97 protein-coding genes, 1 tRNA gene, 1 other RNA gene and 1 riboswitch (1 of these 100 running past the window's edge) are annotated in these 115,343 nt (G+C 49.9%); of the genes, 61 read left to right on the top strand and 38 right to left on the bottom strand.

Features of this window, described 5'->3' with window-relative positions; all coding sequences use genetic code 11:
- From mraY to lpxC, 10 genes are all read left to right on the top strand, one after another.
- Nucleotides 1-321, top strand: the end of a protein-coding gene (gene mraY, locus OSH01_RS09930; RefSeq protein WP_266123933.1) for a phospho-N-acetylmuramoyl-pentapeptide-transferase. Its footprint begins 852 nt before the window's first position; the window shows 321 of its 1,173 coding nt (coding positions 853-1,173); the start codon falls outside the window, past its left edge; the stop codon is at nt 319-321.
- Nucleotides 318-1,847, top strand: coding sequence for a UDP-N-acetylmuramoyl-L-alanine--D-glutamate ligase (gene murD / locus OSH01_RS09925; protein WP_266123932.1), 1,530 nt, complete (start codon nt 318-320; stop codon nt 1,845-1,847). Before mraY ends, murD begins: the two co-directional genes overlap by 4 nt.
- On the top strand, nt 1,844-3,037 hold the full coding sequence (gene ftsW / locus OSH01_RS09920) for a putative lipid II flippase FtsW (RefSeq protein WP_266123931.1): 1,194 nt from the start codon (nt 1,844-1,846) through the stop codon (nt 3,035-3,037). The genes murD and ftsW overlap by 4 nt, the downstream gene beginning before the upstream one ends.
- Nucleotides 3,034-4,107: an undecaprenyldiphospho-muramoylpentapeptide beta-N-acetylglucosaminyltransferase gene (gene murG / locus OSH01_RS09915; RefSeq protein ID WP_266123930.1), complete on the top strand. Its 1,074-nt coding sequence runs from the start codon at nt 3,034-3,036 to the stop codon at nt 4,105-4,107. Before ftsW ends, murG begins: the two co-directional genes overlap by 4 nt.
- Entirely contained in the window at nt 4,104-5,510 is a 1,407-nt protein-coding gene (gene murC, locus OSH01_RS09910; RefSeq protein ID WP_266123929.1) for a UDP-N-acetylmuramate--L-alanine ligase, read from the top strand. Before murG ends, murC begins: the two co-directional genes overlap by 4 nt.
- Complete coding sequence (locus tag OSH01_RS09905; protein WP_266123928.1) at nt 5,507-6,457, top strand: D-alanine--D-alanine ligase; 951 nt, start codon at nt 5,507-5,509, stop codon at nt 6,455-6,457. Before murC ends, OSH01_RS09905 begins: the two co-directional genes overlap by 4 nt.
- A 14-nt stretch (nt 6,458-6,471) precedes the next feature.
- The gene (locus OSH01_RS09900) at nt 6,472-7,263 is read left to right on the top strand and encodes a cell division protein FtsQ/DivIB (protein ID WP_266123927.1); all 792 of its coding nucleotides are present in this window, start codon (nt 6,472-6,474) and stop codon (nt 7,261-7,263) included.
- A 4-nt stretch (nt 7,264-7,267) separates the two neighbouring features.
- Complete coding sequence (gene ftsA / locus OSH01_RS09895) at nt 7,268-8,494, top strand: cell division protein FtsA (protein ID WP_266123926.1); 1,227 nt, start codon at nt 7,268-7,270, stop codon at nt 8,492-8,494.
- Between the two features lie 161 nt (nt 8,495-8,655).
- Nucleotides 8,656-9,822: a cell division protein FtsZ gene (gene ftsZ, locus OSH01_RS09890; protein WP_266123925.1), complete on the top strand. Its 1,167-nt coding sequence runs from the start codon at nt 8,656-8,658 to the stop codon at nt 9,820-9,822.
- A 211-nt stretch (nt 9,823-10,033) separates the two neighbouring features.
- Nucleotides 10,034-10,957, top strand: coding sequence for a UDP-3-O-acyl-N-acetylglucosamine deacetylase (lpxC, locus tag OSH01_RS09885; protein WP_266123924.1), 924 nt, complete (start codon nt 10,034-10,036; stop codon nt 10,955-10,957).
- Nucleotides 10,958-10,966: 9 nt separating this feature from the next.
- Here lpxC and OSH01_RS09880 read toward each other — a convergent pair whose 3' ends face one another.
- Entirely contained in the window at nt 10,967-11,386 is a 420-nt protein-coding gene (locus OSH01_RS09880) for a DciA family protein (protein ID WP_266123923.1), read from the bottom strand.
- 77 nt (nt 11,387-11,463) lie between these two features.
- Between OSH01_RS09880 and OSH01_RS09875 the strand changes: the two genes are divergently transcribed.
- From OSH01_RS09875 to hdeA, 3 genes are all read left to right on the top strand, one after another.
- Nucleotides 11,464-12,420, top strand: a complete 957-nt coding sequence (locus tag OSH01_RS09875; RefSeq protein WP_266123922.1) for a M23 family metallopeptidase — start codon at nt 11,464-11,466, stop codon at nt 12,418-12,420.
- Nucleotides 12,421-12,543: 123 nt separating this feature from the next.
- Nucleotides 12,544-15,270: a preprotein translocase subunit SecA gene (gene secA / locus OSH01_RS09870; RefSeq protein WP_266123921.1), complete on the top strand. Its 2,727-nt coding sequence runs from the start codon at nt 12,544-12,546 to the stop codon at nt 15,268-15,270.
- 432 nt (nt 15,271-15,702) lie between these two features.
- Nucleotides 15,703-16,014, top strand: a complete 312-nt coding sequence (gene hdeA, locus OSH01_RS09865) for an acid-activated periplasmic chaperone HdeA (protein WP_266123920.1) — start codon at nt 15,703-15,705, stop codon at nt 16,012-16,014.
- A 147-nt stretch (nt 16,015-16,161) separates the two neighbouring features.
- Here hdeA and OSH01_RS09860 read toward each other — a convergent pair whose 3' ends face one another.
- From OSH01_RS09860 to OSH01_RS09845, 4 genes are all read right to left on the bottom strand, one after another.
- Nucleotides 16,162-17,562 carry an amino acid permease gene (locus OSH01_RS09860; RefSeq protein ID WP_266123919.1) on the bottom strand — a complete coding sequence of 467 codons (1,401 nt, stop codon included), beginning with the start codon at nt 17,560-17,562 and terminating at the stop codon, nt 16,162-16,164.
- A 485-nt stretch (nt 17,563-18,047) separates the two neighbouring features.
- Nucleotides 18,048-18,137, bottom strand: a riboswitch (glycine riboswitch).
- Nucleotides 18,138-18,381: 244 nt separating this feature from the next.
- On the bottom strand, nt 18,382-19,863 hold the full coding sequence (gene mgtE, locus OSH01_RS09855) for a magnesium transporter (protein WP_266123918.1): 1,482 nt from the start codon (nt 19,861-19,863) through the stop codon (nt 18,382-18,384).
- A gap of 22 nt (nt 19,864-19,885) precedes the next feature.
- Complete coding sequence (locus tag OSH01_RS09850; protein ID WP_266123962.1) at nt 19,886-20,233, bottom strand: acyl-CoA thioesterase; 348 nt, start codon at nt 20,231-20,233, stop codon at nt 19,886-19,888.
- A gap of 145 nt (nt 20,234-20,378) precedes the next feature.
- Nucleotides 20,379-21,584, bottom strand: coding sequence for a M20 aminoacylase family protein (locus tag OSH01_RS09845; protein ID WP_266123917.1), 1,206 nt, complete (start codon nt 21,582-21,584; stop codon nt 20,379-20,381).
- Nucleotides 21,585-21,686: 102 nt separating this feature from the next.
- On the opposite strand from OSH01_RS09845, the gene OSH01_RS09840 reads away from it, so the two are divergent.
- Nucleotides 21,687-23,375: an AMP-binding protein gene (locus OSH01_RS09840; protein WP_266123961.1), complete on the top strand. Its 1,689-nt coding sequence runs from the start codon at nt 21,687-21,689 to the stop codon at nt 23,373-23,375.
- Here OSH01_RS09840 and OSH01_RS09835 read toward each other — a convergent pair.
- Nucleotides 23,365-24,231 carry an inositol monophosphatase family protein gene (locus tag OSH01_RS09835; RefSeq protein ID WP_266123916.1) on the bottom strand — a complete coding sequence of 289 codons (867 nt, stop codon included), beginning with the start codon at nt 24,229-24,231 and terminating at the stop codon, nt 23,365-23,367. The genes OSH01_RS09840 and OSH01_RS09835 overlap by 11 nt on opposite strands.
- Before the next feature lie 84 nt (nt 24,232-24,315).
- Between OSH01_RS09835 and mnmD the strand changes: the two genes are divergently transcribed.
- The 7 genes from mnmD to OSH01_RS09800 all read left to right on the top strand — a co-directional run bounded on the left by mnmD (nt 24,316) and on the right by OSH01_RS09800 (nt 33,280).
- Nucleotides 24,316-26,175: a tRNA (5-methylaminomethyl-2-thiouridine)(34)-methyltransferase MnmD gene (mnmD, locus tag OSH01_RS09830; RefSeq protein ID WP_266123915.1), complete on the top strand. Its 1,860-nt coding sequence runs from the start codon at nt 24,316-24,318 to the stop codon at nt 26,173-26,175.
- A 116-nt stretch (nt 26,176-26,291) separates the two neighbouring features.
- Nucleotides 26,292-28,484, top strand: a complete 2,193-nt coding sequence (locus OSH01_RS09825) for a TIM-barrel domain-containing protein (protein ID WP_266123914.1) — start codon at nt 26,292-26,294, stop codon at nt 28,482-28,484.
- A gap of 189 nt (nt 28,485-28,673) precedes the next feature.
- A tRNA-Lys gene (locus OSH01_RS09820) sits at nt 28,674-28,749 on the top strand.
- A 309-nt stretch (nt 28,750-29,058) separates the two neighbouring features.
- Nucleotides 29,059-30,537 (top strand): MFS transporter, encoded by a 1,479-nt coding sequence (locus OSH01_RS09815; protein WP_266123913.1) that lies wholly within the window; start codon nt 29,059-29,061, stop codon nt 30,535-30,537.
- Nucleotides 30,538-30,764: 227 nt separating this feature from the next.
- Nucleotides 30,765-31,775 (top strand): methionine ABC transporter ATP-binding protein, encoded by a 1,011-nt coding sequence (locus tag OSH01_RS09810; RefSeq protein ID WP_266123912.1) that lies wholly within the window; start codon nt 30,765-30,767, stop codon nt 31,773-31,775.
- A 32-nt stretch (nt 31,776-31,807) separates the two neighbouring features.
- The gene (locus OSH01_RS09805) at nt 31,808-32,452 is read left to right on the top strand and encodes a methionine ABC transporter permease (protein WP_266123911.1); all 645 of its coding nucleotides are present in this window, start codon (nt 31,808-31,810) and stop codon (nt 32,450-32,452) included.
- Nucleotides 32,453-32,491: 39 nt separating this feature from the next.
- Entirely contained in the window at nt 32,492-33,280 is a 789-nt protein-coding gene (locus OSH01_RS09800) for a MetQ/NlpA family ABC transporter substrate-binding protein (protein ID WP_266123910.1), read from the top strand.
- A 101-nt stretch (nt 33,281-33,381) separates the two neighbouring features.
- Here the strand turns inward: OSH01_RS09800 and OSH01_RS09795 are convergent, their stop codons facing one another.
- From OSH01_RS09795 to OSH01_RS09785, 3 genes are all read right to left on the bottom strand, one after another.
- Nucleotides 33,382-34,083: a DUF6776 family protein gene (locus OSH01_RS09795; protein WP_266123909.1), complete on the bottom strand. Its 702-nt coding sequence runs from the start codon at nt 34,081-34,083 to the stop codon at nt 33,382-33,384.
- Between the two features lie 144 nt (nt 34,084-34,227).
- Entirely contained in the window at nt 34,228-34,941 is a 714-nt protein-coding gene (gene murU / locus OSH01_RS09790) for an N-acetylmuramate alpha-1-phosphate uridylyltransferase MurU (protein ID WP_266123908.1), read from the bottom strand.
- Nucleotides 34,941-35,987, bottom strand: a complete 1,047-nt coding sequence (locus OSH01_RS09785) for an aminoglycoside phosphotransferase family protein (protein ID WP_266123907.1) — start codon at nt 35,985-35,987, stop codon at nt 34,941-34,943. The genes murU and OSH01_RS09785 overlap by 1 nt, the downstream gene beginning before the upstream one ends.
- Before the next feature lie 142 nt (nt 35,988-36,129).
- Here OSH01_RS09785 and OSH01_RS09780 point away from each other — a divergent pair, with 142 nt between their 5' ends.
- Genes OSH01_RS09780 through rsmA form a run of 3 tightly spaced genes read left to right on the top strand, consistent with a single transcriptional unit; the run spans nt 36,130 to nt 40,711 of the window.
- Nucleotides 36,130-38,478 (top strand): LPS-assembly protein LptD, encoded by a 2,349-nt coding sequence (locus tag OSH01_RS09780; RefSeq protein WP_266123906.1) that lies wholly within the window; start codon nt 36,130-36,132, stop codon nt 38,476-38,478.
- Nucleotides 38,471-39,907 (top strand): peptidylprolyl isomerase, encoded by a 1,437-nt coding sequence (locus OSH01_RS09775; protein ID WP_266123905.1) that lies wholly within the window; start codon nt 38,471-38,473, stop codon nt 39,905-39,907. The genes OSH01_RS09780 and OSH01_RS09775 overlap by 8 nt, the downstream gene beginning before the upstream one ends.
- A 15-nt stretch (nt 39,908-39,922) precedes the next feature.
- Entirely contained in the window at nt 39,923-40,711 is a 789-nt protein-coding gene (gene rsmA / locus OSH01_RS09770; protein WP_266123904.1) for a 16S rRNA (adenine(1518)-N(6)/adenine(1519)-N(6))-dimethyltransferase RsmA, read from the top strand.
- Nucleotides 40,712-40,756: 45 nt separating this feature from the next.
- On the opposite strand, the gene OSH01_RS09765 is transcribed toward rsmA, so the two are convergent.
- From OSH01_RS09765 to glyQ, 7 genes are all read right to left on the bottom strand, one after another.
- On the bottom strand, nt 40,757-41,986 hold the full coding sequence (locus OSH01_RS09765; protein WP_266123903.1) for a nucleoside recognition domain-containing protein: 1,230 nt from the start codon (nt 41,984-41,986) through the stop codon (nt 40,757-40,759).
- Nucleotides 41,987-42,100: 114 nt separating this feature from the next.
- Complete coding sequence (gloA, locus tag OSH01_RS09760) at nt 42,101-42,496, bottom strand: lactoylglutathione lyase (protein ID WP_266123902.1); 396 nt, start codon at nt 42,494-42,496, stop codon at nt 42,101-42,103.
- A gap of 27 nt (nt 42,497-42,523) precedes the next feature.
- Nucleotides 42,524-43,405 (bottom strand): M48 family metallopeptidase, encoded by an 882-nt coding sequence (locus OSH01_RS09755; protein WP_266123901.1) that lies wholly within the window; start codon nt 43,403-43,405, stop codon nt 42,524-42,526.
- A complete protein-coding gene (locus OSH01_RS09750) occupies nt 43,371-44,120 on the bottom strand; it encodes a lysophospholipid acyltransferase family protein (RefSeq protein WP_266123900.1) in 750 nt (249 codons plus the stop codon). Before OSH01_RS09750 ends, OSH01_RS09755 begins: the two co-directional genes overlap by 35 nt.
- A 4-nt stretch (nt 44,121-44,124) precedes the next feature.
- Nucleotides 44,125-44,664: a D-glycero-beta-D-manno-heptose 1,7-bisphosphate 7-phosphatase gene (gene gmhB, locus OSH01_RS09745; protein WP_266123899.1), complete on the bottom strand. Its 540-nt coding sequence runs from the start codon at nt 44,662-44,664 to the stop codon at nt 44,125-44,127.
- Nucleotides 44,665-44,667: 3 nt separating this feature from the next.
- A complete protein-coding gene (glyS, locus tag OSH01_RS09740) occupies nt 44,668-46,809 on the bottom strand; it encodes a glycine--tRNA ligase subunit beta (protein WP_266123898.1) in 2,142 nt (713 codons plus the stop codon).
- On the bottom strand, nt 46,806-47,714 hold the full coding sequence (gene glyQ / locus OSH01_RS09735; RefSeq protein ID WP_266123897.1) for a glycine--tRNA ligase subunit alpha: 909 nt from the start codon (nt 47,712-47,714) through the stop codon (nt 46,806-46,808). Before glyQ ends, glyS begins: the two co-directional genes overlap by 4 nt.
- A 249-nt stretch (nt 47,715-47,963) precedes the next feature.
- On the opposite strand from glyQ, the gene OSH01_RS09730 reads away from it, so the two are divergent.
- From OSH01_RS09730 to OSH01_RS09720, 3 genes are all read left to right on the top strand, one after another.
- Nucleotides 47,964-48,731 carry a crotonase/enoyl-CoA hydratase family protein gene (locus tag OSH01_RS09730; protein ID WP_266123896.1) on the top strand — a complete coding sequence of 256 codons (768 nt, stop codon included), beginning with the start codon at nt 47,964-47,966 and terminating at the stop codon, nt 48,729-48,731.
- A gap of 28 nt (nt 48,732-48,759) precedes the next feature.
- A complete protein-coding gene (locus OSH01_RS09725) occupies nt 48,760-50,283 on the top strand; it encodes a fumarate hydratase (RefSeq protein ID WP_266123895.1) in 1,524 nt (507 codons plus the stop codon).
- 198 nt (nt 50,284-50,481) lie between these two features.
- Nucleotides 50,482-51,960, top strand: a complete 1,479-nt coding sequence (locus OSH01_RS09720) for a M81 family metallopeptidase (protein ID WP_266123894.1) — start codon at nt 50,482-50,484, stop codon at nt 51,958-51,960.
- Between the two features lie 29 nt (nt 51,961-51,989).
- Here OSH01_RS09720 and OSH01_RS09715 read toward each other — a convergent pair whose 3' ends face one another.
- Together OSH01_RS09715 and OSH01_RS09710 are read right to left on the bottom strand one after the other, a co-directional pair.
- A complete protein-coding gene (locus OSH01_RS09715) occupies nt 51,990-53,435 on the bottom strand; it encodes an aminotransferase-like domain-containing protein (protein WP_266123893.1) in 1,446 nt (481 codons plus the stop codon).
- Nucleotides 53,436-53,587: 152 nt separating this feature from the next.
- Nucleotides 53,588-54,496 (bottom strand): LysR family transcriptional regulator, encoded by a 909-nt coding sequence (locus OSH01_RS09710; protein WP_266123892.1) that lies wholly within the window; start codon nt 54,494-54,496, stop codon nt 53,588-53,590.
- 110 nt (nt 54,497-54,606) lie between these two features.
- Here OSH01_RS09710 and OSH01_RS09705 point away from each other — a divergent pair, with 110 nt between their 5' ends.
- Nucleotides 54,607-55,953, top strand: a complete 1,347-nt coding sequence (locus OSH01_RS09705; RefSeq protein ID WP_266123891.1) for an aspartate aminotransferase family protein — start codon at nt 54,607-54,609, stop codon at nt 55,951-55,953.
- A 100-nt stretch (nt 55,954-56,053) separates the two neighbouring features.
- Here OSH01_RS09705 and folK read toward each other — a convergent pair whose 3' ends face one another.
- The 4 genes from folK to hda are packed head-to-tail and all read right to left on the bottom strand — an operon-like array spanning nt 56,054 to nt 59,316.
- Nucleotides 56,054-56,557, bottom strand: coding sequence for a 2-amino-4-hydroxy-6-hydroxymethyldihydropteridine diphosphokinase (folK, locus tag OSH01_RS09700; RefSeq protein WP_266123890.1), 504 nt, complete (start codon nt 56,555-56,557; stop codon nt 56,054-56,056).
- Entirely contained in the window at nt 56,554-57,900 is a 1,347-nt protein-coding gene (pcnB, locus tag OSH01_RS09695; protein ID WP_266123889.1) for a polynucleotide adenylyltransferase PcnB, read from the bottom strand. The genes folK and pcnB overlap by 4 nt, the downstream gene beginning before the upstream one ends.
- A gap of 8 nt (nt 57,901-57,908) precedes the next feature.
- Complete coding sequence (locus OSH01_RS09690) at nt 57,909-58,610, bottom strand: HAD family hydrolase (RefSeq protein ID WP_266123888.1); 702 nt, start codon at nt 58,608-58,610, stop codon at nt 57,909-57,911.
- Nucleotides 58,611-58,620: 10 nt separating this feature from the next.
- Nucleotides 58,621-59,316, bottom strand: coding sequence for a DnaA regulatory inactivator Hda (gene hda, locus OSH01_RS09685; protein ID WP_266123887.1), 696 nt, complete (start codon nt 59,314-59,316; stop codon nt 58,621-58,623).
- Nucleotides 59,317-59,372: 56 nt separating this feature from the next.
- On the opposite strand from hda, the gene purM reads away from it, so the two are divergent.
- Nucleotides 59,373-60,422, top strand: coding sequence for a phosphoribosylformylglycinamidine cyclo-ligase (gene purM, locus OSH01_RS09680; protein ID WP_266123886.1), 1,050 nt, complete (start codon nt 59,373-59,375; stop codon nt 60,420-60,422).
- Between the two features lie 102 nt (nt 60,423-60,524).
- On the opposite strand, the gene miaA is transcribed toward purM, so the two are convergent.
- Nucleotides 60,525-61,460, bottom strand: a complete 936-nt coding sequence (gene miaA / locus OSH01_RS09675; RefSeq protein ID WP_266123885.1) for a tRNA (adenosine(37)-N6)-dimethylallyltransferase MiaA — start codon at nt 61,458-61,460, stop codon at nt 60,525-60,527.
- Nucleotides 61,457-63,319, bottom strand: a complete 1,863-nt coding sequence (gene mutL / locus OSH01_RS09670; protein ID WP_266123884.1) for a DNA mismatch repair endonuclease MutL — start codon at nt 63,317-63,319, stop codon at nt 61,457-61,459. The genes miaA and mutL overlap by 4 nt, the downstream gene beginning before the upstream one ends.
- 137 nt (nt 63,320-63,456) lie before the next feature.
- Between mutL and OSH01_RS09665 the strand changes: the two genes are divergently transcribed.
- Nucleotides 63,457-64,098 (top strand): VTT domain-containing protein, encoded by a 642-nt coding sequence (locus tag OSH01_RS09665; protein ID WP_266123883.1) that lies wholly within the window; start codon nt 63,457-63,459, stop codon nt 64,096-64,098.
- Between the two features lie 64 nt (nt 64,099-64,162).
- On the opposite strand, the gene OSH01_RS09660 is transcribed toward OSH01_RS09665, so the two are convergent.
- Genes OSH01_RS09660 through OSH01_RS09650 form a run of 3 tightly spaced genes read right to left on the bottom strand, consistent with a single transcriptional unit; the run spans nt 64,163 to nt 66,900 of the window.
- A complete protein-coding gene (locus OSH01_RS09660) occupies nt 64,163-65,515 on the bottom strand; it encodes an N-acetylmuramoyl-L-alanine amidase (protein WP_266123882.1) in 1,353 nt (450 codons plus the stop codon).
- Entirely contained in the window at nt 65,479-65,979 is a 501-nt protein-coding gene (gene tsaE, locus OSH01_RS09655; RefSeq protein WP_266123881.1) for a tRNA (adenosine(37)-N6)-threonylcarbamoyltransferase complex ATPase subunit type 1 TsaE, read from the bottom strand. Before tsaE ends, OSH01_RS09660 begins: the two co-directional genes overlap by 37 nt.
- A 9-nt stretch (nt 65,980-65,988) precedes the next feature.
- Nucleotides 65,989-66,900 (bottom strand): AEC family transporter, encoded by a 912-nt coding sequence (locus OSH01_RS09650; RefSeq protein ID WP_266123880.1) that lies wholly within the window; start codon nt 66,898-66,900, stop codon nt 65,989-65,991.
- Nucleotides 66,901-67,062: 162 nt separating this feature from the next.
- Between OSH01_RS09650 and OSH01_RS09645 the strand changes: the two genes are divergently transcribed.
- Complete coding sequence (locus tag OSH01_RS09645) at nt 67,063-68,049, top strand: tripartite tricarboxylate transporter substrate binding protein BugE (RefSeq protein ID WP_376918076.1); 987 nt, start codon at nt 67,063-67,065, stop codon at nt 68,047-68,049.
- 57 nt (nt 68,050-68,106) lie between these two features.
- On the opposite strand, the gene OSH01_RS09640 is transcribed toward OSH01_RS09645, so the two are convergent.
- Nucleotides 68,107-69,102 carry a LysR family transcriptional regulator gene (locus OSH01_RS09640; protein WP_266123878.1) on the bottom strand — a complete coding sequence of 332 codons (996 nt, stop codon included), beginning with the start codon at nt 69,100-69,102 and terminating at the stop codon, nt 68,107-68,109.
- Nucleotides 69,103-69,296: 194 nt separating this feature from the next.
- On the opposite strand from OSH01_RS09640, the gene OSH01_RS09635 reads away from it, so the two are divergent.
- The 10 genes from OSH01_RS09635 to OSH01_RS09590 all read left to right on the top strand — a co-directional run bounded on the left by OSH01_RS09635 (nt 69,297) and on the right by OSH01_RS09590 (nt 80,797).
- Complete coding sequence (locus OSH01_RS09635; protein WP_266123877.1) at nt 69,297-71,588, top strand: NADP-dependent malic enzyme; 2,292 nt, start codon at nt 69,297-69,299, stop codon at nt 71,586-71,588.
- Between the two features lie 273 nt (nt 71,589-71,861).
- Nucleotides 71,862-72,758, top strand: coding sequence for a site-specific tyrosine recombinase XerD (xerD, locus tag OSH01_RS09630; protein WP_266123876.1), 897 nt, complete (start codon nt 71,862-71,864; stop codon nt 72,756-72,758).
- A 63-nt stretch (nt 72,759-72,821) separates the two neighbouring features.
- Nucleotides 72,822-73,313: an aminoacyl-tRNA deacylase gene (locus OSH01_RS09625; RefSeq protein ID WP_266123875.1), complete on the top strand. Its 492-nt coding sequence runs from the start codon at nt 72,822-72,824 to the stop codon at nt 73,311-73,313.
- Nucleotides 73,314-73,369: 56 nt separating this feature from the next.
- Nucleotides 73,370-74,602 (top strand): MFS transporter, encoded by a 1,233-nt coding sequence (locus OSH01_RS09620; RefSeq protein ID WP_266123874.1) that lies wholly within the window; start codon nt 73,370-73,372, stop codon nt 74,600-74,602.
- 191 nt (nt 74,603-74,793) lie between these two features.
- A complete protein-coding gene (dctP, locus tag OSH01_RS09615) occupies nt 74,794-75,852 on the top strand; it encodes a TRAP transporter substrate-binding protein DctP (RefSeq protein ID WP_266123873.1) in 1,059 nt (352 codons plus the stop codon).
- Nucleotides 75,853-75,879: 27 nt separating this feature from the next.
- On the top strand, nt 75,880-76,401 hold the full coding sequence (locus OSH01_RS09610) for a TRAP transporter small permease subunit (RefSeq protein WP_266123872.1): 522 nt from the start codon (nt 75,880-75,882) through the stop codon (nt 76,399-76,401).
- Complete coding sequence (locus OSH01_RS09605) at nt 76,398-77,717, top strand: TRAP transporter large permease (protein ID WP_266123871.1); 1,320 nt, start codon at nt 76,398-76,400, stop codon at nt 77,715-77,717. Before OSH01_RS09610 ends, OSH01_RS09605 begins: the two co-directional genes overlap by 4 nt.
- A 24-nt stretch (nt 77,718-77,741) precedes the next feature.
- Entirely contained in the window at nt 77,742-78,389 is a 648-nt protein-coding gene (locus OSH01_RS09600) for a GntR family transcriptional regulator (protein WP_266123870.1), read from the top strand.
- Between the two features lie 35 nt (nt 78,390-78,424).
- Nucleotides 78,425-79,312 (top strand): dihydrodipicolinate synthase family protein, encoded by an 888-nt coding sequence (locus OSH01_RS09595; RefSeq protein WP_266123869.1) that lies wholly within the window; start codon nt 78,425-78,427, stop codon nt 79,310-79,312.
- Nucleotides 79,313-80,797: an aldehyde dehydrogenase gene (locus tag OSH01_RS09590; protein ID WP_266123868.1), complete on the top strand. Its 1,485-nt coding sequence runs from the start codon at nt 79,313-79,315 to the stop codon at nt 80,795-80,797.
- Between the two features lie 73 nt (nt 80,798-80,870).
- Here the strand turns inward: OSH01_RS09590 and OSH01_RS09585 are convergent, their stop codons facing one another.
- From OSH01_RS09585 to OSH01_RS09575, 3 genes are all read right to left on the bottom strand, one after another.
- Nucleotides 80,871-81,845 (bottom strand): Bug family tripartite tricarboxylate transporter substrate binding protein, encoded by a 975-nt coding sequence (locus tag OSH01_RS09585; RefSeq protein ID WP_266123867.1) that lies wholly within the window; start codon nt 81,843-81,845, stop codon nt 80,871-80,873.
- Nucleotides 81,846-81,909: 64 nt separating this feature from the next.
- Nucleotides 81,910-82,380, bottom strand: a complete 471-nt coding sequence (locus tag OSH01_RS09580) for a MaoC family dehydratase (protein WP_266123866.1) — start codon at nt 82,378-82,380, stop codon at nt 81,910-81,912.
- A gap of 23 nt (nt 82,381-82,403) precedes the next feature.
- Nucleotides 82,404-83,606, bottom strand: a complete 1,203-nt coding sequence (locus OSH01_RS09575; RefSeq protein WP_266123865.1) for a CaiB/BaiF CoA transferase family protein — start codon at nt 83,604-83,606, stop codon at nt 82,404-82,406.
- A gap of 103 nt (nt 83,607-83,709) precedes the next feature.
- On the opposite strand from OSH01_RS09575, the gene OSH01_RS09570 reads away from it, so the two are divergent.
- Nucleotides 83,710-84,591 carry a LysR family transcriptional regulator gene (locus tag OSH01_RS09570; RefSeq protein WP_266123864.1) on the top strand — a complete coding sequence of 294 codons (882 nt, stop codon included), beginning with the start codon at nt 83,710-83,712 and terminating at the stop codon, nt 84,589-84,591.
- Here OSH01_RS09570 and OSH01_RS09565 read toward each other — a convergent pair.
- From OSH01_RS09565 to OSH01_RS09555, 3 genes are all read right to left on the bottom strand, one after another.
- Nucleotides 84,581-85,618 carry an acyl-CoA dehydrogenase family protein gene (locus OSH01_RS09565; RefSeq protein WP_266123863.1) on the bottom strand — a complete coding sequence of 346 codons (1,038 nt, stop codon included), beginning with the start codon at nt 85,616-85,618 and terminating at the stop codon, nt 84,581-84,583. The genes OSH01_RS09570 and OSH01_RS09565 overlap by 11 nt on opposite strands.
- Before the next feature lie 29 nt (nt 85,619-85,647).
- A complete protein-coding gene (locus OSH01_RS09560; protein WP_266123862.1) occupies nt 85,648-86,799 on the bottom strand; it encodes an acyl-CoA dehydrogenase family protein in 1,152 nt (383 codons plus the stop codon).
- A 705-nt stretch (nt 86,800-87,504) separates the two neighbouring features.
- Entirely contained in the window at nt 87,505-88,263 is a 759-nt protein-coding gene (locus tag OSH01_RS09555; protein ID WP_266123861.1) for a sulfite exporter TauE/SafE family protein, read from the bottom strand.
- Between the two features lie 213 nt (nt 88,264-88,476).
- On the opposite strand from OSH01_RS09555, the gene modA reads away from it, so the two are divergent.
- Genes modA through OSH01_RS09540 form a run of 3 tightly spaced genes read left to right on the top strand, consistent with a single transcriptional unit; the run spans nt 88,477 to nt 90,635 of the window.
- On the top strand, nt 88,477-89,226 hold the full coding sequence (gene modA / locus OSH01_RS09550) for a molybdate ABC transporter substrate-binding protein (RefSeq protein WP_266123860.1): 750 nt from the start codon (nt 88,477-88,479) through the stop codon (nt 89,224-89,226).
- Between the two features lie 21 nt (nt 89,227-89,247).
- Nucleotides 89,248-89,919: a molybdate ABC transporter permease subunit gene (gene modB / locus OSH01_RS09545; RefSeq protein WP_266123859.1), complete on the top strand. Its 672-nt coding sequence runs from the start codon at nt 89,248-89,250 to the stop codon at nt 89,917-89,919.
- Complete coding sequence (locus tag OSH01_RS09540; protein ID WP_266123858.1) at nt 89,916-90,635, top strand: ATP-binding cassette domain-containing protein; 720 nt, start codon at nt 89,916-89,918, stop codon at nt 90,633-90,635. The genes modB and OSH01_RS09540 overlap by 4 nt, the downstream gene beginning before the upstream one ends.
- Here the strand turns inward: OSH01_RS09540 and OSH01_RS09535 are convergent.
- The gene (locus OSH01_RS09535) at nt 90,622-91,434 is read right to left on the bottom strand and encodes a TOBE domain-containing protein (protein WP_266123857.1); all 813 of its coding nucleotides are present in this window, start codon (nt 91,432-91,434) and stop codon (nt 90,622-90,624) included. The genes OSH01_RS09540 and OSH01_RS09535 overlap by 14 nt on opposite strands.
- Before the next feature lie 106 nt (nt 91,435-91,540).
- Here OSH01_RS09535 and OSH01_RS09530 point away from each other — a divergent pair, with 106 nt between their 5' ends.
- The 9 genes from OSH01_RS09530 to OSH01_RS09490 all read left to right on the top strand — a co-directional run bounded on the left by OSH01_RS09530 (nt 91,541) and on the right by OSH01_RS09490 (nt 103,550).
- Nucleotides 91,541-94,195, top strand: coding sequence for a PD-(D/E)XK nuclease family protein (locus OSH01_RS09530; RefSeq protein WP_266123856.1), 2,655 nt, complete (start codon nt 91,541-91,543; stop codon nt 94,193-94,195).
- The gene (locus OSH01_RS09525; protein WP_266123855.1) at nt 94,179-97,502 is read left to right on the top strand and encodes a UvrD-helicase domain-containing protein; all 3,324 of its coding nucleotides are present in this window, start codon (nt 94,179-94,181) and stop codon (nt 97,500-97,502) included. The genes OSH01_RS09530 and OSH01_RS09525 overlap by 17 nt, the downstream gene beginning before the upstream one ends.
- 16 nt (nt 97,503-97,518) lie before the next feature.
- Nucleotides 97,519-97,616, top strand: an RNA gene (ffs, locus tag OSH01_RS09520) — signal recognition particle sRNA small type.
- Nucleotides 97,617-97,743: 127 nt separating this feature from the next.
- A complete protein-coding gene (locus OSH01_RS09515) occupies nt 97,744-99,801 on the top strand; it encodes a DNA polymerase III subunit gamma/tau (protein ID WP_266123854.1) in 2,058 nt (685 codons plus the stop codon).
- A gap of 30 nt (nt 99,802-99,831) precedes the next feature.
- The gene (locus OSH01_RS09510) at nt 99,832-100,158 is read left to right on the top strand and encodes a YbaB/EbfC family nucleoid-associated protein (protein WP_266123853.1); all 327 of its coding nucleotides are present in this window, start codon (nt 99,832-99,834) and stop codon (nt 100,156-100,158) included.
- Between the two features lie 12 nt (nt 100,159-100,170).
- The gene (gene recR, locus OSH01_RS09505; protein ID WP_266123852.1) at nt 100,171-100,776 is read left to right on the top strand and encodes a recombination mediator RecR; all 606 of its coding nucleotides are present in this window, start codon (nt 100,171-100,173) and stop codon (nt 100,774-100,776) included.
- 140 nt (nt 100,777-100,916) lie between these two features.
- Nucleotides 100,917-101,957, top strand: coding sequence for an ABC transporter substrate-binding protein (locus tag OSH01_RS09500; protein WP_266123851.1), 1,041 nt, complete (start codon nt 100,917-100,919; stop codon nt 101,955-101,957).
- Nucleotides 101,950-102,756, top strand: coding sequence for an ABC transporter ATP-binding protein (locus tag OSH01_RS09495; protein ID WP_266123850.1), 807 nt, complete (start codon nt 101,950-101,952; stop codon nt 102,754-102,756). Before OSH01_RS09500 ends, OSH01_RS09495 begins: the two co-directional genes overlap by 8 nt.
- Nucleotides 102,757-102,758: 2 nt before the next feature.
- On the top strand, nt 102,759-103,550 hold the full coding sequence (locus OSH01_RS09490) for an ABC transporter permease (protein ID WP_266123849.1): 792 nt from the start codon (nt 102,759-102,761) through the stop codon (nt 103,548-103,550).
- A gap of 66 nt (nt 103,551-103,616) precedes the next feature.
- Here OSH01_RS09490 and tal read toward each other — a convergent pair whose 3' ends face one another.
- Entirely contained in the window at nt 103,617-104,579 is a 963-nt protein-coding gene (tal, locus tag OSH01_RS09485) for a transaldolase (protein ID WP_266123848.1), read from the bottom strand.
- A gap of 170 nt (nt 104,580-104,749) precedes the next feature.
- On the opposite strand from tal, the gene carA reads away from it, so the two are divergent.
- The 4 genes from carA to OSH01_RS09465 all read left to right on the top strand — a co-directional run bounded on the left by carA (nt 104,750) and on the right by OSH01_RS09465 (nt 110,924).
- Nucleotides 104,750-105,919: a glutamine-hydrolyzing carbamoyl-phosphate synthase small subunit gene (gene carA / locus OSH01_RS09480; RefSeq protein ID WP_354270639.1), complete on the top strand. Its 1,170-nt coding sequence runs from the start codon at nt 104,750-104,752 to the stop codon at nt 105,917-105,919.
- 13 nt (nt 105,920-105,932) lie between these two features.
- Nucleotides 105,933-109,169, top strand: coding sequence for a carbamoyl-phosphate synthase large subunit (carB, locus tag OSH01_RS09475; RefSeq protein ID WP_266123847.1), 3,237 nt, complete (start codon nt 105,933-105,935; stop codon nt 109,167-109,169).
- 66 nt (nt 109,170-109,235) lie between these two features.
- Nucleotides 109,236-110,132 (top strand): lipid A hydroxylase LpxO, encoded by an 897-nt coding sequence (gene lpxO, locus OSH01_RS09470; protein ID WP_266123846.1) that lies wholly within the window; start codon nt 109,236-109,238, stop codon nt 110,130-110,132.
- A 27-nt stretch (nt 110,133-110,159) separates the two neighbouring features.
- The gene (locus OSH01_RS09465) at nt 110,160-110,924 is read left to right on the top strand and encodes an SDR family oxidoreductase (RefSeq protein WP_266123845.1); all 765 of its coding nucleotides are present in this window, start codon (nt 110,160-110,162) and stop codon (nt 110,922-110,924) included.
- 25 nt (nt 110,925-110,949) lie between these two features.
- On the opposite strand, the gene OSH01_RS09460 is transcribed toward OSH01_RS09465, so the two are convergent.
- Entirely contained in the window at nt 110,950-111,585 is a 636-nt protein-coding gene (locus OSH01_RS09460; RefSeq protein ID WP_266123844.1) for a histidine phosphatase family protein, read from the bottom strand.
- Nucleotides 111,586-111,827: 242 nt separating this feature from the next.
- Here OSH01_RS09460 and OSH01_RS09455 point away from each other — a divergent pair, with 242 nt between their 5' ends.
- On the top strand, nt 111,828-113,156 hold the full coding sequence (locus tag OSH01_RS09455) for a solute carrier family 23 protein (protein WP_266123843.1): 1,329 nt from the start codon (nt 111,828-111,830) through the stop codon (nt 113,154-113,156).
- Between the two features lie 258 nt (nt 113,157-113,414).
- A complete protein-coding gene (gene greA / locus OSH01_RS09450) occupies nt 113,415-113,894 on the top strand; it encodes a transcription elongation factor GreA (protein ID WP_266123842.1) in 480 nt (159 codons plus the stop codon).
- 176 nt (nt 113,895-114,070) lie between these two features.
- Here greA and OSH01_RS09445 read toward each other — a convergent pair whose 3' ends face one another.
- Entirely contained in the window at nt 114,071-114,673 is a 603-nt protein-coding gene (locus OSH01_RS09445; protein ID WP_266123841.1) for a YhbY family RNA-binding protein, read from the bottom strand.
- 17 nt (nt 114,674-114,690) lie between these two features.
- Between OSH01_RS09445 and OSH01_RS09440 the strand changes: the two genes are divergently transcribed.
- Entirely contained in the window at nt 114,691-115,326 is a 636-nt protein-coding gene (locus tag OSH01_RS09440; protein WP_266123840.1) for an RlmE family RNA methyltransferase, read from the top strand.
- Nucleotides 115,327-115,343 lie beyond the last annotated feature (17 nt).

The following is a 115,343-nucleotide window of genomic DNA, read 5'->3' as shown; positions in this document are numbered from 1 at the left end:
GCGCAAGTATTTATGGGCGATGTAGGGGCGCTAGCTTTGGGTGGTGCTTTAGGCACGATTGCCGTTATTGTGCGCCAAGAAATTGTGTTTTTTATTATGGGCGGGGTGTTTGTGGTAGAGACCTTGTCCGTTATGTTGCAGGTAGGTTGGTTTAAATATACCAAGCACCGCTATGGTGAAGGACGGCGCATTTTCCGTATGGCTCCTTTGCACCATCACTTTGAGGTATCGGGTTGGAAAGAGACGCAAGTAGTGGTGCGTTTCTGGATTATCACCATGATGTTAGTCATGCTAGGCCTATCTACATTGAAATTACGATGACTACCGAACATAGCTCCCCTCTTCATACAACTGGCCGCATCGCCATACTCGGCTTGGGGGAGACGGGTCTGTCTGCAGCACAATGGTGTTTAGATCAAGGCGCTGCTTTGCGCCTGCTCGATACGCGTGCTCATATTGATATATTGGGTCAGCTTCAAGGTGATACAGATCAGGTAGAGCAGTTACTGGGAGAGCAGGCCTTATGCTTTGAGGCGTTGCACGGGGTTAGTGCGGTGGTGATCAGCCCTGGTTTGTCACCCATAGATCCCGCTATCGCGCAGTTCTTGGCTTGGGCCCGTGACCTACAGATCGAGGTCATTAGCGAGATTGAACTGTTTGCGCGCGCGTTACAGCAGCTACGATCACAGGGTTATACCCCTCATGTGTTAGCCGTGACGGGAACCAATGGAAAAACGACAGTCGTGAGCTTATTGGCCCATGTATTGCGAGCGGCTGGTCTGCACGTATGCATAGCTGGCAATATAAGTCCCGCAGCGTTGACGGCTTTGCGTCAGCAGATACAGACAGACAATCTGCCTCAGGTGTGGATTCTGGAGTTGTCCAGTTTCCAGTTAGAGACCACCTATAGTTTGCATTGCGATGCTGGCGCCGTACTTAACCTCACTGATGATCACTTGGATTGGCACGGCAGTTCCCAGGCATACGCACAAGCCAAAGCCAAGCTTTTTGCCCTCAGTAAAGTACAGGTCTTTAACCGTGATGATGAGCAGGTGGTGGCGATGCTGCCCGACGTTAATGCGGCCTGCACTCGCGGGTTCTCTGCCCATGCTCCAAGCTATGTAGGTGATTTAGGCTTGGGTCTGGAAGGGGGGATGGAGTGGCTGTTAGCTGCTGAAGCCACAGACTTTTCTGAGCAGGAAAGCACTGTTCGTAAACGCCAAGCTGGCACTGCTGAGCCAACAATTCGCCCGCTTGGGCGGGTTAACAAGCTCATGCCTGTAGAAGCACTACAACTCAAAGGGCGGCATAACGCCCTAAATGCTTTGGCCGTATTGGCATTGGCACGAGTCTTGGGTTTACGCTGGTCTGACGTGCTGCATGCCTTGCGCACTTATCAAGGGGAGCCCCATCGTCTGGAGCTGGTCCGGCTCCTGCAGGGAGTGAGCTATTTTGATGATAGCAAGGGCACCAACGTAGGGGCCACTGTGGCAGCCTTGAATGGATTAGATCAGCCTTTGATTTTAATTGCTGGTGGTTTAGGTAAAGGGCAAAACTTCGCGCCGTTAGCGGCCGCAGTACAGGGCAAAGTGAAAGCGGTTTTTTTAATCGGTCAAGATGCCCCCTTAATTGAGGCGGCCTTAGCTGATACAGGCATACCCATCGTGCATCAAGCCAGTTTGGAGCAGGCGGTACGTAGTGCGGCCGATATAGCGCAAGCAGGGGATGCCGTGATTCTTTCACCCGCCTGCGCCAGTATGGATATGTTCCGTAATTATCAGCATCGAGGGCAGGTATTTGTTGAGGCACTGACAGAGTTGGCTTTAGATCAAGGGGAGGCCGCATGAGTTTATTTGCTGAGCTGACCTCTGGTGTCAATGCAGTGCGTCCCACTCGTACTGCCTTACCTACTTTTGACCGATCGCTATTATCGGTAGCCTTGTTGCTAAGCTTATTTGGCCTGTTGATGGTTTATTCGGCCTCAATTGCGCTTGCAGATGGTCCTCGCTATGAAAGTTACGGACGTTATTACTTTGTATTGCGACACGCTTTGTTCATTTTGGTGGGGTTGGTTGCTGCCAGCATGGCTTTCAGCGTACCGATGAGAGTATGGCAAAAAGTGGCCTTGCCTTTGTTTTTCCTGAGCATGCTTTTACTTGTGGTGGTGTTGGTGCCGGGAATTGGACGCGAAGTGAATGGTGCACGGCGCTGGCTACCGTTGGGCTTGATTAATTTTCAGCCCTCAGAGCTGATGAAAATCGCCATGGTGTTATATGCGGCGGACTATACCGTGCGTAAGCAGGAGCATTTGCAAAAGTTTTGGCGCGGGTTTATGCCTATGGCAGTGGCTTTGGGCATGGTGGGAATTTTACTGCTCTTAGAGCCAGACCTAGGCGCATTCATGGTGATCGTGGTCATTGCGGTGGGCGTGTTGTTCGTCGGTGGCATTAACGGCAAGCTTTTTTCTGCGTTGCTAGGTATCTTGGTGAGTAGCTTTTTACTGCTGATTTGGCTTTCTCCTTGGCGACGTGAGCGATTGTTTGTTTATTTAGATCCATGGAATCCTGATAACGCTTACGGTAGTGCCTATCAGCTTTCCCATTCTTTAATTGCTCTAGGGCGTGGTGAGTGGTTCGGGGTAGGACTCGGCTCTAGTGTTGAGAAACTGCATTATTTGCCAGAGGCTCACACAGACTTTATCGTTGCCGTGATTGGCGAGGAGTTGGGTTTTGTAGGGGTTTTCGCTTTAGTCCTAGCCTTCGGATTTATTGTTTGGCGCAGTTTCACTATCGCTCGTCAGGCCATAGCGATGGATCGATTTTTTAGTGGTTTAGTTGCTCAAGGCGTGGCTATTTGGTTTGGGGTTCAAACGTTCATCAATGTGGGTGTGTGCTTGGGGCTATTGCCTACGAAAGGTCTAACCTTGCCATTGGTCAGCTACGGGGGTTCAGGAATTGTGATGAACCTTGTGGCTTTGGCGATACTGATGCGTGTCGATGTGGAAAACCGGCTCATGATGAGAGGTAAGCGAACATGACAGCGCCTACGATCGTTATTATGGCTGGCGGCACGGGGGGGCATATTATGCCCGGGCTAGCAGTTGCCAAGCATTTGCAAGAATCTGGCTGGACAGTCTATTGGATGGGACATCCAGAACGAATGGAAGGCCGTTTAGTGGCTCAGCATGGCTTTCCTTTGTTACCTCTGCATTTTGCCGGTGTACGTGGTAAGGGATTACTAACTTTATTAAAGCTCCCATTCACTCTACTCTCTGCCTGTCTGCAGGCGCGAGCTCGCTTGACTCAAGTGCGTCCCAATGTAGTGCTAGGTATGGGCGGGTATGTGGCTTTCCCAGGTGGTTTAGCAGCGAAGTGGCTAGGTATCCCCTTAGTGATACATGAGCAAAATGCGGTGGCTGGAACGGCCAATCGATATCTGGCTAAAATAGCGCGCCGTACGTTAGTGGGGTTTCCGGGAGCTTTGCCCGGTGCTGTTATGGTCGGAAATCCTGTACGTGACGATTTCTTACAGTCAGAAACACCGTCGCAGCGTTATGCTCGCCGCCTTGGGCCGTTACGAATATTGGTCGTAGGGGGCAGTTTGGGGGCAGCAATTTTAAATAAAGTGGTGCCCGCAGCCTTAGCGCTATTACCAAGTGAGCAGCGTCCCGTGGTGACGCATCAGGCAGGTGAACAACATTTGTCCCAGCTAAAGCAGACATATCAGCAACTGAATGTGGAGGCTGAATGTGTGTCGTTTATCGCTGACATGGCAGCGGCGATGCAAGCGGCTGATGTGTTGATTTGTCGAGCGGGGGCGATGACGGTCGCGGAAGTGGCAGCAACAGGCGTGGCGGCATTATTTATACCTTTACCGCACGCGATTGATGATCACCAAACGGCCAACGCCAAGTACCTGAGCGATTGCGATGGGGCTTGGTTGCAGGTGCAAAAAGAATTTACAGAGCAGTGGCTGGCTCAATGGCTGCAAGGCCAAAGCCGAGAAGAACTCATGCGTGTGGCCAGCCATGCACAGGAACACGCACAGTTGAACGCGACCCAGCTCATTGCTGAGGCATGTCAGCAAGTAGCAGGGAGAGCAGCATGAAACATCGGATTAAAGGTTTACATTTTGTTGGTATAGGCGGATCGGGCATGAGTGGCATTGCCGAGGTAATGCTTAATCTTGGCTATACGGTCAGTGGTTCAGATATTCAGGAGAGTGCAGTCACTAAACGGCTTGCCTCCCTAGGCGCGCGTATTATTATTGGCCATAAACCCGAGAATATTGAGGGGATGGGGGCAATTGTGACCTCCACAGCTATAGGTGGAGATAATCCCGAGGTATTGGCGGCGCGTGCAGCACGTATACCAGTGGTACCTCGCGCGTTAATGTTGGCGGAGTTGATGCGCCTTAAGCGCGGCATTGCTATTGCCGGGACGCATGGAAAAACTACCACTACAAGTTTGGTGGCCAGTTTGTTGGCGGCTGCTGACCTAGATCCAACTTTTGTGATTGGTGGGCGTTTGAACTCTGCTGGGGCCAATGCTAGGTTAGGGCAAGGGGAATACATTGTGGTGGAGGCAGATGAGTCGGATGCCTCTTTCCTGAATTTATTGCCTGTCATGGCCATCATCACCAATATTGATTTAGACCACATGGATACCTACGGTCATGATGTGGCCAAACTTAAAAGTGCTTTTGTAGACTTCACTAATCGCTTGCCTTTTTACGGTAGTGCGATTGTCTGTAGTGATGACGCTCATGTGCGAGAAATTATTCCTTTTATCTCTCGCCCTGTCACCAGCTACGGCATTGACACTGAGGCTCAAGTAAGAGCCGTGAATGTGCGCAGTGAAGGTACACACATGCGTTTTGATGTGTTGCGTCAAGGGCCACAAGGTACCTTGCCTAAATTAGCCATCAGTTTGAATCTACCCGGCCGCCATAATGTACTTAATGCCTTAGCTGCGATTGCCGTGGCAACCGAACTAGGTGTATCGGACGATTGTATTGCGACGGCATTGGATGAGTTTAAAGGTGTAGGAAGACGCTTTTCCTTAGTCGGCGATTTTGCTGTGCCAGCTAGCCGTGGGAGCGGCACCTTTACGGTAATCGATGATTACGGCCACCACCCCGTTGAGATGGCAGCCACCTTAGAGGCGGCCCGAGGCGCATGGCCCGATCGTCGTGTAGTGCTGGCTTTTCAGCCCCATCGCTACACTCGTACGCGAGATTGCTTTGAGGATTTTGTTCAAGTATTGAGCCGCGCGGATGCAGTTCTGTTAAGCGAGGTGTATGCAGCCGGTGAGCAACCATTGATAGCGGCCGACGGCAGAGCCCTGGCGCGCGCGATACGTGTGCTTGGCAAGGTAGAACCTATATTCATAGCTGATATTGCAGACATGCCGCAGACAATTTTTGATTTTGCAGAAGATGGTGATGTGATCTTGCTGATGGGGGCAGGGTCCATCAGTCGCGTGCCAGCCCAATTAGGAGAATTAGCATGAGTGTCGATTTTGGTCGTGTAGGGGTTTTATATGGTGGTAAATCGGCCGAGCGAGAAGTTTCACTGATGTCTGGGCAGGGCGTGCATGAGGCTTTGCGTAGCAAAGGTATTGATGCCCATTTGTTTGATATGGGGGCTGAAACGCTGAGCAGCCTGGCGGAACAAAAGTTTGATCGCGTATTTATTAATTTACATGGTCGTTTTGGTGAGGATGGCACGCTGCAAGGGGCGTTGGAGTGGTTAGGTATCCCTTACACCGGAAGTGGCGTGATGGCATCGAGTTTGGCCATGGATAAGGTCATGAGCAAGCGTATTTGGCAGCAACATGGACTACCTACCCCCGATTTTGTCGAGTTACGTGATGCTGCCTTGATTGCAGCCAGTGTTGAACAATTAGGTTTGCCGTTAATCATGAAGCCGCCGCATGAAGGCTCCACGGTTGGTGTTACGCGGGTGGACCTAGCTGAACAGGCTGAGGCGGCTTTTACTACTGCTATGCACTATGACACCTCGGTGTTGGCCGAACAGTTTATTCGTGGGCGCGAGTTAACCGTACCAGTGTTGGGTGCCGGGGAACAAGCACGCGCTTTACCTGTGATCGAGATTGTTGCTCCGGGGGGCAATTACGATTTTGAGCATAAGTATTTGTCGGATGCGACGCAGTATTTTTGTCCTGCCGCTTTGGGTGATGAGCTGAGCGAACAGATTCGTCGCCTCGCCGTTCAAGCCTATGTGGCCTTAGGCTGCGAGGGGTGGGGGCGGGCTGATTTTATGCTCGATGAGCAAGGGCAGCCGTGGTTGTTAGAAATGAATACTTCACCAGGCATGACGAGTCATTCTTTGGTGCCGATGGGGGCGAAGGCAGATGGTTTGTCTTATGCGGACTTATGTGTGGAAATTTTGGCCAGTGCACGCTGCAAAGTGCAAGCCATCGCCCGTACTGTATAAGCTGAGCAGTTGCTATGTTTACTGACGCCCGCCTAACCAATATGATTGCCAACGCGATAGCTTTACTGGCTGTTAGCGCTTTGGTAGTGGGTGTGCTGGTGTGGGTAGTGCGTCGACCTTACTTTACCATTCAGCGCATACAGATAGAAGCAGTGCAAGAGGGGCCCTTAGTGTTTGTCACCCCAGAAGGGGTGGCTGCGACGGTAGCAGGGCGTTTAGCAGGCAATTTTTTTACCTTGGATTTAAATAGCGCCAGAAAGCTGATCGAGTCCGCACCGTGGGTGCGCCGAGCTCAAATTCAACGAGTTTGGCCCAATGCGCTAACAGTACGTATCGAAGAGCAACAACCTCTGGCTTATTGGAATGAGAATGAAATGATTAACACTTGGGGCGAGGCTTTTAGTGCTAATCGTGCAGTCGTGCCTGACGAAGTCAGCTTGCCCCAGCTAAGTGGCCCCCCCTCGTCAGAGCGGTTGGTAGTGCAGCGCTATGCGGAATTGGCTCGTTGGTTTGCGCCGCTGGGCTTGCAGGTACAGGAAGTCAGTTTAAGCCCCCGCTACGCGTGGGATGTCAACCTTTCTGACGGAGTGCATTTAAATTTAGGGCGCGATCCGGGCGCTGATGTGGCCGATCTGCATGGGCGTCAAGGCGCTTTGCCTTTTGCCGCACGTATTGAAAGATTTGTTCAAGCTTGGCCGGCTTTAATGCAGCGTTTGGGCGACCGGACCTTGGCTAGTGCTGATTTACGTTATCCGAATGGGTTTGCAATTATGCTCACCCCGGTTCCTACTACTACTGTGAAGTAAATATATGACTCGTGACATCAAAGACCTCATCGTTGCTCTGGACATAGGCACCAGCAAAGTGGTGGCGGTGGTTGCGGAGATTCTGCCTGAGGGCCGTTTTGAAGTATTGGGTTTGGGGCAACATGAGTCCCAAGGTATGCGCAAGGGCGTAGTAGTCAATATTGAAAGTACGGTGAACTCGATACAACGAGCCTTAGAAGAGGCCGAATTAATGGCTGACTGCAAGATACGGGAGGTCTACACGGGAATTGCTGGCAGTCATATCACTAGCTTTAACTCAAGCGGCATGGTGGCAGTCAAGGATAAGGAAGTAACAGCTACCGACGTAATGCGAGTCATAGAAACGGCAAAGGCGGTCAACATCCCCACAGACCAACAGGTGCTGCATGTGCTTACGCAGGAATTCATCGTGGATTCTCAGGAAGACATACGCGAGCCCATAGGAATGAGCGGCTTACGTTTAGAGGTACGTGTTCATATTGTCACCGGGGCTGTCAGTGCAGCGCAAAACATTGTTAAATGCGTGCGTCGTTGCGGATTAGAAGTGCAAGACTTAATTTTGCAGCCCTTAGCATCCAGTTTGTCTTGTTTAACGAAAGATGAAAAAGAGCTAGGTGTGGTGTTGGTGGATATTGGTGGTGGTACTACAGATATAGCCATTTACACAGGAGGGGCGATACGTCACACGGCCGTGATCCCGATTGCAGGCGATCAGATCACCAGTGATATTGCTGCGATGTTGCGCACGCCCACACCCGATGCAGAGGAAATTAAGTTGCGGTTTGGTTTGGCTAAACAGGGCTTGGCACACACAGACGAAATGATCGAAGTGCCTGGCCTGGGTGACAGACCAAATCGCCAAGTGAAACGTCAGGCTCTAGGGGCGGTGATTGAGCCACGGGTGGAAGAACTGTTTACTTTCGTACAGCAAAGTTTACGAGAGTCAGGTTACGAGGACTTACTATCTTCCGGCGTAGTGTTAACCGGCGGGACAGCTATGTTGCCGGGCATTGTTGAGTTGGCAGAAGACGTGTTTTTAAAGCCAGTACGGGTAGCAGTTCCTAGCTATGAAGGCAGCTTAGCTGATGTGATGCACAATCCACGTTTTTCTACCGTTATGGGTTTATTGAGTGAAGCTCGTGTGCAGCATGCACGGGGACGTAAAGTAGCACAGCAAAAGGGCAGCGTTAAAAGTTTGCTGGCGCGTATGCGCGAATGGTTTATGAATTAAGAGCCAATCGGCTCTTAGAGATAGGTTTGATGGCCTATCTTGGAGACGCATCAAACGTTTTGCGAATCCACGGTTGGCGATGCGTTTGAGTCGATTCCAAACCAGCTTGAATCGGGAAGCAGTTTGGGACTTTACTAATGTAGTTTGTGTGGGAGTTAATCATGATGAACTTCGAAATGTTAGACACTAGCCGCAATGGCACAGTGATTAAAGTGGTAGGTGTTGGGGGAGCTGGCGGTAATGCAGTGATGCACATGATACGTTCTGGCGTTCAGGGCGTAGACTTTATTTGTGCAAATACGGATGCTCAAGCTCTAGCAAGCTCTGAAGCGCCTGTACAGATTCGTCTAGGACGCACTGGATTGGGAGCAGGAGCTAAGCCTGAACAAGGCCGTGCCGCCGCAGAAACAGCTCGTGAAGAAATTCGAGCTGCTCTAAATGGTGCCAATATGGTGTTTATTACAGCAGGCATGGGGGGAGGTACGGGTACAGGAGCAGGCCCGGTCGTGGCCGAAGTCGCCAAAGAATTAGGCATTCTCACCGTGGGTGTGGTGACTAAGCCGTTCGAATTTGAAGGCAATCGCCGCATGCGGATGGCTGAAGAAGGCATAGATGAGCTAAGCAAACATGTGCACTCGTTAATTGTTGTGCTGAATGAGAATCTGTACGACTTGATGGATGAAGATGCGACGCAATCTGACTGCTTTAAAGCAGCCGATGACGTGTTGCATAATGCTTGCGCTGGTATTGCCGAGATTATCAACGTGGAAGGAAACGTAAACGTTGACTTTGAAGACGTAAAAACTATTATGGGTGAGCAGGGTCAGGCCATGATGGGTACGGCGATCGCTGCAGGCGAAGATCGCGCCAGAGCTGCCGCCGAACGTGCTATTGCGTGCCCGTTGCTGGAAGGTGTGGATCTTCATGGTGCACGCGGCATGTTGGTAAATATCACTTCGAGTAAAACGCTGAAAATGCGCGAGACACGCGAGATTATGGACACCATACGTGGCTACGCTGCAGAAGATGCAACCGTTATCTTCGGTACGGCTTATGACGAGTCTATGGGCGATAGCTTACGAGTCACTGTCGTAGCAACGGGTTTGGGTCGCACTCAGGCGCGTCCTCAGCTCGTACAAAGTAATGCCGAAGTGTTACGCACAGGAACTGACGATAGCCCGTATGTCGCCCCGGATTTTAGCCATGCGGATGTACCGGCGGTGATTCGTAACCCTCGTAGCCAAGCATCAGCGCAAGTACGTGCCTTGGAAACGGCTGGTATGGATCATTTTGATATTCCTGCTTTCTTACGTAAGCAAGCAGATTAAGTTGGAAGGCGAAGCCCGAATCGCCTTTTGATGACTCACACACCAGGGGTTGGACGAAGTTTTTGTCCAACCCGCTGCTGCTTGCCGCAAACGTCGTAAATTTTACGCTCTAGGCACGCGTCTACAAAGCCTGACACTCTCTCGTAGTGCAAACCATTGAACGCGGTTACACTTATTATTCTGCAATATTGTTTTAGCAAGAAGAACAGCTATGCTACGCCAACGCACTATTAAAAGCGCTATCAGTACCAAAGGGGTAGGCCTGCACTCTGGTCGCCGGGTTGAGATTACCTTACGTCCTGCAGCACCCGACACCGGAATAGTCTTTCACCGTGTTGATATTCAACCACCTGTTGACCTGCCTGCTCAGGCCAGTTTAGTGGGCGGTACGCGTATGGCATCCGTATTACAAAAAGACAATGTGCGTGTCTCTACGGTAGAGCATTTAATGTCTGCGATAGCTGGTTTGGGTATTGATAATTTACACATTGATATTACTGCCGAAGAAGTACCCATCATGGATGGCAGTGCCGGTACGTTTGTGTATTTGCTAAGGTCAGCAGGCCTGCAAGAACAAGCGGTGGCGAAAAAGTTTATCCGAGTTTTAAAAACCATTGAGGTTTCGGAAGGCGAGGGGGATGATCTTAAGTGGGCGAGACTAGAGCCCTACGAAGGATTTGCCTTACAGTTTTCGATTGACTTCCAACACCCTGCAATTAATGCTACAGCCAATTTTGCTGAAGTTGATTTTGCCCAAGACTCTTACGTAAAAACCATTGCTCGTGCCCGCACTTTTGGCTTCGCTAGCGAGGTTGAGGCTTTGCGTGCTGCAGGTTTGGCGCGCGGTGGCAGTTTAGATAACGCTATTGTTATGGACGAATATCGAGTTCTTAACAGCGACGGATTACGTTACGAAGACGAGTTCGTAAAGCATAAAATTTTAGATGCTATTGGTGATCTGTATTTAATTGGCCATCCGTTAATTGCGCGCTATGTGGCGTGCAAGTCTGGTCATGGTTTGAATAACCAACTTGCGCGTACGCTATTGGCCGCGCAAGATAGCTGGGAATTTGTATCGTTTGAATCTGCTGCAGAAGCTCCACATGCTTACACCAGTGAGTGGAAATTTGCCTAATCCTTACGCTTAGCTACGATGGTTTTTTAATAAGCGGTCTATGGCTGCCGCCAGCGGCCCCGCTTGTACATGGGTAAGTAGCTCTTCAAAAGCGTTCAGCGCCTGTTCATCTAAACACTCTATATTACGTACAGACTCTTTTGTCGCTGCGACAAATAAATGAGCTTGTACCAGCACCAAAACTTCGGTAAGGTTCCAACCAGCTTGGTTCATGTGTCGAACGACAGTGGGCGCTAATTGCCGTAGCTTAGCCGCATGGGCAGCACTGGGAACTGCAAGCCACATTTGTTGTCTGTCAATACGAGCAACTTGACAAGCCCGGCCTAGAGCTGGAGGTAAAGCTTGTTCTACATAGGTTTGTGCCGTCTGAAGCTGACGTGCTGTTTCTAGTACCTGGGCGCCATGTGCATCCGCAGCTAGCCACCCCATGGCATGAGTGCCAGAGGTTTGAAAAAGGCTAGAGCGAGGTTTTGCAGGGGGCCGAGACATAATTTGGATGAGTAATAGTGAGGTTTTTACGTAAGCAACGGTCTCTTGATTCTACCGCCAAAGGCCCCTCTAAGGGGATACTGATCGCGGCTGCTTTACTTGCCTTAGGCGTATCGGCAGCAGCAGGGGCTTGGGTGCAATCGCATTTGGTGCCCACTGACCCAGTGTTAAGCCAAGGCTTGCTGGAGCATCAGGCTCGTATTGAGGCCACTTCTCGGGACAGTATTAATCATTTGGCCGAACGCATTGGCGTCATGCAGGCAAAGCTTATTGTTATGGACGGTTTAGGCAAACGAGTTGCTCAGTCTGCTGGGCTAGCTTACACCGACCCCGAGCTAATGGGAGCCCTAGAGCCCAGCGCCAGCGATGCCCCAGACGCCGCCGATAGCTTGATGACGGATAAGTTTTCCTGGGGTTCGGATACCTTAGGTGAAAAGCTGGATGCGTTAGCACAGCAGATGTCCGACCAAGAAGACTGGCTATCTATGCTGGACTCAGTGTTAACACAGCGTAGCGGTGCTGAGGCTTTATTGCCTAATTATCGCCCCATAGACTCCAGCGAGATGTCATCGGCTTTTGGCTGGCGGCGACACCCAGTAACAGGCCGGCATACCTTGCACGAGGGAGTCGACTTTCCTGCGCCAAGGGGAACGCCGATTTATGCTGCCTCCGGCGGTGTTGTGACCGAGGCGCGCTATGTACCTGGGTATGGCAAGATGGTGGAGGTTAATCATGGTAACGGTCTCGTTACACGGTATGCCCACGCCTCTTCAATTATTACTAAATTGGGAGACGTGGTTGAGAAAGGTCAAATGATTGCGCGAGTGGGTTCCACGGGCCAGTCTACCGGCGCACACTTGCATTTCGAAGTGCGAATGGCCGGTCAAGCATTGGATCCTTTGGTGTTTTTGGCCGACCGAGCCCCTGAAGAAAGACGTTATGCGCAATTGAACAGCACAGATTCACAAAAATAACGCACATGTGCGTTAAACTGTATTGTTAGCTTGCGCTTCCCTTTAACCTCTATGGATAGGAAATGGGGTATCGTTGCAAGTATTCGTATTCCTGCAGTCCGGTCCCTCATAGACGATACAAGAATGGTTTCTTTGCTGAAAAAGCTTATAGGCAGTCGCAATGATCGATTGCTCAAACAGTACCGTAAGATGGTTGAGCGCATTAACGCGCTAGAGCCAGAAATAAAGCAATACACTGACGAGCAGTTTGCTGCTGCTACGCTTGAATTGCGCGAGGCTTATCAACAGGGTAAGTCCCTCGACAGCCTGTTACCCAAAGCCTTTGCCATTGTGCGTGAAGCCAGTGTGCGTGTGTTTGGTATGCGTCACTTCGATGTGCAGATGTTAGGCTCTATAGCGCTGCATAACGGAAAAATTGCTGAAATGCGCACCGGTGAGGGTAAAACCTTAATGGCCACGCTGGCCGTCTATCTCAATGCACTGACGGGCAAAGGTGTGCATGTGATTACGGTGAACGATTACTTAGCACGTCGCGATGCCGAGTGGATGGGGCGCCTGTATAACTTCTTAGGAATGAGTGTAGGGGTAGTGGTCCCTCAGCAAGATAATGCCGAGAAAATCGCCGCGTATCAGGCTGACATTACTTACGGTACCAATAACGAATTTGGTTTCGACTACTTACGCGATAATATGGAATATCGCGCTGAGGACCGTCGTCAGCGTGGTTTGCACTTTGCTATCGTCGACGAGGTAGACTCCATCCTGATCGACGAGGCACGCACTCCGCTCATTATTTCCGGCCAAGCCGAAGACAATACCGAGCTTTACATTCGTATGAATGTTTTACCGCCTATGCTGACACGCATGAGCGAAGAGCCACGCCCACAAGAGCCTGAGCCTGAAGGCGACTATTGGGTTGATGAAAAAAATCAGCAAGTACATATTTCAGAAGCTGGTCATGTGAATGCCGAGCGTATTCTGGCTGAGCTAGGATTATTGCCTGAAGGCGAGTCCTTGTACGATTCGCGTCATATATCATTAATGCACCATCTCATGTTGGCATTGCGGGCACATAATTTGTTTTTCCGCGATCAGCAGTATGTGGTACAAGATGATGAAATCGTCATTGTGGATGAGTTCACTGGGCGTTTGATGAGTGGTCGCCGTTGGTCGGATGGCTTGCATCAAGCGGTGGAGGCTAAAGAAGGGGTCCGTATACAAAACGAGAACCAAACCTTGGCTTCTATTACTTTCCAGAACTTCTTCCGTATGTACGAGAAGCTGGCAGGTATGACGGGTACCGCGGATACTGAGGCTTATGAGTTCCAAGAAATTTATAGTCTAGAAACCGTTATTATTCCCACTAATCGCCCGATGCAGCGTCTTGATCAAAATGATCAGGTATTTAAAACAGACGCTGAAAAATTCCACGCGATTATTAACGATATTAAAGATTGCCATGAGCGCGGCCAACCGGTACTGGTCGGCACGACAAGTATTGAGAATTCCGAGCTCATCTCGAATCGCTTAAAAGAGTACAAACTGCCGCACGAAGTGCTGAATGCTAAGCAGCATGCACGCGAAGCAGATATCGTGGCCGAGGCCGGTAAGCCAGGGCATATCACGATCGCTACTAATATGGCTGGACGAGGAACGGATATCGTATTGGGGGGGAGTATTGCTCGTCAGGTGGCAGAGATTCAAACCAACCCCGACCTGAGTGAGCAGGAAAAACAGCAGCAGCTAGAGGCTATTCGCGCAGAGTGGCTGCCTGTTAATGAACAAGTTAAGCAGGCTGGTGGCTTGCGTATTATCGGTACAGAACGGCATGAGTCGCGTCGAATCGATAATCAATTGCGCGGTCGTGCAGGGCGTCAGGGCGATCCAGGCTCGTCAAGATTCTATCTTTCCCTAGATGATTCGCTTATGCGTATTTTTGCTGGGGATCGAGTGCGAGCGATAATGGAGCGTTTGCGTTTGCCTGAGAATGAGCCCATCGAAGCTCGTATGGTTACGCGATCCATCGAGTCGGCTCAGCGTAAGGTCGAGGCTCGTAACTTTGATATTCGCAAGCAACTACTTGAGTATGATGACGTCGCTAACGATCAGCGTAAGGTGATTTATGCTCAGCGTAACGAGGTCTTGGAATCGTCAGATATTAGCGAAACTATCGCTAGCTTGCGTGTGGCAGCGATTACTCGTATGTTTCGCGACTTTGTGCCAGAAGAGTCTATGGAAGAGCAATGGGATATTGCTGGCTTGACGGCTACGCTTGAGTCTACCTATCAAATCAGTATGCCTTTGGCAGAGATCCTAGAGAACGAGACCAATGTTACAGAAGAAGATTTACTTGAACGAGTCTTAGAGCAGTCACGGGTGCAACTTGAGGAAAAAATTCAAACAGTAGGGCAACCAAACTGGAGCAATTTTGAGCGGGCTATTATGCTGCAATCGATAGATATGCAGTGGCGCTCTCATTTGCTGTCTTTGGATCATTTACGCCAAGGTATTCACTTGCGTGGTTATGCGCAGAAAGATCCCAAGCAGGAATATAAGCGCGAAGCATTTGCCCTATTCTCTGATTTGCTAGACCGTATTTGTGATGAGGTTGTACGTGTATTGATGACAGTACGCATCCAAAGTCCTGAAGCGGCAGAGCAAATCGAGCAAGAAAAACCTGTGATGGAAAACGTGCGTTTTCATCACTCTGATTATGATGCAGCATTAAGTGGTGAGGATCCTGGTATTGATGAACTACCAGTAGACGAAGTACCTCGTGTTGGACGTAATGATGCATGCCCTTGTGGTAGCGGTAAAAAATATAAGCATTGTCATGGCCGCATAAATTAAGCCGCTGTTCTTTTTCGGCAGTGCTTGATTATTAAAGCTTAAGTTCGATAAAGCTCCGAACTTAAGCTTTTTTTCTTATCGCTCGTGTTGTTGTATGGGTAAAAGTGGCGGTAAGTTGGTCTATATCAATTCCCTTTCTTGGGCGACGCTAACGGTTGCATGTATGTGCTTTACGTATAGCTTGTATTCAGGGGTGTTGGTTTCTGCATACATTAAGGGGTTTTAGCATCAAGGTTTATCTCTAAAGTGCTATCCTGTTAATGGTTTTTTGTTTTAAAAAGATCGAAAAAGGCTCGACGAGGAACCTCTTTCAGATAATGTTTGCACCTCGTTGTGGTTTTGATATGAGCGTCAACTGACCCGGAGTGTTCGCTCCACGCTTACGGGGGGTAATAATTGGAGCACTTAGTTGAAATCAAATAAGGACGTGAAATGAAAAAAAACGCTATTTTGATCGGAACTCTGTTAAGCGCATCTTTTTTCGTTGGTGGTGCTCACGCTCAAGAGGCAAAGTCTGAGCCATTTTGGCTTTGTAGCGATTACCTCGCTGCAGACACCCAATTACAGCCAGTTGCCATAGGTTATGCAGAGGCTTTGAACCGTATTGACCAGACACAAACTACAGTACTGGACGTGGAGGGAATTGTTAAAGTCACCCCAGTGGTACATGAGTATTGCAAAGAGAATCCCAAGGTTGCTCTACGCGATGCGCTAAAGCAATCTTGGGGCACTATTAAGCCCTAATGGACTGTGGTGGCTCGTAGGTGGTTAAGGCCGTCTCTTCAGCCAACGTGTATGATGCGTAAATCAAACGGCTGTGGAAAAAGGGGCTTAGAACACTTTTTAGTGCTTAGCCCCTTTTTTAATGATTATTGATCAGGCAACAGTTGCCTAAGTATTTACTTTGTTGCGGAGGCCAAATTGGTTACGCAAACGTTTTTTATAGTAAGGTAGACATAAAAGTAAGGCTAAGAACCAAAAGGGTGTGGCCATTAGGCCAATTAAGGTTTCTTCTTCTTGGCTGAATAGATAGATAGCGAAGGCAAAAAATACTAATGTCGCATAGCACATAGGGATAGCGAACGGCATTTTATATTTCGAGTTTGCATGCGCTTGAGGCAGTATCTTACGGTACTTCAGATACGAAATAACAATTACTGCCCATACAAAAATAAAGCAAATGCTGGCCACTGTCGTCACGATAGTGAACACGCGCATAACATCCCCTTCTGCATACAGTAAAAAGACGCCACATAGCAGTAATGAGCAGGAGTAAATGAGGCCTTTACAGGGTGTGCCACTGCGTGACAGTTCACCAAACGACTTAGGCGCAAGTTTATTTTGCGATAAGCCATACAGCATGCGTCCGGTAGAGAACATACCGCTATTGGCGGAGGATAAGGCAGAGGTGAGCACCACAAAGTTAATAATCGTGGCGGCTGCCCCTATACCTATTAATAGGAACATGTTTACAAAGGGGCTCTTGTCGGGAGCCACCATATCCCACGGGGTCACCGTCATGATTGCGGTTAACGCGAAAACATAAAATATAATAACTCGTACGGGAATTTTATTAATGGCTTTGGGGAGGTTTGTTTCAGGGTCTGCGGTTTCTGCGGAGGCTGTACCCACCAATTCAATGCCTACAAAAGCAAAAATCGCGATTTGAAAAGCAGCGAAGAAACCGTTGAGTCCATTGGGAAAGACGCCTCCGCGATCCCATAAGTGCGTAAGGCTAGCCGTTTCGCCAGTGGGTCCCACAAAATCCGTCGCCAGTAGGTAGGCGCCCATAGCAATCAAAGCAATAATGGCTACTATTTTTATTAGGGCAAACCAGAACTCAAGCTCCCCGAAGAGTTTTGCGGAGAGCAGGTTAAAGACCATTAAAAAGATAATGCAGGCAATGCCAGGTAGCCACAGGGGAATATCTGGCCACCAAAACTGGGTGTAACCGGTAATGGCAACCACATCGGCTATGCCTATCACTATCCAGCAGAACCAGTATGTCCAACCCAAGAAGTACCCCACAGTGGGCCCTAGAATGTCCGCAGCAAAGTCTACAAAGGATTTGTATTCTAGGTTATGCAGTAGCAATTCTCCCATTGCGCGCATCACAAAAAAGAGAAATAGACCGATGATCATGTAGGTAAATAAGACCGAAGGTCCAGCTAAACTAATGGTGCGACCTGAGCCCATAAATAGCCCGGTACCAATAGCTCCTCCAATGGCAATTAGCTGCAGATGCCGATTTTTTAGCGAGCGTTGCAGTCCTGGTGAGTGTTCTTGAGACACACGTTTCTCCTTGGTTTTCGTCCAAATATTAGGTGTAACACTGTTGTTAACAGCAAAAAGGTACAAACCGCCCTGCAAAAACGGTGCATACCAAATAATTAAATTAGGTGAGCTATTTAAGTAGTTGCATGGTGCGGAAGGAGTGTATTTAAACCCTTTTTAATGGGATATATGTCACGACTTCAGCACTTGCTTGATAGGATATTCTTAGCGCATTTTGCGCCCATATAACCTTGTGATAGGTGTGGGACGAGAGCAGCGCAATGTTGAGCTATTGATAAAGTTATCAATGGAATTTAACGTGTAGCCGTTGCGGCTAATGATAGTAGGCGGCGTAGCTAATCATCGCAGGCTCTCCGTGCAGCAGTAAGGTAGACAACGCCCATGTAAGCGTCGTACCCCATCTGTCCTTGGACCTGAGAGCTTATCCATAGTGTGTTGCTATGGTCCCCTTCGGTGGGCATACATGCCTCTCTCCAGATTGTCACGGTATTAGGATTCTTTTGCCTGAGAGATTCCGGGGTGGTTGCTCCGTCGGCGCTTCATGAGTGAGAAGACTCTCACCTAAACCGTTAGTGACAGAGCTATTGTATAGGCAAGCAAAAAAGGTTTTCTACTAGCGTTAACCTGTAGAGATAGAAAAAAATACGCTTTTTGTACGATAGGTAATGAAATAAATATATATAGTGTTAAACAAATCAAGAATAAGTGAATAAGGATTACCTAATTATCAGGAGTTACGCGATTAAAAGCGAACGTAAAACGTAATGTTGTTAGGCGTCGTGGTCACGATAGTATGATGCCGTAAAAGTACTCTTCTTATAAAAGAAAAACGGTGGCTAGCCCCAAGAAAAGTAGAAAACCTAAGGAATCGGTGGCAAAAGTGAGTAACACCGACGAGCCCACAGCGGGGTCATTGCCAAAACGGTCACGTAGGATGGGGATAAGAACACCAAGCGCAGCCCCGATAAGCATATTGCCTATCATGGCGGCCATCATTACCGCTGCTATAGCAACTGAACCAGAGATAAACCACGCAAAGGTGGCAGTAACTAAACTGCCACATGCACCCACTAAAAAGGTGACAAGCAGTTCGCGCTTGATGAGGGGGATGACGTTGCTCCCGGTGACCCTGCCTGTAGCCATGGCGCGAATGATCATGGTCATTGTTTGATTACCCGAGTTGCCGCCTATACCGGCTACGATAGACATCAGGAAAGCTAAAATAACGATATGGCTTACCGTGTCTTCAAAGCGAGAGGCAATAAACGAAGCGGTGGCGGCTGTGCATAGGTTAATAAGCAACCAAGGAGCACGGTTTCGTATAGCCGTTTTTACTGGCGAAAAAATATCTTCCTCTTGGAGTCCGGCGCGTGAGAGGGCTTGTTCTTGAGAGTCCTCTTGTAGTACGTCAACCACTTCGTCGATGGTAACTCGGCCTACGAGTCGTCCCAAATCGTCGATGACGGGTGCAGAGACTAAGTCATAGCGCTCGAATGCGCTGGCAGCATCAGAATCGGAGTCAAGAGGGTTAAGGCTTAAATAATCCGTAGACATGACTTCAGACACCAGTTTTTCAGGTTCTGATACAAGTAGACGGGTGACAGATAAAACACCTTGTAGTCTGTCGGTACGGTCTACAACAAAAATTTGGTCAGTATGGTCAGGTAACTCTTGGAGGCGGCGTAGGTAGCGTAATACTACTTCTAGAGTGACGTCTTCGCGTACCCGCACCATATCGAAGTCCATTAGGGCACCAACGGTATCTTCCGGGTAACCCATTGCTTCGACCAGTTGCGCTCGCTCTTCCTCGGTGAGACCCCGCTGTACTGCGGCTATTACCTCAGGCGGTAGGTCGGGAACCAGATCTGCTATTTCGTCGGCGTCCATATTGCCGGCGGCGGCGATAAGCTCGTCGGCTTCCATAGACTTAATGAGCGACTCGCGCGCCCAGTCTTCAACTTCTAGCAGTACGTCGGCATCGTGTTCAGCGTCTACTAGTTGCCAGACTGCCCGCCTATCTTGCTCGGGTAAGGATTCAAGGATGAAGGCGATGTCGGCCGGATGCAAACTATTGATGAGGGTTTGAATTTCGGCTTCATGCTGCCTATGCATGAGTCCTTCCAGCAAGGTAGAGCGGTCGGTGTCCTCGACTTGCCGCTCGGTCAAGGAGGTGACTACCTCTTGGCGTTTGAGTATGTGCTGCAGGCGTTGTAATGCTTGCTGCGCATCCTCTCGATCTAAACGGCGCTGCGAGGAGCTGCTTTTTTCCATGGCTTTGTTAGTTTTATGTTCCTGCATAGGCCTATCACAATAATTGGTTTTACCCTACCGTGGGCAGGGGGCGGCTATTGCGTTCATCATCTGTTGCCACGTAGGTTAAGGTGGCCTCGGTTACCTTGATGACCTCAATTTGTAGTCGCTTACGCTCAGCGTAGACTTCCACTTCAACAGTAATAGACGTGCGGCCTGTTTTGGTGATCGTGGCGTAAAAACTGAGTAAATCACCGACAAACACAGGATGCTTAAAGGTGAAAGCATTCACCGCGACGGTAGCGACCCGCCCTTGCGCACGACGGGTGGCAGGAATGGCGCCGGCAATATCTACCTGAGCCATAATCCAGCCCCCAAACACATCGCCATGGATATTAGCATCGGCTGGCATAGGCATGACGCGTAATGCTAGATTTTGATGCTGTGAGGGCAGGGTATTGGAGGTAAGGTCGGAGTTCAAAAGTGTTCCAGTAAGTAAGACGAGAATAGGGCTAGCAATGCCTTCATTGTAATCGCTGAACTATAACGTATATATGACTTTATCAAGCCTTAGGGTGTTGAGCTAACCAGTCAAGCGCCAGACGCACCCAATAGGTGACACCAATGGGTAAAAGGGCATCGTTGAAGTCGTAGCTACCGTTATGTAACGTGCACGGGCCTAGGCCGTGCCCGGCGCTACGGTGATCCCCGTCGCCATTGCCTAACCAGACATAGCAGCCCGGTACTTCTAGAAGCATAAAGGAAAAATCTTCTGCGCCCATGCTTGGGCGGAGGTTGCGATGCAGATACTCTGCGCCAAATTGTTTCTCGATGACTTGTGTGCAGAATTCGGTTTCTCTTGGGTGATTGATCGTTGGGGGGTAGCGTCGGTCGAACTCAAACTCAACGTCGCACTGAAAAGCGGCTGCCGTGTTTTCGCTCAGCTCGCGCATGCGGTTCTCAATTAAGTCGAGCGCCTCTAGGGAAAAGGTGCGTACTGTGCCGCGCAGGATGGCCTCGTTAGGAATGACGTTATCCGCTGAGCCCGAGTGTATTTGAGTGATGCTAAGTACGGCAGGCTCTAGAGGGTCAAGATTACGACTTACAATGGTTTGCATACTTTGCGCTAGCTGCACGGCCGTCATGACGGGGTCTACGCCTAAATTTGGCATGCCAGCGTGAGCGCCTTTACCGACGAGCCGCACTTGAAAAGAGTTGCTCGAAGCCATCATGGCGCCGGGCATAACGGCAAACGAGCCGACAGGCAGGCCGGGCCAGTTATGCAGCCCAAAGACGGCTTGCATAGGGAATAGTTTAAATAGGCCATCTTCGATCATTTTTCGAGCCCCGGCATGTCCTTCTTCGGCGGGCTGAAAAATTAAGTAAATGGTGCCAGCAAAGTTTCTGTGGCTAGCTAAATAACGTGCTGCCCCCAAAAGCATGGCCGTGTGACCATCGTGACCACAGGCATGCATTTTTCCCGCGTGGCGACTTTTATGCTCGAAGTCGTTTAGCTCTTGCATGGGTAAAGCGTCCATGTCTGCACGTAGTCCTACAGCGGGACCCGTACCGCATTCGCCGCGGATAATGCCCACCACCCCCGTTATGCCTAAGCCACGGTGCGTCTCCACGCCCCAAGATTGTAAAAGCTGGTTTACTTTTTCAGCTGTTCGGTGTTCTTCGTAAGACAGTTCTGGATGAGCGTGTAGGTCGCGACGCACGATTTGAATTTCATCTGTCCACGTCATGATGGTGTCGAGCAGTTTCATGGTGGTATCCTGTTTCTAGAAATGGCTAATACACGAGTATTAGTAAGACTTGTATTATCTAAACATACATCTTGCGTTTTGAGGGGACAACGATTGAGACAAATATCTAAACCCTGGTTACAGCACTATCCTGCCGAGGTGGCGCATGACATAGTGCAAGACCCGAAGCAAACCCTAACCGGCGTACTAAATCAAGCGGTCACTCGCTTTGCAAAGCAGCCAGCGCTTGAGTTCATGGGTAAGACCTTAACGTATGCCGAATTAGACCGCTATGCAAATTATGTGGCGGCTTGGCTGCAAGCCTCTGGCCTGCCCAAAGGGAGTCGGGTAGCGTTAATGTTGCCCAATGGCTTTCCTTATATGTTGAGCCTATTAGCGGTTCTGCGTAGTGGTATGGTGGTGGTTAACGTTAATCCTCAATATACCGAAAGGGAACTGGAATATCAGCTACAAGACAGCGGTGCAGTAGCAATTTTTATAATGGAAAATTTTGCCCATGTGCTTGCCCAAGTCCCTAAACAGATTCAACCCAAGCATGTGGTTATCACGCGCTTAGGGGATCTGATGGGGTTGAAAGGGGGAGTGCTTAATTTGGCCGTGCGTTACTTGAAGCGTATGGTGCCAGCCTACGACCTGCCGCATAGTCTGTATTTTAGTCAGGTCGTTAAATTGGGTAGCGCCCTACCTTGTCAAACACATCAAGCTCAAGCCGATGATTTAGCTGTATTGCAATACACAGGGGGAACCACAGGGCGTCCTAAAGGGGCAATGTTGAGTCAGCGTAATTTGCTAGCTAATGTGCTGCAAATTGAGGAGTTTGCTAAGCCTGCATTGGGTAATGTGCGTGAGCAGGCGTATGTGATGTTTGCGGCCTTGCCTTTGTACCATGTGTTTGCGTTAACGGTGTGTGGCTTGTTCGGCTTGGTAGCTGGAATGCGTATCGTACTGGTGATGAACCCTCGCGATCTTTCCAGTGTGAGTAAAGCATGGGCGGACTGTCCACCGCATATCGTGCCAGGGGTCAATACCTTATTTAATGCCTTAGCAAACACTCCGGCTTTTCAAGGATTGCCATTTTCCCAGTTGCGTCTTTGTTTGGCTGGAGGAGCTGCTTTGCAAAGTAAAGTGGCGGCGCATTGGCTCACTCTGACGGGCAGTGCGTTGATTGAAGGGTACGGCCTGACTGAAACCTCTCCGGTAGTAGCGGTAAATACGGCGGATTCTATCGAGTTTAGCGGCACGATAGGGTTTCCTTTACCGTCCACTGATGTGGTGTTGATTAATGATCAGGACCAAGCAGTTGACTGGGGTGAACAAGGAGAGTTAGCCGTTAAAGGCCCTCAGGTGATGTCGGCCTATTGGCAACAAGACGCAGAGACACAAAAGTCGTTTACGACCGATGGTTATTTTAAAACCGGTGACATCGGGGTGATGGATGAGCTAGGGCGAATTCGTATCGTAGATCGTAAAAAAGATATGATACTGGTGTCAGGGTTTAATGTTTATCCCAACGAGGTAGAAGAGGTCTTGGTCAGCCATCCAGGCGTATTGGAGGCCGCAGTGGTGGGAGTTCCAGATGAGCAGTTGGGTGAGCTCATCCAAGCTTATGTGGTTTTGCGAGACAGCAGTGTGAGCGAGGATGATTTGCGGCAGTGGTGCCGGGAGCGTTTAACGGCCTATAAACGTCCACGGCAATATCAGTTTCGTACCGAGTTACCCAAAAGCAATGTCGGTAAAATCTTGCGTCGCGTATTACGTGATGAGCTAAATACCCCGACAGTTAAGGAGTAACTGTGGTGGTTGGCTTAGTGGTTAAATAAGGTTTTAACATGGCGTGTAGTTGCGGAGCGATGGCCCGATTGGCTGCGTATAGATAGCCGCCACTCGGCCAAGCTTCGCGTTGATATAGGTCCTCACAGAGGCCTTGCGCCTCACGCACCAGCAAGGTGCCAGCGGCTACGTCCCAAGGTGCCAGTCCCATCTCCCAATAGCCATCATAACGTCCACATGCCACCCAGGCTAAATCGAGGGCTGCGGCCCCCATGCGGCGTATGCCACGCGTTTGTAGTAGGGCTTGCTCTAAGCCTGGCATATATTGGGCGCTAAAGCTGAAGTCTCGAAACGGTAAGCCGGTTGCAAGCAGGCTGTCTTGTAGTGTTGTGCTAGCAGAGCATTGAATGCGCACCCCGTTTAACCATGCGCCTACACCGTACACAGCGGTAAAAAGCTCATTCCGGCATGGATCGTAAACTACCCCTATGATGGGGGTATCGTCAGCTAGGGTCGTGTGGTCCATTTGGGTACCCGCTGGAGCGACGAGGGCTATGGACACAGCATAATGAGGAATGCCATGCAAAAAGTTGGTCGTGCCGTCTAGAGGGTCTATCACCCAGTTGCCGAGCTCTTTGCGTTGTCCTCCACTTTCCTCAGCAATAATGCCTATTTCGGGGCAACGCTCTTGGAGCAGATTGATGCAAGCATTTTCTGCTTCGCGGTCTGCTTGCGACACTAGGTCATTACGCATTTTGGTGTCGATAACCAGTTCACCACGCTTGCTTGCATAACCTTGTAAAATAGACGCAGCAGCATGTGCTGCGGTAACAGCTGCTTCCAGATAAGCACTTAAGGGCATACGAGATAATGGCATGGGTCAGACTCGATTAAAATGTGACGAATTCGTTATTGTAATGGACTCCTGTGACAGGCAAGAAATGGCCTAGCTGATTATTTTATGACGCTCGCAATCTATCCCTTAAAACCAGCTCAGCTTGCTTTTAACGCTCATGGCACTCCGGTAAGTGCCCAATACGATGACGTTTATCATGCGCAGGCGGGAGCTTTGGCTCAGGCTAACTATGTATTTCTGCGTGGTAACGGCCTGCCTGAGCGCTGGCGTGGTAGGCAGGCCTTCACTATATGTGAATCTGGATTTGGCCAAGGAGCGAATTTTTTGGCCTGTTGGGATGCATGGCGGCAAGATTCGTTACGTAGCGAGCGCTTGCATTTTTTGTCTTTTGAGGCGCACCCCTTTGAGGTGGAAAGCTTAGAAGTGCTGCATCAGCGCTTGCCGATTCATGTCCAAGATATCGCCGCTGAGCTACGTGCTCATTGGCCCCTGCTGACACCGGGCATACATCGCTTGGATTTAGCTCAAGGAAAAGTCAGCTTAACGTTGGTATTGGGGCCGATACAGCACTTTGTGCGAGACGTACAAGCGACCGTAGACGCTTACTTTTTAGATGGTTTTGCACCTAAGCACAATCCCGACATGTGGTCACGTGCCATTTTCTCCCAGTTTGTGCGGCTTGCCGCACCCCAGGCTACCGCGGCAACGTGGTGTAGTGCGGGGCAGGTGCGCCGCGATCTAGAGGCTGTTGGGTTTGAACTGGAACGCATGCCTGGTTTTGCTGGTAAGCGCGAGATGTTGGTAGGGCGTTTACGCTCACATTTAGGCCGCAATAAGGTTGTGCTTACTGAAAATGCCCATACGGCTATAATTGGGGGTGGTCTAGCTGGGGCTACCGTTGCTTATGCGATGAGTTTACGAGGTCATGCGGTAGAAGTTTTTGATCCTGCTTTTGCGTATGGAGCCGAGACAACACATGTAGGGCACGAGTTGGCGGCATTGTCGCCTGTGTTTGCGATGGATGATGCACCTATTGCGCGCTTAAGCAGGGCAGGGGTGTTGCGTGCTAAAAGCCGCTGGGAAGGCTTTCCCGGCTTGGCGCGTCCAGAACAATGCGGAACCTTGGTGTTAGACCTAGAGGTACATCAAGCGGAACGAGTTCAGCGAGCACTTGCTCATTTGCAGTTTCCCACTCAGTGGGTGCAGTGGCAGGCAGCTCGGCATGCTCAGGATAATCAAGTCGCACCTGTAGGGGCAGGCTTATATTTTTCTATGGGGATGTTGGTTCGGCCCGTGCATTTGTTACGAGCTTTATACGCCTCTTGTTTAATTGGACGTCATGCTACGGCAGTGGCGACAATTGAGCCTGAAGCTCGAGGAGGATATCGCTTACTGGATGCAGGTGGTCGATGTTTGATGCAGGCCCAGCACGTGGTAGTGGCTACAGCAGGAGCAATCCCTGGCCTTATGCAGGGCCTTTTGAGTCCAGCTATTAGCCCGCGTTTGCAAGCAGTTCGGCATTTGGCTGGGCAAGTGAGCTATGTCCCTAAAGAGCAGGGGGTATCAGAGTATCCGCATATAGTCAGTGGTAACGGGTATGTATTGCCTAGCAGTGACAGCTTTCAGGTGTTAGGCAGCACCTACCAACAAGAGGGGAAGGCAGTATGTTCTATAGCAGGACACCAAGAAAATCAAATCAAAGCGCGAAGTATGTTCAGCTCTTCGACACGCTTGTGGCAAGCGCCCGAGAGTTTTCAGGGGTGGGCGGGCTGGAGAGCTGCCATGTGTGATCATTTGCCGGTAGCTGGTCCTGTGCCCGGTCATCCGCATATTTGGCTGACGGGAGCATACGGATCACGAGGCTTAAGTTGGAGCATGTTGTTGGCCGATTATTACGCCGCAAGGCAATGTGGGGAACCTTCACCTTTGGAGAGGCGGCTGGAAAAGGCGCTTTATCCACGTTAAATGCTGGTTTTTCGTAAAAAACCGACTCTTTTAATCTAGGATTTCCTTTTGTTGGGCATATACGTCAAAATAGTGGCCTTGTTTAGCTTTATGGGCATGGCCCTGGGGAACGCACTGTGCCGTCCAAAAATCTTTCAGACGATGTGACGCAATTGTATAACCATATCAGCTTGATCAGTTCCAAATCGGCCTGTGTCGATTTTTCATTCGTAGAGACTGACTACGCCTTGCGTGTCGAAGCTCATGCGCCCGGGGTGTTCCGCCTGCGCGTTCTTGCTGTCGATAAACTTAATAACGAGAAGCTCAGCACGCGGGCCAAGGTGCATCAGGAAATGCTCTTGGTTCGGGAAGAGGCAGTGAGCGAGATGGAGCTGGCCACCTTACCAGATGATGTGGGGTGGTCTTTGGCTCAAGGTGAAACAACTCTATTGTTGTATCGCTCGCCTTTTAAGGCCGTATTGCAGCGTAATGAGCAGGTTATTTGGCAAAGTCAGCCGAGTGTCTTGACTCGCTTGGATGATTCCGCGTGGCAGTGGACCACACTATTACATGAAGACGATGCGCTTTATGGTTTAGGTGACACACAACAAGAGCTTGATCGTCGTGGTGAGAGCTTATCTTCTACCGGCTTGGCACGCTTGCCTTTGCTCTGGAGTACCCGCGGCTGGGGGCTCTATGTGAATACGTTTAGTCCTGTGACGCATGACTTGGGGCACCAGCACGCTGAGCTATATGTCGCACAGGTTCACGATGCGAAGTTAGATCTCTTTCTCTTTTTTGGAGAACCTTCTGAGATCATCAATCAGTACTCGGCCTTAACTGGTCGAGCAGGGCAGTCTGGCTTAGCGCCAATGGGTTTATGGCTCGAGGCCCAAGCGCATCAAAATGCAGAGCAAATTAATGCGGTGGTGGCTGAGCTCGAAGAGCAAGGTGTTTGCCTAGATGTACTTGATCTAGGAGTACGTGATGCCTACGTTTTTCAGGCAGATAAGCCATTGCTAGAGTGGGATGCCGAGCGTTTGGCGCATCCGAAGGCCTTTGCGGAAAGGCGCTTTGAATTACAGTTGGCCGCCGCAGGGCGTCCTATCGTATTGGCCGATACAGCGTTATTCGAAGAGTGGGAAGATCGTGCGTGGCTGTTAATCAACGATGAAGATGGCTGCGCCTATCAGCACCCTGGCGATGAATACACCCAAGGGCGGCCCTTTGGCTTGCTTGACCTGACCCACAAAGATGTCATGCGCATGTGGACAGAGCGTCAGCGACAGATGTTTGACGAAGGCGTCGCTTACGCTTATTGCGATGCGAATTTCCAAATAGCGGATGAGGTAACTGGCCGAGGAGGAGAGACAGGTGATTTGTTACGCGCCATCTATCCAATTTTGGCACGCCAAGCCTTATTTGAAGCATATGCAGGCCATAAAACCCCCCAAGAGGGTTTGGTTATTAGTAGTAATTTGTTTCCCTCAGCCCAGCGCTTTGCTTGGCAACAGGGGCCACGTGTAGAAAACACCTGGGACGGCTTGGAACGCAGCCTTAAAAGCGCTTTAGCGGTTGGCAATAGTGGAGTGCCTGTCCAGGTTCACCGCTTGGGGAATGCGTTAGCCGATACCAGCACGATGACGGCCGAACTTTATCTGCGCTGGCTTGCAAGCGCGGTGTTCTCAGCTAACTTTGCATTCCAAAGTGCTCCAGGCTTGTTGCCGTCGGCATTTGATGCAGACACGCGCGCTTTGATTAATCATTGGTTGCAGTGGCGATTCCGTTTGGTGCCCTACGTATTGGGTATTATCGAAGATGCTGTACGTACTGGTTTGTCGGTGCAGCGCTCGATGGCTCAAGCCTTCCCCCACGATGAGCAGGCTCGGTTGTGGGATACACAATACTTATTAGGGCCAGCTTTGTTGGTAGCCCCTGTTTTACACTCAGGCATCCAAACCAAGGTTTATCTCCCAGCAGGTGAGGCGTGGTGGGACATGCGTACTGGGTGGCGTTATGAAGGCGGGACGGTACTAGACGTCGAGGTTGGCCTAGACAGTATCCCTGTGTTTGGCCGTGAAGGCCATATGCTTTGTTTAGGGCCGCAGGCCCAGCATATTAGCGAATTTAACTCCGCTCGTTTGCTGGATGAGGTGTGGATGTTTGGAATGCCCGAGCACAACCCTGTTGTCATGCGTAATAAAATCCGCGTAATGCAAATGCAGGGATCTAGTTATATCAAGGGTCTGGAAGGGCTGAAGATTTTGCCTTCTGAGGGATTAGAGGTAAAACGTCGCGGTGCGGAAGTGCGAATTTCAAGAGCTCGATAATATTTTGGTAAATATTCAAAAATATTTACCAAAACTCTTGAAGCCTTGCTATACTTGTCGACCTGTTCAAAGCACTTGTGGTTTTGAATAGGTCGAAAGACAGATGTGTAAAATTTGTTTTGTCAGTTTTTCTAAAAAAACACTTGACGCTAAAAACAAAAGCATGTCATAATTTCATCTTTCAGTCGGGGGTCGTTAGCTCAGTCGGTAGAGCAGCGGACTTTTAATCCGTTGGTCGCGCGTTCGAGTCGCGCACGACCCACCACATTACTGATGATACAAAACATTTAAGCCACTACCTAACGGTTGTGGCTTTTTTGTTTTTGCTGGTATGGCCACATGTTGTGGGCGTTCACCTTTGTTTCTTTGTGGTGCGGCGATACCGTATCAGAATGTGTATTTAATGCTGCTATCGAGTTGAAGATAGAAAGCGTATGGTGTCAATTCTTACCTTAGCGATTGTAAGCTGTTTAGTAACCCTCTCCCCGTCAGTTCGAAATGGCTTATTATTGTTTATCCGATCACCGGAGGCAGCGCCAGGGTGGCTGGCCGTTGATAGTAATGAGGTTAATGGTTGACACAGAAAGCTCAAATTAGAACGATCATCACCAGCTTAATGCTGGTGATTTTGCTAGGTGCCTTAGATCAAACTATTATTTCGGTATCGCTGCCTAAAATGGCAACGGAATTAGAAGGTGTTGATTTGCTGGCATGGGTGGTGTCTGGCTATTTGATTGCCATGGCGGTGGCTACCCCTATCTATGGTAAGTTGGGTGATATATACGGTCGTCGTAGTGTATTGAGTAGCGCAATCGTCTTGTTTTTATTGGCCTCCGTGCTGTGTGCCTTGGCTCCTACTATGCCAAGCTTAGTGGCTGCCCGTATTTTGCAAGGTTTGGGTGGCGGCGGGTTGATTTCGGTTGCCCAAGCAACGATAGCTGATGTGGTTGCCCCGCGTGAGCGGGGGCGTTATCAAGCCTATATTAGTGGGGCTTTTGCTGTGGCTAGCGTGTCGGGGCCGGTGTTAGGGGGCCTGCTTACCGCTTATCTTTCTTGGCGTTGGATTTTCTGGATCAACCTACCGTTGGGTATACCTGCTTTATTGTTAACCAGACGGGCGTTAGCGCAGTTACATCACCCACGTGTAAAACGCCAGGTCGATTACTTAGGAGCCGGCTTATTAAGTGCTGGCTTAACGGCGTTATTATTAGGCATCACTCGTTTAGGGCAAGGAGTACCACTGAGTGAAGTGAGTAATATTGCTTTGTTTGTTGGGGCGCTGACCTTTTTGTTGATTTTTATTGTGCATGCTTTGCGTGTGCCCGAGCCTATTATTCCTTTGAGTCTTTTCCGTATTCGTACGGTAGTTATCTCCTGCCTGATGTTGTTCTTTGTCTTGATTCAGTTGATAGCATTGACAATATTAATTCCGTTGCAACTGCAGATGCTGACTGACCTAGGGCCAGGAGGGGCAGCGTGGCGTATTATTTCGCTATCATTGGCTATACCCTTGGGGGCTTACATAGGCGGTAAGCTCATGAGTCGTTTAGGTACATTTAAGGGAATACAACTGGTCGGTGCTTTATTAGTGCCGTTCGCTCTATATGCTCTATCTGTACTCAATCCGGTTAATTTTTTCGCGTTGTCTGTCTGCCTGTCATCAATAGGCATTGGCTTGGGGCTGCAACTGCCCACGGCGACCGTAGCGGTGCAAAATGCTGTACCTGTGCGACACTTAGGGGTCGCAACCGGAGTTTCCGCATTTTCTCGCTCTTTGGGGTCAGCGATGGGGGCCGCCGTGCTGATGGCTCTATTATTGCTGTTTCTCACACAGGGAATAGGTTCTACTGATCTTGTGGCGGCTGACGTCATCCGAATATTAGTCAGTGGGAACCCAGACTTTGCCCAAAGCCCTACTATGACAAGTTTGCGTGAAGTAAGCGCGTTAGCTTTTGGGCGAGTTTATTTTTGGCAGGCAATGTTGGCCGTGATCCCAGTGTTGTTGTGCTTATGTCTAAAAAACGAGGTTTTGGGTACCAAGGTCCCTGACTAATATAAATTGAATATGCTGCAGGCTACGCCCAAGCTAGGCATACTCGCTGTTGTCAGTGTGTTTGTTCTTATTGTTCAAGAAACGTATGACGATGGATACTTATATTTTTTGGTTATAACGACATAGGCGTATGAGCGTTCAGCCAAGGGCTAAATTGCTATATGCTGTTTTTTTCTTTCCACGCCTTGTTTTATTACTTTACACCCTATGATATAGGCTAAGCAGCTGTGATTCATCTAGAAGATATTTCTAAAACGTATAGTGCCAAAGGTCGCCATGCTCGTGCCCTAGATGGTATAGACCTAACCATTCGTAAAGGTGAAGTGTTTGGCATAATTGGCCGCTCCGGAGCAGGTAAGAGTACGTTGATTCGTATGCTTAACTTACTTGAAAGCCCAAGTACAGGAAAAATATGGGTGGATGGGCAGGACATCACTACCTTTACTCGCCATCAGTTGTATGGGTTTAGGCAAAAGGTAGGCATGGTGTTTCAACACTTTAATTTACTGACCGCACGTACGGTTTTAGATAATGTTTGTTTTCCCTTGCGCTTAGCTAAAGTGCCCTTAAAAGAGCGGCGCGCGCGTGCCCTAGAAATGCTTGAATTAGTTGGCTTGCAAGAGCATGTGCATAAATATCCTCGACAGTTGTCAGGGGGGCAGCAGCAACGAGTAGGGATTGCACGAGCTTTGGCGAATCGGCCTGACTTATTATTGTGTGACGAGGCGACCTCGGCCTTGGATCCTGAAACGACGCAATCTATCTTGCGCTTATTGCGCAGTATCAACCAAGATCTGGGCATTACCATTGTGCTGATTACCCATGGGATGGATGTTATCCGTAGCGTTTGTGACCGTGTTGCGGTGATTGACGCAGGTAAGATCGTGGAGCTAGGAGAGGTGGTTGACGTGTTTTTACACCCGACCCATTCTGTGACTCGATCTTTGCTCAATGAAACCGGCGTAGACCCAGAAGGTTGGCGTGTACTGGCCCAACAAACACCGGGCACCTTGCTGCGGTTAAGTTTTAGGGGTGAAGCCAGCTTGCAGCCTATTCTTAGCCAGATCACGCGCGAATTGAATGTAGATGTGAGCATTTTGCAGGGTGCGGTCAGCCGAATTAAAGATGAGCCTTATGGGCAGTTAGTGGTAGCTGTGCCTACAGAACCAGACAGTCTAGCCGCGCTAAGATTATTGTTGCAGCAAGCAAATATTGATGTGGAGCTTTTACGATCATGAGTATGGCTGGGATATCTTCAGCAGTCCTGAGCATGGATTGGTTCATGATTTGGCAGGCCTCCTTGGAAACCTTGTCTATGACGGCTTGGTCTTTATTGCTCACCGTCATCATAGGTTTACCGCTGGGAGTTCTATTGTTTTTAACAAGCGCTCAGCAAATATTGGCACATAAGGGGTTCTATCAGGCTTTGTCCTTAGTCGTTAATATTTTGCGCTCAGTGCCTTTTTTAATTTTGCTTATCGTGATGATTCCCTTGACGCGGGTATTGATGGGGACTGCGTTAGGTGTTCAGGGTACCATCCCCCCTTTAGTCGTCAGCGCTGCACCGTTTTTTGGGCGTTTAGTTGAAAATGTATTGCGAGAGCTCGATCCAGGTGTAGGAGAAGCGTGTCGAGCTATGGGGGCTAATCCTCGACAAACGGTAATGTGGGCTTTGTTGCCGGAAGCCATGAGTGGAATTGCCGCCGCCATTGTGGTCACAGCGATTACCTTAGTGGGGTATTCGGCCATGTCTGGTGTGATTGGAGGGGGCGGGCTGGGTGATTTGGCTATGCGTTACGGATATCAACGCTTTCAAACAGATATTACTGTAGCGACGGTGGTGGTACTGGTCATATTGGTGCAAGTAATGCAGTTGGCCGGTGATTTTCTTGTGGCTCGCTTGAGTCGAAAATAAAGTGCAGACCAGTGTCTGCCTATCTTTGTGGAGTTTGGTATGTTGTTAAAAAAAATTATCCCCACCCTTGCTTTGGTGGTAGCGGGTAGCCTATCGAGCGCGGCACAAGCAGAGAAGTTATCTATCGCAGCAACGGCTGTACCGCATGCTGAGTTATTGGAGTTTGTGAAACCTAGTTTGGCAAAAGAGGGGTTGGAACTGGATATCCTTGTCTTCACCGACTATGTGCAGCCCAATCTGCAAGTGGCTGAGGGTAAGGTGGATGCCAACTTTTTCCAGCATAAGCCGTACCTGGATAAGTTTAACGCTGAGCGCAAGACTGATTTAGTGTCGGTAGGGCAGATACACGTAGAGCCTTTTGGTGTTTATTCTAGCAAAATCAAAAATCTAGATGAGCTCAAGAATGGCGCCATGGTGGCTATTCCCAATGATGCCTCTAACGGCGCACGTGCCTTATTGTTGTTGCAAAGCGCGGGGCTTATCAAGCTGAAAGACCCAGAGAACATTTTAGCAACTGCGCGTGACGTCAGTGAAAATCCCAAGAATTTGAAGTTCAAAGAGCTTGAGGCTGCAACCTTGCCTCGGGTGTTACCAGACGTGGATATTGCTCTAATTAACACTAACTATGCGCTAGAGGCCGGATTTAATCCTAGCGCTGATGCTTTGTTAATCGAAGGCGTTGAGTCTCCTTATGCGAACTTGATTGTGACCAGCGGCGACAAAAAAGATGACGCACGTATTGCTCAATTAGTAAAAACTTTGCAAACCGATCAGGTGCGTGAGTTTATTCAAGAGCAGTATAAAGGCGCGATTGCTCCCGCTTTTTAAGCACGTGTAAGGGATCAAAAAAGCCAGCTTATGTGTAGTAAGCTGGCTTTTTTTGGGTTTTGCTTTGACAATGTAGGGGCCAAGTAAGAAAGTTTTGGCCGTTAACGATTGACGACCAAAGTGCGGGTTGCCACGACACGCTCGGAGTCAATGGGTTTGATTCGTATGGTAATTTGACGCGGCGTAAAGCCTGCGGGTAATTCCATTTGACCTTCCACGTATTCATAGCGCCCTAAACTAAATTGCTCTATGGGCGGTAGGTCAATATTTCCGCTACGGCCGTTGCTAAAGCGACCAGCGGCGACAAACTCCATTTTACCTTTGAAGGTGTCGGTTTTGCCTTTGTCTTGCATGAGCAAGATTGAATAGCTTAGCTCGCCGTTGTCGCTGGAGAAGGTGCCGGCACGTATGCCTGGCGAGGTGCCGCGCGGATCGGGCGGCATGGCATCGGCAAATAGTGCTAAATCTGCCTGTAGTTTACTGAGTTCAGACTTAAGTTGGTTAAGCTCGGTGGTCAGCGCTACGTTTGAGCTTTGAGTTTCGTCGAATTGACGTGAGGTTTGAGTCAGCTCGGCTTGTAAGCGTTGCTTATCGTTATTAGCACTATTTAAATCAAAATGTAGCTGCTCAGACTGCTCTGCGGTAAGGCGGGTAGGGCCATAGCTGGTTTGCAGGAACAAAAGACCACCGGCTCCCAGGGCTATACCAGTGAGGATTAAGACTAGCCAGCGGGGGACGCGTCGTTTGCGGCGCGAAGAACCATAGGCAGTGGGCTTGAAGACGGGGCGTTTGGGACCAAGCATAGGGACACATGTTCCTGTGAGGCAGGCGGAATGTGAAGATTCCAGTTTACAAAATCAGACAGCATAATCGGCAAAGCCCCTGTGTGGTGATAGCGAACAGGGCTTGTTGCCGAATGTAGGGTTTAGATACGGGCTAGCAGTTCTCTAAGTGTAACGCGAGCCTTGCTTGGATTCCAAGTGCTGTTCGAGTTGGTGGAGACGTTCTACAGTACCGACGTCAATCCAATAGCCTGGATGTATAAAGCCTTTGATACGAGATTGGGCAATCGCTTGATGCAATAAAGTGGCTGACTTGGCACTTTGTTTTGCGGGTATGGATGCAAAGAGTTCTGGCTTATAAACCCCTATGCCGCTTAAGGTGTAGGCGGAACTGTTGGGCCGATCTTTGGGGCATAAGTAAGCGCTGTCGCTTTGAACGCCAAAGTCGCCCTCAGGATGATGCTCAGGGTTAGGCACTAAGAGCAAACTGGCTAAATCTTGTGGCATTAACTGAGCGGCCATATCAAATGCTTGGCAGGCATCCCAATCCGTCCAGATATCAGCATTGATCACTAAAAATGGTTGATCTTCAAAAAAAGGCAGTGCTTGAGCGATACCGCCAGCGGTTTCTAGGGCAGGGTTTTCTGCCGAGTAATGAAGCGTAGCCCCGTATGCGTGTCCATTACCAAGGTAATCAACAATTTGCTGGCCTAACCAAGCATGGTTAATGATAATGTCACAAATACCAGCTTGAACCAGCTTTTCTATATTCCAACTGATCAGCGCTTTGTCGCCTGCTTGTATAAGAGGTTTTGGGCGGATGTCAGTAAGGGGGCGCATGCGTTCACCACGCCCCGCCGCCAGTATCATGGCGCGCATCAGAGAGTGACTCCTAATACCGTTTTTCGCCCTTCTGCCCGATCCACTATTTTTAAGATAGGGCTAAGGCTTTGATAGCGGCTAGCCACTTGACGAACGTAGGTCAATAAGCGGGGCAGATGCTCTAAGTAGTGGTGCTTGTTGTCTCGTAAGGACAGACGTACAAAAACGCCCAGAATCCGAAGGTTGCGCTGGAGGCTCATCCACTCGTACTGCTGATGGAAAACGGCAAAGTCGTCAGGGACATTCAGGCCTGCGGCAAAAGCGGCTTGCCAATAGCGTATAGCCCAGTCCAGTTGTTGCGCTTCGTCCCAAGTATGACGGGCATCCATGATGAGCGAGGCGATGTCATAAGTAATAGGACCCAAAACGGCGTCTTGGTAATCAATCAGGCCCGGCTCATTACTGCCTGGTAGCGGTAGCATTAGGTTAGGACTATGAAAGTCGCGCAATACGATGACTTGTGCGCCCTGTGAGTTGTAATGCGTCAGCATCTGAAAGCATTCCTGCAGTTGCACGCTCTCGGTATCACTTAAGGTGATATTGGCGTGCTTTGCCAGAAACCATTCGGGAAACACTTGTAGCTCTTCAAGTAATTTCGCTTCGTTGTATACGGGCAAACCGGTAGTGTCTGCCTTTTGAACTCGGACTAACACTTCCAGAGTGGGGCGATAGAGTGCATCTATTTCAGCTTGGGTGGGCGTGTTTTGTAAGGCATGGTAAAAATTGTGGTGCCCTAAATCGGACATTAAAATAAAACCATGTTCCGTATCGGCAGCGATAATTTCCGGTACGGTGACATTTACCGCTTGCAGCAGTTGCGTAACATGCAAGAAAGGGGCAATGTCTTCTTGGGGCGGCGGGGCATCCATGACAATTAACGACACTTTATCGTTATTTATACGGAAATAACGTCTAAAGCTAGCATCACTAGAGGCGGGCGTTAATGAACTTAAGTCTAAAGCATGGCTTTCTTTTAAGGCGGTGAGCCAGTTGTGTAGTTGTTGATAACGAGGATCGTGGGCTAAAGCAAGAGAGTCTGACATGAGCAATGTAATTGAGGCGAGAACTGATTTGATTTTATATGTGCCGTTACAGGGCAGGCTTAACTATAATACTGGCTCGTTGCCTCAATCGCAGTAGTCTTGTGCAAAAAATGAGGTATACAAACCAGGAGGCGCCTTTTTAGTGCGAATTACCGTTTGGGTCCTTTCATTGTGGGTAGCAGGCACGAGCCTCGTAGGGGCGGCTGGGCCGGATAATGCGCGTCCCGCTTTGCAGCTATCACCACAGCTAACCGCCAGACCTATGCCCGAAGAGGATATGAGCGTATACCTGATTGGTGATCAAATGAATGCTACCGAAGAGGGTAAATTGCGCATTCAAGGTCATGCTCAAGTACGCCGCATCGACTCCGTGGTAAAAGGCGATCAGATAGATTATGACCGCAATACCAGTGAAGTGGTAGTGAGCGGCAATGGTTTAATCATGCGCGATGGCACGATCGCACGCAGCCCTGGATTTCGCTACAACCTGGATGCCGAAACGGGCACCATGAGCGCACCCCATTTCTGGTTAGGGAACGCAGGGGGCACCGGCCAAGCGGCTGAAGCAAGCATTCTTAGTCGCAATCATACCCGCTTACAGTCAGTGGTGTATTCAGGTTGCCCGTGCCCAGAGCCTGCTTGGTACATTAAAGCACCCACGCTGGATTTGTACTCGGCAGAAAACGAAGGGGTAGCCAAACACGGGGTGTTGTACTTTAAGGGTGTGCCGTTACTGTATTCACCCTACTTGAGCTTTCCTTTGCGAAAAGAGCGCAAGTCTGGATTCCTCATGCCCACGTACGGTATGACGACGCGTAGTGGCTTAGATATCAGCCTGCCTTACTATCTGAATTTAGCCCCTAATTTCGACGCCACCTTAACTCCTCGTTTATTATGGAAACGAGGCATGATGCTGGGCGGCGAGTTTCGGTATCTTGGTAACGGTTACTCTGGTGAGCTTTCAGGTACTTATCTGGCGAAAGATAAAGAGCTTGACCGAAAACGCTGGTTCGGGGCGGCTACGTTTCGCCAAACTTTGGCTCCCAGCCTGACGTGGGATGCCGATTTACGTAAAGTATCCGATGATGATTACTTTCGTGATTTCAGCAGTTTCGGTATAGACGATGCCACGCTGCAAGATCTTAGTAGTACGGTGGGGGTTAATTGGGGAATTTCTCAGTATGTGAGCAGTTCGGTGCGGGCCTATAAATACCAGACTCTGCAGGATGCAACGGCGGGTTATCGTACCCCTCAGTATGACCGCTTACCAGAGTTTCGGGTCGATGCTCGGCATTACGACTGGGGTGGTTTTGACGTTACGAGTGAAAACACCGCAACACGCTTTCACATGCCCTTTTATTCTGGGCGCCATTCGGTTTTTGATCGTTGGCGAGGTGAACGCCGTGCACCCGATGGCAGTCGTTTAACGTCGTATACCACGGTGGCTTATCCTGTTGTTAAAGCAGGCTGGTACGTCACACCCAAAATGGGCATGCACCTTAGTCAGTATGATACGCGCTGGCACACCACTGATTTACCGCAATACATTAACAAGCCCACGCAAGCTGGGCGTGCATTGCCTCTTTTTTCTTTAGATTCAGGCATGACGTTTGAGCGCAATACTACTTTGTTTGGGAATTCATCCATACAAACGCTAGAGCCGCGCGCTTACTATTTATATGTTCCTTATCGCGATCAAAACGACTTACCTATTTTTGATACCGACATAAGTAGCTTTAACTTTGCTCAAGCCTTTAGCGAAAACATTTACTCGGGTGGTTGGGATAGAATCGCCAATGCCAACCAGCTAAGCTTGGGCTTAACGACTCGTTGGATGGACGCGGATACCGGCTTTGAGCGGGTGGTATTGCAGGCCGCACAGCGCTTATACTTTGAAGACCAACGAGTGACATTGTCTGAGCGTAAAGCTCGTACCGATACCCGCTCGGACTATTTGGTTGGTGCATATGCTGCGCTAACGAACACGTTTTCCGTTAATTTTGATGCCCAGTTTAGATCTGAAAGTGGTGAGCGTAATCGTATGACCACTGGGGTGCGTTGGCGGCCACAGCGTTTAGCGACATTGGCCGCCAATTACCGTTATGAGCGAGATCCTGATGTGGTGCGTTATCAGTACTTTTCAGGTGAAGATAAAACTAAAGAAAGTGTCTCGTTGACGGCCCAGTGGCCCCTAAGTAATAAGCTTTATGGGATAGGAAGGTTTGATTACTCCTTGAACGAAAGTCGCAGCACCCAGTCTATTTTAGGTCTGGAATATAAAGGGGATTGTTGTTGGGTAGGTAGAATGGTGGTCCAACGTTACGCCATTTCAGCTAAAGAAACCAACCAAGCAATTTTCTTTCAGTTAGAGTTGTCGGGTCTCGGCGGGATAGGCAACGATCCGATGCGCTTGTTGCGCGATCGAGTGGTAGGTTATGAGCCCGTGACCACACCGATACCAGAAAAATCGACCTTTGAGAGGTATGAGTAAGATGCGTTTCAGTTTAAAAACTGCTGTGTTGGCCGTAGGCTTAAGTTCTGCGCTCGGGGTGGTATCTACCGCTTGGGCGCAGAAGGCAGCGTCAACACAGGCGCCAGCTAATGGTTTTGTTGACGGGATTGCTGCAGTAGTCAATGATGATGTGATTACCTTGCGTCAGGTGCAGGGGCAGTTAGAGCCTTTGGTGGCACAGCTTAAACATCAGAATGTGCCTATGCCTGATATGGAGACCATGCGTCGCCAGGTCTTGCAGCGCATGATTATGGAGCGATTGGAAGAGCAAGAGGCACGTGCCTTAGGGATACGGGTTACTGATGCGAATGTCTTAGAAGCGTTGCAAGTGATCGCCCAGCGTAATAATTTCACTGAGCAACAACTGCGTGCTGAGGTAGAGCGCAATGGTGTGCGGTGGGAAGATTACATGGCCACGTTGCGTCAAGAAATTATGCAAGACCAATTACGCATGCGCGTTGTAGATAGCACTATTAACATCACAGATGGTGATATTGATGCTTTTTTACGTACCGAAGGGGGGCAGCAAGGAATCGCTGCGTTGGGTGGGGGCGGAGCAACGGCATCACCTACCGCCGAACTGGCTTTGGCGCAGATTTTACTACGTGTTCCAGAGTCTGCCTCGGCTGCCGAAGAACAGGCTATTCACCAAAAAGCACAGCAACTGTTACAACAGTTGCGTAGCGGTGCTGATTTCGCTGGTTTAGCGGTAGCACAGTCTGAAGGTCAAGAGGCCTTGCGAGGTGGAGTATTAGGGGTAAGAGCCGCAGAAGAGTGGCCTGATTTATTTGTTCAGGCTACACGCTCATTAAATCCGGGGCAGGTGTCGGATTTGATACGCAGTGGCCAGGGCTATCATATTCTGAAAGTTTTAGACTCCGTAGGCGGAACGCAAAATGTGGAGCCTCGCCTTGCCGATGCACAAAGTAAGCAAGGTGATCAGTCCATGATGGTGACGCAAACGCATGCACGCCATATTCTGGTTAAATTGTCGCAAGTCATGGATGATGCGCAGGCTGAGCAGCGTATACGACAATTACAACAGCGTATTGCGCATGGTGAAAGCTTCGAGGATCTGGCCAAACGCTACTCTGAGGATAGTTCTGCTCCTCAAGGAGGCGATTTAGGCTGGTTATCTCCGGGCGAAACAGTCCCCTCATTCGAGCAGGCGATGGATAAATTGCAAGATGGTCAAGTGGGGGAGCCGGTTAAAAGTCAGTTTGGCTGGCATTTAATTCAAGTCATTGAGCGCCGCACTCGGAATATGGAAAATGAATACCGCCGCTCTCAGGCACGCCAAATTCTTTTCCAACGTCGTGCCGAGCCAGCCTTTGAAGACTGGTTAAATGGTGTGCGTGGTAAAGCCTATATTGATAATCGACTGGAGAAATCCAGCAGTGCAGAGTAGGCGAGGTTTTTTTACATGGCGCAACATCAGGCCCGTAAACGCTTTGGGCAGCATTTTTTAGTCGATGAAGCCGTCATTGACTCCATTGTGCGGGCTATCGCCCCGCACGCTGGTGACAATATGGTTGAAATCGGACCAGGCTTATCTGCCTTAACTGCACCATTGGTGCAGCAGTTAGATAAGCTAAAAGTAGTAGAAATTGATCGTGATCTGGCGGCGCGCTTAAGAAAAAAATATCCTGCGGATAGGTTCGAGTTAATTGAGGCTGATGCGTTGCAGGTTGACTTCACGACGCTAGGCTCACAACTGCGAATTGTAGGTAATTTGCCCTACAATATTTCTAGCCCTCTGTTGTTTCACTTGCTTGGCGCGGCAGATCAGGTGATTGATCAGCATTTTATGCTGCAGCGCGAGGTCATTGACCGTATGGTAGCTAAGCCTGGGTCGGCTGATTACAGCCGTCTTTCCGTGATGCTGCAGGCTCGCTATCGTATGTATAAGCTGTTTGACGTAGCGCCTGACGCTTTTGATCCTCCTCCACGAGTGGTGTCAGCAGTGGTGCGTATGATCCCCTTGCCTCAAGACAGGCCTCAACCACGCAGTATGAAGGTGTTTTCACAGGTGCTCACACGTGCCTTTGCACAACGACGAAAAATGCTAAGAGGCGGTTTAGGCGATTGGAGTCGTGTGATTGATTGGCAGGGGTTAGGCATTGCAGATACAGCGCGGCCAGCAGAGTTAAGTCTAGAACAGTACATCGCTCTGTCTGATTTTATACAGGATGTAGGTCTGCTAAAAGCTTGATGAATCATGGCCCATAGCACACTGCCAAACGGGCCATGCTAATTGTTAAGCAAAAAACCAATAGCACACCGTGATGGATGCGACGATGCCGGTGATGTCGGCAGTTAAGGCGCACGCTACAGCATGCCTGGCTCTGCGTATCCCCACCGAGCCAAAATACACCGCTAGTACATAAAAAGTAGTCTCGGTACTACCTTGTACAGTAGCAGCGATTAATGCTGGGAAGCTATCTACACCATGGTGTTGCATGGTTTCTATGAGTAGTGCGCGTGCTGCGCCACCCGAGAAGGGGCGAGCTAAGGCTGTAGGCAAGGCATCAATAAAACGAGTGTCCCAGCCTATGTGCATTACTATCCAGCGGATTACATCTAGCAGTAAATCTAGGGCGCCAGAGCTACGCAAGACACCAATGGCGCATAGCATGGCAACAAGGTAGGGCAATAGTTCTTTGGATACTTGAAAGCCCTCTTTGGCTCCATCGACAAAACTGTCGTATAGGGGAACTTTTTTACGCCAGCCCACGAAAAGAAAGAGCCAGATAATTCCCAACAGGGTAAGGTTCCCCATTAAGGACGAAAGTGCTTGTATCGCACTTGCGCTTAAAGTTGCCAGCAACGCCATGAGACCACCCAGCAAAACGGCTAGGGCAGCAAAAGTACCTATTAGCACAGGATCTAACAAGCGTATGCGTTGAACTAAAGCGACACTAAATAAGGCTGCTAGAGTAGAGGCTGAGGTGGCTAATAAAATAGGTAAAAATACTAGGGTGGGATCGCTAGCGCCTTGCTGGGCACGATACATAAATATAGTGACGGGCAAGAGGGTGAGCGAAGAGGTATTTAAAACGAGAAATAAAATTTGCGCGTTGGTGGCGGTGTCTTTGTGTGGGTTCAGACTTTGCAACTCTTTCATGGCTCGAAGGCCTATAGGAGTGGCTGCATTATCTAAACCTAGGCCGTTCGCTGCAAAATTCAGGGTGATAAGCCCTAGTGCTGGGTGACCCTTGGGCACGTCAGGCATTAAACGGCTGAATATGGGGCTAAGCCAGCGGCCTAGAACGTCGATTAAGCCCGCTTGCTCAGCGATGCGTAAAAAGCCTAGCCATAGTGTCAGCGTGCCAAACAGCAGCACCATAATATCGACGGATAGAGCAGCCATATCAAATAGGCTGCGCACCATGTCGGCGAAGATGTCGGCTTTACCATGGGCTAGCCATTGATAAAAACTACTAGCAGCAGCAATCAGGAAAAACCAGAGCCAAAGAATATTAAGCATGTGGCAAAAACAGTAAGAGCCTAGAGGTATGGATGGTATGGATGCGACTGATTACAGTGAGCTGGGCTGGAATGATATAGGCCGTGGTGAGAACGGCCCATAAACGAACGCTGCTTAGTCGACTCGCCCTTTGGCTTGAATCAGTTCGACTTTGTAACCATCGGGGTCTTCAACAAACGCAATAACAGTTTGGCCATGCTTCATGGGGCCAGCTTCACGTACTACTTTACCGCCTTTTGCTTTGATGTCCTCACAGGTTTTGTAGGCATTTTCTACTTCGATTGCGATATGGCCATAGGCATTCCCTAGGTCGTAGCTATCAGTGTCCCAATTATGAGTCAGTTCTAGTACAGCCGTGTCGCTTTCTGCACCATAGCCAACAAAGGCTAAGGTGAAACGCCCGTCTGGGTAGTCATTTTGACGTAACAGCTGCATGCCTAGAATGTCAGTGTAAAAAGCCAGTGAACGCTCAAGGTTGCCGACTCGCAGCATGGTGTGCAGTATACGCATGTGGATCTCCTGTTAGATAAAAATTGCTTATAGCAATGGTAAGGTGCCGGGTTCATGCTGGCGTAGTTGTGCGCGTGCATAATGGTAGTCCGGCATCAGAAATTCGACAAAGTCCCAAAAAGCTCGGCTATGATTCATTTCTTTTAAATGAGCCACTTCGTGAGCCACGACATAGTCTATAAGATGAGGTGGGAAATGAATGAGCCGCCAGTTCAGCATGATGGTGCCGTCGCTGTTACACGAACCCCAGCGTTTGGCCGGTGCAGCCAAACGTAAGCGCTGCATGGTTAGGGCACCTTTATCTAAATAATGTTGTAGGCGCTGCTCAAAGTAGCGTCGAGCCTGTTGTTGGAGCCAGCTTTGAGTCAAATCGCGCATTTGCGCTGAATCGGCTTCTGGGCGTAGAGGTAAGTATAGGATATTACCGTCTTGGGGCGCAAAACACTCACCCTGAAAAATAGTAGTGGGCAGTACGGGATTCCGTTGTAGCACAATAGCTTGCCCTAAGTAGGGGAGGCGGTCACCATTTTGCCAAGTAATTTGCTGTAGGGCTAATAGAGCGTGGCGCTCTTGGAGTTGCTGAAGTTTAGTGATAATCCAATTGGCTTTTTTTTGTAGCACGGACTCTAGCTGTGCCGTTGACACCCAAACCGGTGCGGTGATTTGTAAGCCGCTGTCATTGACACTTAAGCCTACTGTTTTGCGTTTTGAGCGTTTGAGTACATAGCCTAGCGTGACCCCGTTTAGCGTTATCGTGTGCCATTGGGTGCCCAAGGGTAGGACGGCGGGTTGACAGTAGGGAAGTTGAGCAGGTTTGGCCTTAGTGACCGGCAAAGGCGTAGCCTCCTGCTCGTTAGGCAGAGGGAATAAAGATTTAGGAAACAGAGCGAGTTGCAGGCGATCCAGCATAACGTTCGGGATTCAGTAAGCGCATTTCAGTTTCTATCCAGTCTTGTATTTTGGCGTTCATTTCTTCCGCGCTCAAGCCTTCAGGGCTTATGGGTGGGCCAAAAGAGACGGTAATTAGCCCTGGCTTTTTAATGAAAGCATTGCGAGGCCAGCATTCACCCGCATTATGAGCGACGGGGATGACAATAGTTTGTGTGCGAGTGGCTAGCAGTGCACCACCCATTTTGTAGCGATTGGTCGTGCCAACTTTAGTGCGCGTACCTTCTGGAAAAAGCAGAGGCCAACGGCCTTCTCGTATACGTTCGCCGCCCACCCGTATGACTTGCTCAAAGGCGTCTCGGCCACGAGCTCGGTCAATGGGGATCATACGCAGTAGCGCTAAGCCCCAGCCAAAAAAAGGAACGCGGTGTAGTTCGCGTTTATACACAAAGCAAGCTTGGCGCGGTAGGTGGGCGGGGAAAAATAAGGTTTCCCAAGCTGATTGATGTTTGGAAAGAATGATGGCAGCTGAGTCAGGTAGGTTCTCCCATCCTTTTACTTGCCAGCGTATACCTAGAATAGTCCTAGCGCCCCAGACGGCTAAGCGAGGCCAGCCTACGGTAATTTTATAGCGCCAGTGTAGAGGTAAAGGCGCACATAATAAACAGAGAAAGGCGTAAGGAATTACAGTGATCAGCAAAAAAAGCTGATAAATGACGGCGCGTAGTACACCCATGGTTTTAAGCCTCGGCCAACAGTGTGTCAATAACAGAGGCCAGATTCTCGGCAATCTTGGTCCCTTCAGGCAGATTCCCTTTTTTTAAGGTGCGCTCCCCTTTTCCTGTATGCACAAGCCAAGGTTGGCATCCTTGGCTATGCGCTGCTTGTAAGTCGCGCAATGAGTCACCAATCGCTGGGACCTGCTTTAGACTGACTTCGTAGCGCCGAGCAATGTCTTGAAACATGCCGGGAGCGGGTTTACGGCATAAGCACTGATCGTTTGGCCCATGGGGGCAAATGAAAATGGCGTCGACCATACCGCCTAGGGCGGCTAATTCGCGACGCATTTTCATGTGTATAGCATTTAGGGTAGCCATACTAAATAAGCCTCGAGCGATACCGGATTGATTCGTAGCGATCACGATTTTCCAGCCTTGTTGAGTAAGGCGAGCCATTGCCTCAAGGCTTCCCGGTATGGCCTGCCATTCATCAGGAGATTTTATGAAGGCATCGCTGTCTTGGTTGATGACGCCATCGCGGTCGAGTATTGCCAGTTTCATTGCTTATTGTGCCAGTCTGGAGATGTCGGCGACTTGATTCATCAGTTGGTGCAGGCTTGCTAGTAACGCCAGGCGATTGTGACGAATAGCCGGATCGTCCGCCATGACCATGACATCTTTAAAAAAGTTATCAACGGCATCTTTTGCCTGCGCCAGGGTTTCTAGGCTCGCTGCGAATTGCCCGGCTGCATATTGCGCTTGAGCGACGGGTTGTAGTGCAGCAATTGTGCGCGCCAACTCTTGTTCGGCAGGCTCTTGCAGCAAGGACTCTTGCAAGGAGGTAATTTGTTCAGTGTTTTTCTTGAGCAAATTACTGATGCGTTTGTTCGCTGCCGCCAAGCTATCTGCCTCAGGACGTTGGGCGAATGCGGCACAGGCTTGAATGCGGGCCTGTACTTCTACTAGATGGGGGTGCAAGCTTAATACGGCTTCAACCACATGACGGTCGTAGTCGTTTATGAGCTGATTACGGTAGCGCTCGTAAATGAAGTGGCATACTTCTTCTTGAGTTTGCTCTTGTAGCACGCCAGGCGTAAAGGTGCTCGCGCTAAAGGCTAAAAGTTCATTGAGCCGTAAAGTCTGTGGCCCGGAGTGGCTTAAGAACTGCCCATGACCTAGCTGCTCGAAAGCGCTAATTAAGCCTAAAGCGGCGCGGCGTAAAGCATAAGGATCACGCTCGCCCGTAGGAGCTAAACCTATTCCCCAGATACCTATGAGCACCTCTGCGCGTTCGGCCAGAAAGAGTATGGCTTGGGTAAGGCTAAAGGCAGTGACGGGCTTATCTAGGCGGTGTCGATATTGTTCGCGTAAGGCCAACACGACTTCTTCTGGCTCTTGATCTGCTTGGGCATAATAGGCCCCAATAATACCCTGCAGTTCAGGGAATTCGCCCACCATACTAGAGTTAAGGTCGGCCTTGGCAAGTAAGGCAGCGCGATCAGCCAGCTCTACACTTGCGCCTAGAGCCTTAGCGATGTATTGAGCAATACTGCGTAAGCGACCAATACGATCGAGTTGGGAGCCTAGTTTATTATGATAGACGCTGGAGCTGAGGCTATCGACGCGCTGCACCAAGGGTGTTTTGCGATCTGTTTCGAAGAAGAACTGGGCATCGGCCAAACGTGGACGTACGACGCGCTGGTTACCTTCGATAATATGGCTGGGGTCAGCAGGCTGCATATTGCTCACGATCAGGAATTGATGGCTGAGCTTGCCGCTGTTAGGGTCGAACAAGGGGAAGTATTTTTGATTGAGCCTCATGGTGAGGATCAAGCACTCTGCTGGTACGGCTAAGAATTGCTGTTCGAACTCACCTACGTAAACGGTAGGGTGCTCAACCAATGCAGTGACTTCGTTTAGTAGTGCATGGACTTCGGCATCATCACCAATGGTGACTTGTAGTGCCGCCGCTTTAGCTTGCAATTGCTCAAGGATCAGTGCACGGCGCTCGGTAAACGAAGCAATGACTTTACCTTCCTCGAGTAGTTGTTGGGCATAGGTGTCGGGGTGAGTGATCTCAAGGTGCGCGCGACCCATGAAGCGGTGGCCAAAGCTTGTTCGTCCTGCTTGTAAGCCTAACGCTTGTACTGGCACGATATCATCACCCCACAATGCTACTAATGCATGTGCAGGACGCACAAACCGCACGCTGGTGACCCCATCACTGAGTTGGTAGCGCATGACTTTAGGGATAGGCAAGTGCGTTAACGCGTAGTCTAGAGCTTGTTGTAAGGCGTCACTAAGGCTTGCCCCTTTGGCTAGACCGCGCGCGTACAGGTAATCTTGCTTACCATCTGACTCTGTTACCAGTTCTCCCGCTTGTATATGCCCTAGACCTTTAGCCTGAAGTCGTTTTGCTAAGGCTGGAGTAATTGCGCCGTCAGCATCAAGACCTATATGAACCGGCATCAGCTTTTCGGTATAGGGCTGGTCTTCTGCTTGATTGAGCACTTGCGAAAAGTGGGCAGCTAAGCGACGCGGTGTAGCATAAATCTGCACAGCACAGCCAGGAGCGAGTAAAGCCTGCTCTTCTAGGATTTTTTGTAATCCTTGGGCAAAGGCGATACCGAGTTGCTCTAGAGCTTTCGGGGGCAGCTCTTCCGTGCATAGTTCAACTAATAAGGCTTGTGTAGTCGGCGCGCTCATGCTGAGGCCTCCGATGAAGTATTGCTAAGCATAGGGAAACCGAGTCGTTCACGAGACTCGTAATAAGCTTGTGCGACCGCACGGGATAGGTTGCGAATACGGCCGATGTAGGCAGCACGTTCGGTAACGCTAATAGCACCGCGGGCATCTAACATATTAAAAGTATGGGCTGCTTTGAGTGTCTGTTCGTAAGCGGGCAAGGCTAACGGTACCGCGATGAGGCGCTGCGCTTCTGCCTCGTAATCGTTGAAGTGGCTAAATAGCGTGTCGATATGCGCATGTTCAAAGTTGTAGGTGGATTGCTCAACTTCGTTTTGGTGGAACACGTCGCGATAAAACACGGTTTGGCCTTGGGCATTGCTTGTCCAGACCAAGTCATAAACGCTTTCAACGCCTTGTAAGTACATAGCTAAACGTTCCAAGCCATAGGTGATTTCTCCTGTGGTTGGCGTGCAGTCTAGACCGCCGACTTGTTGAAAGTAGGTAAATTGGGTGACTTCCATACCGTTGAGCCAGACTTCCCAGCCGAGCCCCCAAGCACCTAACGTAGGATTCTCCCAGTCGTCTTCGACAAAACGTATGTCGTGCTCTTGGGGGTTAATACCTAAGGTTTCAAGTGAGCCTATATAAAGATCCAGAATGTTTTCTGGTGCCGGCTTAAGGATCACTTGATACTGGTAATAGTGTTGCAAACGATTGGGGTTGTTACCATAGCGACCATCACTAGGACGGCGAGAGGGCTGCACGTAAGCAGCTCGCCATGGTTCTGGCCCGATAGCGCGTAAAAAAGTAGCGGTATGCGAGGTGCCAGCACCGACTTCCATGTCGTAAGGCTGTAGCAGCGCACATCCGTGTTTGTCCCAGTATTGCTGGAGCGTAAGAATAATTTGCTGAAAAGTGAGCATGAGCGATGGCCAGTAAAGCGTAGTGCCGCGAAAAGTCTTCTATTTTACCGTGTTCTGGCACTTACAGGGGCTTAGCAATAGATACTCACGCGCAAAGAACGATTTTTTGTCTTGGCAGGCTTACAGAGTAGTGCTGTGATTGGCTATACTGCCTAGCATATTTTCCAACTTAGCATAAACGCGCATCATAAAGATGCTTATAAGAATAGCCCCACGTGCGGGCGTTATTTGTATCCCGAGGAGTTTTGCATGAGCAGCGTAATTACGGTAGAGACACGAGACAAGATTCGCATTATTACGATTAATCGGCCTGAGGCAAGAAATGCCATTAACTACGAAACCGCCCACGCCTTAGCGGATGCACTAGATGATTTAGATGCAGACCCGTCGGTAGCGGTAGGTATTTTAACGGGTGCTAACAATACGTTTTGCTCGGGCATGGATTTGAAAGCTTTTGCTAAGGATGGTCAACGCCCTTATGTGGGCGACCGTGGTTTTGGTGGCATGTGTGAACGGCCGCCTCGTAAACCTATGATTGCTGCTATTGAGGGGTATGCCTTGGCGGGGGGCTTTGAGCTTGCATTGGCCTGCGATTTGATTGTGGCGGCAACGAGTGCAACGTTTGGTTTGCCCGAGGTCAAACGCGGTATTGTGGCGGGCGCGGGTGGCATGATGCGCTTGCCTAGCCGGATTCCGTATCATATTGCCCTAGAGTTAATCTTGACCGGCGACATGTTCCCCGCAGCACGCGCAGCAGAATTTGGTTTGCTTAATCGTTTAGTAGAGCCAGGGCAGTCCCTTGAGGCAGCGGTAGAGCTGGCGACAAAAATCACTCAAAATGGCCCGTTAGCAGTGCAAACCGCCAAGCGTATTGTTACTGAGTCTCGTGATTGGCCGCAAACCCATATGTTTGATTTGCAGCGCCCTCGCGTGGCGCATGTTTTTACTTCCGCTGATGCGAAAGAAGGGGCCACGGCATTTGCCGAAAAACGTCAACCCGTTTGGCGTGGTGAATAAATTACTTCCTCCTTATACGAAACATCCTATGACTATCATTAAAGAAGATGATTTGATCCAGTCCATTGCTGACGCGGTTCAATTTATTAGTTATTACCATCCTACTGACTATATTCAGCATTTGGCGCGAGCGTACGAGCGTGAGGAGAGCCCGGCGGCGAAAGATGCTATCGCTCAAATTCTGACTAACTCGCGTATGTGTGCAGAGGGGCGTAGACCCATTTGCCAAGACACCGGAGTGGTTAACGTCTTCTTGAAGCTGGGTATGCAAGTACGCATAGAAAGTCAGCGCTCGATGCAAGACATCTGTGACGAAGGCGTGCGCCGTGGCTATTTAAATCCCGAGAATCCTCTGCGCGCATCGGTGCTAAGTGACCCCTTGTTCACACGTAAAAATACGCGTGACAACACTCCCTGTATTGTCAATGTCGAGCTGGTACCTGGTGCTCAGCTGGATGTACAAGTGGCAGCCAAAGGTGGTGGCTCAGAAAATAAAAGTAAGTTCGCCATGTTGAATCCTAGCGACTCGTTGGTCGACTGGGTGATGGAAACGGTGCCACTGATGGGCGCTGGTTGGTGTCCTCCAGGTATGTTGGGGATTGGAGTGGGAGGGACTGCCGAAAAAGCCATGTTGCTCGCTAAGGAGTCCCTCATGGAAGACATTAATATGTATGAGCTATTGCAACGTGGGCCGCAGAATAAGTTAGAAGAGTTGCGTATTGAGTTGTACGAGAAAGTGAATGCTTTGGGTATAGGAGCTCAAGGTTTAGGGGGCCTAACGACGGTGTTGGATGTAAAAATCAACACCTTTCCTACTCACGCTGCCTCTAAACCCGTAGCGATGATTCCTAACTGTGCCGCAACGCGCCATGTGCATTTTGTTTTGGATGGTAGTGGAGCAGCCGAGCTGACGCCTCCCCCCTTATCCGCTTGGCCTGATGTACAGTGGGCGCCTGATTATAATAAATCGCGCCAAGTTAATTTGGATACGTTAACGCCGGAAGAAGTAGCCTCTTGGAAGCCTGGCGAGACGTTGTTGCTTAACGGTAAAATTCTGACGGGGCGCGATGCTGCTCATAAGCGCATTCAGGAAATGTTGGAAAAAGGAGAGCCTTTACCCGTCGACTTTACCAATCGTGTGATTTACTACGTAGGCCCGGTCGATCCGGTTGGGGATGAGGTGGTGGGGCCTGCGGGTCCGACTACGGCTACCCGTATGGATAAGTTTACCGAGATGATGCTGGCTAAAACCGGCTTGATTTCTATGATAGGCAAGGCCGAGCGTGGTCCTGTGGCGATTGAGGCAATACGCCATCATAAGTCTGCATATTTGATGGCCGTAGGGGGCTCTGCATACTTGGTCTCGAAAGCCATTCGTGCTTCTAAAGTATTGGCTTTTGAAGATTTGGGGATGGAGGCTATTTATGAGTTTGAGGTTAAGGACATGCCGGTGACGGTCGCCGTAGACTCCAGCGGAACCTCAGTGCACACCACAGGTCCAGCACAATGGCGCAAGCGCATTGCTGAAATCCCGTTGATACCCGTGCAGTAAATGTGTCGTGTAAGGCTGGCCTTATAAAGCCTTACGCCGCTCAAGCAAGAAAATGGCTCACTGCTTTATACGTAGTGAGCCATTTTTATAGGGCAAGTAACCTGCACAGTCTGATGATCGTTGATCAACTGTATATGGCGCAGAACATAAGCAGTTGGGAAAATAAATCATCAAAAATAATTGATGTCGGAGACAGTTATGCGTTTGTTAATGGCCATGCTGAAGCATGAAACCAATACTTTTTCACCGGTGGAAACACCGTTTCAGCGGTTTTTTAAATATGATCCGCACGTACACACGGGTGCCTATGCATTGGAAATTTACACCGGCACCGGTAGTGGGCTGGGTGGGTTTATTGATCTTGCCCAGCAACAGGGTGCTGAGATTGATATAGCGTTGGCGGCTGAATCTTGGCCAAGCGGGCCGGTAAGTGATGAAACCTACGAGCAATTGCTACGCCATATTCTGGACGCAGTACAGCAAGGCGGCTATGACGGTATTTTATTAGATTTGCATGGTGCGATGGTAACGGAGAGCCTCGAAGATGCGGAAGGCGAATTGCTGCGCCGCATTCGTGAGTTAGATCCGCACACACCGATTGGTGTTACGTTGGATATGCATACTAATTTGTATGAAAACATGGTCAGTAATGCCACGGTGTTAACGGGATACCACACCTATCCTCATGTCGATATGTACGATGCGGGGTTTCGCTGCGCTCAGTTGTTAGTGCGAACGATCCGCGGGGAAATCGCGCCAGTGTTGGCATGGGGGACTAAGCCGATGCTACCGCATGTGATGCAACAGGGAACCCATATGGAGCCAAATAAGTCCTTGCAGGCCCGTTGCATCGACTTAGAGCAGAAACAAGAAGTACTGGCAGCCTCTTTATTTGTCGGTTTTCCCAATGCCGACATTCATCATGCAGGGTTAGGAGTGGTTGTGTGCACGGATGCGCAGGCTGCAAAAGCGCAATCGGTATGCGATGCACTTTTGCAGCAAGCCTGGGAGGCACGTCATGATTTTGTCTTTCAGATTGAGCCTTTAGCGGAGTCGGTGGCACGCGCTAAGCAAATAGAGTCCGGTCCAGTTGTTCTGCTAGATCACTACGATAACAGTGCCTCGGGAGGCACGATGGACACAACGGCAGTGCTGGCAGAGGTGCTGCGGCAAGGGTTGGAAAATGCCGTGTTTTACGCTATTTACGATCCTGAGGCCGTACAGCAAGCAATCTCGGCAGGAATAGATGCAGAGGTCACGCTGATGTTAGGAGGCAAGACGGCGATGCCTGCGCTGACCGAGCCTAGTCATCCTGTGGAGGTCACAGGGCGGGTGAAAATGATTTTTAACGGGCGCTACCGCAATCGTGGGCCTATGTATAAGGGGGTAGAGAACAACACTGGGCCTACCGTCGTGTTGGATACAGGTAAGGTTGAGATCGTTTTAATCTCGGAGCATCAAGAGCCATTTGATTTGAGTTGCTTACTTTCAGTAGGCGTTGACCCTTACATGAAAAAATATGTCGTTTTAAAAAGCCGCGTACACTGGCGTGCCGGCTTTGGCGAATTGGCGCAGCAGGTGATTGAGTGCGCCGGCTTGGGGGTATGCACCTCGGATTACTCCCAGTTGGAGTTCAAGCATGTACGTCGTCCTATTTTTCCTTTAGATCCCTTGTAAGCAATGCCATCCCTGTCTAAGTGTAGGGCTTAGGCAGGGGTACGACACTTGGCGAGTCTATGGTCTAAAAACTGCCAGAGTTTTGGATGATGTGAGTAACCTACATGAAAACGCATCCATGTACTGTCTTTCTCTTGGCTATCAAAATACGATCCGGGCGCCAGCCAAATACCATCATCAAGTGCCGCTTGTGTTAGATTATTAGCCCCTGTTGGTGAGGCTGTTTCCGGTGGCTTAGCCCACAAAAATAAGCCGGCTTTTGGCCGCTCAAAAATCTGGAAATTTCGCTCATCCATGAGCCGCATTACCTGGATATGTGCCTCTTGGAGGCGGCTGCGTAAATGCTGTAAGTGTTCTGGGTAGTTCGAGGACTGAATAATGGACAGCACCACACGCTCCATAATTTCAGGGGACGTTAAACCTACTGCCATTTTGGTGTGTACTAACTGTCGAGCTAGCTCGGTTGATGCCACTACATAGCCTACGCGCATGGAAGGGCTGACGCTTTTAGAGTACCCACCTATATAAATAACTTTTTCCAGCCCTTCTAGCGTGGCTAGTAGGGGGCCCGCACCGGGCAGGAGTTCGCGGGATACGTCATCTTCTATCAGTAGCATGTCATGCTGCTTGAGCAATTTGAGCAAGCCTAAAGCATTCGCATGGTTCATGCTGGAGCCGGTAGGGTTCTGCAATACGGTATTGATACAGATGGCGCGGGGCTGATAGGTTTTAATCTGCTCTGCCAAGAGCTGGACATCTACACCTTCAGTAGTACGAGGAACGCTGATGACGCGTAAGCCTGCCATGCGTAGCATGTGTAATAGGTTGGCATAACAAGGAGCCTCGACAATCACGGTTTCGCCGGGCCGCAGCAAACTACGTATGGTTAGGTCAATAGCTTCGGTGGCACCACGAGTCATGACTACATTATGGCGTTCGGCGCGAAGCCCATGCTGATGCATCTCGGCGCAAATTTGCTCTCTAAGAGGGGTGTACCCATAAGGATGGCCATAACTGGTTAAAAGCTTGGCATTTATAGTAGCGAGCTCTCTAAACGCTTGCGTCAGACCTAATTGCTCTAACCATTCGTTGGGTAGCCAACCGCAGCCGGCTTTCACCGGAATAGATTGGTCGGCAAAAATATCAGAGAGCAGCCAACCTTGGTCCAGCTTCGGGGCTTGCCAGTGCTGTAGTGCATATACCTGAGAGGTTCGAGGCTTGTGAGCAACCCGATAGGCAGATCCCGCTTTGGCACTTAGCCAGCCTTTAGTCACTAAACGACTATAGGCATTCGCTACGGTAAAAGTGCTGATGTCGTATTGTTGAGCAAATTTACGTATGGAGGGCAGAGCCATACCAGGCCGTAAGCGACGTTCTTGGATCGCTAGCGTGATACTTGTTTCGATTTGCTCCGTGAGAGACCCTTGTTTTTTTTTATCGCGTTCGGGAACGAACGTAAAGTGACTAGCAGGCATGTTGGTGTCTAGGTGGGCCAGATAAAGTAGAGGAAGGTATCTGGCGTCATGATTACGTTTAGGTTTGCACTTATTTGAGCGCGTTCATGTTTTATTGTGCCATGATTTGGCGCATCGCTTGCGCAGCCAGTTTGAGTAGCAAGCAGAGCGTATCAATAGGCGGTTAGGGCTTCTAAAAATGCATCAATTAAAAGATTTTGTCGACCCGCTTGGCGCACAGCCACGGCTAGGGGTAAGGCAAAGTGCATGTGTTGTGGGGCGAGCGCTCTCATTTTGTCTTGCTCTACCCAAGTTTGAGCCAAGTGACTCGGTAAAAAGCCTACATAGTCGCCGGTAAGAATTAAAAAGGCAATGCCCTCTCGGTCGGTGGCGGTGGCGGCTTGTTCTAGTTGTTGTAGCAACTCAAAGGTTTCCGCCGGTAGCCTATAACTAGGTACGACGCTGGCAACACCGCGTAGTTCGGCAGGATTAATATGCTGGGCTTGCGCAAATAAGGGGTGTTGATCACTACAATAAAGATGATGAGGTTCCTCATACAAAGGTAAATATTTTAGTCCTTGTAAGGGTTGAATGAAGGGGATCACTCCGGCATGCAGGCGTCCGTCTAATAGGCCCAGCTCAATATCTTCAGGGGTACTCATCGAAATGTTAATGTGGATTTGATTACTTTGTGCCCGTAGAGCTCGTAAGGCCTCGGTGACATGCATACGATGTTCTGTCACGAGGTTATTGATAATACCTATATTGAGTGTGCCGCGTAAGCTTTGATGCAGTTGATTAATTTCATTGCGAAAGTCGCCCACGGCCATTAGTAGAGTATCAATTGCCTGTAACACTGTACGCCCTTCATCGGTGAGGGCGAAGCCAGCTCTGCCGCGCTGGCAAAGACGTATACCTAAACGCTTCTCTAAATCCTTCATGTGTAGACTAATCGCTGAGCGACTAATGCCCAGAATACTTTCTGCCGCTGCAAAGCTACCTACCTGCGCGACGGCTTTAAAAACACGTAGCAGACGCAAGTCAAAATCAGTCACTTGAGAGAGGGGGCGGTTTGTCTTCATTAGGTGAGTATTTTAATAACTAATGTTAAGTGAATACGTATTTTACTTGTTTAATGGCTTGCCTATACTATGCTTAATAACTTGGTCAGTGTAAGAGTGAGGAGACGTAGATGAATTATCCCGTTCACGAGGCGCCATCGCTGGCGCAAAGTTTAAATCTGCAAGCGCATTGGATGCCGTTTAGCGCCAACCGTCAGTTTCAGCAGGATCCCCGGTTGATTGTTGGTGCCAAAGGAAACTGGCTCTATGATCAGTCGGGCCGGCAAATTTACGATAGCTTATCGGGCTTATGGACCTGCGGGGCAGGGCACAGCCGCAGCGAGATACAAGCGGCGGTAAGCCAGCAGCTAGGTACCTTGGACTACGCGCCAGGCTTTCAGTTTGGACATCCATTGTCTTTTCGTTTAGCCGAAAAAATTACTGGGTTCATGCCCGATGGCTTGGATCATGTGTTTTTTACTAATTCGGGCTCTGAGTGCACCGATACGGTCGTCAAGATGGTGCGTGCATATTGGCGCTTGAAAGGGCAAGCGAGCAAGACGCGCTTTATTGGGCGCGCCCGCGGTTACCATGGTGTGAACGTGGCGGGGACTAGCCTAGGCGGAATAGGCGGTAATAGAAAGATGTTCGGGCAGTTGCTAGATGCGGATCATTTGCCCCACACCTTGCAAGCTGATTGTGCTTATACCCGCGGCATTCCGCAAACAGGTGGGGTTGATCTGGCTGATGAACTGCTCAAGCTTATCGAGTTGCATGATGCCTCTACGATAGCAGCGGTTATGGTAGAGCCAGTGTCAGGCTCAGCGGGAGTATTGGTGCCTCCGCAAGGGTATTTGCAGCGTTTACGCCAAATTTGTGATCAACATAACATTTTGCTTATCTTTGATGAGGTGATCACTGGTTTTGGCCGCTTGGGAGCAACAACAGGAGCCGCTTATTTTGGCGTTAAACCTGATCTCATGACCTTAGCCAAGCAACTTACTAACGGCGCCATTCCTATGGGGGCGGTGGTGGCTTCTCAGCATATCTATCAAACCTTTATGCAGCAAGACCTACCGTTACACGCCGTGGAGTTTGGTCATGGGTACACGTATTCGGCACACCCCGTAGCGTGTGCGGCCGCGTTGGCCGCGTTGGATATTTTTGAACAAGATCATTTGGTGCAGCGTGTACAAGAGTTAGCCCCAGTTTTTGAAGCCAAACTGCATGAACTGCGATGCAGCCCGCACATCGTGGATATACGTAATATTGGTTTGGCTGGTGCGATCCAGTTGGCTCCACGAGATGGTGATGCTGCTATTCGTCCTTTTGAGGCAGGTTTGGCTTTATGGGAGCAAGGGTTCTATGTACGCTTTGGTGGCGATACCCTGCAGTTTGGGCCGCCGTTTACCAGCACCCCCGAGGATTTCGATCGTCTATTTAATGCGGTCGGTCAAACCTTGCAAAAGCTTGCTTAAGACGTTTTGCTTCCAGCTACAGCATAGCATAGCTTAACGCTCCACCTCTTGTAGGGTGTGGAGCGTTTTTTATGTAGTATAGGCGGATATGTGCCTAGAGCTAGAGATCGTCTTCGTCGTCAGCCCAGCCTAAGGCCTCGATCTCTTGTCCTGCGACGTGCTCAAGCAAGGTACTTAAGGGGCCTTGAGCAAGAACCATATCTGGGGCTAAATCGGCTAAGGGGTAAAGCACGAAAGCGCGCTCATGCATGCGCGGGTGGGGGACGTGCAGCTCTTCGGTAGCATGCTGCTCGTGCCCGTACAGTAATAAGTCCAAATCTAAGGTGCGTGGTGCATTTTTTTCACTACGTATACGGCCATGCTGGTTTTCTATTTTTTGTAGCGCATGTAGCAAGACTAACGCAGGTAATTCCGTTGTAAAACGGACTACGGCATTGATGTAGTCAGGGCCGCCAGCATCAAGGGGGGCAGTGCGATAAAAATCAGAGAGTTCCAGTTGCTGCTTGGTCGCTAGGGCACGTAAGTCATCGATTGCCAGCAGTAAAGTTTCTATTGGATCGCCAAGATTGGCGCCTAGGGCAACGTAGGCGAGTGTTTGGCTCATGATGGGCTCTGTAGCTTATGGGTAGGGCGTTTGCGGGTGCGGCGACGACGAGTACCAACGGTGCTACGGGGACTGCTGCGTTGCTCAATCATTTGTAGACGTGTGTCGTCGTTAGCATTAGCTAGATCCATCCACCATTGAGCCATGACGCTATCAACTTCCTTAGCTTCAGCTCGTAATTGAAGGAAATCAACCGCTGCGCGAAAGCGTGCTTGTTCGATCATGCGCCAGATAGCACGGTTATTAATGCGTTCGAAACGGGGTTGCATAAACCAGATCTCACGCATATCGCTTTGAAAGCGCTTTTGTATGCTCATGATGCGGCTTTGTTGCTCGATCACTTCGTCTGCTGCACTCACCAAGGCTGGCTGGGTCGGCTCACCTTGTTCGATTCGGGCTTGCCAGTTATGGCGCACCAGTTTCCACAGCAAGCTAGCATAAATAAAGCTTGGGCTGCTACTTTTACCGGTGCGTATACGGCTGTCGGTACGCGCCAAGGCCATGCTTAAAAATTCTTTACCGTCAGGTAAGGCGATAACGGGATCCAGCATGGGCAGCAACTTGCTGTGCAGACCGTGAGCTTGCAACCGTGTAAGGCAATTCATGGCATGCCCACAGCTTAGTAGCTTAATGGTTTCGTCAAAAAGTCGAGATTCAGGTACGTTTTCGATCAGTGGTGCTAGTTTTTTAATAGGAGCATTCGTGCTGCTTTCGATTTGGGCGTCTAGTTTGGCGGCGAAGCGTATCGCACGTAGCATCCGTACAGGGTCTTCGCGGTAACGCGTCTCAGCTACGCCAATAATACGGACAAGATTATTTTTCAGATCTTGGACGCCGTTATAGTAGTCGACTACGGTCTCACTGAGGGGGTCGTAGTACAGAGCATTGAGCGTGAAGTCGCGTCGAGCAGCATCGTCCTCTAGGGAGCCGAATTCATTGTCGCGCAAGATACGCCCGTGCTCGTCAGTTTGCTTGGCGTCGTCCCCAGCACGGAAGGTAGAGGTTTCGATAATTTCTTGGCCAAACACCACATGCACTAAACGGAAGCGGCGACCGATGATGCGAGCACGTCGAAATAGTGGTCGAATTTGCTCTGGCGTGGCATTGGTTGCCACGTCAAAGTCTTTGGGCTCTAGCCCTATGATAAGGTCGCGTACGGCACCACCGACTATATAAGCTTCGTAACCGTGGTCTCGAAGTACTTCGCATACCTTAACGGCATGCCGTGAAACCATGCGTTTATCTATGCCGTGTTGCTCTTGGGTGTAACGTTTCAAGCCGGTTTGGCGGGTAGAAGGGCCCAAGAGACGAGCCACGAATGTTTTTATTGTTTGTTTAAGCATGAATGCGTTTAGGATTTGCTATCCATCATGTCAGCGAATAAGTCCAATATAGGCCAGCCGCGTTCTTGAGCAATGCTGCGCAATGATTCACTGGGGTTGGTGGCAACCGGGTCGCTTACCACGTCCATTAAGGGTAAATCGTTGGGTGAGTCGCTATAAAACCAGCACCGCTCAAAGCCGTCTAGACTGAGGCCCAAGCCTGCAAGCCAATCTTGGACACGAGTAATTTTTCCAGCTTGAAAACTGGGTACGCCTTGGATTTTACCAGTGTAACGCCCATTGTGCTGTTCGGGGATAGTGGCAATCAGGTGCTCTACACCTAAAGCATCGGCGATCGGACGAGTGACGAACTCGTTGGTTGCCGTGACAATGGCTACTAAATGTCCCTGCTTTTTATGCTTAGCAAGCAGTTCTAGCGCAGGTGCTTGTATGGCAGGAAGAATAATCGACTGCATGAATTCTTGTTGCCAGCTTAGCAGTTCCTCTTGGGTACCTTGGGTAAGCAAACCCAATAAAAATTCGGCTGATTCGGTAGCACTGAGGACTCCGGCGTTGTACTGATCCATTAGCTCTTCGTTGCGGCGTATGGCCTCGGCAGGATCACCTGCTCGGCCGCTACGGGCAAGAAAGTCAGCCCATTGATAATCGCTATCTAGGGGGATAAGAGTGTGGTCTAAGTCAAATAAAGCAAGAAAAGGGGTGGCTGTCATGGCAGAGGGATCAAGGCTCAGAGGGTTGGCTGTACGCCAATAATTCTTTAAGTAGAGGTAAAGTGATGGGACGTTTCTTTACCAGTGAGTAAGTATCCAGGGCATCAACTAAGGCGGTAAGTCTATTCATATCGCGAGCGTAATGGGTCAGTATCCAGTTGACGACTTCAGTTTGCAGTTGCAGTCCGCGTTCACGTGCCCGTTGTTGCATAGCTTCAGCACGGTGCTTATCTGACAGGTGCACCAATCGGAACACAAGATCCCAGCCTAAGCGTGTGCGTAAGTCTTCACGGATGGATAAAGACAACGGGGCGCGGTTGCCAGCGACAACAAGAGCAAAGTGACCAGCAGTTGTTGCCGTGGCACGCCATCGATTGTACAGGGCAAATACTGCAGCTTGGCCATTCTTGCTAAAGAGGTCAATATCATCAATTGCGATAAGGCGATAGGGCATATTGTCATCAGTAGCGATACGATGAATGCGTGCAGGAGGGTCTTCTGCATTAAAATAGCAAGTATGGTCCTTACCGGCCATCGCTAGAAGCAGGTGAGTACGGCCTACACCGGGCGCACCCCATAGGTATATCGCCCTACCGGGTACGCACTGGTACAGTGCTTCCAGGGCCGCTTTATTCTCACCGGCAATAAAATTTTCCAGTGAACAAGGCGGTGCTGGCGAAATATCCAGAATCAGTTGCTCGCTCATGTGTCGTACAATTTCGTCCAACTCGCAATTTTTACATATATCTCACGGCTTTTCTCATGAAAAACAATTCTTCCGTATCCCTGACCTATCGTGATGCAGGAGTCGATATCGATGCAGGTGACGCCCTAATCGATCGTATCAAACCTCTGGCAGCACGTACTATGCGCCCCGGCGTTATGGCAGGCATAGGTGGCTTTGGTGCCCTATTCGAACTGCCTGCGCATCTAAAGCAACCTGTGTTGGTGTCCGGAACGGACGGCGTAGGGACCAAGTTGCGTTTGGCCTTTGATTGGCAACGCCATGACACTGTAGGTATTGACCTCGTTGCCATGAGTGTTAATGATATTCTAGTTCAAGGTGCTGAGCCCCTGTACTTTCTGGATTACTTCGCGTGTGGCAAATTGGCGGTTGACACGGCAGCGCAAGTGGTAGCCGGAATTGCAGAGGGTTGTGCGCAAGCGGGTTGTGCGCTCATTGGTGGTGAAACAGCCGAAATGCCAGGCATGTATCCTGAGGGTGAGTATGACCTAGCTGGCTTTGCCGTTGGCGCGGTTGAAAAAGCTCAGATCATTGATGGCAAAAGTATCGTTGTAGGGGATGTCGTGCTGGGCTTGGCCTCTAGCGGTGCTCACTCCAACGGTTACTCTTTAATTAGGAAAATTTTGCGTCATGCTAACGCACATCCTACCCAAGAGCTCGATGGCCGCACCTTGGCGGATGTAGTGATGGCGCCCACCCGTATTTATGTGAAGTCAGTGCTTGCCGCTTTGGCCAAACATGGCAAAGATATTAAAGGCTTAGCGCATATTACTGGCGGCGGATTGCTGGAGAATGTGCCACGTATTTTGCAAGCTCATTTGGCTGCTCGTTTGCATCGCAGTGCTTGGACCTTGCCTCCTTTATTTCAATGGTTGCAAGAGAACGGTAATGTGGCCGATGAAGAAATGTACCGTGTCTTTAATTGCGGTATTGGAATGATTATTGTGGTTCCTGCCGAGCAGGCCGAGGCTATCAGCGCTACGCTTAGTGAGCAGGGTGAAACTGTTTACTCTTTGGGTGAAATTATTGAACGCCAAGAGAGTCAGCATCAGACGCAGATTTCCTGACGCTTTTTGTAGTCTTCCCTAAATTAAAGGCAGCGTTCACGCTGCCTTTTTTATTGTCTGGACTGTCTGTTGAGTTCGTTGTTACTGCAGGTGAGTGGCTTTTTACTGCGGCCAATAGTTTTTTACCGTGGTAAGAATGCGACCAGGAGTATCCTGCGCCTCACACTCGAAGGGTAAACGCTCTGGCTCGGAGCGTAACCATGTTAGCTGGCGTTTCGCTAATTGCCGCGTAGCCGCAATTGCTTGTTCCACTGCCGTGTTTAGATCCACCTGCCCTTCTAGGTACGACCATAGTTGCCGGTATCCCACGCATCGGATTGATGGCAGGCCAGGATGTAAATCAGCCCGTTGGTGCAATGCCTGTACTTCTTGCAGCAAACCTTGATTCAGCATGGCGTGATAGCGTTGTGCAATACGGGCGTGTAACCATGAGCGATCAGTGGGCTCTAGACTAAGGGTTATGTACTGTTCTGTGCTGTGCTGTCGTGTTTGTTCACGTAGCCATGCACTCATGGGCTTGCCACTACTGTAAAACACCTCTAGAGCACGCTGTACACGCTGGCTATCGTTAGGAGCCAGCCGTTCCGCTGTACTAGGATCTACACGTGATAGCTCTTCATGCATACCGGGCCAGCCAATTTCCTGGGCGCGTTGATCTAGCTCCTGCCGTAGTGCAGGGTCTGCTTGAGGTAAGTCGTTTAAGCCTTCACGCAGGGCTTTGTAATACAACATCGTGCCACCGCAAAGCAAAGGATAGCGTCCTCGTTGTTTAATATCCTTTATCAGCCGCGTAGCGTCTGCCGCAAACTGTGCCGCCGAGTAACTCTCAGCGGGGTCACGTATGTCCAGCAAGTGGTGCGGACAAAGAGCTTGTTCGGTGGCGCTGGGTTTCGCCGTGCCGATGTCCATACCACGGTAAATGGTGGCCGAGTCCATCACGATAATTTCGATGGGCCAGTGCTGTGCGAGCAATTGTGAACTGGCGCTTTTGCCGCTAGCAGTGGGGCCAGCAAGACATAAAACAGGGATAGCCTTCATTGTCCACGCATAAAAAGTTTATCTAAATCGCTCAGTTTCCAGTGAAACCAAGTAGGCCGGCCATGATTACACAAATCGGCCCTGTCGGTTTGTTCCATTTGGCGTAATAAAGCATCCATTTCGGGCAAACTCAGTTTTCGATTGGCGCGCACAGAGCCGTGGCATGCCATGGTAGAAAGGAGCTCATTACGTTTTTCTTCCAGATAGCGTGAGCTGCCCATCAGGCTTAAGTCACGTAAGATGCCACGTGCCAATGCCTCGATATCTCCTTGTGCCAACAGATTAGGCACTGCACGCACGACTAAAGTCTGTGGGCCAGTGGCCCGTATATCAAGTCCTAGTTCGCTTAGGGTGCTGGCAAACTCTTCAACCAGGGCTACGTCTGTTTCGCTAGCCTGAAAAACCACCGGAACCAGGAGTTCTTGGCAAGGAAGGGGTTGGCCGTCCATAGCCAGTTTGAGCTGTTCGTACACCACACGCTCATGGGCTGCGTGCATGTCCACTAAGATCATACCGTGGCGTGTTTGAGACAGTATGTAAATGCCATGCAGTTGTGCCAATGCCATCCCTAAAGGATGCGCTTCTGGTGCACTTTCAATGGGCTGCCCGCGTACATCTTCACCTTGAGAAGCCGTTGAAGCGTCGGGAAGAGGCTTATATAAGGATTGCCAGTTTGCGTTCGTAGAGCCTGAGTCATGCAGGTGTAAAGGGCTTTGGAAGCGTGGCATGGGGGTGCCAGAATATTGGGTCGTAGAGGCCGCTGTTAAGGCAGGGTAGGCATCTACGTCTAGTGGGGTGGATGACAAAGGCGACGATGCCGGGGCGGGTGAGCCTTCTGGCCGTGGAATATCGGCAATATGAGTATCAGTGGTTTGCCCTTGGGCGAGCACTTCGTTCAGAGTTGATAAGACAAACTGGTAGACCGCGCCACCGTCTCGAAATCGTACCTCGTGTTTAGCGGGATGCACATTCACGTCCAAAGTGGCGGGGTCGACGTCTAAAAAAAGAACATAGGTGGCCAGCCGATCACCGTGTAGAACATCTTTGTAAGCGGTCCGAATAGCATGACTGACGCCACGGTCACGCACAAAACGGCCATTAATGAATAGAAACTGCCTGTCGCTACGTACTTTGGCATGTGCAGGATGAACAATCAGGCCACGTAATTTAATCAAACCTTGCTCGCGCGCAACTGGAAGGCATTGCTCAATGAATTCCTGTCCTAGAATGTCGAGCAAGCGTTGCTGAAGCGGGCCTGCACGCCAGTTGCGATAAGCCTTGTCATTGTGAAAGACACGAAAAGCAATGTGCGGTTGAGCTAAAGCAATACGTTCCAGCGCGCTAATGCAGTGGGCTAGTTCAGTGGGTTCAGCGCGCAAGAATTTACGACGGGCAGGGATGTCATCAAATAGCTGACGCACGTCTACTTGAGTACCTATTTGGCCCGAAGAGGGCTCAGGTGCCTGCTTGCCCAGACTAAATTGCCAAGCGTGTTCGTCCGCCTCGGTGCGTGAGTGCAGGTTCAGGCGGGCTACCGATGCAATGGAGGGCAAGGCTTCTCCGCGAAACCCCATGGAAGCCACGGCCTCTAACTCGTCCAAGCTGCGAATTTTGCTGGTCGCGTGTTGTGTCAGGGCTAATGACAATTCATCTTTGCTAATACCGTGGCCATCGTCACTAACACAAATGCGGCGAATGCCGCCGCCGTCTAATCGGATTTCAATGGCGCTAGCACCCGCATCAATAGCGTTCTCTAGGAGTTCCTTGAGTACCGAAGCAGGGCGTTCAATGACTTCGCCTGCTGCGATTTGACTGACGAGTAACTCGGGTAGGGGGATAATAGAGCGTCGTTCTGACATGATTATGACTTGAACCTGTATGGCTATTGTTGCGCAGGATGGCGTATTTTTATAGCAATAGCCTGTTATTCTACTATTTTGTTGTCTTTCAGCGTGTGGTCAGCTTGATGACCAAGCTGTTCTTATTTGGTGTATGTATGCCTGAAATTCTGAATATGATCCTTAACATTGACCAACACTTGGGCATGTGGGTACAAATGTATGGAGCATGGATCTATGTCATTTTATCGGCCATCGTGTTTGGTGAAACGGGGTTGATTGTATTGCCATTTTTACCTGGTGACTCCTTGTTGTTTATTGCTGGTGCCTTTGGTGCCAATGGCATGCTCGATCCGGTTCTGTTGGCGATGGTGCTCATCGTTGCGGCAATCACGGGAAATACCGTTAATTATTACGTAGGCCGCTATATTGGACCTAAAGTGTTCACGACTGAATCCCGTTTTCTGGACCGAAAAGCGTTGATTAAGACGCACGCCTTTTACGAGAAACACGGTGGAAAAACATTGGTAATGTCCCGTTTTTTGCCCATTTTTAGAACTTTCGCACCATTTGTTGCAGGGGTTGCACGAATGAATCCATTGCGCTTTCAGTTGTATAACGTTAGTGGTGCTGTGCTGTGGGTGGGAAGTCTCATTACCCTGGGTTACTTTTTTGGTAATGTGCCAATTATTAAAGAGCACCTGAATACTATTGTGTTAATAGGAATTAGTGCAGCGGCAGTGCCAGTGGTAGTTGGTGGCCTTTGGAAGCTGTTGGTAAAGCGTAAGGTACAACACTGATACACGCTACGGTATGCCCCACCGTATCAGGCTGCTGGCTTAGGCAGCCTGATAACCACCGCGCTTAAGCGCGGTTAGCTAAGGCAGGATTTTCTGCAAAGTAGCCACGTATGCCCGTGAGCATCGCCTGCGCGATTTTGTCTTGGTGTGCGGGGCTACGCAATAGCTGCTCTTCCTGAGGGTTGCTAATGAATGCCGTTTCTACCAAAACAGAGGGAATATCGGGCGCGCGGAGTACGGCAAAACCAGCTCGTTCTACTTGACGTTTATGTAGGCGGTTAATCTTGCCTACTTCGCTAAGAATGCGTGTCCCCACGTTTACTGAGTCTGTAATTTGTGCGGCGGTAGATAAATCCAGCAAAATTTGGGCGACTTGGCGATTTTGTGAACCCAGGTTTACCCCGCCGATTAAGTCAGCATCGTTTTCTTTTTGCGCTAACCAGCGTGCAGCAGAACTTGTGGCACCATTTTGTGATAAGGCGTAAATAGAGGATCCACGGGCCGAGGGCTTGATCCAGGCATCGGCGTGTATGCTGACGAACAGATCCGCTTTGACCCGTCGTGCTTTTTGGACACGCACCCCTAACGGCACAAAAAAATCGGCATCACGGGTCATGTAAGCACGCATATTTGGTTGGGCGTCGATCAATCGCTTGAGCCGGCGGGCGATATTCAGCACTACATCTTTTTCGCGGGTGCCTGCGGGGCCAATAGCACCAGGGTCTTCGCCACCATGCCCAGGATCCAGTGCAATGAGAATAGGTCGGTTGGCCGTGCCACGGGGCAGGCTTGGAGCAGGTGCGGGTGCAGGGCTTGGTTTGGCTACTGGCGGTAAGGACTGTCCTTTGACGCTTGGCACAGGGACGTCAGGCGAGTTTTGCGCTAAGTTCTCTAGCACGGCAGCAAGCGGATCGTCTTCGTTTTGGAGTTGCAAAGCCAAGAGCGGATCCTGCGCGACGCGCGGGTACAGGTCAAGCACCAAACGATATTTGTATTCCCCTATAGGCTTAAGCGTAAAAACTTGGGGTGCAATAGATTGTTTAAGATCGATGACTAAACGCACGACATCGGGCTTATTTTGTCCTACACGGATGGAATTAATATAGGGGTCGTTAGGCCGCACTTTAGAGACCAGCTCTTGCATAGCACGGTCTAAGGTCAGTCCTTCTATATCTACCACCATACGATGCGGGTTCTCTAGTGTGAAATGTTCAGCTTTTAATTCGCTGTCCATCTCGAGTGTTACCCGGGTGTATTCGTTGGCGGGCCAAGTACGTACCGCTACGATGGTACTAGCATGAGCGAGCTTGGGGATAACAGGCACTAGAAGTAGCGTGGTCGCACCGGTAAGAACGCGGCGACGTACCTGAGCAGATTTGCCTAACGTGGCCTGCTGGGGTTGAGTCTGCTTATCCATATCTTTCCTTTTGTGCTGCGTGCATGCAGGGTGGCTCGACGTCCTTCTTGCGCGTAATCCAGATGTAAATCCAGATCGGGTGGCGGTAGCAAATTACCTGCTTTTTCGGGCCATTCAATCAGAACGAGTGCGTCTTCTTGCAAAATGTCACGAAAACCAGCATCTAACCATTCACGAGCGTCGCTAAATCTATAAAAATCAAGGTGATAGCAGTATAAGCTAGAAACTTTATAACTTTCAAGCAATGCGTAGCTTGGACTTTTAATTCGACCGCTTACGCCAACCGCTTGGAGGAGGGCACGGACAAAGTGTGTCTTTCCTGCACCCAGTTCACCATGAAGGTGAATTCGGCCGCCCATGGCCACCTCGTGTGTGTGTCCAGCTACGAGAGGTGCCAACTGTTGTGCCAGAGCGTTGGTGGCCTCTTCATCCGCTAAATGTAATTGGAGTGTTGTGGAGCTCATGACGGGGAGTTATTGAAAAATCCAGTTAAAGATGTGTAGCCATAAAGGTATAGTAAGGATCGCCGATAATGTACCTAGAGACATGGTTAATGCGACCAATTTTGCATCGCCTTGCATTTGTGCGGCCAGTACATGGGCAGACGAGGCCGTAGGTAGCGCACAGTAAAGCAAGAGCATTTGGCTTTCGATCAAATTAAGCTGCATGGCGTAGGCTAAGAGTAATGCTAAGGCCGGCATGGCCAACAATTTTACGGCATTTATCCAGATTATCAGCTTTTGGTGCGCGCGCGCCCCTTGCAAAGAAAGCGTAGCGCCTACGCAAAGTAGTCCTATACCTAAGGCGCAGGCGCCTAAACGGCTTAAGCTGATCGCAAAGGGGCCTGGAATGGGCAGTCGTCCTAGATTCCAGATCATCCCTAATAATGTGGCAAGAATAAGCGGGTTTTTTGCCATTGCCTGGAACATACGTCGCTTCCCCCGCCCCCGAGCCAAACCGCTAACTGCCGCCATATTGCATAGAGGGACACCAAACCCTACCAATAAAGCCATGGCTGCAGCACCTTGAGCGCCGCCAATTGCTTGCGCTAAAGATAAGCCAAGATAAGTATTAAAACGAAACCCGCATTGGGCAATGGAGCCCATAGAGCGTGCATCGGGCTTTAAAAAAGGCTGTGCCAGCCACGATAACCCTACGGCGCATAGAATTACCGTTAATACGGCAAGTAAGAGCCAGCTAGCTTCGCTTAAGCTCCATTGAGTTTGGGTTAGGGAAGAAAACAACAGCGCAGGAAAGAGCACGTAGTAGACCAACTTCTCTAAAGAACGAAAAAAATCAGCGGGAAAATGTAGGTAATGTAATAAGAGCCAACCTAAGCCTATCAATAAAAAATCGGGTGCGATGAGTTGTAAAATGGCTGGCATGATTAAACTATTGATGCTTAAAGCGTTTAAGGGTAAATGATTTGTTATTAATAAAGAGTGTGATATTTAACGCTGTTGTCTAAAGCCTGAGCTATTATGATGAGGTTTTCCCCCGGGGAAGGTATTTTTAATTGTTTTGTGGAGACCCGATCAATGTCAATAATGAAACGAAAATTCGCATTGTTATCCCTATGTGCAACAGTTGCAGCGGTCGGCGTTACCCCGCTTGCTGCTACAGCCGCGGATAATTATCCTAACCATGCTATCCGCGTTATCGTGCCCTTTGCGCCCGGTGGCTCAACAGATATCGTAACCCGTATCGTCACCCGAGAGATGGGTGAGATTTTAGGGCAACCCATGGTGGTTGAAAACAAGGCAGGGGCAGGTGGAGCAATCGGAGCGGCCGAGGCTGCTCGAGCTAAACCCGATGGTTATACTTTATCGATAGCTACCATATCTACCTTAGCGGTAAATCCTGCATGTCGTCCTGACGACTTACCTTATAAGCCGTTGGAAGATTTTATTCCTGTTACGAACTTTGCTAATTTACCTAACGTCATTGAAGTTAACCCTAAGTTCCCTGCCGCAAACTTTAAAGAATTTGTTGCTGAGCTGAAAAAGAATCCAGGTACTTACACGTATGGTAGTTCGGGTACTTGTTCGGTCTTACACTTATTTGGTGAAGCATTTAAACAATCTACCGATACGGATGTTATTCACGTTCCATATCGCGGTGCTGGCCCGGCGGTGACCGATGCGGTAGGCGGTCAAATTAATATCATGTTTGATAATCTACCTAGCTCCATGGCACAGATCCAAGGCGGGAATTTACGCGCTATGGCGATTTCTTGGCCTGAGCGCTTAGCCTTACTGCCTGATGTGCCTACCTTGGCAGAAGAAGGTTATCCCGAGTTAAACAGCCCTGCTTGGTATGGTTTGTTGGCCCCTAAAGGTACACCAGACGCGATTGTGCAAAAACTTCATGCAGCTGCCGCAGAAGCGTTGAAAAAGCCAGCAGTCATTGAGGCATTAGCCAAACAAGGTGCATCGCCTTCAGGCAATACGCCAGAAGAGTTCGGCAAAGAAATTAAAGAGCAGTTCGACTGGGCTGCTGAAGTGGTGACCAAAGGTGGTATTAGTTTAGAGTAACGCCAGTTATTCAGTTTGCTTGAGCCGCTGATAGGAAATGCCCTGTCAGCGGCTTTTTTAATAAAAGTAGCTGCTGCCCGGAGATCGGTTTGCGGGATGTGTTTGGCATAGCTGTTTCAAAGCTTGGCTAAATGCTTTATCTACGTCGCGAGTTGGGCCCTGGCTACGGGTGAAGAGGGCAATCGGCGCCAAGTTCCAATCAATAGAATAAGGAACGATAGAGACATTGGAGATGCGTACCAAGTCCTCGGCTGTTTCGGCTGGCACGATAGAAACAGCATTGTCATTGTGACTGATGAATTCCCCAACTAGCTTGCTAGAGGCCGTTTCTATAATGGCCTCAGGCGGGGTAACGCCTACTGACAGGAATAAGTCCATGACTTGCCTGTGTATGGGGGTATGTTTAGGGCCTAGTACCCAATCCAAGCCTTGTAGTACTTTCCAGTCCAGTTTCCTTCGTCCTAAGCGAGCAGCCAGTTTGCGGCCGCTAATCAAGCGCGGTTGTTGGCTATATAAAACATGCTGTTGTAGGTCGTGAGTGGCCAGTTTTGGACTGACCCTGGCGATGACGCAATCTAGGGCATGCTCGCGCAGCATCCCAATTAAATCACTGCTCAGCCCTTCGTGCAGGCTTAAGGTAAGAGGCCTATGTTGAGCGAAAACAGATTGCGTCGCTGCCGTGACTAATTTGCCTGAAATATAAGGGATGAGCCCCACGTGCAAATGAGCTTGGCGCCCGTGCTTGAGTGCATGCATATCATGTTGAAGCAGCTCAATATCATTGAGCATGCTGCGCGCTCGTTCTAATACAAGTAGACCTTGCTGTGTCGCATTCATACCGCGGGGTGTGCGTTCGAATAAGGGCGCACCAAACATGTCTTCCATTTCCGCGAGAGCTTGGGTAACAGAAGGTTGGCTAGTGGCCATTGCTTCGGCGACTCGCGTCAAGGAGCCTAGTTTTTCGATTTGTAAGAGTAGAGCCAGATGCCGGATTTTTAATCGATTCATTAAGCGATGATTAATATCCCAGCCAGCGGAAGAGGGCTTGTCCATGCCTACCTATAGGTAATTACTTATGCCCCTATTATAAATGCGAATAGCTCTTCGGCTTTGCTTATTTACACTGATTTATATTCTGGCGACAGCAGGCTGAGCCGGTACCTCCGCTTACCTTAAGGCCATTCACCGACTTAATAAAGATGATGCAGTGCTGCTTTCTAGAGACTGCGCGCAAGGAGCTTTTTGACATGAGTAATATCGATAGACAGGCAGCATTGGATTATCACGAGTTTCCGCAGCCGGGAAAACTCTCTATCAATGCATCTAAGCCTTTAGTTTCACAGCGCGATCTGGGTCTAGCTTACACACCGGGTGTGGCAGCAGCGTGTGAAGAAATTGCCGCTGACCCCATGAATGCTTTTCGTTATACCGCGCGTGGTAACTTGGTAGGGGTGATCTCTAACGGTACAGCAGTACTGGGTTTAGGGAATATTGGCGCGTTGGCGTCTAAGCCTGTCATGGAAGGTAAAGCTGTTTTATTTAAAAAGTTTTCGGGTTTGGACGTTTTTGATATTGAAATTAACGAAACCGATCCTGACAAGTTAGTGGATATTATCGCTGGTCTGGAGCCAACCTTTGGCGGGATTAACCTTGAGGATATTAAGGCGCCCGAGTGTTTCGAGGTTGAGCGTAAACTTCGTGCCAGAATGAAAATTCCAGTTTTTCATGATGATCAGCATGGTACTGCCATTACTGTGTCAGCTGCTTTCCTGAATGGCTTGAAAGTGGTGGGCAAAGATATACGCCAGATTAAGGTTGTATCGTCCGGTGCAGGCGCTGCAGCGCTGGCCTGTTTAGATTTAATGTGTGACTTAGGCCTGCCCGAAGAAAATATCTGGGTAACTGATATCGATGGCGTGGTGTACCAAGGTCGACCCGGTGCGCAAGGGCCTGAATTGGCTCGTTTCGCTAAGGATACTGACCTACGCACCTTGAGCGATGTGATCGAGGGGGCCGATGTTTTCCTAGGCTTATCGGCGGGCGGCGTACTGAAGCCTGAGATGCTGCAAAAAATGGCTGCGCAGCCGTTTGTGATGGCATTGGCTAATCCAACGCCGGAAATTTTGCCAGAAGTGGCTAAGGCAGCTCGTCCAGACGTGGTATTAGCAACGGGGCGATCCGATTTTCCCAATCAAGTGAATAACGTGTTGTGCTTTCCGTATATTTTCCGCGGTGCATTAGATGTGGGGGCAACCACTATCACCCGTGAAATGGAAAAAGCCGCGGTGTACGCCATAGCCGCCTTGGCTGAGGAAGAACAGGATGAAACGGTCGCAGCAGCTTACGGTGGCTATGGTTTAAGTTTTGGCCCAGAGTATTTGATTCCTAAGCCATTTGACCCACGCTTGATTGTGCGCATCGCACCGGCAGTGGCGCAAGCGGCAATGGAAGGGGGAGTGGCTACGCGTCCTTTAGTAGATATTGGTGCGTACGCAGAAAAACTACAACAGTTTGTCTACCATTCCGGTGCGTTCATGAAGCCTGTCTTTGCGATAGCACGCCAATTGGTGCGTGATGGGGCGAAGTCACGCATTGTTTTCACAGAAGGCGAAGAAGAGCGCGTATTGCGCGCAGTTCAGGTAATTGTTGACGAGAAACTGGCCACACCTATTTTGGTCGGGCGCCCAGCCGTATTGCTGGCAAGAATCAAGAAATTTGGCTTGCGTTTGCGCTTAGGTGTGGACGTTGAGGTCACCAACCCAGAGTCCGATGACCGGTTCCATCAATATTGGACTATCTACTGGGAGAAAATGTGCCGCCGCGGCGTCAGTAAGGAAATGGCACGTGTAGAAATGCGTCGCCGTTTAACCTTGATTGGGGCCACGATGGTGCATTTAGGCGAGGCTGACGGTATGATTTGCGGCACTTTAGGTGCGTACCATGCACACTTGCAATACATTGACGAAATGATTGGCCGCAAGGCGCAGTCAAGCTGCTATGCGGCGATGAATATTTTGTTGTTGGGTGAGCGTACCTTGGCGTTGACGGATACACACGTCAATGACAATCCCAGCGCCGAGCAGATTGCCGAGTTCACTGTGGCGGCAGCACGTCGTTTGAGTCAGTTGCAGCTAGAACCTAAAGTTGCCTTGTTGTCGCGTTCTAATTTTGGCTCAGACAGTGCCCAATCAGGCCCCAAAATGCGCGCGGCATTAGAAATGGTGCAGCAAGCAGCGCCTGAATTAGAAGTGGATGGCGAGATGCACGCCGATTGCGCCTTGGACGAATCGTTGCGACAGCGTATTTTGCCAGACTCACCCTTAAAAGGTGCGGCTAACTTATTGGTATGCCCCAACGTAGATGCTGGGAACATTGCCTATAACCTACTAAAAACGGCTGCGGGTAGCAATGTCGCCATTGGCCCGTTTTTGTTAGGTGCGAATGCTCCCGTGCATATCCTGACCCCTAGTGCTACCGTGCGCCGCATCATTAATATGACGGCGTTGACTGTAGTTGAAGCGAATCAAAAAGGGCAGTAAAGCGACATCAAGCCTGCCGTTAGGCAGGCTTGATGCCAACAGTACCAACAGTCATTTCGCTCCGCAGCCAGGTTTTGCACTTCGGCTGCTATTTTTTTGTCTGTTTTTTCCTGCATCATGCTGTGGAATGGCGTGTATCGTGGAGTGCAAGCGGCTTGCGTGGACTAGGGAGCAGGGGCTTAGGTACAAGTGAATAGCTTGTGGTTAACGCTTATCAGCTCTAAGCAAAGCGTTATGATGGCGATGTCAAATAGGTTTATTTAGGAATAGTGTATGGCAACGGGCTGTCCTATTGATGAGTTTATTCAGGCCTGCTGGCTGGAAGACGGCTTAGCTGCTAATACTCTGAGCGCCTATAAGCAAGATTTGGAAAATCTGGCTGAGTGGTGTGAACATAACAAAGTTTCGGCACCGCTGACGCAGTTGAATACAGAGCAATTAAGGCAGTGGTTGCGTGATGATGCTGAGCGTACCAAGGCCAGTACCGTTAATCGTCGATTGGCTACGATACGAAGGTTCTATCAGTGGTTGGTGCGCCAGCAGCAGCGGCAGGACGATCCGTGTTTGAGTCTACGGTCGGTACGCACGCCAGATCGAATTCCTCATACCTTAAGTGAGGCACAGGTGGTTGCTCTATTGCAGGCACCCGATGTGCAGGTGGATCTAGGGCGCAGAGATAGAGCCATGCTAGAGACTTTATATGCCACGGGTTTGCGAGTCAGTGAGCTTACAGAGTTAAAGCTGGCAAACCTAAGTTTAAGTGATGGGGTGATTCGTGTAGAGCAAGGCAAGGGTGGGAAAGATCGGCTGGTACCTTTAGGCGAAGAAGCCATGCATTGGTTACAAAGCTACTTAGAACAGGTGCGGCCTCGCTTGCTGCTACAGCGTCGCAGCGACTATGTTTTCGTCACTGCTCGTACCGAGTCTATGACCAGACAGTCTTTTTGGCTCATTATCAAAAAATATGCCTTACGTGCTGGGATACAGGTGCCGTTGTCGCCTCATGTATTGCGACATGCGTTTGCCACCCATTTATTGAACCATGGGGCGGATTTGCGGGTCGTGCAAATGCTGTTGGGGCATGCAGATATTTCTACTACACAAATATATACCCACGTGGCCCGCGAACGCTTAAAGCTTTTACATAGTAAACATCATCCGCGAGCTTGAGTTGCTCTGTACCTAGCCCGTTTTCAGTTATATGCTAGCGGTGTTATTCAATGTGAAAAAATCATGGCTAAGAGTAAACATAATAGCGAGACACCCGCAACGCAATGGCTGCGTAAGCAAAAAATAGTTTTCACTGAACATAATTACGATTACGTAGACAGAGGTGGCGCTGCCGAGGCCGCCCGTCAATTAGGGGTAGCATTACCTCTTACCGCCAAGACGCTGGTGATGGAGGATGAGTTGGGCAAGCCCCTAATTGTGGTGATGCCTGGCGATAAAGAAGTGTCTACGAAAAACTTGGCACGCCAGTTAGGACTGAAAAAAATCAGCCCTTGTCAGCCAGAACAAGCTCAACGCCATAGTGGTTATTTAGTAGGAGGCACTTCGCCTTTCGCTACACGTAAAACCATGCCCGTTTATATAGAGGAAGGCTTATTAGCCTGCGAATTGATATATATAAACGGTGGTCGACGCGGTTATTTGTTGGGCATTTCTCCGCAAGTACTTGTGCAAGGCTTGAATGCAAAGCCTGTTCAGGTGGCTCTGGATAAATAGCCCTAGCGCTACTTTTTATTTGCTTAGTAATTTATACCTAAATGAAAGGGGGGTATATGTTTCAGTCACTGCGTCAACCGGGCGTAATGGTGGTTACGCTGGCAGCGGCTGGCATACTTATGGTGACCATGGGGATACGCCAATCCTTTGGTCTTTTCATTGCCCCTATTGCAGAAAGCACTGGGTTAAGTATTGTTTCCATCAGCTTGGCGATGGCAATAGGGCAGTTGGCTTGGGGCGCAATTCAACCCGTTGCAGGCGTTTACGCTGATAAGTATGGCCCGGACAAGGTGTTGATTGCAGGTCTGCTGATTTTAGCTGTAGGTTGTGCGTTAACGGTGTTTAGCTCCTCTACTTGGAGCCTAACACTAAGTATGGGCTTGATTGCCAATGTGGGAGCTGGTGTGGCTAGCTTTTCTGCTCTGATGGGGGCGGCTGCACAACGCATTCCTGCCAATGCCAGGGCCGAAGCTTCCGGGCTAATTAATGCTGGTGGCTCGTTTGGGCAGTTTGTATTTGCCCCGTTAGCACAAAAGCTCATCCAGGCAGTGGGCTGGATGGGTAGCCTAGGTGCCCTAGCCGTTGCCTCTTTATTAGCCCTACCACTGATACGCAAGCTGACGCCCGCAGCCAGAGCAGAGCAAAGTGGTTCTGCACCCACTGTGCATTCGGCACCTGTGCCGGCGATGGGTAAAGCAGTGATGTTTGCCCTTAAAGACCGCAATTTTATGCTGTTGAATATCGGTTTTTTCACTTGCGGTTTTCACATAGCTTTCTTAGTGACACACTTGCCAGGTGAAATTGATCTGTGTGGTCTACCGCCTTCGGTAGCGAGTTGGTCATTGGCATTGATCGGGCTAGCCAATATTTTTGGCAGTATTGTTGCAGGTTCATGTGTCGCGCGCTATCAAAGTAAATATATATTGGCATGGATGTATGGTTCGCGCGCAGTCTTGATCCTGTGGTATGTATTAATGCCAAAAACGGATTGGGTCTTCTATGCTTTTGCCATTGGTTTGGGTTTTACCTGGTTAGCCACCGTGCCACCAACGGCGGGAATTGTCTCCAAGCTGTATGGCACCCGTTATTTGGCGACGTTGTTTGGGCTGACTTTATTATCACACCAAGTAGGCGCATTTTTTGGGGCGTATCTTGGGGGCGTGGCATTGGTCAGCTTTGGTGATTATGGCTGGATGTGGTGGGCGGATATGGCCTTAGCACTGATTGCAGCAATGGTTAACTTACCAATTAAAGAAAAAGCGAGTGCTTTGCTCGCGGCACCAACGTAAGCGACATTCTCTCTACAGGCATGTAGTCATACATGGCTGGCATAAGGGTTCAGTTTTGTATTTTTTTCCTGCACTAGGGCAAACCCCAGTTTGTATATATTGCTAATATATTAGCGGCATATTAATATTTGTCTTCCTGTCCTGATCCCAATCTAATGGACATGAACTATAAAAGTTACCCGGAGACAAACATGAAATCTATGCTTAAGGCATCCCGTATTGCTGGCTTGTTCCTGTTGTGTGGTATGGCATCGGTACAAGCAGCGGAAATTAGCTGGCGTGTGCCTACTTCTGTACCTGAAGGCTCGCCTTTCTATCAAAATTTTCTTGAGCGCTTCGCTCAGAATGTGAAGCTGCTTACCGGAGACCGGGTTGAGATTCAACCCTTTGGGGCGGGCGTAATCGTACCTGCTCTGAAAGTATTTGAAGCCGTAGAGACAGGCGTTGTCGAAGCAGGTCACTCCACCTCTAGTTATTTGGTGAATCAAGATCCAGCCAATGCTGTGTTTGCAGGCTATCCCGGTGGTATGGGGCCCGATGCGTATCGTGTATGGCTGTACGAGGGCGGTGGTAAAGAAAAGCTACAAGAATTGCGTTCTAAAAGCGGCCTGAAAACCATGATTGTTGGGTTAGGTTCGACAGAGGTTCTAGCCCATGCCAACACCCCCATTCGCAATGCAGAGGACTTAAAGGGACTTAAGTACAGAACCTCGGGTGCATGGGCTGATGTGATGAAGGATTATTTTGGGGCTGTGCCTACCGTGGTTCCAGCAGGGGACACCTACACCTTGCTCCAACGCAAGGGGGTGGATGCGGTAGAGTGGGCGACACCTTCTTCTAATGCACCTGAGGGGTTTCATCAGGCAGCTAAATATATTGTCGTGCCAGGAGTGCATCAGCCTACCTTCATGTGGGAAGTTGTGCTGAAGCAAGAGACATGGGATAAGGTGCCGGCGGATTTGCAAAAACTTATCGAGGCGGCAGCTGATCTGACGACGCATCAGTCTTTAGATTATTTCTACAACGCAGATATTAAGGCCATGGAGAAGTACCGTCAGGGACGTAACGAGGTGATTACGTTGGATCCAGCCTTTATCAAGCAGTTGTCCGATGCGGGCAATGATTGGATCCATAAGAAAGCAGATGCTCAAGCACAAGCGGGTAACGATTACATGAAAAACCTGCTGGTCGATTACGACGGGTTTTTGAATCGTTGGCGCAGTGAGAGTGATTATTTGATTCGCGACTAAGCCCCCCTCAAAAAAAGGAGTGCTGTCATGCTGCAGCCTGTTTTGAAACTACTTGATTTAATTGCATTGGCAACGTCCCGCCTAGCGGAAGGGGCTGCGGCAATCTTAGTTCTGGCCATGGTATGGGAAGTTTTTGCTCGCTATGCTTTGCATGCCCCTACCGTGTGGGCATTTGATGTGGCCTATATGATGAACGGTGCTATTTTTCTGCTAGGTATGGCTTGGGTTATGCGCCAGAAAGAGCACATCAGTATTGATGTAGTACGTAAACACTTACCGGCCTCCTTGATGCGTATTGCAGATGTGGTCTTATATTTGTTCATCCTGTTTCCTTTGTTTGCTGTGCTGTCTAAGGTCAGCATACATAAAGCGTGGATGGCTTGGAAATTGAGCGAAGTAGAAATGGTCAGCCCCTGGGCACCTTTGATGTGGCCTTTCTATGCGTGCATCGCGATTGGCTTGGTGGCTTTTACTTCGCAGTTGTTAGCGCATGGTTTGCGTCTAGCCTGCAAGGTGCAGCAGCCCAACGATGCTGAGGTGAGATCATGAATCTATGGATCGCGGGATTGATGTTCCCTGCTTTGTTCTTATTAATCTTTCAAGGCATGCCCGTAGCGTTTGCCTTAATATTGCCTGCTTTCCTAGCAGGGTGGTATGCCTTCGGGCCAATGGTGTTCGATCAGTTGTACGGTGCCTTGTATAGCTCAGCAACCAATCATATTTTGTCGGCTATTCCCATGTTCGTCTTGATGGGGGCATTACTCGAGCGTTCGGGCATTGCCGCTCGTTTATTCCGTACGATGCAGTTGTGGTTGGGAGGCTTGCCGGGCGGCTTGGCCATCGCCACCATAGCCATGGCGGCGACTTTTGCTGCCGCAGCAGGCGTGGTGGGCGCTGTAGAGATTATGGTGGGTTTGATGGCTATTCCAGCCATGAAGCGTTTTCGCTATAACAACTCACTGATTGCTGGAACCATATGCGCGGGGGGTTCTTTGGGCACCATGATTCCTCCGTCAGTAGTCGCCGTTGTATATGCTTCGTTGGCGCAGGTACCTGTGGGTGAGTTGTTTGCTGCGATGTTGTTCCCTGGCATGATCATGACAGGTTTGTTTGTAGCCTATATTCTGATCGCGACGATGCTGAAGCCTGAGCTAGGACCACGGGCGGACGATGAAGATATGCGTAAACCTATGAGCGAGAAAATTGGTATCACTATGCGCGGATTGGTGCCGATGATGCTGCTAATTGTGGCAGTTCTTGGCTCGCTGATGAAAGGAATTGCTTCGCCTACTGAAGCGGCTGCTTTAGGCGCGGCGGCTGCCGCTGTGCTGTGCGTCTTTTATCGCCAGTTTAATTGGGAAGTGTTGAGCAGCGCGTTACGCATCACAGTGCGTATCACCGCCATGATTATGCTAATTGTGGCTGGCGGGATTATGTTCACGGGAGCCTTTGCGGCAAATGGTGGTGCCAAGCTTGTACACATGCTTACTAGTGATTTGGGTTTGGGTACAACCGGCACAATTATTCTGTTTTTAGGTATTGTTTTCCTGTTAGGTTTTGTGCTGGATTGGACGGCGAACGTGTTGATTTGCGTCCCCTTGTTTTTGCCTTTTGTGGTCGCCAGTGGCTTTGATCCCTTATGGTTCGGAGTAATGGTTATTGTGGTGATTCAAACTAGTTATCTCACTCCTCCGTTGGCCTCATCGATTTTTTATCTATTATCGATTGCGCCTAAAGATATGACATACGGACAAGTATGTCGAGGGGTTGTACCGTTTATTCTGGCTCAGTTGGTGACCTTGTTGTTCGTTGCTTTGTTTCCCATGATAGCGACTTGGTTACCGCAACAAGTATCTGGTTTTTAACGCATTTATTGTATTGGAGTTTGTGTGAGTCGTTCCGTTCCTCCTTCTCGTGCTGCAGAAACAGCCTATCAGGCGATTGAGCAATTAATCGCTACGCTCAAGCTTGAGCCGGGTCAGGCCATTGTGGACAGTGATCTCGTTGAGCTGACGGGTTTGGGGCGTACGCCAATACGCGAAGCGTTAATGCGTATGGTAGCGATGGGCTTGATTGAGCAGCAGCCTCGCCGTGGTCTGCGTGTGAGCGAGATACGTGTAGCGGAACACCTAACTTTAATTGAAACACGCCGTGTGCTGGAGCGTTTGATTGTGCAAGGTGCTGCACGCTGGGCGAGCCCAGCACAGCGCAGCAGTTTGCTCACCCATGCTCAGGCTATGGTAGCAGCGGCCGATGCGAAAGATATTGATGCCTATATGTTGGCTGATCATCATTTAGATGAGTTGATGCATGTGGCCTGTCGTAACACATTCGCTGTGCAAGCGGTCATCCCCATGATCGTACAGTGCAGACGATTCTGGTACGCCTTTCAATACGAAGGCGACCTAGAAGCCGGGGCTCAGGCCCATTTAACCTTGGCGGAAGGGATCCAGGATGGTAATCCCGAGATGGCCTTGCGTGGTGCTGAAGCATTGATGGAGTACCTCAGTGCTTTTACTCGCAAAGTTATTGAATAAGTACTTATCACTGTTATTAATTTGCTGGAGACATCATGAATTTGAACGGAATTCTTGTTCCTATTGTTACCCCTTTTGACGCTAACAACGAACTTAACGAAGCGGCCTTGAAAGCGCTGGTTGAAAGCTTTATTCAAGCGGGTGTGGGCGGCATAGTGGCGTGCGGTACGACCGGTGAGTACTACGCGTTGACCGCCCACGAGCGCCGTCGTGTCTTGGAAATCGTGGCTGAAACTGGGCGCGGACGTACTTCGCTGATAGCGGGCGTGAACTCTATGTCACCGGCTGAAGCTATTGCGCGTATTCGGGAGGCCGAGGAGTTAGGTTACGAGGGACTGATGTTGTCGCCTACTCCCTATAGCTTGCCGGGCCAAAACGAGGTAGTCGCTTACTTTAAAGAGGTTGCTGCCGCAACGACTCTGCCGATTGTAATGTATAACTTTCCTGCTCGTATCGGGGTACAGATTGAGCTGGAGTCAGTGTACGAACTGGCGCAAGTAAAAAATATCGTTGGTATCAAGGAAAGCAGCGGTAATTTCAGTCGAGTAGTCGCCATGGTGAATGCCGATCTGCCTGATTTTCAGGTGGTATGCGGGTGTGATGATCAGGCCGCCGACTTCCTGTTCTGGGGAGTCCGTAGCTGGATTAGTGGTGGCGCTAACGTGTTTCCAGCCGAACAGGTGCAAATGCTTAAGGCGGCAGAGCGCGAGGACTGGGCTACAGTGCGCAGCATGATGAAGGCCATGTTGCCCGCCATCGGAGCGATGGAGTCGGGTAATTACAACCAGAAAGCCAAATTGGGTTGTGTGCGACACGGCGTTGATGTCGGTCAGGTACGCTTGCCCTTATTGCCCGTTGAGCAACAAGAGCGTGATGAGTTTTTGGCCTTAATTACCGCCTACGACCAGACTCAGGAGGGATGAATGAGCAAGCAGATAGATACCGTCTTTGAATTGGCGCGAGCAGGCAAATTGCATGCTTCGCATTTGATTCCTGGGCATCAACAAGCCAAATCCGAACAGTTCGATAATATTAGTCCTATCGATTTGAGCGTGATTGGCCAAGTGGCGGCTGGCGGCGCGGCCGAGGTCGACATAGCTGTACGCACGGCGCGCAGCACCTTTGAGTCTGGGCAGTGGTCAGGTTTGTCACCGGCACAACGCAAGCAGGTCATGCTCAAATGGGTAGCCTTGCTGGAGCAGCATGCCGAGGAGTTAGCGGCACTTGATTGTGTGGATGCAGGAAAGCCTATTACCGAGTGTTTGAATACGGATATGCCCGCTACCATTGAGACATTCGGTTGGTACGCAGAAACGGCAGATAAGTGTTTTGGCCGTATTTCGCCTACTGGTTCCGATGCATTGGGCTTAATTATGAAAGAGCCTATAGGGGTGGTGGCAGCGGTATTGCCCTGGAATTTTCCTGCTCAAATGTATGCTTGGAAAGTTGCACCAGCCTTGATATGCGGTAATTCGGTGATTGTTAAGCCGTCTGAGCTCACAAGTTTGAGCGCGTGTCGCATGACCGAATTGGCCCATCAGGCAGGTGTTCCGGAAGGTGCTCTGATTCTGATTACGGGAACAGGCGAGCAGGTAGGAGAGCCCTTGGGGCGCCATGACGACATCGACATGGTGTCGTTTACTGGCTCTACAGAGGTAGGACGCTTGTTTTTGAAGTACTCGGCAGAGAGCAACCTTAAAGAGGTCGTGCTGGAGTGTGGTGGTAAAAGCCCTCAGGTAGTGTTTGAGGATGCTTTGCTGGATGAAGCTGTACCGGCGATATTGGCTGCTGCGTTTTGGAACATGAGCGAGAACTGCAGTTGTGGCTCGCGCTTGATTGTGCATAGCAGCTTGAAAGAGAGTTTGCTAGCAAAGCTCAAGCAAGGGTTGGCCGACTGGAAAGTGGGCTTGCCTACAGATCCAACGGTTTCCATTGGCCCTATGGTCGAAAAAGCGCATTTCGATAAAGTAGCCAGTTTCTTGACCAATCCAGGCAATAATGCTCGGTTGGTGCATGGTGGACGCATCTTTAATGAGTTAGGTAGCGGTTGGTATATCGAGCCTACTATTTTTGATCAGGTCACCCCTGAGGATCGTTTGTTTCAGGAAGAGGTCTTCGGCCCTATTTTGGCGGTGACTACTTTTGAGACCGAGGAGGAGGCGATTGCTCTGGCCAACAATACTCAGTATGGTTTGGCCGCCTCGGTGTACACGCGTGATTTACGACGCGCTCAGCGGGTGACACGTCAGATCAAAGCAGGGACGGTATCGGTGAATGGTTTTTCTGAAGGAGACATCACTGCTCCGTTTGGAGGCTTTAAGTTGTCTGGCTTTGGTGGTAAAGATAAAGGGCTGGAGGCGTTGGATCAATATCAGCAGACCAAAACAGTCTGGTATGTGAATCCGTAAGGTCGCTTGTACAGTCTGATGTTGTTGAAGGGCTCCTGACAAGGAGCCCTTTTTAATAATGCAGTGGTGGGGCTTAATCCAGCTTCACTCCCGCATCGCGAATCACTTCACCCCAACGCTTGGTTTCTTGGGCTATGTAGGTTTGATAATCCTCTGAGGACGAACCTAGTACTTGGGTTCCTTGGGTGTCAAGTTGCTCTTTTACTTCTGGTGATTGCAGGGCTATGGTGATCTCTTTGTTTAAGCGCTCAATAATTTCCGTCGGAGTTTTCGCCGGTACGGCGATTCCTTGCCAGGCACCGCTTTCAAAGCCAGGCAGTACTGTTTCCGCTACAGTGGGGACATCGGGTAGCAGGTGGCTGCGTTCTGAACTGGTCACGGCTAAGGCTTTGACGCGGCCGTCACGTATCATCGGATACGAGTCATTGATGGTATTCACCATAAATTGCACCTGTCCTCCCACGAGGTCCACTAAACCTGGTGCACTACCACGGTAGGGGATATGGGCAGCAGAGATACCTGTCGCCTGATTGAGCAGGTGAGCGGTTAAGTGCGTGACATTACCTGCCCCTGCAGAAGCAAAGGAGAGTTGATTTGGGTTGTCCTTGGCGTAGGCGATGAATTCCTCAAGAGTGTCGGCAGGTACTGACGGGTGAGTCAGTATGACCATGGGTACGGTGGCCGTAGAGCTAACACCCACAAAGTCCTTAGAGGGGGTAAAGCTGAGTTTGCTATACAGATTCGGAGTCAGGGCAATAGATGAGGTGTTATACAAAATGGTGTAGCCATCAGGGCGAGCGGCAGCAACCGCCTGCATCCCTATGGCACCGTTGGCACCACCTTTATTTTCTACGATAAAGGTCTCTCCCATTTGCTCACTTAATTTTCGTGCTACTACCCGTGCAACTAAGTCAGTTGGCCCACCCGCGGGAAAGGGGACGACCATGGTGACCGCTCGTTCGGGGTAGTTTTGGGCCTGCGCGGTGCCCAGACCTAATAGGCTTAGGCCCGCGCATAAACTGACTATGGTTTTTTGATAGAGTTTCATTATTTGTCTCCTTGTTTTGACTGTTTGTGCCGCTATTCGAATGCAGTGACACCATGGGTATAGCTTAGTGTTGGGGTTTGCCGGCGAGCATACGCACAGCGGTATAGGTCATGACGTCTTTACCATGCTGGTTTTTTACATCGATACGAGAGCTGACCACAGCGCGGTTGTGCTTTGATGTGGGCTTAATATCAGTAACCTCAATGGTGGCCCAAATGGTGTCTCCCACCAGCACGGGGGCGAGCGCTTTTTTATGGACTTCAAGCATGGCTAAGCCAGTGCCCTGCACCATGGATTGCATGACAAAACCTTCAATAATTCCATAGGTCAATGCTCCTGGTACAGGCCTTCCTTGCATGGCACCTTCGCTGAAGGTGCTGTCGATGAAGATGGCTTCTAGCATGCCCGTGACACTGATGAAATTCACTAAATCAGTTTCCGTGATGGTGCGCCGGAAAGTTTGAAACTGTTGTCCCTTACTGAGCTCTTCCCAGTAAAAGCCTCTACCCATTAGATTCATGGTGGTTGTAGACATGTGGTTCTCCTTCTTGTTTAGTATTAGTAAATTGCCCCGGATTCATAGAGCTTATCGATATGTTCTTTTTCCAGACCAGCCTGCTCAAGAATTGCGCGTGTTTGCTCGCCTAGCTTTGGGGGTAAGCGTATCGCGCAGTTGCCCGATTGCATGCGTACGGGGTTCCGAGCGAAGCGATAAGTTCTATTCTGTGTATCTTGCAGATCAACGAAAAACTCCACATCTTGAAGGTGAGGATCATGCTCCAGCTCGTTTAGGGCATTTATACGGGTAGCGGGAATTTCGGCCTTCTCGCACAGTTCCAACCAAAACGCGGAGTCTTTCTGAGAGACAATCTGCTGTGCTAGGGCGTACAGCTGATCAATATTTTGGGTACGTTCTTTGATGCTGGTAAAGCGGGGATCTTGCGCATAAGCCTCGTGCCCGCTAAGCTTAAAAAACCGTTGCCAATGACTGTCCGTATAGGGCATGAGACATAGATAGCCATCTTTGGTTTGATAGGGTTTGCGCCACGGAGACATCAGGCGCGGATAGCCTATAGGCTGGTCCTGATCAGGCAGATGATGGCCATAAAAGTGCTCAACCAAATTAAATGCCGTCATGACCTCGAACATCGGCACTTCTATAGACTGGCCTTGACCGCTGCGGCTACGCTCGAAAAGCGCAGCTAGAATAGCGTGTGCCGCGACCAGACCACTGGTCTTGTCGGCAGCAATCACCGGAAAGTATCCTGGCACCTTAGTTTGGCGGGCAATAATGTCCGCAATTCCGCTTAAGCCTTGTATCGTATCGTCGTAGGCAGGTTTGCCTTCATATGCCCCGCCCATGCCAAAGCCCAATAAAGCGGCGTAAATCAAACGTGGGTTACGTTGGCAAAGTTGTTCTGGAGATAAGCCTAATGCGGCCATTTTTTGTGGCCTGATGCTATGCATGAATACATCAGCGCTATCTACTAAGGTTAGTAGCGCATCTCTGGCTTCCGGCTGCTTCAGATCCAGCACGATACTGCGCTTGTTACGATTGACGCCTAAAAACATGGCTGACATCCCCTCTTCATACGCAGGGCCAGTGCGTCGTGTCGAGTCGCCCGCAGGGGCTTCGACTTTGATTACATCGGCACCATAGTCAGCCAGTATTTGTGAGGCGTATGGCCCAAAGATGACGGATGTCAGGTCTAGAATCTTGATACCAGACAGCGCCCCTGTCATGGCCCTGGGTGTTGACATGTGTAGCCTCTTTTCGTTTCAAGTGATGATTTGATCTTAGCTATCACCAGGTATAATCGTCTAATATAAGATACGTATACTTTGATAATGGTTTGTTATCGCTATGGAGCTGCGTCATTTACGTCAATTCGTGACTATCGCTGAAACAGGCAGTTATAGGCGTGCAGCGGAAGTGCTGTTTATCGCTCAGCCTGCCTTAACAGTTTCAATTCAGAAGCTTGAGCACGAAGTAGGTGCCAAGCTGTTTTTTCGTAGCGCCAAAGGGGCTGAGCTCACCGCTGCAGGGCATGCATTACTCGACGATGCTCGCCGAACATTGTTCCATGCTGATCAGGCTTTACGTACAGTGCGTCTTGTGGCGCATGGGGAACTGGGTAAGTTGCGCCTAGGCTTCGTGGGTTCTGCCACCTATAATTTATTACCTTTGACGATCCCGCCTTTCAGAGCGCGTTACCCCAACATAGAAGTTAGCCTACTTGAAGACAGCACCGAAGGATTGCTGAATTTATTGCGCATGAATCAGATTGACGCAGCATTGGTACGCGGCCCGTTAGCCCAAGATCCTCATCTAGAGAGCTGGGTGATTGAAGAAGATAGTTTTGTCTTGGCGGTGAATCAGGCACACCGTTTTGCCCATCGTAAAAGTATTCGCTTGAAAGACTGCGGTACTGATCCCTTTATTATGTATTCACCCGTGCATGTGCCCGCTTTGAATAGTGTGGCGTTAAGTTTATGTGCTAAGGCGGGTTTCGCCCCTCATATCTACCAAGAGGCTGTGCAAGTGCAGACGTTAGTCAGTTTGGTGGCCAGTGGTTTGGGCGTTGCCTTAGTGCCTGGTGTAAGCCAGACGTATTCCAATCCCCATGTGAGATTCATCCAGCTCAAAGACCCCGATGCACAGGCGGCTATCTCCTTGTCTTTAGTCACGCACAGAGACACTAATTGTGTCCCCGTGCAACGTTTGCGTGAAAGCTTTAAGCGGTAATTCTTCGCATCATGTCGAGCATGTCGCCCCCTTCTTCTGCCTGTAGCTGACGACCAATTTGAGTCTGCCAATAACGGCTCCCCCCTCCAAGCCTGCGCCATTGGCGAAGGCGGGTGCTAAAGTGATGCAAGGGATATTCATCGGTGGTGCCTATAGCACCATGCACGGCATGGGCGATATCAGCGACTTTTCCTGACAGTTCAGCACCCATGCTTTTGGCTATCCATAAAGACAAATACTGTCCATTCGCTATCTGGGCAGACAGCCCCGCTTGTAGAACACTCATACGCATTGCTCCTACCCATTGGGCCATTTCGGCGAGTTGCTGCTGTATGGCTTGGAAACGACCTATCGAGCGTCCAAATTGAACTCGTTCATTAACGTAGTTCAGACTCATAGCCAGTATGCGCTCAGAGGCCCCACTCATCAGGCAGGCTAAAGCATAAGCATTTAGGGCGGACAGGTCTGGTGCGCGTTCTTTTGGTACGTTTAACTGCTGACCACGATAGTTTTTGTCCCAGATTAAGCTGGCATTCAAACTACGAGCATCATCTAACGTCAGTCTTGTTGCTTGATGGCAATCCCAGAGCCTAACAGTGCCGTCTTCATCACAGGCCAAAATCTGGTCTATGATCAGCCCTTGGTGCTGGCTGGGCAGCTCGTGCCCACCCTCAGCATGGTTACGCATGACTGTGTTGGCAATGCTCAGTGAGCCGTCGGGTATCGGTAGCATGAGATGTGCCAACCAAGCTCGTGCCAGTTGCATTTCCACCATGGGCAATGGACATAGGTGGTAGCCGGGTAGCATCAAGATTTCTCCTGCTTCCAATAACGTTAGTCCAGCGCCTTGCTGTTCTTCGGGTACCAAGAGATCCAGAAAACCGGATTCATGCATGGCTGAGTATATTTGCGTATAACGAGGGCTAGTTGAGCTTTGTGTTAGCTCCAGAGCGATGCTTGCCCCAGCTTGAACATCGCAGTGCTCGTCAAGTTGGCGGTTCAGGGCCGCTAGTAATAATTGTTTCATGGTGATGTCTTCTTAATAATCGGCCCGGATCAGCGCAGACCCATACCACGCGCAATAATGCCGCGCAAAATTTCACGCGTACCGCCGCGTAATGAAAAAGTAGGTGCCATTTGTTCGGTGTAAGCTAGTGTGCGCAAGAGGGAGGCGGGTAACTGTGCGTCAGGATTCTCACCTAGCGAATCAGCTATCCAAGCGGGGATCGATTGCTCGATGCTAGTGCCTAAATCCTTGACCAGGGCAGCGGCCAACGCAGGGTTTTGTCCTGCTTCCAAGGCGGCCGTCAGGGATAAAGACATGGCACGTAAGGTGCTTAGCCATTGCACCATTTTGCCCAGTAATGCATAGTCGTTGTCTGTCAGAGACGGTTGGGTATGCAGATATGACAGGTACTCTTGTGCCAACACTATGCTCGAGAGCAATCGCTCTGGGCCGCTGCGTTCATAAGCCAACTCTGCATTGACCTGTTCCCATCCTTTGCCCCGTTCACCGATCAGCGCATTTTTCGGGATTTTCACCTCATCAAAAAACACTTCACAAAAGTGTTCGTCTCCGGCCAAGTCTGTAATAGGACGGATGGTGATGCCTGGTAGACGTAAATCTATGATTAGCTGCGATAAACCTTGTTGGCGATCAGTAGGACTACCGTCCGTGCGCACCAAGGCCAGCATATAGTGGGCATGTTGGGCGTAGGTGGTCCATATTTTACTGCCGCTCAGACACCAGTGTTCGCCGGCGTCAACGGCGTGAGAGCGGATGCTGGCTAGATCCGAGCCTGAGTTGGCCTCGCTCATACCGATACAAAAAAAGGCTTGTGCCGCACAGATCTTAGGTAAGTAAAATTGTTTTTGTTCTTCAGTACCGTAGCGGGCAATTAAAGGCCCACTTTGACGATCTGCAATCCAGTGTGCGGCGACAGGCGCTCCGACTGCGAGTAATTCTTCTGCCACAATAAATCGGGCAAAAAATCCCATACCTTGCCCTCCGTATACGCGCGGCAGAGTTAAGCCTAGCCAGCCATGCTTGGCCAGCATCTGGCTGAACTCTGCATTAAAGCCCATCCAAGACCGTGCCCGCTGCTCAGGTGCTGCCGCAGGTAAGTGCTCAGCTATAAAAGCTTTGATGCCACAGCGCAGGCTTTTGAGTTCTGCCGGAATGCAAGCCACTTCTAGATGATGAATCATTTTTTCTTGTTCCCGCTACTAATTCGATGCCTTTACTATTGGCTAGATGGCCTATACATGTCTAATAGTTTTTAAGGGCCAAGCTATATTGAATCGTTATCACTTGGGCTTAGCAGTAATGCCCGTGATGATTCAGATTAAGCAATGTGGTGGTGATGTCGAAAGATAAGACGCAGCCAAACGAACGGGCGCAAGAGGGGAGATGTTACGTTGCCTTAGCGCACATCCAAAAATAAAAAACACCACAAAGTGTTTAACTGTGCGGTGTTTTAATAGTTGGCATCATCTATACCAGTGTGGCGGCCCCAGCAGGAATCGAACCTACAATCTTCCCTTCGTACCACTACGGTTTTCACCGCCAGTTTTTGTTTGTGGTCTGGACTCTATCTTAACCATAGCTATGCCGTAGGTTGCGCCTGTCGAGTCTCTACACGTTCCGCGTTGCAGCGGCTTCGCTCGGGGTTGCCTCGTATTAAAGCATACAGGGGGTTCACCGAATTTAAGCGCATTCACACCGAACTTTTCAGTATCGGGTGCCCAATTTACTTAGGAGGGGAAAGTTATATCCATTTAACTATGGGGCCTAACTTTTTCTTTGATTCTGCCGCCGTACGTACACGTATAGGAAAGGCAGTTTGAAATTCTAGCAGTATGTAAAGATGAGTGAAAGCTTTATGCGTGTTTTTCTCATATTTTATATTGCTCTTAGTGGGCAAGCATACGCCATAGGCTCTCGGCACTGAGGCCTACTCCAATTAGTAGTAAGCTGAAAAATGACAGCTTTCGTATGCCTTGAGGGCTTAGTGGAGGCGGTAAACGTTTGCTCACTAAAGTAAGTAGTGTGACCAGAGGCAAGGCGAGTAAAGCAAGGTACACAGCATCTTCGCTGAGCGTTTGTGTGGCTAGCTCATAAAGCGTGCGTAACAGCGCAGTTCCAGTGAACATAAGCAGCAGCAAACTGCGTATATGAGCATGAGCTAAGGGTTGGCGATAGAACAAGAGAATAATAGGTGGACCCGGCATGCCGAAGAGACCACCACAGATGCCTGAGAAAAAACCATAATGAAAGAATGTGCTTCTACGTGACAGGCTGTCCTGCTGTACTGGCTTACGCATCGCACTGATGCCACTATAGATAATTAATAGGCCTAGGAGCAGTTTAAGAACGTGGTTGGCTTCGTGGCTTAGGTAGTTAAGCAGGACTGTACCGGCAATAGTGGAGGGAATAATTCCTGCTAAGGTCCACCCCGCTACGGTTCGGTTAAGTTGACGCCAGTGCCCATGTAGGGCGGCGTAGCCGTTCACAATGCTACAAAGGCTAATAACTGAAGCAATAAAAGCCACGCTGGCCAAGTTAAAACCGCTTACTAAGCCAATCACAATAATCCCTAGACCAAACCCAGTAAGCGTCTGAAAATAAGTGCCTAGGGCAATCACGCCCAGTATAAGTAAGGTGTCTATCATCCCGAGTTATTAGTGTCCCGCTTTGAAGAGTAAGGGTAGAGGCGGGGCGGCTCAAAGTGCTCCGGTTTTCTCCGTAGCCGTTCATTTTACTTGAAGATAAAAATAGTTTTTTTAGGCTACTTTGATGCAACAGGAGCGGCTTGTTGTTTGACCTTCGATATATACCTATATATATTACGTTGGCGTATGACAATTACTTAAGGAAGAAGGTTTATGATTAAACGTATTTTGACCGCTTGCACGTTAACCGTAGCGCTGCAAGCTCCTGCAATGGCAGATGAGCTGGTGGTATCGGCTGCAGCCAGTTTGACCAATGCTTTTAAAGAGCTTGCCACTCAGTTCGAACAAGAGCATCCAGGCACCAAAGTGCTGACCAGCTTTGCTGCTTCTGATGTACTTTTGCAACAAATTGTAAATGGCGCTCCAGTGGACGTATTCGCATCCGCGGATCAAAAAGCGATGGATAAAGCGGTAGCAGAAAAAGCAGTTGATCCCGCTACGCGACATAACTTTGTAAAGAACGAAGTAGTGCTGATCGTACCAAGCGATAACCTTAGCAAGATCAGCTCCTTAGCTGACTTGGCTAAGCCGGAAGTCAAGCGTATCGCCATGGGTAATCCCGCAACGGTGCCGGTGGGACGTTATACACAAGCTTCGCTTGAGGACTCAGGCAATTGGGCATCCGTGGATGAGCGTAAAATCTTAGGTCAGCATGTTCGTCAGGTATTGGATTATGTGGCCCGAGGTGAAGTGGAAGCCGGTTTTGTCTTTGCCACCGATGCCGCGACAGCAAAAGATAAAGTAGACGTGATTGAAGTGCTAAAAACCCGTGAGCCTGTTCTGTATCCTATCGCTCTAGTCGAGCGTGCTGGTCGTAACGATAAAGCCCAAGCATTTGAAGAGTTTGTGTTGTCTCCCTCGGGCCAAGAAGTACTGGCGAGGTTTGGTTTTGCCAAACCTTAATTGTTGCTCAAATAAATTTCTATGAATACAGTTTGGGTTCCATTAATGCTGTCTCTCAAGGTTGCCGGTTGGGCAACCTTAATTGCGTGTGTAATGGGAATTGGTATTGCCTATGCCTTGTCACGCTGGCCTTCACGCTGGTGTGACTTGGTAGATTCTATTTTGACGCTGCCTATGGTGCTTCCGCCTACGGTAATTGGCTACTATTTATTAGTGCTTTTTGGCCGGCGCAGTCCATTAGGACAGTATTTGGCTAGTATAGGAATAGAATTGGTGTTTACCTGGCAAGGAGCGGTGCTTGCAGCGTCTGTTGTGGCTTTTCCTATGGTATTGAAGGCGGCGAGGGCGGCTTTTGAGGATGTGGATGGGCGAGTTGAAGACGCCGCTCGGGTACTAGGAGTTGGGGCAATAGCCGTTTTTTTTCGGGTCAGCCTACCCATGGCTGCCCGAGGTATTTTTGCTGGTGTATTGTTGGCTTTTGCGCGCGCCTTAGGTGAGTTTGGGGCGACGCTAATGATTGCTGGAAGCATTCCTGGGCGTACCCAAACCATGTCAATTGCTATTTACGAGGCGGTGCAGGCAGGGGATGATAGCTTAGCAACGTTCTTGGTAATGGTGATTTCCATCACGTGTGTCGTGGTGCTGTGGAGTGCGAGTGCCTTGTCTCCTCGACAGACGCGGAGAGAACGATGAGTTTTTTGTTGGCTATACAGCGTAAATTAGTCTCGCCTACGCGTGAGTTTATTTTAGATATTCATTTGCATAGCGACGCTAAGCATATTGCTTTGTACGGCCCTTCTGGGTCGGGCAAATCAATGACGGTGCAGGCAATAGCAGGTTTGCTAACGCCCGAACAAGGCAAAATTCAAGTAGGAAATCGAGTATTTTTCGATTCAGAAAAAAAAATTAACTTGGCGCCGCAGCAGCGCAAAGTGGCTTATCTTTTTCAAGACTACGGCTTGTTCCCGCATCTGACGGTGGCGCAAAACATTTGCTTCGGTTTGAATCACTCATGGTTTAATCGCTCTGCTCGGCATTTGCCTGCCCAAGCACAGCGTTGGGTCGATGCATTTGAATTAACCAGTGTTCTGCGTAGCTATCCAGCCCAGTTGTCGGGCGGACAGAAGCAACGCACCGCCCTAGCACGGGCCTTAGCGGTAGAGCCCGATTTATTATTGCTGGATGAGCCTTTGGCGGCCTTAGACCAAGACTTACGGATTCGCTTGCGCGCTGAACTGGCTGAGTTACAGCATTCACTTGATATGCCGACGGTGCTCATCACGCACGATCCTGAGGATGCGCGCGTTTTGTCTGAGCAAGTGTTTCGAATTAGGCAAGGCAGAGTGTTTGATCAATGCCATGCCTTAGATTTAAAAGCATCGCATCGAGAAGATATCACTCTAGGGTAGCCAACATGACACTAGAAGCTTTAAATATAGCGTAAGCGACTTGGTTTTCTTGTAAGCCTAAGCGTCTTACGCTCTCGAGCGTAATGGTTGCGGTAACGGTTTGCCCCGGAGCCAGCTCTATACTGACTTCGGCGTTAACAGCGCCAGGAATAATGCGTGTGATTTTTCCTGCTAACTGATTGCGTGCAGACAGTGTTGCGCCATCGTTGTTGACGCCTACTAATACGGAAGAGGCTTTTAAAAAAGCAAGAGCTTTTTGTCCTATTTTTAAGCCCAAGTTTTGGGTGCTTTCCGAGGTAATGGAAGCCACTATTTGTTGCTCGTGGCCAATATCTAAAATAATTTCATCGTTTACGGCGCCAGTTTTGATTGCGCTGATCACGCCTTGTAGATTATTGCGGGCAGAAGTTTGTAGCATCATGGCTTGTAATAGTTCCACATTGTTAGCGCCAAATTGTCCAATTTGGCTAAGACGGTTCATGAACCGTTGGTGCATTCGATCATAGGCTTGGAAGTGACGCAGTAGCTCATTTGCTCGCTGGGTCAATCGCGCTCCACCACCGCCTGCTCCCCCTGTTGTACGTTCAACCAAGGGCTCACCGGCCAAGTTATTCATGGTTTCGATGGCGTCCCAGGCTGCCTTGTATGTGATGTTAATATGCCGCGCGGCAGCAGAAATAGAGCCGTGTTCGGCGATAGCTGCAAGCAAGGCCATGCGTCTGGCACTGCCCCAACTACGCCCCGCCGTGCTTAGGGACAAACTGCTGTTGATTTCGATCAAGGGCTGGTTCTTGGGCATGATTTAAGTGTAAGAGTATGAGGGCTGTATTCAAGTAGGGCACAGGTAATTCCTGCCAGTTACAATAGCCTTATTGTAGACCCTCTGGAAAGGACGGGGCCTGAGCATGCAGGAGTTTGAACCCTTAAACCTAGATGATTTGCTCTCTTTCGAGAGCAATAGCACTTTAGTGATTACTGTTAACAATCGTTATGCTAGGCGCTTGTTAGGACAGTTGTCGATGCGTGTGGAGCGCACACAATCTAGCTTGACCATCCCAGCAATTGTGCCTTTTGGGGCGTGGTTACGTCAAATTAGTGATCAACTGTGTTTTGTTGCCGGCTATGAGCCAGCAGCCCATGAAGTCGACAACTTTACCAGTCACTTATTATGGCAACAAGCTATTCGGGCTTGCGAAGAGGATGGCTATTTTTTGGATATTGCTCAGGCCGCTCGTAGTGCTGCCGAGGCGGACAGGTTGCAAGATGAGTGGAAGATTCGAGTACTGCCGCCAGAGCACACCGCTGATTATGAGCATTTTTTGCAGTGGCGTAGCGCGTACCGACAGCAGTTGCAGCAGTTGGATCTTGATGATGCCAATACCAGCATAGAACGCGTACTCACTGCAATCCGTCATAAGGCGTTTGCGCTTGATTTCAAGCGCCTTGTAGTGCTTGGCTTTCACGAGTTTTCCCCGCGCTTCACCGACTTGCTTGAAGCCATCCAAGCACAAGGCGTGCAGATTTATCGGCTCATCGTGCCAGAGCCGATCGCCAGTCATGTGTATTGCCATAGCGCGATCGACACCCATGATGAGTGGCATCAAGCGGCAAGTTGGGCTCGGCAGCTTTTAGATGCAGATCCTGACGCTAAGGTGGCTATTGTTGCCCCCTCACTGGAAACGCAAATACCACTGGTTCATCGAGTAATGCGGAAGGCATTGTCGGATCAAGGACAATCCGTGCATGCCTATAACGTGGCTGCGGCGCGCCCCTTGGCGGAGTGGCCATTCGCGCGTGCGGCATTGTCTTGGGTAAAAGTGCTGGCTGTGTTGGCCACTGAGCGGCATGCGGAACCCAGCGTTTTGGCGTCGGCGTTATTGCAGGGCTTATGCGCGGGGGGGCAGGCCGAGGCAGGGGGGCGAGCCCTTATCGATGTGATATGGCGCGAACGACAAGAGCTGTCTATTACAGCCGAGCGGTTCCAACAAGCCTTGTACGAACATGCTCCCATTTTAGCGCAGGCTTGGGAGCAAGCATACGCGCTAACGGTACAGGCGCCTCGGCTCCAAGACAGCATGGCTTGGGCGCAGCATTGGCGAAAAGCACTGGAAATTTTGGGCTTCCCTGGTAATGTTGCCCTTGATAGCGCCGGTTTTCAAACCTTAGAAGCGCTGCAGCATGCGTTACAGCAATTGGCAGCGCAGGCTCCTGCTTGGGGGGCGATAAGTGTGCAATATGCCCAGCAACTGTTTAGCTTAAAGTTGCGTGAAACGCCTTTCCAGCCCCAACGTGCCGCACAAGCCAGGCTTGATGTGTTGGGCTTCCTTGAGGCGGAAGGAGGACGTTGGGATGCCGTCTGGGTATTAGGCTTAAGTGATGCGGTATTGCCTGCTGTGGTGCGTCCGAATCCTTTACTTCCCGCCCCCGCGCAGCGACGCATGCAGGCGCCTAGAGCGACCCCTGAGCGAGAGCTGGCATGGGCTCGCTTAATCATGCACTCCTTGCTGCGCAGCGCGGATACGGTGTGGTTAAGTTACCCGCAAAGCGAGGGTGAGCAGCTATTGCGGCCTAGTCCTTTGATTGCCTCTTATCCGCGTCACCACTTCGAGCCCAGTCGTGCTACGCAGGCTATCCCAGCGGTGCAAGTAGAGTGGTATCACGATGAGCAAGGGCCGGCTTTAACGTCGCAGGAGCGCACTGCAGGGGGAGTAGCGGTCATAGAGGCGCAAGCACGTAACCCCTTATGGGCTTTTGTGCGCTATCGTTTGCATGCTCGGCAGTTACCTGCTTACGCTACCTTGGCTGATATGAATAGTCGAGGCTTGTTTTTGCATCATTTATTGGAGTTGTTGTGCGTTGCTTTGCCAGATCAGCAGGCGTTGCAACATGCTCTGTCGCAAGGGCGTTTACCGTCCATTCTTGGGCAGGTGACGCAGGAGGCTGCCCAAGCGCAGTTGGGTGATTATGGGGCGGTATTACAAGCGTTGGAAATTGAGCGTGCTCAGGCGATTTTGGCTAATTACGTCGAGCTAGAGTTACATCGCGAGCCCTATAGTGTGGCGGGTATCGAGCAGCAACATACGTGGCAATACGAAGCCTTACAGTTGCGGTTGCGTCTCGATCGTTTAGATCGTTTGGAAGATGGCAGTTGTGTACTGATTGATTACAAGACGGGCAGTGGAGACTTCAGGCTGAAACAAGAGTGGTTACGTCCGCGTCCTATAAACTTGCAATTGCCTTTTTATGCCGTGGTACTGCAAGAGCAAGGACAAAACGTAGTGGCGGCCAGCCTTGCTCGTTTACATGCTCGACAGGTAGAGCTGGTAGGCATGGGTGTAGAAGGGCTGGTGCTAACTGGGCTGATTGATTGGCCCGATGGGCATAGCTGGGGCGCGCTACTGAACTCATGGCGCCAAGCTATCCACCAATTAGCGCACGAGTTCAACATTGGCGTCGCATCCAATCAAAGTGTCAATACAGACGACTTGCGCTATTGCGATGTTTTACCTTTTTTACGTTTACACGATGAGCGCGAGGATCAGGATGAAGCAACCCAGTGATAGTCAGGCACGTGCCCAAGCCATTGATCCACGCTATTCTTATTTAGTGCAAGCGCCAGCGGGGTCAGGAAAAACAGAACTATTAACCGATCGTATCTTGGCCTTATTGGCGCTTGCTGAGCGACCAGAGGAAATAGTTGCGATTACTTTTACCCGCAAAGCGGCCGCTGAAATGCATGCACGAGTGCTGGAAAAACTAGCGAGTGCCCAACTGGGGCGGCCGCCAGAGTCGTACAAGGTGCGCAGTTGGGAACTGGCTTGTGCCGCGATGCAACGCAACCGGGAAATGGGATGGGATTTGCTCGATTTCCCGGGCCGTCTGAGCATTCGCACGATTGACGCGTTATGCGCTCATTTGGTTCATGGTATGCCTTGGGTCACGGGCCTAGGTGGCATGCCGGCGATTGCTACAGATGCTCGCGCGCATTATGAGGCGGCGGCACAGGCTTGCTTGGATATGGTGGAAACTGAGCCAGCGGTGGCCCGTTTCCTAGAGCACATGGACGTCAATATTAAACCTGCGCAACAAGTATTAGCAGATATGTTGGCGAGCAGAGATCAGTGGCAGGCCTTGCTTGCGGGCGCCGATAATATGGCCGTGCTTGGCGATAGTCTAGAAAGAGTGGTCGTACAGCAGTTAGAGCGGGTGAGTTCTGTCATGCCATTTGGGTGGTGGACAGAGCTGGCTGAGCCTTTGCGCTTTGCCGCACAGATACTCAATGACGATACAAGCCGCTGCTTGCTAGATTGGGATGGAGCTGAGTTTGAGGCGGAGCTTGACGCATTACCGTATTGGCAAGCCTTGGCAGCAGCGTTGCTCACTAGCACAGGAGGCTTACGTAAACGGGTAGATGCTCGCCAGGGATTCCCCCCTAAAACTCCCCAGAAAGAACGTATCATGCAATGGCTTGCGACTTATTCAGGTAATGAGCCATGGATTAATTTGTTGGCCCAAGTCGCTCACTTGCCACAGGGCTACAGTGCTGAGCAGGCGGAAATACTGAGCAATTTGATTGATGTTTTGTGGTTGGCGTCGGCTCAGCTTAAACTGCGCTTTGCTCAAGAGGCCGAGGTCGACTTTACTGAAATAGCCCAACGCGCCCTGATGGCACTGGGCACGGCTGACGAGCCCGGCGACTTGCTCTTATCAATGGACAAAGCCATACGTCACTTATTGGTGGATGAGTTTCAAGATACCAGCCATTCGCAAGTACTGCTTCTAGAGCGCTTGACCTCAGGCTGGGAGCCTGGGGACGGCCGCAGCTTGTTCTTAGTAGGCGACCCCATGCAGTCCATTTATCGCTTTCGCAAAGCAGAAGTAGGCTTGTTTTTGCAAGTTAGCCAAGCGGGATGTTTGGGCTCAGTGCCGTTGATTAACTTGCAACTTAGTAATAATTTCCGCTCACATCCTATGTTGGTGGATTGGGTGAATAAAGCGGGTAGTCATTTGTTTGCGTCGCAAGCCGATCCATTAATGGGGGCAGTGAGCTATGCGCCTTCGGTGCCCTTTAATGAGGGGGAGGACGAAAAACGCACTCATTTTCACCCTGCTTGGCATTACCGAGAGCAAGAGGAACCGTACACTGAGCCAGCGGCGCTTTTAGCCCAACAGCAGTCTCGGGAGTGCGTACTGGCCTTGGTGAAAGATGCCCTGGCTCGTTATCCAGACAGCGCACACCCGGTAGCTATACTGGTGCGTACACGGTCCAATTTGCGTGGCTTGGTGCGTTTGCTGCAAGAGCAAAACATTCCTTGCCGTGCTGTAGAGTTAGAAAGTTTGGCGCAACGGCCAGTGGTGGTGGACTTGGTGCAGTTGATTGGCGCCTTAGCACATCCTGGTGATCGCTTGGCATACTTAGCCTTACTTCGGTCTCCGTTGTGCGGTTTAAGCTTACACAGCTTACATCGCTTGTGTGCAGACCATCCCAACGCCGTGTTGCCGGAGTTGCTGGCACAAGCACAGCAGCACGATTACGAGCCTGAGCAATGGCTGCGTGTGCAGCATGCCGCTCAAGTGTTGCTTGATACCAGCAATCGTAGCGGTCAGTTCCCGTTTGCCACTTGGGTGCAAGAGTGTTGGCGTCGATTGGGGGGCGAGCGAGCCTATTCTTCTGTCACTGATTTAGCGGATGCGGAACAAGTATTTCGCTTGCTGGAAGACTTATGCCCTTATGGGCCGCCCGATCAAGCTGAGCTGGCCTTGCGTATCAGCAAACTTTATGCAACACCGCAAAACAAGGGTGCCTCAGTAGAGGTGATGACGATACATAAGTCCAAGGGGCTAGAGTTTGAGTCAGTGATTTTGTATGGTTTGCATCATATCTCCACGGCAGATCGGGATCCGCTAATACGGATAGAGCATAGTGCGGAGAGCTTAATTCTGGGCCCCTTGGCTCATCGCGGCACCGAACAGCGTGATCCTATCGCGCGGTTTTTAGCAGAGCGGGAAAAATATCGCTCCGAGCAGGAGGTGCGCCGGTTGATATATGTGGCGCTTACGCGTGCCAGACAAGAGTTGCATTTATGTGCTGAGTTATCTCTTAAGGCGGACTCGAGTGTGCAAGCGCCAGATGGCCGATCTTTGCTGAGTCGTTTATGGCCTGCCTTAGATGCCTTACCCCCGCCACAATGGGAAAGCTTAAGCAAGCGCGAACCTACCCCGCAGCAAGCTCAGGTGAACGCGCGAGCGCAAGGGGTATTGAGACGTTTAGCCGTCGCGGAGTTTGCTGCCGTGCAAGTCCCCCACGCGAGCACAGCAGTTGATCATCAAAGCTGGCAGTGGAGTGCAGAGCAGGGGGCTGAGCGAGCCATGGGTGAAGTGGCTCATGCATGGCTAGAGCGCATCGGTAAAGAGGGTGTGGAGCAGTGGGATGCTGCACGTTTAGCGACAACTATGAACGTGATGAACTTGCAATTGCGCCGGGCTGGTGTGCCCAGCCTTCAGCTAAGCCGCGCCACCCAAGAGGTGCATGACACCTTGCTAGCTACGTTAAACTCCCAGCAGGGGCAATGGTTGTTGGGCTTAACCAAAGCACATCGGGAATGGTCATTACTCGATGGGAGTGGGCGAGTGTCGATCATTGATTTGGCCATATCAAGGGAAGATCACTGGTTAGTGGTTGACTATAAAACATCTGTGCCACATGAGGGGGAGTCAACACAAGACTTCATTACTCGTATGCAAATGCGCTACTCAGAGCAACTCGAACGTTATTGTCGGCAGGTTTCAGGTTTAGACGGTCGACCCGCGAAAGCAGCACTTTATTTTCCACGGGTAGATTTATGGCTGCCTCATCAGACGGTTTAGTGTTACACTATCACGTGGCGGGCCCCTCCGCATGGTTCGGCGGTGAACCTGGTCAGGTCGGGAACGAAGCAGCCATAGCCGTGCAGAGTCAGTGCCGGAGTCAGGCTCGCCATCCTCTTTTGGCCTTCTTTTATGGGGTCATATCACCCATCTTGTCTTATCCTGTTTCCACCTTCCCCACCGAATCCGGTACACTTTTTGCTGCTCGGTTTATTGAGGCGGATATCTATCTGCAATATGCATGACTTACTTAGTTCTGGCGCGTAAGTGGCGGCCTCGCTCATTTGACACATTGATTGGCCAAGACCATGTGGTCAAGGCATTGACGCATGCATTGGAGACGCAACGTTTACATCATGCTTGGTTATTTACCGGTACTCGCGGGGTAGGTAAAACGACCTTATCGCGAATCCTAGCAAAATCCTTGAATTGTGAAACAGGTATTACTGCTGCGCCTTGTGGTGTGTGCCGCGCCTGTACTGAGATCGACGCCGGTAGGTTTGTTGATTATGTAGAGTTGGATGCGGCGTCCAATCGTGGCGTCGAAGAAATGTCTCAGTTGCTTGAGCAAGCCATTTACGCACCCAGTGTAGGACGTTATAAGGTCTACATGATAGACGAGGTGCATATGTTAACGGGGCATGCCTTCAATGCCATGCTTAAAACCCTCGAAGAACCTCCTGCTCATGTGAAGTTCATTCTAGCTACCACCGACCCACAAAAAATTCCGGTTACCGTACTGTCGCGCTGTTTGCAATTTAATTTAAAGCAAATGACCGTACCCGCTATTGTGGATCACTTGCAGTATTTGCTTGAGCAAGAACAATTGCCTGCCCAGATACCGGCTTTACGTTTGCTGGCGCAGGCTGCCGACGGGTCAATGCGTGACGCTCTGTCCCTGACTGATCAAGCGATTGCGTATAGCTCGGGTAACCTTAGCACCGAAGCAGTGCAGGCAATGCTGGGTACTATTGATCAAAGTCATCTGGCGCAACTGTTGCGTGCGTTGATTGCTTACGATGCTAAAAGCATTGTCAAAGTAGCAGATGACTTGGCCTTGCGTGGGCTGTCATTTTCAGGCGCTTTATCCGATCTGGCCGTATTGTTGTCTAGAATTGCGATTGAACAACGTATTAAGGGGGCCATCAGTGATGATGACCCCCTAGCGGGACCTGTGCGCGAAATGGCGGGGCTATTAAGTCCCGATCATGTCCAACTGTTTTACTCGGTGGCAGTACATAGCCGCCAAGAGCTTAGCTTAGCACCGGATGAATATGCGGGCTTTGTGATGGCTTGTTTACGAATGCTGGCTTTACTGCCTGCGCCTATTGAACCTCCGCCAGACGGTCCTTCTGGTGGGCAGTTCACGTCGACGCTTATGAGCGAGCAGTCTGTGGCGGCTGCTGCACCTGCTACGGTGCCTTCGCCTCCAGAGCCACATGCAGCAGACTCTGTCGTCGCGCCCGCGCCGTCCAGTGCCGTTGTAGTGCAGAGTCCGGGCCCAGTGGTGCCAGCTTGGGAAGATGAGCCTCGCCAGGAGTCTGTAGGGCAGCCTTTATCTGTCATTGAACCTGCCTCGGTGGTAAAGGCTGCAGAATCTGCCACGCTGCCTCAAGCTGACGATGAGCAGGCTATGGCAAAAGATGCTGCTGCAGCACCCGCAACCAATATGGGGCAATCTGTTAGCGATGAGGTGCCCGACTGGCATAGCGCCCCGGACGATGATTTTGAAAATTATCAGCCTAATGAAGCGTTTATGCAGGATATCGAAGACGAGGGAGAGCCAGATGCGGCTGCTACCGCCACGATGCCTGACGATGTGCCTATCGCGGCGATAGTGGGGCAAGCTCAAGCCGCTTTCGCGCCCGCGGTCAGCCTGGGCAGGCGCGCTCCTAAGCTGAGTGCCGTCAAGTATGAGCAGTGGCCCCAAATTGCGGATGCTTTACCACTTAGTGGCTGGGCAGCGGAGCTGGCTCGTCAAAGTGAATGGCTGTCAGGCAAAGAAAATGAGATTAGACTACGAGTGCAGATAAAATCTGCGGATGATAGCCAAGCTAGGGTGCGGTTGCGTACCGTGTTAAGTGAGTACTTTGGCCAAGCTGTACAGGTGCTTATTGAATACGGCAGCACTGGCGATGGAACGGCTTATGCGGTAGAGCAAGCGCAATTGGCAGAGCGTCAACGCGCCGCTGAACAGCAAGCTCAGCAGGACCCCTTGGTGTTGGCATTAATTCAGCGTTTTGACGGACAGCTTCGAGCTGATTCTGTGAGGGCGCATCCACTTACCCGTGCTGCCTAAGGGGCAGCTTACTTTTTTGGAATCTATATCATGATGAAAGGTCAGATAGCGGGCTTGATGCGTCAGGCTCAGCAAATGCAGGAAAATATGAAAAAGGCTCAGGAAGAGTTGGCCGACATAGAAGTAGAGGGTACTTCGGGCGGTGGATTGGTGAAAGTGACAATGAACTGCCGTCACGATGTCCGACGTGTCAATATCGACCCTAGCTTGATGCAAGACGACAAAGAAATGATTGAAGACTTGGTGGCAGCTGCCTTTAACGATGCTTTGCGAAAAGCGGAAGCGACCTCTCAAGAGAAAATGTCGGCGTTAACCGCGGGCATGCCTTTGCCTGCAGGCATGAAATTTCCTTTTTGATGTAACGGCGTTATGAATGAACCCTTGCTGGCTGAGCCAGAGCCGCTCAAGAACCTGATTCAGGCTTTGCGGCGCTTACCGGGCGTGGGCGAACGTAGCGCCAGAAGAATGGCTTACCACTTGCTGCAGCACGATCCCGTGGGGGCAGAGCAGTTGGGACGCAGTTTAGAGCATGCCGTAACAAGTTTACGGCATTGCGTGCGTTGCAATAGTTTTTCCGAAATAGAGGTCTGCGCGACCTGTGCCAGTGCCCGGCGCGACCCAGGGTTGCTTTGTGTGGTGGAGACGCCCGCAGATCAAAACATGATAGAAGCAACCCATGGCTATCAAGGCTTGTACTACGTGCTAATGGGACGCTTAGCTCCCCTAGAGGGCATAGGGCCCGAAGCACTTCAGTTTGAGCGCCTTTTGCAACGGGCGACTGACGGCAAAGTCCAAGAGGTTATTTTAGCCACGAACTTCACCGCCGAAGGCGAAACGACGGCTCATTATCTGACTGAGCTATTGGTGTCGGAAGGATTAAAAGTGACAAGGTTGGCGCGTGGGGTACCAGCGGGCAGCGAATTGGAATACGTCGATGCAAGCACCTTGGCATGGGCGCTCATGGAGCGTCGCTAAGTGATTAGGGAAAGCCCCTAATACACTGTACTAATCCTTTGGTTTTATACCATACTACAAAGCTAGCGCTTGTAAAAAGACATTTCTTTTCTTGTGAAAGAAGGTCTGAGCTTGCTTTGTACTTATAAAAAGGAAATAACATGCAATTATCTCGTCGCGACATGTTGAAGCTGGTGGGTGCCGGTGGCGCTGCTTTGGCTTTACCTGGTATGGTGAATGCTCAATCCTCTGAAAAGAAAGAGGTGACCATCGCCGTGGGCGGACAAGCACTGATTTATTACTTGCCATTGTCAATTGCTGCATTACGCGGTTTTTTTGATGACGAAGGTTTAGATGTAAATATTGTGGATTTTGCAGGTGGTTCACGAGCTTTGCAAGCAGTGGTAGGCGGCAGCGCGGATGTGGTTTCGGGTGCCTTTGAGCACACCATCAATCTGCAGTCTAAAGGCCAGTTTTATCGGGCGTTTGTGCAGCAAGGTCAGGCTCCAGCAATAGTGCTGGCTGTCTCTAAGCGCACTATGCCTAACTATCAAACGCCGGCTGATTTAAAAGGCAAAAAAATTGGCGTGACCGCCCCAGGTTCATCGACCAATATGATGGTCAGCTTTTTCCTTGAGCAGCATGGCTTAAAGCCCTCTGACGTATCATTTATTGGAGTCGGTGCTGGGGCTGGCGCGATTACCGCTATGCGCACGGGTCAAATAGATGCTATCGCCAACTTAGACCCTGTTATAGGCACGTTGCTGAAAGATGACGTTATCGAGATTATTTCTGACACACGCACCTTAGCTGAAACTCAAAAAGTATTTGGCGGAAATATGCCCTCAGCATGTTTGTATACCTCGCAGCGTTTTATTGATGCTAATCCAGCGACTACACAAGCCCTAGCGAATGCTATTGTGCGCGCGGACAAGTGGATTCAAGCCAGTAGCTTGGACGATATAGTGAAAACCGTGCCTGAATCGTATCTATTGAACGATGTGGCTCTGTACAAGCAGTGCTTGGAGGCCAATCGTCCAGCCTTGTCTCCGGATGGCATGGTGGCAGCAGACGGTCCAGAGACCGCATTAAACGCGCTGGCTGCTTTTACGCCTAACTTTGATCGTAGCAAAATCGATATTCAGAAAATTTTCACGAATGAGTTTGCTATTAAGGCAAACGAGAAGTATCCCAATGCCTAACTCAGCTCTTAAGTTAGATAATATTAGTTGTGTTTTCTCATCCCGAGACGGCCAAGGCCTGTATACCGCGGTAAAGGATGCTAGTTTAACGATTGCTGCCGGCGAATTTGTCTCGGTGGTGGGCCCTACAGGATGTGGTAAGTCTACGCTACTGAATGTGGCGGCTGGCTTGTTACAGCCCTCTAGCGGCTCAGTAAGCATATTCGGTAAGCCGTTGCAAGGTGTTAACGAGCGTGCCGGTTATATGTTTCAAGGCGAGGCACTATTCCCGTGGCGTAATGCCCTGTCCAATGTAATGGCTGGTCTGGAATTTGCTGGTAAGCCTGCGGCAGAAAGCGAAGCGCTTGCACGTGAGTGGATGAAGCGTGTGGGGCTGGGCGGCTTTGAAGATCGTTACCCGCATCAGATGTCGGGGGGGATGCGCAAGCGCGTCATGTTGGCCCAGACGCTGATTCGCGACCCAGACCTTATCCTCATGGATGAGCCTTTTTCCGCGTTGGACATACAAACCCGCCAATTGATGGAAAACGAAGTCTTGGATATCTGGATGGCCCAACGTAAAGCGGTGCTGTTTATTACACACGACTTAGACGAGGCGATTGCCATGAGCGATAGGGTGGTGGTGCTTTCAGCCGGTCCAGGAACACATCCTATTGGTGAGTTCGAGATTGACATAGCGCGTCCGCGGGATGTGGCTGAAGTGCGTAGTAATCCCCGCTTTGTTGAACTTCATCAGGCTATTTGGGATGTGCTTCGAGAAGAAGTGTTAAAGGGCTATGCCCAGCAAAAACAGGCATAAATATGGCTAAGTTCGCAAAGAGTAAATGGAGTCTGCGATGTTGGCAGGTGATGCTCCTGTTAGTGATGTTGTTGTTCTGGCACTTCCTCACTCAAGATCCACAAATGGCTTTTTTCTTTGGCCGTCCGCTCGATGTCGCTCAGGTTATTTGGGCGTGGTTTGTCACTAACGGTGATATTTATCGCCATTTAGGCGTGACCCTAAGTGAAACGATACTGGCGTTTGTGATTGGTACCGTAGGTGGCTTAGGATTTGGTCTATGGCTGGGCTTGTCGGCCGGAGCCAGCGCTTTACTTGATCCCTATATTAAAGCGGCAAACTCAATGCCACGGGTTATCTTGGCGCCAATTTTTGGTATGTGGTTTGGCTTAGGTATTTGGTCTAAGGTGGCTTTAGCCGTTACTTTAGTGTTTTTTATTGTATTTTTTAATGTCTATCAAGGCGTGCGGGAAGTGAGCACAACCCTGTTAGATAATGCGCGTATGCTGGGGGCTAATCGTAAGCAGCTATTGCGTTTTGTCTACATTCCCTCGGCGACCAGTTGGGTATTTTCTAGCTTGCATACCTCGGTCGGCTTGGCTTTTGTAGGTGCTGTTGTGGGCGAATATCTGGGCTCCGCTAGCGGAGTAGGGTATTTGATCTTGCAAGCAGAGGGCTCGCTAGATGTGAATACAGTGTTTGCAGGCATCGTTGTGTTAACAATTTTTGCGTTGATTCTCGATGGTTTAGTGACCGTTTTTGAAGAGCGTATGTTGGTATGGCGGCCTAAGAGTGGTGAAACGCAGAAACTGTAGGAAAAAAGTGATACGCTCATGAAAAAGGCAAGCTGCGAAGCTTGCCTTTTTTGTAAACCACTTTTTTCAGTTGGCTTGCCGGGCGGCTTGAATTAACGCGTCCAGCTTAAGGGCATCCGCTGTAAATAGACGTATGCCTTCACCCAGCTTCTCGCTAGCCATGGCATCAGCATTCAGGTCAGTACGGAAAGTAACCTCGTTGCTTGCACGCCATTCGGGTGCAATGCTTTTAGCCTGTTGGATACTCAGAGAAGCATCCACATGGCCGTTAGTATGTGCTAGCTTGCTGAGTAAGTCGGGGCTAATGGTGAGCAAGTCGCAACCAGCTAAGGCCAGAATCTGTTCAATATTCCTAAAGCTAGCACCCATGATTTCGGTATTGATGTCATAGGTTTTATAGTAGTTGTAGATGCTGCGTACGGACTGCACACCAGGGTCTTGGGGGCCAACATGCTCGGTCTCTACCCATTGTTGTCCAGCAGATTTCTTATACCAATCGTAAATACGCCCCACGAAGGGCGAAATCAGTTTAACCTTAGCTTGTGCACAGGCAATGGCTTGGGTTAAGGAAAATAGCAGCGTCAAATTGCAGTTAATGCCTTCTGTTTGTAGGGCTTTGGCCGCTTGTATGCCTTCCCAACTGGCTGCTAGCTTGATTAATATGCGCTCACGCTCGATACCGTGCTTTTCATAAAGGTCGACAATTTGGCGTGCACGCTCAATGCTTGCCGCCGTGTCGAACGAAAGGCGGGCATCCACTTCAGTGGATACGCGGCCCGGAACGATACGCAGTATTTCTGTGCCAAATGCCACCAGAAGTAAATCACTGGTTTCGCTTACGCTAGCGTTGGGATGATCCTTAACAACGCGCTCAAGCAAGTGCTGATACTCGCTTTGCTGTACAGCCTTAAGGATAAGTGAAGGGTTAGTTGTTGCGTCGGTCGGGCGGAACTCGCGTATGGTTTCAAAGTTGCCCGTGTCGGCCACCACGATTGTGTGCTGGCGCAAAGATTCAAGCAGAGTACTCATAAATCTGTTAGTCCATCTAAAAGCCAAGTGCATCAGTCAATGGATCAATGTAGTCGAAAAATGAGATGTGTTGCTGTTTTTCGTGCTTTTTTGGGATTTGCTTTCGATGCGAAGCATATCGAAGTATAATCAGAAAGTTTAATGTTAATTTCAGAACCGGGGTTTTAAACGTGCTGCCGTCTTTATTTCCTGAGGAGTTCCGCGCTGTAAAAAGTGCAATCCTAGCCCTGGCGGATGGAACCCTGTTTACAGGTGTTTCTATTGGTGCTGAAGGGCACTGTGTTGCGGAAATCGTCTTTAATACAGCTATGACTGGCTATCAGGAAATCCTGACAGATCCGAGTTACAGTAATCAGATTGTTACGCTCACTTATCCGCATATTGGTAATACCGGAGTCAATCCGGAGGATGCCGAGTCTACTCAGACACGCGCTGCTGGTTTAGTCATTCGTGATTGTCCAGCTCGCTTATCTAATTTCCGATCCACCCAATCGTTGCCCGACTACTTGAAACAGCAAGGCGTGGTTGCTATTTCAGGGATCGATACTCGTAAACTAACACGTATTTTGCGTGAAAAAGGCGCCCAAAGCGCTTGCATATTCGTAGGTGATGATGCTGAGCGAGCGCTTGAGTTGGCTCGTTCCTTCCCTGGCATAAAGGGTCAAGACCTTGCCAAAGAAGTCTCTACTCCCACTTCCTACGAGTGGACCGAAGGCTCTTGGGAGCTAGGAGGTGGTTTTACCACTCCCGACACCAGTGCTTACCATGTTGTTGCTTACGATTTTGGCGTCAAAGCGAACATTTTGCGTCAGATGGCAGACCGCGGTTGCAAAATCACTGTGGTACCAGCCCAGACATCCTTAGAGCAAGTGCTAGCCTTAAATCCGGATGGTGTATTTTTGTCTAATGGCCCCGGGGACCCCGAGCCGTGCACTTATGCCATCGAGGCCTGCCAAGGCCTGTTGGCACAAAAAATGCCGTTATTCGGAATTTGCTTAGGCCATCAAATTATGGGCTTAGCCTTAGGGGCAAAAACAGTAAAAATGAAATCAGGGCACCATGGTGCGAACCATCCAGTACAAGAACTGGCTAGTGGCCGGGTTTTCATCACCAGCCAAAATCATGGTTTTGCTGTGGATGCACAGACCTTACCTGACAATGCACGCGTGACACATGTTTCGTTGTTTGATCAAAGCTTACAGGGCTTTGAACTTACTGATAGGCCCGCGTTTTGCTTCCAGGGGCACCCTGAAGCAACACCAGGTCCACGTGACATTGCCGCACTGTTCGATAAATTTATCAGCCTAATGGCTGCTCACCAGGCCGATAAGGCCGCGTAAGAATCATCGCACCATGCCAAAGCGTACAGATATAAAAAGCATACTTATTATTGGGGCGGGCCCCATCATTATTGGGCAGGCCTGCGAGTTCGACTATTCTGGTGCACAAGCTTGTAAGGCTTTAAAAGCCGAAGGCTTTCGCACCATATTGGTGAACAGTAACCCAGCCACCATCATGACAGACCCAGAAACAGCTGATGTTACCTACATCGAGCCTATTACCTGGAAGGCTGTCGAGAAAATTATAGAAAAAGAGCGTCCAGATGCGCTGCTGCCCACCATGGGCGGTCAAACCGCATTGAATTGTGCGTTAGAACTGGTTAAGCACGGCGTACTGGAGAAATTCGGCGTAGAAATGATCGGCGCGAATGCCGAAGCCATTGATAAAGCCGAAGACCGCTTGAAGTTTAAAGATGCCATGACCTCCATTGGCTTGGAATCAGCCAAGTCTGGTGTGGCACACTCTATGGACGAAGCTTGGCAAGTTCAAAAAAGCATTGCGCTAGAAATTGGTACATCGGGTTTCCCGGTTGTTATCCGTCCTAGCTTCACTTTGGGTGGTACGGGCGGAGGTATCGCCTATAACCCAGAAGAGTTTGAAACTATTTGTCGTCGTGGTCTAGAGGCCTCTCCTACCAAAGAGTTACTCATTGAAGAGTCCTTGCTGGGCTGGAAAGAGTACGAAATGGAAGTAGTGCGTGATAGTGCCGATAACTGCATTATCGTCTGCTCCATCGAAAACCTAGACCCTATGGGTGTGCATACGGGTGACTCCATTACCGTAGCTCCTGCCCAGACACTGACCGACCGCGAATACCAAATCATGCGTAACGCTTCTATTGCGGTACTGCGTGAAATCGGTGTTGATACAGGCGGTTCTAACGTACAGTTCGCCGTAAATCCAGATAACGGTCGCATGATTGTTATCGAAATGAACCCACGCGTATCACGTTCCTCTGCATTAGCTTCTAAGGCTACGGGGTTCCCCATCGCAAAAATTGCTGCGCGTTTGGCAGTTGGTTATACCTTAGACGAATTGCACAACGAGATTACCGGTGGAGCGACTCCGGCCTCGTTCGAGCCAACGATTGATTACGTCGTTACTAAGGTACCTCGCTTTGCTTTTGAGAAGTTCCCCCAGGCTGATTCGCGCTTAACGACGCAAATGAAATCAGTGGGTGAGGTGATGGCTATTGGACGCACTTTCCAAGAGTCTTTCCAGAAAGCACTACGTGGTCTAGAGGTAGGTGTCGATGGTTTAAACCAGAAAACCACCGACCGTGAAAAGCTGCAGGTTGAGCTTGGCGAACCCGGCCCCGAGCGTATTTGGTACGTAGGCGATGCTTTTGCACAAGGCATGAGCCTGGAAGAAGTTCATGGACTAACAAAAATCGATCCTTGGTTCTTGGCACAAATCAAAGAAATCGTGGACATTGAGTTGGCCCTAGAGCAAAAAACGTTGGCTGATCTTGATCGTCAAACGCTTTTTGGTTTAAAGCGTCGCGGTTTTTCCGATCGTCGCCTGGCTTTCTTGTTAGACACTATCGAGTCAGAGGTTCGCAAATTACGTCATCAGTTAAATGTGCGCCCGGTTTACAAGCGGGTGGATACTTGCGCTGCTGAGTTCGCGACGAATACCGCCTATATGTACTCAACCTACGAGGAAGAGTGTGAGTCTAATCCTACCGATAAGAAAAAAATTATCGTGCTGGGGGGAGGCCCAAACCGTATAGGACAAGGTATCGAGTTTGACTACTGTTGCGTACACGCCTCCTTGGCATTGCGTGAAGATGGTTACGAAACCATCATGGTTAACTGTAACCCCGAGACAGTCTCTACCGATTACGATACCTCCGATCGTTTGTACTTTGAGCCTTTGACGCTTGAAGATGTATTGGAAATTGTGCACCTGGAAAAACCAGTCGGTACGATTGTGCAGTACGGTGGCCAAACCCCCTTGAAACTTGCGCGTGCCTTAGAAGCGAATGGTGTGCCTATCATCGGTACTAGCCCCGAGTCTATCGACGTCGCAGAAGACCGTGAGCGTTTTCAGAAACTGTTGAATAAAATCGGTCTGCGTCAGCCGCCTAACCGTACTGCACGTACGGAAATCGAAGCGTTGGCCTTAGCAGCAGAGATTGCTTACCCTCTAGTGGTGCGTCCTAGCTATGTATTGGGTGGTCGCGCGATGGAAATCGTGCACGAACAGTCCGAGCTAGAACGTTATATGCGTGACGCGGTGAAAGTCAGTAACGACTCGCCCGTGCTACTAGATCACTTCTTGAACAACGCAACTGAAGTAGATGTAGATTGCCTGGCAGATGGTGAGCATGTATTTGTTGCCGGCGTCATGGAGCATATCGAACAAGCGGGTGTGCACTCGGGAGACTCCGCATGCAGTTTGCCGCCATACTCTCTATCTGCTGAAGTAGTGGCTGAAATCAAACGTCAAACAGCGCTGATGGCTAAGGCTCTGAACGTTAAAGGCTTGATGAACGTTCAGTTTGCGATTCAAAATGGCGACGTCTACGTACTCGAGGTTAATCCTCGTGCCTCGCGTACGGTACCATTCGTGTCCAAAGCAACAGGATTGCAATTAGCCAAGATTGCTGCACGTGTGATGGCGGGCCGCAGTTTAGGCGAGCAAGGCATACACGAAGAAGTGAAGTTAAATTACTTCTGCGTTAAAGAAGCAGTCTTTCCATTTGTGAAGTTTCCAGGTGTGGATACCATTCTTGGGCCAGAAATGAAGTCCACCGGCGAAGTAATGGGGGTTGGCATGTCATTTGCTGAAGCCTTCGTGAAGTCGCAGATGGCGGCCAGTGTACACTTGCCTGAAAGTGGAATGGCCTTTTTAAGTGTTCGAGACCAGGACAAAGAAGCCGCCAAAGAAGTAGCACGAGTTTTGGTGTCCTTAGGCTTTAAGGTCATTGCTACTCGTGGTACTGCAGCGGCTATCGAGCAGGCTGGGATTGCCGTTCAAGTAGTAAATAAGGTAACTGAAGGCCGCCCGCATATAGTGGATATGATGAAGAACGGCGAAATCGCTCTGGTAATCAATACAGTAGAAGATCGTCGTAACGCAATCACAGATTCCCGTACAATTCGTACACATGCGCTAGCTGCTAACTTAGCTTATTACACGACAATCGCTGGTGCTCAGGCCGCTGTACAAGGCTTGCAGTACTTACGTGATGGGGATGGCTTGAAAGTGTATGCTTTGCAAGAGCTGCACGCTTCATTAGCATAAGTTCGACGAGCTAGAAGTAGAGCGCACCGCAGTTACGGTGCGCTTTTTTTTTGGAGTAAACAACTCGTGAAATGGTTTGTTTTAGCGGTTTTTATTGTGTGCTCTATAGTGGTGCATTTTCGTGGGCGCGTACGACACAGGTTCGCTCGTCAGGCTTTAGATCACTCGAGCTTTTTTGCGCCACTGAACTGTTTTATGTACGCTTTTAGCGCGGTGCCTAATAAACCTTATTTAGATTTAAAAGACTTCCCCGAGTTACAGGTTTTAGTGGAGCGTAGCGATGAAATTCGTGCCGAGGCACAACGCTTATTTGGTGATGGACACATTAAGGCTTCCGATAAATACGATGATGCGGGGTTTAACTCTTTTTTTAAAACGGGTTGGACTCGTTTTTACTTAAAGTGGTACGGCGCAAAACATCCCTCCGCACAGCAGTATTGCCCCGTTACTGCCGCGATGGTAGCCAATATTCCGAGTATTAAAGCTGCTATGTTTACCTCGTTGCCGCCAGGCAGTAAGCTGCCTAGTCATCGTGACCCATATGCTGGTTCCTTGCGGTTTCATCTCGGATTAATGACTCCTAACAGCCCAGACTGCTTTATTGAGGTTGATGGTGAGCGCTACTATTGGAAAGACGGTGAGGCAGTCATGTTTGATGAGACATTCATTCATTACGCACAAAATAAAACAGATGAAAATCGAGTGATCTTTTTTGCTGATATAGAGCGACCTATGCGTTATCGTTGGGCGCAACGCATCAACCACGTGATTGGCGGGTTTTTATTACGGGCAGCGGCTGCACCTAACCAAGAGGGCGATAGCACCGGAGGAATTAATCGTGTTTTTGGTGGAATTTATGCGTTCCGGCGTATGGGTAAAGCCATTAAACGTAAGAACCAAACGGTCTATTACATATTGAAGTGGGCGTTGGTGGCCTTGCTCTTTGCGTGGATTTTTTTATAGTCAACGTTAATAAGCGAGGCAAACTAGATGGCCAAACATGTTTTTATTACTGGAGCAAGTAGTGGTCTTGGTATGGCCTTAGCGCAAGCGTATGCTCAAGAGGGCTGTAAACTAGGATTGCTGGGCAGGCGTCATGTGGTGTTGCAAGAGCTGGCTGAATCCTTACCTTGTGAAGCCAAAGTATATGTGGCCGATGTCTGTGATCGTCAGGCCGTCCATGCGGCAGCTGAGGATTTTCTACAGTTTTGCGGGCAAAAAATTGATATTGTTATTGCCAGTGCGGGCATCAGCGTGGGCGTGCTAACGGAAGAATTGGACGATTTCCAAGTCAGTGAGCGAGTGATGCAAACTAATGTAATGGGCACTTGGGCTACGTTTGAACCTTTTGTGTCAGCGATGAAAAAACAGCGCTCCGGAACCTTAGTGGGTATAGCAAGTGTTGCGGGTATACGAGGCTTGCCAGGAGCGGGTGCGTATAGTGCATCTAAAGCCGCGGTTATTGCCTACTGTGAAAGCTTAAGGCTTGAAATGCAGCCCTGCGGAGTGCGTGTAGTCACGATTTCACCAGGCTACGTACGAACTGCCATGACAGAAAAAAACCCGTATGGCATGCCCTTTATATTGTCAGCTCCCGAGTTTGCGCAGCGTGCTAAAAGAGCCATCAGCAAGGGGCGTAGTTATGTGGTAATTCCTTGGCCTATGGGGGTGGTTAGCCGAATAATGCGTTACTTGCCGAACGTTATTTATGATAGGTTAGCGCGCAATGCTCCACGCAAACCCAGACACAAATAAGTTCGGGTCATAGGTGTTGTGATGGTTAAGGAGCTTCATCTAACGCCGTGCTTAAATGGGGTAATTGGCCCCAGTTTTCGATATTCCAAACACCCTGTTGGTCTATGCTGAAATGATTGATACTGGTGTTAAGAATGCTTTGTGTACGGGGCTCCCATAGGCTGAGCTGATTAAGCTTACGCCATACTTGATCAATAACGCCACCATGTGCGAACACCATCACGGTCAGCCCGCTGTGCTTGGCGGTAAGCTCTTCAAAAGAGTTCAGCACACGCTGATGAAAAACACGTACTGATTCACCTCCTTGGGGGCTAGCATCAATATCAGTATGGTCTGCGTTGGGTTGGTCGGGATACCCCACACTCGCCCAGCTTTGGCCTTCCAGCTCACCAAAACCGCGCTCGCGTAATTGGTCAGTCATTTCTATTGGTAAGCCCCAGTGGCGACTAGCGATGCGAGCAGTATCTGATGCGCGGCGTAAGTCACTGCTGACTAAACGGTCTATACGTGCTGAAAAAGCCTCTGAAGCAAGATAATGCTGCAGTTGCTCGGCTTGTTGTAAACCGGTTTCATTTAAAGCAATGTCTTGCCAGCCTTGCAGTTTTTTTTCGGCATTCCAAGACGTTTCGCCGTGTCGTATCAAATAAAAGTGGGTAGTCATGATGCGTTACGTAAATCAAGGTTGAGAGGGAGTAAAGGCTCATTGTGATGCTTCTATTGTAGTAGGAATGTAACGTATAGATTAGACCTTGGGGTTGCAATGGGTCTGGACATGCTTTTTCGTCTTTTTCCATTCACTTAAAGTTTAAAATGTGCCCCAATGAGAAAAAGCCCGTAAGGTGAGTCAGAGCATTTCCTTTGTTCACTACGATGGCTTTACGACACTGCTTTTTTGGAATACCTATGTCTGAATCTTTTTTCCCTCGTTGGCGACGCGTAGATAGCCTGTCGCCAGGGGCTGTTGTGCAACCGGACGAATGTTTGAGCCCTGCACAAAATATCGCTATGGGCGCACAGCATGTGGTGGCTATGTTTGGCTCAACCATCCTTGCACCATTGCTAATGGGGTTTGACCCTAATCTGGCAATTTTGATGTCGGGAATAGGTACGCTGATATTTTTCCTTTTCGTACGTGGACGCGTGCCCAGCTACTTAGGATCTAGTTTCGCTTTTATTGGCGGGGTGATCGCTGTTACAGGCTATACCGGAGGTGGTAGTAATCCCAATATTGGCGTGGCGTTGGGAGCTATTATTGCTTGTGGTTTTGTCTACACCTTAATCGGTTTGTTGGTGTGGATCAGTAATGAGCGTAGTCACGGTGGTGCTGCACGTTTAATTAACCGCTGGATGCCACCCGTTGTGACGGGTTCTATCGTGGCGGTGATTGGCCTGAATCTAGCTCCTTTGGCAGCCAAAGGGGCAATGGGAAGCTCCACTTTTGAAGCCCTTATGGCGCTGATGACCATATTGTGCGTGGGTGGCGTAGCGGTATATACCCGTGGTGTTGTCCAGCGCTTATTAATTTTAGTAGGTTTGATTGTTGCTTGTCTGCTGTACTGGTTTTTTGCCAATGTGATGCAGTTAGGCACAGCCATTGATTTTACTGCCGTGCGACAGGCAGCTTGGCTAGGTTTGCCTACGTTCCATCAGCCCATTTTTGAGTTTCATGCCATGACAGTCATCGTCCCGGTGGCCGTGATTTTAGTGGCTGAGAATTTAGGACATATCAAAGCTGTTAGTGCCATGACAGGTAAGGACTTGGATTCGTATTTAGGGCGTGCTTTTGTGGGCGATGGCATAGCCACTATGGTAGCGGGTTCAGTGGGCGGCACAGGTGTCACCACGTATGCCGAAAATATCGGCGTAATGGCTGCCACGCGTATTTACTCGACGCTGATCTTCGCCGTGGCTGCTTGTATAGCCATTTTTCTTGGGTTTTCGCCTAAGTTTGGCGCCGTGATTCAGATGATCCCTGGGCCAGTGTTGGGCGGCATGTCGGTGGTCGTGTTCGGCTTGATCGCTATAGCTGGTGCGCGAATCTGGGTGGTCAATCAGGTTGATTTTAGTGATAACCGCAACTTGTTAGTGGCAGCGGTCACTTTGGTTATTGGTGGCGGGAATTTCAGCCTAGAGTTCGGTGTGTTTAAGCTTGATGGTATTGGGTGTGCGACGTTTGGCGCTATTTTGTTATATGCCTTATTGCGTGGCCGAGGAACCAACCCCACCGCTTAATGGTTGGCCTGAGTGGTATTGTCACAACTGATCAATATCATGTTCGCACTGCTGGGGGTCTTGCTATTTTGCAAGACTTTGCGCACAATATACTTAACAGGCCCCGGTTTTATTCGGGGCTTTTATTTGGTTTGGCACATACACAACTTATTTCAAGCCAACCAGTAAAGCCGCAAAGGGTAGTAAATTCCCTTAACTTAAAAAATCTATCAGGCGCTCCCTACGTGGAGCGTCTTTTATCTTGCTTTCAGGAATATTATGTCTGGAATTCCATTGACCGTGCTGGGTGCTGAACGCTTGCAAGCAGAGTTGCAGCGCCTAAAAAGTGTAGAGCGTCCTGCTGTTATTAATGCAATTGCCGAGGCGCGTGCCCAAGGCGATTTGTCGGAGAATGCCGAGTATGATGCAGCGCGTGAGCGCCAAGGGTTTGTTGAGGGTCGTATTAACGAACTAGAGGGGATTTTGTCGAATGCGCAAATTATCGACCCCACAGAGCTAGATACCGCCGATGGCCGTATTGTGTTCGGAGCCACCGTACAGATCGAAGATTTAGATTCGGGCAACACACTAACGTATCAAATCGTAGGTGATGTAGAGGCTGATATACGTAATAATTTGATTTCTATTTCCAGTCCTGTGGCACGTGCGCTAATTGGCAAATATGAAGGGGATGTGGTGTCGGTGCAAGCACCTGCGGGCTTGCGTGAGTACGAAATAATCAGCATCGATTATAAATAGCCCCGTTCACAGGCAGTACTCATCTAGATAGTGAATTGCTGTGAGACTGTCAGAGGCTCACCGGCTTTGTTGGGATGCAGCAGGTGGGTGATGCACTTATCGCTAGCCTGTGTCCCAGAGAGAAGTGCTAAGCTGCTGCATTATAGTGAGTACAGGCAGGTATAATTAAGGTTCTTTTAGTAGTTGCTAGAACCCGATCTGCGTCGTGCCCCTGCCTTCAAGGATAAAGCACTACCTGTGCGGCGAGCTCCCCCTGTACGGCTAGCGCTGCGTGGTGAAGCAGGTTTAACAGGCGTAGCAAACTTTTTCTGCGCCTTAGGAATAGCACGTTGTTCTTCGTCGAGCTTTTTCTCCGCCTTGAAACTTTCACGTCTTGCACGTTCACTTTGACGCGTCCGTTGCTGTCCACTAGCTGCTAGCTTTTTGGGCGTATAAGGCTCAGATGCTTTGCGCACAGCTCGGGTTGGGGCGATGGTTTCCGGAGCTAATACGTCAGGACGATCGGGGTTGGGTTTATAAATAGTAAGGATTTTACCCAGATGATGTATAGGGGCAGCATCCAACGCTTCACAGATTTGTGTCAGAATCTGTATCCGTAATTCCCGGTCATCACCGGCAACTCGAATTTTGATTAACTGATGGGCCTGTAAGTGTATTGTTATTTCTTTGAGCACAGCATCACTCAGGCCTTTGTCACCAATAATGACGCTAGGACGAAGTGAGTGTGCGGCGGCGCGTAGCGCGCTACGCTCTTGGGATGTTAAGTTCAGTGTTGGCATAAAGAGATTGTAAGGGAATGGCCAAGAAAAAATTCTCAAAAGACTGGGTTCATCAACATATAAATGATCCCTACGTTAAATTGGCGCAACAAAAAGGTTATAGGGCTAGGGCAGCCTTCAAATTAAGTGAAATTTTAGAGCTAGAAAAAATCAATGTAAAAGGTAAGAGAGTCGTTGATTTGGGCTCTAGCCCAGGTAGTTGGTCGCAATACGTACGTGAGCAGATGGTGGGCCCTGGTGGGGTGCTGGATGGGCGTATTATTGCATTAGACATATTGGAAATGGAGCCGATAGCGGGCGTAGAGTTCATGCAAGGCGATTTCCGTGAAGACGAGGTGTTAGAGCGTCTGGAAAAAAGTTTAGTAGGACAGAAGGTAGACCTTGTTATTTCAGATATGGCCCCCAACTTATCAGGAGTAGCTGCCGCTGACTCGGCTCGCATGCAGCATCTCTGTGACTTAGCACTGGAGTTTGCGTTGGCTCATCTAAAGACAGACGGAGTGCTCATAGTAAAAGCTTTTCATGGCAGCGGCTTTTCACAAATCGTCAAACTGTATAAAAATCATTTTGTACGGGTGGTGGAGCGCAAGCCGAAAGCGTCGCGAGACAAGTCAGCAGAAACTTTTTTGGTCGCACGCGACCTAAAGAATTGATTAATGCAAGATATTAT

This window comes from Alcaligenes endophyticus (assembly GCF_026344035.1).
Taxonomy (GTDB): domain Bacteria; phylum Pseudomonadota; class Gammaproteobacteria; order Burkholderiales; family Burkholderiaceae_B; genus Alcaligenes; species Alcaligenes endophyticus.
This window is presented reverse-complemented; position numbering and strand designations above follow the sequence as displayed.

Excerpts from the sequence above, each read along its gene's own strand:
- murD (WP_266123932.1), top strand. The coding sequence starts at position 318 with ATGACTACCGAACATAGCTCCCCTCTTCATACAACTGGCCGCATCGCC.
- ftsW (WP_266123931.1), top strand. The coding sequence starts at position 1,844 with ATGAGTTTATTTGCTGAGCTGACCTCTGGTGTCAATGCAGTGCGTCCC.
- murG (WP_266123930.1), top strand. The coding sequence starts at position 3,034 with ATGACAGCGCCTACGATCGTTATTATGGCTGGCGGCACGGGGGGGCAT.
- murC (WP_266123929.1), top strand. The coding sequence starts at position 4,104 with ATGAAACATCGGATTAAAGGTTTACATTTTGTTGGTATAGGCGGATCG.
- OSH01_RS09905 (WP_266123928.1), top strand. The coding sequence starts at position 5,507 with ATGAGTGTCGATTTTGGTCGTGTAGGGGTTTTATATGGTGGTAAATCG.
- OSH01_RS09900 (WP_266123927.1), top strand. The coding sequence starts at position 6,472 with ATGTTTACTGACGCCCGCCTAACCAATATGATTGCCAACGCGATAGCT.
- ftsA (WP_266123926.1), top strand. The coding sequence starts at position 7,268 with ATGACTCGTGACATCAAAGACCTCATCGTTGCTCTGGACATAGGCACC.
- ftsZ (WP_266123925.1), top strand. The coding sequence starts at position 8,656 with ATGATGAACTTCGAAATGTTAGACACTAGCCGCAATGGCACAGTGATT.
- lpxC (WP_266123924.1), top strand. The coding sequence starts at position 10,034 with ATGCTACGCCAACGCACTATTAAAAGCGCTATCAGTACCAAAGGGGTA.
- OSH01_RS09880 (WP_266123923.1), bottom strand. The coding sequence starts at position 11,386 with ATGGGGTGGCTAGCTGCGGATGCACATGGCGCCCAGGTACTAGAAACA.
- secA (WP_266123921.1), top strand. The coding sequence starts at position 12,544 with ATGGTTTCTTTGCTGAAAAAGCTTATAGGCAGTCGCAATGATCGATTG.
- hdeA (WP_266123920.1), top strand. The coding sequence starts at position 15,703 with ATGAAAAAAAACGCTATTTTGATCGGAACTCTGTTAAGCGCATCTTTT.
- mgtE (WP_266123918.1), bottom strand. The coding sequence starts at position 19,863 with ATGCAGGAACATAAAACTAACAAAGCCATGGAAAAAAGCAGCTCCTCG.
- OSH01_RS09850 (WP_266123962.1), bottom strand. The coding sequence starts at position 20,233 with ATGCCTATGCCAGCCGATGCTAATATCCATGGCGATGTGTTTGGGGGC.
- OSH01_RS09845 (WP_266123917.1), bottom strand. The coding sequence starts at position 21,584 with ATGAAACTGCTCGACACCATCATGACGTGGACAGATGAAATTCAAATC.
- OSH01_RS09835 (WP_266123916.1), bottom strand. The coding sequence starts at position 24,231 with ATGCCATTATCTCGTATGCCCTTAAGTGCTTATCTGGAAGCAGCTGTT.
- mnmD (WP_266123915.1), top strand. The coding sequence starts at position 24,316 with ATGACGCTCGCAATCTATCCCTTAAAACCAGCTCAGCTTGCTTTTAAC.
- OSH01_RS09805 (WP_266123911.1), top strand. The coding sequence starts at position 31,808 with ATGGATTGGTTCATGATTTGGCAGGCCTCCTTGGAAACCTTGTCTATG.
- OSH01_RS09800 (WP_266123910.1), top strand. The coding sequence starts at position 32,492 with ATGTTGTTAAAAAAAATTATCCCCACCCTTGCTTTGGTGGTAGCGGGT.
- OSH01_RS09795 (WP_266123909.1), bottom strand. The coding sequence starts at position 34,083 with ATGCTTGGTCCCAAACGCCCCGTCTTCAAGCCCACTGCCTATGGTTCT.
- murU (WP_266123908.1), bottom strand. The coding sequence starts at position 34,941 with ATGCGCGCCATGATACTGGCGGCGGGGCGTGGTGAACGCATGCGCCCC.
- OSH01_RS09785 (WP_266123907.1), bottom strand. The coding sequence starts at position 35,987 with ATGTCAGACTCTCTTGCTTTAGCCCACGATCCTCGTTATCAACAACTA.
- OSH01_RS09775 (WP_266123905.1), top strand. The coding sequence starts at position 38,471 with ATGAGTAAGATGCGTTTCAGTTTAAAAACTGCTGTGTTGGCCGTAGGC.
- rsmA (WP_266123904.1), top strand. The coding sequence starts at position 39,923 with ATGGCGCAACATCAGGCCCGTAAACGCTTTGGGCAGCATTTTTTAGTC.
- OSH01_RS09765 (WP_266123903.1), bottom strand. The coding sequence starts at position 41,986 with ATGCTTAATATTCTTTGGCTCTGGTTTTTCCTGATTGCTGCTGCTAGT.
- gloA (WP_266123902.1), bottom strand. The coding sequence starts at position 42,496 with ATGCGTATACTGCACACCATGCTGCGAGTCGGCAACCTTGAGCGTTCA.
- OSH01_RS09755 (WP_266123901.1), bottom strand. The coding sequence starts at position 43,405 with ATGCTGGATCGCCTGCAACTCGCTCTGTTTCCTAAATCTTTATTCCCT.
- OSH01_RS09750 (WP_266123900.1), bottom strand. The coding sequence starts at position 44,120 with ATGGGTGTACTACGCGCCGTCATTTATCAGCTTTTTTTGCTGATCACT.
- gmhB (WP_266123899.1), bottom strand. The coding sequence starts at position 44,664 with ATGAAACTGGCAATACTCGACCGCGATGGCGTCATCAACCAAGACAGC.
- glyS (WP_266123898.1), bottom strand. The coding sequence starts at position 46,809 with ATGAGCGCGCCGACTACACAAGCCTTATTAGTTGAACTATGCACGGAA.
- glyQ (WP_266123897.1), bottom strand. The coding sequence starts at position 47,714 with ATGCTCACTTTTCAGCAAATTATTCTTACGCTCCAGCAATACTGGGAC.
- OSH01_RS09730 (WP_266123896.1), top strand. The coding sequence starts at position 47,964 with ATGAGCAGCGTAATTACGGTAGAGACACGAGACAAGATTCGCATTATT.
- OSH01_RS09725 (WP_266123895.1), top strand. The coding sequence starts at position 48,760 with ATGACTATCATTAAAGAAGATGATTTGATCCAGTCCATTGCTGACGCG.
- OSH01_RS09720 (WP_266123894.1), top strand. The coding sequence starts at position 50,482 with ATGCGTTTGTTAATGGCCATGCTGAAGCATGAAACCAATACTTTTTCA.
- OSH01_RS09715 (WP_266123893.1), bottom strand. The coding sequence starts at position 53,435 with ATGCCTGCTAGTCACTTTACGTTCGTTCCCGAACGCGATAAAAAAAAA.
- OSH01_RS09710 (WP_266123892.1), bottom strand. The coding sequence starts at position 54,496 with ATGAAGACAAACCGCCCCCTCTCTCAAGTGACTGATTTTGACTTGCGT.
- OSH01_RS09705 (WP_266123891.1), top strand. The coding sequence starts at position 54,607 with ATGAATTATCCCGTTCACGAGGCGCCATCGCTGGCGCAAAGTTTAAAT.
- folK (WP_266123890.1), bottom strand. The coding sequence starts at position 56,557 with ATGAGCCAAACACTCGCCTACGTTGCCCTAGGCGCCAATCTTGGCGAT.
- pcnB (WP_266123889.1), bottom strand. The coding sequence starts at position 57,900 with ATGCTTAAACAAACAATAAAAACATTCGTGGCTCGTCTCTTGGGCCCT.
- OSH01_RS09690 (WP_266123888.1), bottom strand. The coding sequence starts at position 58,610 with ATGACAGCCACCCCTTTTCTTGCTTTATTTGACTTAGACCACACTCTT.
- hda (WP_266123887.1), bottom strand. The coding sequence starts at position 59,316 with ATGAGCGAGCAACTGATTCTGGATATTTCGCCAGCACCGCCTTGTTCA.
- purM (WP_266123886.1), top strand. The coding sequence starts at position 59,373 with ATGAAAAACAATTCTTCCGTATCCCTGACCTATCGTGATGCAGGAGTC.
- miaA (WP_266123885.1), bottom strand. The coding sequence starts at position 61,460 with ATGAAGGCTATCCCTGTTTTATGTCTTGCTGGCCCCACTGCTAGCGGC.
- mutL (WP_266123884.1), bottom strand. The coding sequence starts at position 63,319 with ATGTCAGAACGACGCTCTATTATCCCCCTACCCGAGTTACTCGTCAGT.
- OSH01_RS09665 (WP_266123883.1), top strand. The coding sequence starts at position 63,457 with ATGCCTGAAATTCTGAATATGATCCTTAACATTGACCAACACTTGGGC.
- OSH01_RS09660 (WP_266123882.1), bottom strand. The coding sequence starts at position 65,515 with ATGGATAAGCAGACTCAACCCCAGCAGGCCACGTTAGGCAAATCTGCT.
- tsaE (WP_266123881.1), bottom strand. The coding sequence starts at position 65,979 with ATGAGCTCCACAACACTCCAATTACATTTAGCGGATGAAGAGGCCACC.
- OSH01_RS09650 (WP_266123880.1), bottom strand. The coding sequence starts at position 66,900 with ATGCCAGCCATTTTACAACTCATCGCACCCGATTTTTTATTGATAGGC.
- OSH01_RS09645 (WP_376918076.1), top strand. The coding sequence starts at position 67,063 with ATGAAACGAAAATTCGCATTGTTATCCCTATGTGCAACAGTTGCAGCG.
- OSH01_RS09640 (WP_266123878.1), bottom strand. The coding sequence starts at position 69,102 with ATGGACAAGCCCTCTTCCGCTGGCTGGGATATTAATCATCGCTTAATG.
- OSH01_RS09635 (WP_266123877.1), top strand. The coding sequence starts at position 69,297 with ATGAGTAATATCGATAGACAGGCAGCATTGGATTATCACGAGTTTCCG.
- xerD (WP_266123876.1), top strand. The coding sequence starts at position 71,862 with ATGGCAACGGGCTGTCCTATTGATGAGTTTATTCAGGCCTGCTGGCTG.
- OSH01_RS09625 (WP_266123875.1), top strand. The coding sequence starts at position 72,822 with ATGGCTAAGAGTAAACATAATAGCGAGACACCCGCAACGCAATGGCTG.
- OSH01_RS09620 (WP_266123874.1), top strand. The coding sequence starts at position 73,370 with ATGTTTCAGTCACTGCGTCAACCGGGCGTAATGGTGGTTACGCTGGCA.
- dctP (WP_266123873.1), top strand. The coding sequence starts at position 74,794 with ATGAAATCTATGCTTAAGGCATCCCGTATTGCTGGCTTGTTCCTGTTG.
- OSH01_RS09610 (WP_266123872.1), top strand. The coding sequence starts at position 75,880 with ATGCTGCAGCCTGTTTTGAAACTACTTGATTTAATTGCATTGGCAACG.
- OSH01_RS09605 (WP_266123871.1), top strand. The coding sequence starts at position 76,398 with ATGAATCTATGGATCGCGGGATTGATGTTCCCTGCTTTGTTCTTATTA.
- OSH01_RS09595 (WP_266123869.1), top strand. The coding sequence starts at position 78,425 with ATGAATTTGAACGGAATTCTTGTTCCTATTGTTACCCCTTTTGACGCT.
- OSH01_RS09590 (WP_266123868.1), top strand. The coding sequence starts at position 79,313 with ATGAGCAAGCAGATAGATACCGTCTTTGAATTGGCGCGAGCAGGCAAA.
- OSH01_RS09585 (WP_266123867.1), bottom strand. The coding sequence starts at position 81,845 with ATGAAACTCTATCAAAAAACCATAGTCAGTTTATGCGCGGGCCTAAGC.
- OSH01_RS09580 (WP_266123866.1), bottom strand. The coding sequence starts at position 82,380 with ATGTCTACAACCACCATGAATCTAATGGGTAGAGGCTTTTACTGGGAA.
- OSH01_RS09575 (WP_266123865.1), bottom strand. The coding sequence starts at position 83,606 with ATGTCAACACCCAGGGCCATGACAGGGGCGCTGTCTGGTATCAAGATT.
- OSH01_RS09570 (WP_266123864.1), top strand. The coding sequence starts at position 83,710 with ATGGAGCTGCGTCATTTACGTCAATTCGTGACTATCGCTGAAACAGGC.
- OSH01_RS09565 (WP_266123863.1), bottom strand. The coding sequence starts at position 85,618 with ATGAAACAATTATTACTAGCGGCCCTGAACCGCCAACTTGACGAGCAC.
- OSH01_RS09560 (WP_266123862.1), bottom strand. The coding sequence starts at position 86,799 with ATGATTCATCATCTAGAAGTGGCTTGCATTCCGGCAGAACTCAAAAGC.
- OSH01_RS09555 (WP_266123861.1), bottom strand. The coding sequence starts at position 88,263 with ATGATAGACACCTTACTTATACTGGGCGTGATTGCCCTAGGCACTTAT.
- modA (WP_266123860.1), top strand. The coding sequence starts at position 88,477 with ATGATTAAACGTATTTTGACCGCTTGCACGTTAACCGTAGCGCTGCAA.
- modB (WP_266123859.1), top strand. The coding sequence starts at position 89,248 with ATGAATACAGTTTGGGTTCCATTAATGCTGTCTCTCAAGGTTGCCGGT.
- OSH01_RS09540 (WP_266123858.1), top strand. The coding sequence starts at position 89,916 with ATGAGTTTTTTGTTGGCTATACAGCGTAAATTAGTCTCGCCTACGCGT.
- OSH01_RS09535 (WP_266123857.1), bottom strand. The coding sequence starts at position 91,434 with ATGCCCAAGAACCAGCCCTTGATCGAAATCAACAGCAGTTTGTCCCTA.
- OSH01_RS09530 (WP_266123856.1), top strand. The coding sequence starts at position 91,541 with ATGCAGGAGTTTGAACCCTTAAACCTAGATGATTTGCTCTCTTTCGAG.
- OSH01_RS09525 (WP_266123855.1), top strand. The coding sequence starts at position 94,179 with ATGAAGCAACCCAGTGATAGTCAGGCACGTGCCCAAGCCATTGATCCA.
- OSH01_RS09515 (WP_266123854.1), top strand. The coding sequence starts at position 97,744 with ATGACTTACTTAGTTCTGGCGCGTAAGTGGCGGCCTCGCTCATTTGAC.
- OSH01_RS09510 (WP_266123853.1), top strand. The coding sequence starts at position 99,832 with ATGATGAAAGGTCAGATAGCGGGCTTGATGCGTCAGGCTCAGCAAATG.
- recR (WP_266123852.1), top strand. The coding sequence starts at position 100,171 with ATGAATGAACCCTTGCTGGCTGAGCCAGAGCCGCTCAAGAACCTGATT.
- OSH01_RS09500 (WP_266123851.1), top strand. The coding sequence starts at position 100,917 with ATGCAATTATCTCGTCGCGACATGTTGAAGCTGGTGGGTGCCGGTGGC.
- OSH01_RS09495 (WP_266123850.1), top strand. The coding sequence starts at position 101,950 with ATGCCTAACTCAGCTCTTAAGTTAGATAATATTAGTTGTGTTTTCTCA.
- OSH01_RS09490 (WP_266123849.1), top strand. The coding sequence starts at position 102,759 with ATGGCTAAGTTCGCAAAGAGTAAATGGAGTCTGCGATGTTGGCAGGTG.
- tal (WP_266123848.1), bottom strand. The coding sequence starts at position 104,579 with ATGAGTACTCTGCTTGAATCTTTGCGCCAGCACACAATCGTGGTGGCC.
- carB (WP_266123847.1), top strand. The coding sequence starts at position 105,933 with ATGCCAAAGCGTACAGATATAAAAAGCATACTTATTATTGGGGCGGGC.
- OSH01_RS09465 (WP_266123845.1), top strand. The coding sequence starts at position 110,160 with ATGGCCAAACATGTTTTTATTACTGGAGCAAGTAGTGGTCTTGGTATG.
- OSH01_RS09460 (WP_266123844.1), bottom strand. The coding sequence starts at position 111,585 with ATGACTACCCACTTTTATTTGATACGACACGGCGAAACGTCTTGGAAT.
- OSH01_RS09455 (WP_266123843.1), top strand. The coding sequence starts at position 111,828 with ATGTCTGAATCTTTTTTCCCTCGTTGGCGACGCGTAGATAGCCTGTCG.
- greA (WP_266123842.1), top strand. The coding sequence starts at position 113,415 with ATGTCTGGAATTCCATTGACCGTGCTGGGTGCTGAACGCTTGCAAGCA.
- OSH01_RS09445 (WP_266123841.1), bottom strand. The coding sequence starts at position 114,673 with ATGCCAACACTGAACTTAACATCCCAAGAGCGTAGCGCGCTACGCGCC.
- OSH01_RS09440 (WP_266123840.1), top strand. The coding sequence starts at position 114,691 with ATGGCCAAGAAAAAATTCTCAAAAGACTGGGTTCATCAACATATAAAT.